This window comes from Exiguobacterium artemiae 255-15 (assembly GCF_000019905.1).
GTDB classification, from domain to species: Bacteria; Bacillota; Bacilli; order Exiguobacteriales; family Exiguobacteriaceae; genus Exiguobacterium_A; species Exiguobacterium_A artemiae.
Genome location: NC_010556.1, coordinates 1,130,414 through 1,242,639, shown reverse-complemented (window position 1 = coordinate 1,242,639; position 112,226 = coordinate 1,130,414). Strand labels below are relative to the sequence as shown.

The following is a 112,226-nucleotide window of genomic DNA, read 5'->3' as shown; positions in this document are numbered from 1 at the left end:
GAAATCGGACTTGCCGGCTGTACCGATCCGTCACGGTCGGCTGATCCCGGTCATCGGACTGCTTGCCGTCGCATACCGTTTTTTCTCGATCCGTCCCGCTTCAAAACCGAGGCGCCCCGCTTCGACCGCCAGTTTCATCGCCTGTGCCATCTTAACGGGATCTCCGGAGTGGGCGACGGCTGAATTCAACAGGACAGCATCCGCTCCGAGTTCCATTGCGTAAGCCACGTCTGCCGGTGAACCGATGCCGGCGTCGACGATGACCGGGACCGTCAGTTGTTCGATGATAAAACTGAGCGCAAGCGGATTCAGAATCCCCTGACCGGAACCGATCGGTGATGCGGCCGGCATGATCGCATGACAACCGAGTTCTTCGAGCCGGCGCGCCAGCAATAAATCGTCGGAAGTATACGGTAAGACGATGAAACCGTCCTTGATCAGTTCCTCTGACGCCCGCAACGTTTCAACCGGGTCCGGCAATAACGTCTTGTCGCACCCGATCACTTCAACTTTGACCATATCGCACATCCCGGATGCGCGGGCAAGTCGGGCAAGGCGAACGGCTTCCTCCGCCGTCTTTGCACCCGCCGTGTTCGGCAACAAATCGTAGCGGTTTAAATCAAGTGCCGCGAGCGGGTTGGTCTGTCCTTTGGCAAAGACGTCGAGCCGTCGGACTGAAAACGTCAGAATGTTCGTCCCGGATGCTTCGACCGCCTGTTGTTGCGTCGTTGCATCCGGATATTTTCCCGTTCCGAGTAACAAGCGTGAAGCAAATGTTTTTCCACCGATTTCTAACATGATTCATCCTCCTCCTACAAAATGAACGATTTCAACGACATCACCGGGTTGGACGGTGGTGTCCGGATAACGGGACCGATCGATGATCTGCCGGTTCTGCTCGATGATGACGATTTTTCCGTCAATCGCCAGATGTTGCAATAAGTCGTGTAACGTCGTCGTTTCTTCGATCAATGCGTAGTCTTTTCCATTTAAACGAATGTTCACTTCGTTTTCTCCCCCTGTCGCTGGTGACTAAAAGCACCCAACATCACTTTCGGTTTTTGCCCCATGATACAATCTGCCAGCACAGTCGCCGTCGCCGGTGCCAGTAAGATGCCATGCCGGTGATGACCGGTTGCGACGAATAATCCTTCTATGCCGTCCACCGGTCCAAGATACGGCAGACCGTCACCGGTTTGCGGTCGGACGCCGGCCCACGCTTCGACAAACACAGCTTCCGCAAGCGGCGGATAGAGCCTGATGGCTTGATTCACTAACAAACGAATACTGTCGAGACTGACGGTCGTCGATTCATCCCCGGACCGTTCCGTCGCTCCGATGATGATTCGTCCGTCTGCTTTCGGAACGAGGTATACCTGTTCATTAAACAGCGTCCGGTCGAGGCATCCGGTCATGAGGCGCACGGACAGGCATTCCCCCTTGACCGGACATGTATCGATTGTGATGCCGATCGAACGTAACACGGCTTCCGATCCACGACCACTGGCGACAATGATTTGTCTGCCTGTCCGCAGACCCCGGTTCGTCTCGGCGCCGATGATCCGCTGTTTGTCCCGAACGAGCTGCGAAACAGATGTGTCTTCTTCAATGACTCCGCCCCGTCGTTCGATCGCGCTCCGTAAAGCCTGCGTCACTAATCGGGAATCGATTTGTCCAACTTGTTCGAACGTCAAGAATTGATTTCCTCGATGCAGGCAAAACGGCTGTTCCAGATAACCGCTCCCGAGACCGGTCTCGTCCAACAATTGCCGGACCAGCTCCGGATACAACGTCCGGCTCAGCGCCGCCAGTTCGTGTAACGGTTCCGGCAGTTCTTCGTCTGTCGCAAGCATCCCTGCCGCTGCCCGTGTCGCCCCTTGTCCGGCTGTCGACTGGTCAAGTAAACGGACAGTTTGTCCGCGTTTAAGCAACTCATAGCCGAGCGTCAAACCGATCATGCCGGTCCCGATGATTAAGACATCCGGTCGTGTCATCGTTGCATCACCTCCCGGAACCGGTCAGCTGCTTTAAGCGAATTCGCTTGCCCGAGAATCCCCGACAAGACGGCAACGCCCGAACAACCGGTCGCAATGACCTCCTGAACGTTGCCCGGTTTGATGCCGCCGATCGCAATGACCGGAATCGAGACCTGCTCGACAATCTGTTTTAAGGCATGCAGTCCCCGCGGCGGTACACCGGGTTTTGATCCGGTTTCAAAAATGTGACCGTACATCACGTAATCCGCACCGGCTTGTTCTGCTGCTGCCGCTTCCGTCAGCGAATGGACCGATTGACCGATCCGCAGTTCCGGAAAACGGCTCCGGACACGATCGACCGGAATACTGCGTGTCGTCAGTTGAATCCCGATGCCGGTGACGAGAGCGACGTCAAGACGGTCATGGACGATTAATCTTTCCGCCGGCACCCCGCATTTCATTAAAAACTCAATACAGGTCACCAATTCCCGTGCGGACCAAAGCGGTTCCCGCAGATGAATCCGGTCGACACGCATCGCGAGTTCCGGTAATGTATGTTCCAGCGTTTCCCAGCCCTGTTGACCGGTTGTCAACAGATGTAACTGCGTCATCATTTCCCCCTTTCCACACGAAAAAGGACCACCCCATGAACTGATGGAGTGGTCCTACAAAAAAGGGCGACAGTCGTCGCATCCTTTATGAATGATCGGAATCCACTTCCCTCCGCTAGTACGAACTAGATCAGGTTCAAAGGGTCCGGATACTTCCGTCTCAGTCTGCTGCGAGACTCCCCTAGTGTAGATATTGATTTGTGTGGTACGCCTGTAGTTTACCACGGGTAGTCCGATTTGTTCTACCCTTGATTAATGTCGCATGTCCGCTTCGACCGCTTTGACCTGCTCGATCAAGCGTTGGTATTCGTCGACACGTTTCGTTTGCGACAAGTCATACGTTTGTTTTAAGCGTAAAACCCGGATGACCTTCTGATCGAGATCGGCTCTCGACAATTTATCTTGTTTGATCCGTGCCATGATTTCCTTGTGGACGGACGTATACGCACCCGGAGCCGAGAACATCGCCATGTCGGCACCGTTTTCAAGCGCAAGACTTGCGGCCTGGGCAAGACCGTACTGTTCCGTAATCGCTCCCATGACGAGATCATCCGTGATGATGACTCCGTCAAACTTCAGTTCATCCCGCAAGACGCCGGTCATGACCGGTTTTGACAATGAAGACGGACGGTTTTTGTCGAGGGCCGGGAACAGGATGTGCGCGACCATGACCATCTCGGTCCCCTCTTCAATCGCCCGCTTGAACGGGACCAGTTCCGTCTGTTCGAGTTCCGCTTTTGTCGCATCGACCCGCGGCAGACCGACATGGGAATCGACCGTCGTGTCACCGTGTCCCGGAAAATGTTTGACGACCGGAACGATGTCTTCTTTTTTCATTCCCTGCATCAACGGCACACCCAGCCGTGCGACCTGTTGCGGATCCGCACTGAGTGCCCGGTCGCCGATGATCGGATTCGCCGGATTACTGTTCACGTCAAGAACCGGGGCGAAGTCCATATTAAAGCCGTAAAAACGGGAAATCGAACCAAGTGTCTGTCCGACTTCCTTCATCAATGCCGGATCATTTTTTTGACCGAACGACAGACTCGGTGATAATTTGAGCTGTGCGTCCGGGACCCGACTGACGCGTCCGCCCTCTTCGTCAAAGCCGAGAAACGCTTTTGCATCAGCCGGTTGGGCTTCAGCAATCGCTGCCGTAAAGGTTTTCAGTTGATCGGTCGACGTGATGTTGCCGCCGAGTAACAGCACACCACCGAGTGCATGATCCTGCAACAGCGTTCGGTCGGCTTGTGTCAAAGCTGTTCCCGTCACACCGATATACAGCAACTGATCGACTTTTTCCGCCGTCGACATGTTCGAGACGGTTTCTTTAAGTTGTTTCTCTGCCCGCTCAGCAGCAGAAGGTCGATCCGGCTGCGGCGGCTTTGTTTTCTTCGCCGGCTTCGGTTGCGGTTCGACCGGTTGTGCCGGCTCGTCAGCACAACCGGCGAGGAGGACACTTGCCAACAGAACAGGAACCATCCGTTTCAAATCGGTTCCTCGTTCCGGACGCCGTTGATCGAGTAATAGACTTCAATTTCTGCGTTCAGCGATTGTGAGACCGAGCAGTATTTGTCTTTTGATAAGGCAATCGCCCGGCGGACTTTATCGTCCGGTAAATCACCTTCGAGCCGGTAATGAATCGAGATCGTCGTGAAACGCCGGGGATGATCATCCGCCCGTTCTCCTTCAATATCCATCTCAAATGACGTCAGCGTCAAGCGCATCTTTTCTAAAATCGAGACAATGTCGATGCCGGTACAACCGGCGACGGCGTGAAGCAGGAGTTCTGTCGGCCGGGGTGCCTGATTGTCCCCGCCGTTTTCCGGCGCTGCATCCATCGCTAGGTGATGTCCGGATTCGGTCTCCCCGCTGAAGCCCATCTTTTGATTCCAAATGACTGTTGCTTGCATCAAGATCACGTCCTTTTCTAATTTAAGTGATGTTTCCTACTCTGTTAGTATACCCGAATGCATGATAAGTGAAATTGACTGTCTATTCACAATAATGCTTCTTTTTCCGGGTCAGGCAAATTCGGTTTCCGCCCTTGTTAAATCATGCTATTCTGATACACGATAGTTTTTTTGCGCACAGGCGCCAGAAGTGGGGAATTATTTATGTCATCATCATCATCGACTCGTTTGAGTCAAGCCGACTGGCTGTTAATCGCGACGTTATCCATGTTGACTTTTGTCCTTGGAACAAGCGAATTCGTCATCGTCGGTATTTTATCTGAAATTGCGGACGGTCTGAACATCACGATTGCGAAAGCCGGCACGCTCGTCTCCGCCTTTGCGATCGCCTTCGCCATCGGAACACCGATTACGATGTCCTTGACCGGACACCTTGAACGGCGGAAGTTAATGCTCAGTCTGATTTTCGTCTGGATCATCCTGAATATCTGCAGCGGGATCGCACCGAATTATGAACTGTTGCTGTTGTCACGAATCGTGACGGCTGTTCTGACAGGCGTCCTGATTTCGCTGGCAATGGTCGTCGCAAGCGACAGTGTGCCAATCGCGAAACGCGGCGTCGCTGTTTCCTTCATCTTTGGTGGATTTACGATGGCAAACGTCCTCGGTGTGCCGATCGGTACATTCATCGGACAACATGCCGGTTACGCCGCCACGTTTTGGCTGACAAGCAGTCTTGGTGTCATCGCCCTGCTTGCTGTCTTGAAAGTCGTTCCGGTCCAGCAATCGGAATCGTCCGGTTCAATCCGCGAACAGCTCAGTTTACTCGCCAATCCACGGATCATGATCGCCTTTTTCATTCCCTCATTCGGATTCGGTGCGACATACGTCGTCTATACGTATCTCGTGCCCGTGCTTGAGTTGGAACTGAAATTGCCGTCAGCCTGGATCAGTCCGATTTTACTCGCTTACGGTGTCGTCTCGATCTTCAGTAACATCTTGGCCGGTAAAATCGCCAGTCGGAATCCGATCGGCCGTCTCCGGTTCGTCTTCATCGTTCAGGCGATCGTCCTCGCTGCTCTCTACGTGACGACAGCGTCGGTATCGCTTGGCCTGATCAACATTGCCTTGATGTCCTTGATGTCGATTTTATTGACGACGTCGACGCAAATTTATCTGATCGACCTGGCAGAAAAGTTTAATCCGGAAGCGAAAGGGCTTGCTGCTTCGCTGATGCCGGTCGCAAGTAACGTCGGGATTGCCTTCGGTTCCGCACTCGGCGGGCTCGTCTATGCGAATGGTCCGATGATGAACATCGCCCTTGTCGGCGGTGCCGTCGCCTTACTCGCCGCCGCGTTGACAGCCGTCAGTCACCGGCTCGATCAACGTTCTTAAAAAACGCCTGTTTCCAGAGTGTCCTCTCGTGAGGCGCTTGGAACAGGCGTCTTTTTGTACCGGAGACTCAGACCGAACCTTACAAGACTGTTAGGTGAACGTATCTGATTTGTTGCTTTATTTTCCAATCGGCATGATACGGTAAAGATAGTTTTTCATCCCACTTATGTAAAAGGAGATTTTATTATGAAATCGTATTATGCCCTTCCATTAACTGCCCTCTTATTGACAGCGACGGTCAGTCCGATCGCGACATTTGCTGCAACACCGACTAAAGCCGAGACACCAAAACCATTATCGGAAAAAGCACTCGCGAAAAAGAAAGCCGCGATTGCAAAACTCGCGACATCATTGATTGGGACTCCGTATAAAGAAGGTGGCACGACAACAAAAGGATTTGATGCATCCGGCTTCACGCAATACGTGTATCAAAAAAGTGATCTGAAACTCGAACGGACGATTGCAAAACAAGCTGCGATGCCTCTTAAAACCGTCACACTCAAAAAAGCGATGCCGGGCGACTTGTTATTCGTTCAGGCGAAAAAGGCGAAAGCGCCGAACTTCGTCGGAATCTATACCGGTAAAAATAAATTCGTTGCCGTGACAACGAAAAAGGTCGAATCGCAGGACCTGACGTGGAGTTACTATGCGAAACAGGATATCATCATCAAATCGTATCAATAAGATTGAAAAACGCAATCCGGAACTCCTTGAGAGTTTCAGATTGCGTTTTTTGCTGTAATGTCAAAAGTATCATTATTATTTCAAGACCAGCCCGTTTAGGGATGTCTCTTCGCGCTTCAGTTTGTCTTTAATGTTTCCTTCATACAAAATGCGGTCGGATAATGGATCGATGACTCGAACATTGTAAATCCCATCATTCAACCGATTCGCCGTATAAATCAAACCATCCTTAAGCGTAGTATACTCACCCAATCCAAACTCATCCGTCACTAACGGGATATCCATTGAATGTTTTTCTACTTGCTTTGTTTTTATGTCATACAAAGTCCAGTTGAAATCGTTCATTTCACGTTCAAGTACAATCAGCTTCGAGCCATCTGCACTGAGTTCCGTTTGCCCGTTGCTGAATGATTTTAAGCCTTTTAAGCGCTTTGTTGTTTTTCCGTTGCTCATGTATAATTTTTCTTTACTTACATCTGTTCCATTAATATTTTCCATCACGTAATAGACAATCACTTCATTATGAATTCCTAAGAGCGAGATTTCATCTTGAGAAGAAACAGATAAATTAATTTTTTGAATGCTATCGCCTTTTAAATCGATTTTGTATAACTGCGTGCCGACTTCCGTTTGCAGATCGTAGATCGTGACATATAAACTGTCCCCGATTTTCTTATACGGCGTGATTTGAGTTTCCCCTAATTTCCGAGCTTCAGCAGGTGCCGGAAAGATTTTTTTAACGACGCGCTGCTTGCCTTCTTCCCAGTACTGAAGTTCCCACTTAGTATTGTCCGGCGCACCCATCGCATATGAAATGCCGTCCTGTTTCAGCATAGTGACGTAATCAGAACGGATGAAGCGCCGAAAGTCAGCCGGAGCCCGCTTTTCCTCAGACGGATTCTCAAACAGATCGCTGATAAAATTATTGGTCTTTTTTTGAACATGACCGTCTAATTCAACGTTATAATCCACATCTTTTAAACCGTTATCGTATAGTTCCGCTTGAATGGACCGGACTTCCGGTTGTTTCGGATTCCCTTTGATCGTCTCCACGGTAAAATCCGATTCCTCGATCGATTGAATAAAGACGGTATAAATGCCGAGCGTCAAAACACTGACGACTGCCAGAATAACTACAAATTTAAATTTTCGCATGACGTCCTCCTCAGACCGAAATTTTCCATTTTAACAAGCGCAGGCTTTTCCAAATCGTATAAATAAAATAGAGAACAAAAATCGCTATCATGATTGCTGATATTTCCTGTGATAAAAAGATATCGAGCGTTTCAATGATGTACATACCGCCCATCATGATCACGACAATAGCAATGACTTCAAGGACGATGAACAATAGTCCTTTTGTTTTCCGATACGACCGCTCCAGCAGTATGAGCATAAACAAAAAGCTGACGGTAAACAGGGCGAGCGTTACAATGACGAGTACATCTACAAGATTCATCGTATATAACTGTTTTAAAGTCCGCGACAATCCAAGAGTAGAAGTTGCACGGTAGTCATCCTTAATCATCCAGTTGAATATGACAAAACTGAGCTGAATGACTACCCACTGCAAACCAATGAAGCTAATGATGACAAGAGCCAGCGAGGTAAATTTAGCAAAAAAGATTTTTGCCCGGTTGCCCGGTAACAACAGTAAACGGTATATGTACTTGGACTCTCCAAGCCAGTCCCGGTACCAAATCTGGACGGCATACAGCAACACAAGAGCTACTCCGATCAAGATAATATAGCTGAAATACGAGCTAGCTTGTTCAAACGATAACTTTTCAATCGTGCGGATAGCATCGGATTCGCTTACTTTGGCGTAACTCATATACTCCTGCACCTGACGTTCATGATAGATGACCCGTCCGACGACGGTCAGGATTTCAATACCCGCCATCGCGAGGATGATAGATATAATCATTTTCCAGCTTCGTTTTAACTCTTCGTTCGTTAACATCAGGTACTGTTTCATCGCTGATAAACCTCCCGCATCCGGTCCTGGACCGATTTTCCGTATACTTCACGCATCTCTTCCGTATCGTGTTCATCGATGATCCGACCGTCCTGCAAAAAGACAACCCGGTCAATCAGGTGTTCGATTTCGATGATTTCATGTGTCGTCATCAGGATGCCGCGTCCTTCCATGTAATGACTCGAAAAGATCCAGGCAATCTGTTCTTTCGTAAATAAATCAATTCCGGCAAACGGTTCGTCGAGCAACAGGTACGGACGGTCCAGTGCAAAACCAAGCACCAAACTGAACTTCGCCTGATTCCCTTTTGACAGTTCCAAAATTTTGTCAGTCGTCAGTAACTTGAACAACCCCATCAGTTCTTCGGCGACTTTCGGATTCCAGTCCGGATAATAGTCGTTCATGTAAAGAAGCGCATCCCCGATCGTCATATAGCCGGGCATCGTCTGCAGGTCCGGAACGAAGGCAATTTTATCGCGTGAGACCTCGCCGTCGACGAGGACGGTTCCGGCATCGACCGGGACGAGTCCCATGATGGCTTTTAAGATCGTTGATTTTCCTTCGCCGTTTAAACCGATCAGACAGGTGATGCTGTCCGGACGCACCGAAAAGGAGACCCCTTCAAGAATCGGTTTTTTCCGACCGTATCGTTTTTTCAAGCCATGGACTTCAAGCATCGACCTTCCTCCGTTCCGTTGATTGATAGACGGTTTCGACTTTCGTGACGACTTCGCCAAGCGGAATCTGAATCGCTTGGACGGCCTCGATGAACTGGGCGACGGCTTCATCGAGCATCTCCGTCCGGACTTTTTTGACGATTTCCTGATCCATCGTGATCTTACTCGGGACGTTTCGTTCTGTCGTGATCAAATTTTGTTCCTCCATCTCTTTATAGGCTTTCTGCGCTGTATTTGGATTGATTCCCAGCTGCGCGGCGATTTCCCGGCGCGATGGGATTTCCTGTCCGCACTTCAGTTCTTCCGTTGCGATTTGTTCCTTGAACCAACGGACGACTTGAAGATACACCGGGCTTCTTTGGTCAAATTGCATCAGGTCCTTGACCTCCTTCTTCCGTTCATTGTATTAAAACAGTAATACACTTTCTTTCTGTATCATACGGGTAATACAGTTGGCTGTCAATTACTTTCCAAAAAAAAAGATGCTGTCTCTAAAATAGAGACAACATCTTGAGTTCCATTACTTTTGATATTCCAAAATCGTCTGTTGAACCGGAATCCCCGACATTGGTACCGTCCGCTCGACGAACAGATACCGTTTTCCATTAACCAAAAAGCGACGGTTCCCTAAATATTCGACCAGTTTTCCATCCTGTTTTAATTTTTGTTCAATCGCTTTGACGTGATCTTCGAGTGCATAGAACCGATCGTCAAACGTCATCGTGATGTTTTTGTTGCGAAATCCGAGTAAATAACTGTAAAAAAACCAAAACCCTGCCCCTAGTGAGAGAAATGCTAACAGAAATTCCATGTGTTCTTCCCCCTTTTTTGTATAATTTTTTATACGGATGATTTTATGTAAGGGTTCCCATTAAAATGCATATTTTTACTTTTCTGACAAAAAAAACTGATTCCGGACTATCTCCGGAATCAGTTGCATCGGTTTAGTAAGGGTTCGGATCTTCTTGCGGTGTATCCGGAATTTCCGTTGGTTCCGGGAACGTGTCCGGCTCCGGTTGACGGATTGGATCTTCCTGCGGTGTCTCCGGCACTTCGGACGGTGGTGTTGTCGGAATCTCGTCCGGTTGTTGATCCGGTTCGTGTTCCGGCACTTCATTCGGATTTTTCTTCATGATGAGTTCCTCCTTATGATGTAATGTAATCGCCGCCGTTGATATGAATCGTTTGACCGGTGACGTAACTGGAGTCGCGTGACGCCAGGTAGACATACGCCGGTGCGTTTTCCGACGGTTGGCCGCGTCGTTTCATCGGTGTGTCTTCCCCGTGTGCTTCCACCTTTTCTTTTGTGAACGTTGCCGGGATGAGCGGCGTCCAAATCGGACCGGGTGCAACGGCATTGACGCGAATCCCTTTTTCAATCAAGTTTGACGCCAGCGAACGCGTCAACGTCGTGATTGCCCCTTTGGTTGCCGAGTAATCGATCAGTGATGGTGCCCCGCGATACGCCGTGACGGACGATGTATTGATGATCGAATCTTCCTTGTTCAAATGCGGTAACGCAGCCTGCGTCAGATAGAACATTGAAAAGAGATTCGTTTCGAACGTCTCTTTTAACTGATCCGGTGTGATCGCCAAGAAATCGTCTTGCGGAAACTGTTTTCCGGCATTGTTGACCAGGATATTCAATTGACCAAACTCTTGAATGACCTGATCAATGATCGGTTGGGCGTTCTCCGGTTGACTGACATCTTTCGCAAGCGCCAGTGCCTTGACACCATACCCTTCAATCAATTGTTTCGTTTTTTCTGCATCCCGTCCCTCATTTAAGTACACGATGGCGACGTTAGCGCCCTCTTTGGCATAGGCGATCGCGACGGCACGCCCAATACCGCTGTCTCCCCCTGTCACCAACGCCACTTTGCCTTTCAACTTACCTGATCCGACGTATTCCGGGTCGTCGTACACCGGTTCAGGATGCATTTCCGCTTCGATTCCCGGTTGCTGATCCTGTGTTTGTCCCCGTGCTTGTTGATGCATCTGCTCCAATTCTTCTTCACGCATATGACCCAACCCCTTTTCACTATTTAATGACTACCTTCATTAACATTCCCTTGCCATATATCAATAAACGTCTAACGAAAAAAAAACGATAAAAATTATCGTTTTTTTAGTTCGTTTCTTCTATATGAAAAGAAGAAAAGTAACATAGTCATTCTTCATTTGAAAATAATGGCGACCATTCACCACACTGAATCATTTTCATCAATTTTTCAGGATACAGCTTCACTGTCTCTAATTGTTCGATTGGAACATATCGATAAATCAATTCTTCGCCTTCCACTCCAAAAAATTCTTCGGTCGTGACCGCCATATCACCCAAAATAGTTACTTCATAATAAAAGCCGACTTCATGAAAAGACACGTCTTCATATGTAAAAAAGTTTTCATGAACGGATAAAAAGCGTGTGACCTCGGCCTTTAATCCGAGTTCTTCTTTGATTTCCCGGACGATTGCCGCCTCCCCGTTCTCCATCAATTGAATCCTTCCGCCCGGCAATGCCCAAAACTCATCCCGGACATTCCGGTGAATCAACAGATGTCCGTCTTTGATAATGACTGCCGCTGCCCGGTGGTTAAAGCGTTGTTGCCCTACTGTAAACTTGATATCCATCTTCATCTTCTCCTCCAATTCGCTATCGACCCATACTTTATCACATTTTCACATATTCCGGATTATGTCATAAAACTCATACCCTGTAATAAAATTTTCCCTGGTATGACGGTATTTCAGAATTATTCCTATCAATATATTACAATACATATTAATTACCTATATTTAAGCAATCAAACTGAAATATTATTTTCAAAACACTCGATGCTATACTCGGTTTATCAAATTCACTACTTCGACGCAGTATTCATATACAGCCTACAACTTATAGACAGATGCAATCTGTCACAACTCATCGACCGTCAATTGTTTTCACATCAGGAGGAACTACTACATGAAACGTATTTTAACAACCGTCACGATGAGCGCACTCGTCGTTTCAGGATTCGCTAGCACGGGTACAGGTAAGGTCGAGGCTGCAAGCTCTTCTTCTTACAAAGTCAAAGTCATGGCCGATGGATTACGTGTCCGGACCGGTCCTTCCACAAAGTATAAAATCGTCGGCGGAGTCAATGCCGGGAAGACCTTCAAATACTATGGTAAAAAAGGCAAGTGGACAAAAATTTCGTATGGCGGTAAAAAACGGTACGTCTATTCCAGTTATGTAAAACGATACAGCATCGGGAAAAAGGCAACAGCCAAAAAAGCTTCCCATTCAACAGGTTTCCTCCGTCCGACAAGCGGACGCATCTCACAAGGATACGGAAAAGCGAGCGGCCGCTACGGATATACGTTCCATAACGGCATCGATATCGCAGCAGCCGCAGGGAAAACGGTCCGTGCGACTGCTTCCGGCAGAGTCATTAAATCAGGCTATCAAGGCGCCTACGGCAACTATGTCATGATGAAACATAAAGTGAACGGTTCAACCTACACAAGTGTTTATGCTCATCTCAGCAAACGTTCCGTCTACACCGGTCAATCAGTCGCAAAAGGCTCAAAAATCGGAAATGTCGGCAGCACCGGAAACTCAACCGGTTCACACCTTCACTTCGAACTGCACCGCGGCGGTTACATTTACAGCGGAACTTCAGCCGTCAACACGATCAATCCGCTCAGCGTCTTATAATCATTTCGGACAGCCGTTTTCGGTTGTCCGTTTTTTTAAACCTTTTTGAAAATAACTCCTCTGAAATAAATTCATTCTAATTATTGGAAAATTCATCATAACATACTGATTGTTCTGATTTCCTGACACTTTTTAAAAATCGTTGTCTAATCAATAAAAATCTAGGTTTTACAGAAAAATCAATAAGAATTAAAATTCCTAAATTAAGGTAAAATAGATTTTATGCTCTCTATAATATAAAATATCGAAACATTATAGAAATAATATTGTAATATTTAAACATTTTTACTAATGGTACACTCATCTAAGAAATCATAGAACAACCTTACATATTGCTCCACCCACATACGGATTCAGTCCGACAGATTCAAAGGAGGATTTACTGATTTGAAAAAATTATTTACTACGCTGACGGTATCCGCTATCGCCGTCGCCGGTTTCTCGACATATGCCGTTCCAAAAGCTGATGCGGCAACGTTTTATAAGGTCAAAGTCATGAACGATGGATTGCGTGCCCGCACCGGTCCCGCGACGACATACGGTATCATCACAGGTCTTGATAAAGGCGATACATACAAATACTTAGGCCGGACCGGAAATTGGACAAAAATTCTGTACGGATCACGTAAAGTCTACGTCTCTTCTACATATGTCAAAAAATATTCTGTCACGACATCATATAAAATCAAAATCATGGTCGATAATCTCCGCGTCAGAAGCAGTTCGTCCACAAGCAGTTCTCAGGTCGGGATCGTCAACAGCGGACAAACCTTCCGTTACCTCGGTCGGACGGGAGACTGGATTAAATTCTTATATAATGGCAACAAACGATTTGTCCATGCCGATTATGTTAAAAAATATACGGTCACGAGCTTAACCAATTCGGGTGGGGCAACCAAAGCCTCAAACGATTTCATCACGCCGACCAGTGGACCGATCACGCAAGGATATGGTCAAGCAAGCGGTGTCTACGGCTATACGTTCCATAACGGAATCGATTACGGTGCCCCGAAAGGCACACCGGTTTATGCAACGGCAGCCGGGAAAGTCATCACTTCTCAATTAAAAGGTGCGTACGGCAATTATGTCATGGTCAAGCATTCGATTGACGGCGCTTCCTTCACGAGTCTCTATGCCCACATGAACAGCCGATCGGTCTCAGTCGGACAATCGGTCTCAAAAGGACAGCTTCTCGGTACGGTCGGTCAAACAGGAAATGCGTTCGGAACGCATCTTCATTTTGAACTGCATCGCGGAACATACGTCTACAGTGCGACATCGGCGGCAAGCAGCGTCAATCCGTTGAACTATCTATAACGACACGAGGCTGGGACATAACTAGCTGGCTTTTAAAGAAAATAAGGGATTGCCATCGTCACGATGGCAATCCCTTATTTTTTTTCATCACCTCTTGTTAAAATGCCCCTCGGGCAATACTTTGGGTGAGCCACTTTCTCAGATTTACTGCCATAAGGATGAAGCCAAGCTCACGTTTCACCTTTGCTTTTCCTCTTACGGAAAAACGAGTGAAACGCAAATTAGCCTTCAGATTCCCAAAAACTGGTTCTACGTCTATCTTACGTTTCGCGTAGATTTTCCCGGTTTTTTGATCTGAAAGCAGGTCCTTTACCTGTTCCTTTTGCTCTTCCCACGAAACGTTTACTCGGACTTGGCGATGACGACCCTTCTCTGCCTTGGTACAGAGGGATCGAAGCGGGCAGTCATCACAACTCTCACTTTCGTACACCTTGAAATCGCGGGTAAAACCATATCGATCCGTTCTCTTAGACATGTAACGGAACGTCACGTTCTGCCCGTTCGGGCATACAAAGTGATCGGTCGTTTCATCGTAGGACCAGTTGACGAGATTAAAAGGATCATCACGCCATTTTCGCGTCTTCTCTTTTTGAAACATCGTATAGGGAACGAGCGGAATGCGCCCTCGGCGCATCAGAATCTCCTGATAATTTTCTTGGCTTCCATAGCCGGCGTCCGCAACGATATGTTTCGGTAAAGTAAGATACGAGGAAACCTCATCTAAAAATGGGATTAACGTGCGGGCATCGGTCGGATTGGGATAGACATCATAAGCGAGGGTATATTGACCTTCGGTCGCAATCTGCACGTTGTACCCCGGCTTGAGTTGTCCATTTTGCATATGATCTTCCTTCATCCGCATAAACGTCGCATCCGTATCCGTTTTCGAATAGCTGTTCCGTCCATCGAACGTTTCCTTTTGGACGGCATACTTCCTTTTTCTTTCCACGAACTCAGCGAACTTTTTTCGGAAAAGATGGGGTTGCTTTCGTTCGGAACGAAGCCGTTTTCTCTCCTGCGTATCTGAACTTGCCTCGATTTCTTGATTGATAGAAGCGATTCGTCCCTCCAAAACATCACCGATGTGCTCGAGTTCAGGAAGGGTCAGTTCGTCTGGACTTTCTCGTTCAATCTCCGGTAAGATTTCTTGTGCGACGAGTTCTTCATAGAGAAGATTAGACTTTTCAACGAGCGACGCACTATATCGCTCGACGGATTTTCGCCAGACGAACGTATATCGATTCGCATTCGCTTCTAGTTTCGTACCATCAATGAAGATCGCTTCTTCCTTAATTTCTCCCATCTCGACGAGATGGCAACGGAAGGTGACGAACGCCTGCTTAAGGATAGGTGTGACTGCCGGGTGCACTCGAAAGCGATTGATAGTACGATAGCTCGGTTCATTCCCTTGAGCGAGCCACATCATACGCAGGCTGTCTTGAAGGAGTCCTTCGATCTTCCGACCAGAGAAGACCGATTGCGTATAGGCGCATAAAATGATCTTCATCATCATGCGTGGATGATAGGCGGGGCAGCCTGTCGTTCGAGTAAAAGGTTCAAAGGCATCGTCGGGAATGGACTCGACAAGATGATGAACGGCGAATGCGATATCGTTTTCTTGAAGACGAATTTCTAAATCTAAAGGTAGAACCAGCTGGTTCATGGTATAATTTTTAAACATAAGGACACCTCCGATAGTTATGGTTTGGTCACTTTAACTTTATCAGAGGCAGTCCTTATTTGTTTACTTAAAATCGGTTTTTCATCATAGAAGAAGGCCCTTGAAACGAAAAACGTTTCGAGGGCCTTCTCATTTATAAAACTGAGTTATGTCCCAGCCTCGTTTTATGTCTCATCCAACCGTATATCGTCCAATGATCGCGTTTCATTCTCTTCTCTCAGTGGAAAATGAAACATACGTCGATTGACCACAGACGTTTCGCATTCTATAATTCAAATAGACATTTGAATGTATCAGGAGGTATCTTTATGGCACATAATCATGATCATCATCATCACACCGACAATAAAAAAGTATTGCTTCTCTCGTTCACCATCATCACGCTGTTTATGATCGTCGAGGTAATCGGCGGATTTTGGACGAACAGTCTGGCTTTGTTATCGGACGCCGGGCATATGCTGAGCGACTCGATTTCACTTGCAATTGCACTCGCAGCCTTTCACTTCTCAAACCAGAAGCCGGATGCAAACAAGACGTTCGGCTCAAAACGTTTTGAAATTCTCGCGGCGATTTTTAACGGTGTCGCCTTGATCGGCATTTCGCTTTATATTTTTGTCGAAGCCGTGCAGCGGTTTGTTGATCCTCCGGCTGTCGCAACGACCGGGATGTTAATCATCAGTACACTCGGACTTCTAGTGAACTTACTCGTTGCCTGGATCATGACGCGCGGCGGCGGGCACGAAGATAATCTGAACATGCGTGGTGCCTACCTGCATGTCTTAAGTGACATGCTCGGATCCATCGGAGCCATCATTGCCGCCCTGTTGATCCTGTTCTTCGGCTGGGGAATTGCGGATCCGCTCGCCAGTATCATCGTTGCAATCCTCGTTCTGCGCAGCGGCTATTACGTAACGAAGGCCGCGGTCCACGTCTTGATGGAAGGTACACCAAGCGACGTTGATGTCGAACAGGTCGTCTCGACCATTCAAACGAACGAAGCGATTCTTGGTCTGCACGACCTTCATATCTGGTCGATTACGAGCGGTTACAACGCGTTATCCTGCCACGTCGTCGTCAAAGACGACATGACGGTCCGTGAATCGGAGTCGATCCGGGAACAACTGGACCACGACTTAAAACATGTCGGCATTACTCATGCCACGATTCAGGTTGAGACCGCTCAGCATGACCATGAGAATCAGCTGTACTGTCATGGGGAACAGAAGCATGTCCATTAATAAGAACCATTCTTACACTAAAAAGGCGATTTCCCTTCAATCGGGAGAATCGCCTTTTTGCTTATCATTGGTATAACGTTTCGTCAGTTCTTCAATTTCGCCTGATAAGCTTTTGAATAGCGGTCAGCGGCAATGATGGCATCCGCCACTTCATCCGCCGTTACATCAAAGCCGCTGTGAATTGTCTCCCCTTCTGCCGTCGCTGCGTGACCGACCTTTAAGATGTCTTCGCGTGAAGCATCTTTTAGTTTGACGTCTTCCAGTGTGACCGGCAGTCCAAGATCCATATAGAACGAAATGTACCGTTCGATTTCTTCCTGCGGGTGTTCTTCGAGCGCCAACTGGACGAGCGTCCCGAACGCGACTTTTTCCCCGTGTGTCAAATGGTGAATGTCTCCTTCAAGCGCCGTGAATCCGTTATGGATGGCATGTGCTGCCGCCAGTCCACCGCTTTCAAACCCAAGACCACTCAACAACGTATTGGCTTCAACGACAGCTTCAAGCGCCGGTGTGACGACCTTTGCTTGAACCGACTCATAGGCGAGACGTCCGTGCTCGAACAACACTTCTTCACAGCGTTTCGCAATCGCTTCCGCCGCAATCGTCGGCCGTCCACCGGCCATCGTCGTGCCTCCAAAGGCAATGACACTCCGGACCTCGACCCATGTCGCCAGTGCATCGGCAATCCCCGAAGCAAAGAAACGGGCCGGCGCTTCAGAAATCAATTTTGTATCGACCAAGACAAGATCCGGATTTTTGTTATAAAAACGGTAACTCTCAAAGATTCCCTCATCCGAATAGATGACGGACAGTGCACTTGTCGGCGCATCGGTCGAAGCGATCGTCGGTACGATGACGACCGGCAGATGGAACTCGTCCGAAACGGCTTTTGCCGTATCAAGCGTCTTCCCGCCCCCGACCCCCATGACGAATTTCACGCCGGCATCCTTGGCTTGTGCGGCAATCCGTTCGACTTCATGTTTTGAGGCTTCACCGCTGAAATCTGCTTTTTCAATTTTGATTCCTTCTGCTGAAAATGAAGCATGGACACGTTCCTCGACGATTTTCCAAACGACATCATCGGCGATCACTAGGGCCACGTCTCCAATCGGACTCACATATGTACCGAGCCGATCAATGACATTTTTCCCTTGGACATACTTCGCCGGACTAATGAAAACACGTTCTGACATGTTCAACATCCTTTCTTTCTTCAACGACAGTATCAACAATGGCTTACATTTTAAGCCATTCCTTTTTGGTCTGTTCGTTAAACGCAAAAAACCGTTTCGATTCGAAATCGAAACGGCTTCTTTCCAGACCAACTGAATTTAAGCAACCCGTGACTGTTCCGTCCGGTATGCTTTTTTCCGACCGAACAATCCGCCGAGGACAGCCCCGATAATCGCCGGAACGACCCAACCGAGTCCGACGGAAAAGAACGGCAACACGTTTTCAAAGACACGCAAGACCGGTTCGACCGGTGCTTTCGCCACCTTCAGTCCGTCAAACAGACTGACGGCAAACGTCATCCACATCGCCCCTTGATAGACAGCCGGTTTTCCTTTAAAGACGTTATGTAAGAACGTTAGGAAGATCAGACAGATCGCTAACGGATACAGTGTCAACAGAACCGGTTTGGAGATCGCAATCAACTGCGTCAGTCCGATATTGGCGACAAGTGCACTGAAGATCGACAGACCAATCGTCCATTTGACATACGAAATCCGCGGCAACAACAGTGAGAAGAACGACGCACAGGCAGTAATCAGTCCGACACTCGTCGTCAGACACGCGACCGTGATCATCAAACCGAGCAAAATCGAACCGTATGAGCCGAAGTAATAATCGGACACCGCCGACAGAATTTCCGCTCCGTTCGTCAATGGACCGATTTTTGAGATGCTCGATGCGCCCATGAAGGCAAGCGCTGAATACGTGATGGCAAGTAAACTCGCCGCAATCAAAGCGGCTTTCGAACAAATGACGAGCAATTGTTTTTTCGACGTGACCCCTTGGTCTTTAATCGCCGAAATGATGATGATTCCGAACACAAACGCTCCGAGGGCATCAAGCGTCAAATAGCCTTCCTGGAAGCCGTTAAAAAAGGCATTGTGCTGATATGTCGTCAAAGGATTCTGAAAACTTCCGATCGGTTTAATCACGGCAACGAGAATCAATAAGCCGATAAACGTGATCTTAATCGGTGTCAGGATTTTGCCGACGACATCGACGATTTTTGTCGGATTCAATGATAACAGACACGCGACCGTATAAAACAGAATCGAAAAAATCAGTAATGGTGTCGACGATGCCCCTTCTCCGAAGAAAGGTTTGATACCAATCTCGTACGAAACGGTTCCGGCACGCGGAATCGCAAAAAACGGACCGATTGCCAAGTACAAGATGATCGCAAAGACAAGACCAAAGATCGGATGGACCCGTGACGCCATCGCCCGTAAGTCCGGTTCACCGGAATAAGCAAATGCCAAGATGGCCAGCAACGGCAACCCGACGCCTGTGACCAGGAATCCGGCGTTGGCAATCCAGACGTTCTCACCTGCCATTTGTCCGAGCATCGGTGGAAAAATCAAATTTCCGGCCCCGAAAAACAAGGCAAACAGCATCATACCGATGACGACGATAAAGGATGTTGGAACTGTTTTAGACATAAGAAACCTCCACTATTAAATTACGACCTGATTCGTTGACTCGAGCAAAATCAGGTACTTCGTCCGAAAGGATAACATAGGTTTGTGACCTCATGCTAGGAGTTTATCTGGTGAATATTCTGAAAATTTAGCTGAAAACGTTCTCGTATCCTTCAATAGCGAAATATTGCCATTTTGGGGTTGTTCTTTTGTAATCGGTAACATAAGTTCATCTGACTAGGAGGAAATCATGAAACTTTTACCAATTACTTTACGTATGGATAATTATGGTTTTTTAGACAAAGGAGGAACCTGGATGAAACGACTTTTACTTGCCGCTACCTTGACCAGTCTGCTTGCAGGCTGTACCGATGCGCCGGAAGCTGAAAAGGCCGAACCGCAGAAATTGACCTTTAAACAAGATCATCAGACGATTCAAATCATTCCGCTGTACGATGCCTATCAGTCGTATGTCGATGCGACATTAAAAGAGCCGACCGAGAATGGGGCCCTGTTCGAGAAACATGTGTTGGCTACGAAACACAAATGGATCGAAAAAGAAAAACTGACAGATACATATACAGACCGGCGGATTTTAGATATCCCGACCGACAATGCAGAAGAGCTGAACAAAACGATTGTCTACTTGAAAAAACATCAGGATGCCATTCAGCAACAGATTAAAAAAAGTCTTCAGACTTCGATTGATGCATTGCCTCGAACCGATAAGCTGACGGTCTTTGTCGCACCTTACAATGTCCATAATCCGGCCGAGATAAAGCGCCATGGCGGAGTCACCGGTTTTGCCTCAGGAACTGATATGTTCACGCTCTACCTGGCTAAAGGTTTTTCAACAGATACACTTGCCAATGCTGTCGCCCATGAGTACCACCATACCGTTGCTTTTAAAAGCAACACGCACGACTCGATGTTCAATGGCATCATGTTAGAAGGTGAAGCCGACATGTTTGCTGCACAGGTTTATCCAAAAGGGAAATCGGAAGCGACAGAACCGTTACTCGATCATACGCTCGAAAATCTGTTGACACAGATCAACAACCATAACGTCGATGCATACGATTTACGATACGGCAACTATGACAAAGACATCCCGCCACTTGCCCAATATACGCTCGGCTATATGATCATGACGGACTTCCTTCAGAAAAATCCAGATCTTCCCGTCGCCAAATGGACCGAGATGCCGACAACTGATATTTTGGAGAAAACCGGTTATGCGAAGAAGTTGACGATCCGTTGAGCGGATTTCTGATGATAGAACGACTAAAAAACCACGAATCGCGTGTCTCTGAAACAGACAGGCGAACCGTGGTTTTGATTTTTTAAGCCGAACACTCATTTAAAGGCAGGAATCGCCGTTTCATCATAGTTGTCTTCGAGGAACTTTTTGACTTTCGGACTTGTCATCGCTTTCGCCAGCTTTTGAATCGCTTCCGAATCCTGATTGTCCTTCCGGGCAACGAGTGTGATGGCAAAGTCATTTTCGACGCCTTCCGTGACAAGGGCATCTTTCTTCGGAGTCAGACCGAGCGGTGAAGCATAGGCCGGCGTCATGATGACCGCATCCGCATCATCATAAAGGCGGGCGAGCATCAGCAAATCCACTTCCTTAAATTTAAAGTCGCGTTTGTTTTCTGTGATGTCTTTCATCGTGTAGTACGGACCGGTTTTCTTTTTCAACTTGATCGCATCATGCTGTGCGAGCAGAGCGAGCGACCGGTCGATGTTTGAAACATCATTTGCGACGGCAATGACAGCGCCTTTTGGCAACTGGTCCATCTTTTTGTAGTCTTTTGAGTACAGACCATAGTTTGCGAAGTAAATCGGCTTGATTGGTACCAGATTGGCTTTGTTGTTGCGGTTGAACTCTTCCATGTACGGTACGTGCTGGAAGAAGTTCGCATCAACTTCCTTCGCTGCGAGGGCACTGTTCGGTTGCACGTTGTCACTGAGAACAACGACTTCCAGGTTAATGCCTTCTTTTTTCAGTTCCGGTTTAACGAGGTCGAGAATTTCCGTCATCGGTTTGATCAGTGACGCGACTTTTAATGTCTCGGTTTTTGACGCCGATTCCTGTTCGTCTTTTTTCTCGGCGTTGCCGCATCCGGCTAACGCCAATACAACAACACTGAGTACTGCCATGATTTTTTTCATCTTGAATTCCTACTTTCAGTTAACGTTTATCGAGCAAGCGTGCTGCGGTCGTCCCGGTAAACTGAATCAGTTGCACCAGGATGACCATAATCAAAATCATATACAGCATTAATTCCGTCTGAAATTGTTGGTAGCCGTACCGGACGGCAAAGTCACCGATGCCTCCGCCCCCGACAACCCCCATGATCGTCGAATAGGAAATGAAGCTGACGATCGATGTCGTCAGACCCAGCACAAGGCCGGACCGGGCTTCAACGAATAAAAACTTCAGGACGACTTCGCGTGTCGAAGCTCCCATCGAGACGGCCGCCTCGATGACACCTTTCGGCACTTCAAGCAACGACTGTTCGACGAGCCGTGAATAATGGGCGATTGCAATGACCGCAAGCGGGACGGTCGCTGCTGCTGTTCCGATCGCCGTCCCGATGATGAGCCGTGTAAACGGAATCAGGAAGACGACGAGCAATAAAAACGGAAACGACCGGATTGTATTGACAAATAAATTCAGAATCGAAAAGACGAACTGGTTCGACAGCAACTGTCCTTTACGTGACAGATAAAGCCAGGTCCCGAGCGGTAAACCGAGAAGAAGAGCCGCGAGAATCGAGATTCCGACCATCACGAACGTTTGTCCGATCGCCAGTCTGATTTCCGCCGCATATTCGAGCACGATGTCAGGCATGTGGATCCCTCCGCTCTGTCAATTGGGTCAGGAACCAACCGGCATCACTCGTAATTTCCGTGATTCCCGCCGGCTCGGTCGCAATCGTCGTTTCAATCTGCCCGTCTGCCATGATCGTGACCCGGTTGCAGATGCTTTGAATCACCTGCATCTCATGGCTGACGAGGACGATCGTCACGCCGAGTGCCTGATTGATGTTCTGCAGGACACGTAAGATTTCCGAAGTCGTACTCGGATCAAGTGAAGACGTCGGCTCATCACACAGCAAAACGCGCGGGCGGTTCGCAAGCGCCCGGGCAATCGCGACACGCTGCTTTTGTCCTCCGCTCAGTTCGGACGGATACTTTCGGGCAAAGGACTCCAGTCCGACAAATCGGAGACACTCCTCAATCCGGTTTGTCCACTCGCGCTTTTTGACACCGGACAGTTCAAGCGAAACGGCGATGTTTTGTTCGACCGTCTTGTTTCCGACGAGATTAAAGTCCTGAAAAATCATGCCGATATTTTGACGGGTCTGCCGCAGCTGTCGGTTCGACAGATTCGTTAAATCCATCCCGTCAAATTCGATTCGACCGGTATCCGGTCGTTCGAGCAGATTCATCAGCCGGAGTAACGTCGATTTCCCGGCACCGCTCGCACCGATGATGCCATGAATCTCGCCCTGTTCAATCGAGAGGGCGACGGACTGGATGACCGGTTGTCCGGAAAAAGCTTTACTGACATTCTGTAATGAAATCATCTGACACCCTCCCTTACAACGTGTTTAATTTTACCGCAAGCTGTCTCTTTTTGTCATGTCGTTTGCTTCTTTTCTTTCCCGCGTCATTTCATTAATTAAGTAAACCATTTTAATAACAAAAAATCTGAACCGAAGTCCAGATTTTGATGAAGCGATTTTAATTACTCTTCGTACTTCTTGACGATCGTCGCAATTCCTTGACCGCCGCCGATGCAGAGTGTCGCCAGACCATGGCTTTCGCCGGTCCGCAACATCTCATGAATCAGGGTAACCATGATCCGTGTTCCGCTCGCGCCGATCGGGTGACCGAGGGCAATTGCTCCGCCGTTACGGTTTAGCTTCGCCGGATCAAACCGGAGTTCCGCATCCACGGCAAGTGATTGCGCCGCAAACGCTTCGTTCGCCTCGATGACGTCGATGGCGTCCAGTTCAAGACCGGCTTTATGCAACGCCTGGCTGACCGCTTTGACGGGACCGATCCCCATGATGCTCGGATCGACACCGGACGTACCGTTCGCAACGATCTCGACGAGCGTGGTCAGCCCAAGTTCTTTTGCCTTTCGGGCCGACATGACGACGACTGCTGCCGCTCCGTCATTGATGCCGGATGCATTGCCGGCTGTGACCGTACCGTCTTTCTTGAAAGCCGGACGCAAACGTGCGAGTGATTCCGCTGTCGTTCCGGCACGCGGGAACTCATCTTCGGCGAAGACAACCGGATCACCTTTGCGCTGTGGAATTTCAACCGGTGTGATTTCCGCTTGGAAACGATCCGCTTCGATGGCTTGACTTGCTTTTTGTTGACTGGTCGCCGCAAACTGGTCTTGCGCCTCCCGGGAAATCGTATATTGCTCGGCTAAGTTTTCCGCTGTGATGCCCATATGGTAGTCGTTAAAGGCGCACTCCAGACCGTCCTTGATGATCGTATCGACAAGCGGCTGGTCGCCCATCCGTAAGCCGGTCCGGGCTCCGCTTAACACGTACGGTGCCTGACTCATGTTTTCCATCCCGCCGGCGACGATGATTTCCGCCTCGCCGGACTTGATTGCTTGAAACGCGAGGTGAATCGCCTTTAAGCCGGAACCACAGACTTTATTGATCGTCATCGCCGGGACCGATTCCGGGAGACCGGCGAGGAGACTGGCCTGCCGTGCCGGATTTTGTCCGAGTCCCGCCTGCAGGACGTTGCCCATGATGACTTCCTCGACGAGCGCTGGTGCGACATTCGCCTGTGCGAGTGCCGCTTCGATGACCGTTGCGCCAAGTTTTGTTGCCGGAACATCCTTTAAACTGCCGTTAAAACTGCCGATTGCCGTACGTGTCGCACTGACGATTACCACTTGTTCACTCATCCTGACTTCCCCCTTATTGAATCGTATATCCGCCGTCTAAGACATTGGCCTGTCCCGTGATGCCTTTCGCTTTTCGACTGGCGAGGAATAAGGCATAGTCAGCGATTTCCTCGACCGCGAGCAACCGCTTTTGCGGAACGAGCGGATAGATCACGTCTTCGAGAACCTTTTCCAGTTCGACCTGGCGTGTCTTCGCAAGATCCGCCATCTGATTGCGGACGAGCGGCGTGTCGACGTAGCCCGGACATAAGGCATTGACCGTGATCCCGTGTTCCGCCCCTTCCAGTGCCGCCACTTTCGTTAAGCCGAGAAGTCCGTGTTTCGCGGAATTGTAGGCCGCTTTTCCAGCAAAGCCGATCAGACCGTTGATCGAAGCCATGTTGATGATCCGACCGTATCCTTGTTCCTTCATGATCGGGAAAACATGCTTGATCGCCATAAACGGTGCCGTCAACATGATTTTGATCATCAACTCAAACTTCTCCGTCGGAAAATCTTCGATTGGTGAGACATGTTGCAGACCGGCGTTGTTGATCAATACATCAATCCGGCCGTACTGTTTCATCGTTTCGGCAAACACAGACTGGACTTGCGCTTCATCCGTCACGTTCAGCGTCAGACCAATCACGTCATGTCCCGCTTCCTGCAACGTCTGCGCTGCTGTTTGTGCCGCTTCTGCGTTAACGTCCGTAATGATGACTTTCGCTCCTGCTTCTGCGAACGCCTTTGAGATTTCAAGACCAATCCCGCTTCCTGCTCCCGTCACGAGGACGATATCTCCGTTGACCATCTGACTCACTCCCCTACTGGCATACGTTCAAGTTCCGGGCTGACCGTGAAGTTCGCTTCCGTCACGGCACGGATGTCTTCGACCGTCAGTCCGGCGAGCGTTTCGATCAAGACCATTCCGGCATCCGTAAAATCAAAAACAGCTTTGTCGGTAATCAATCGATGGACGACTTGGCTCCCCGTTAACGGTAATGTACAGCTCGACTTCACTTTGGATTCGCCGTACTTATTGACGTGCTCCATGATGATGACGACGCGTTTTGCCCCGTTGACGAGATCCATCGCCCCGCCCATTCCTTTGACCATCTTGCCGGGAATCATCCAGTTCGCGAGGTCTCCGTTTTCCGCGACTTCCATCCCGCCTAAAATCGCGAGGTCGATATGACCACCGCGGATCATCGCGAACGATTCGGCACTGTCGAAATAGGACGCGCCTTTTTGTGCCGTGACCGTCTCTTTGCCGGCGTTGATTTCGTCGGCATCGACTTCGTGTTCGAGCGGATACGGTCCGATGCCGAGCAAGCCGTTTTCCGATTGCAGCATGACATGCCGATCGTTCGGAATCGCATTGGCGATCAGTGTCGGAATCCCGATGCCGAGATTGACGTACATCCCGTCCTCGATTTCCTGCAGTGCACGATTGATGATGATGTCTCTAGACGTTGCCATAGTATCTCCCCCTTATGCTTCCCGGACTGTCCGGCGTTCGATGCGTTTCTCGTAGTCCGTCCCGACGATGATGCGCTGGACGTAAACCGCTGGTGTATGAATCTCGTTTGGATCCAGTTCACCGACTTCAACCAGTTCTTCGACCTCGGCGATTGTCACTTTCCCGGCCGTCGCGACCAGTGGATTGAAGTTGCGTGACGTTTTACGGAAAACAAGATTGCCGAGTTTATCCGCTTTCCAGGCTTTGACGAGTGCAAAATCACCGACGATCCCTTCTTCAAGCAAATACGTTTTTCCGTCGAATTGTTTTTGTTCCTTGCCTTCCGCGATCGGTGTTCCGACACCGGTCGGCGTATAAAAACCGGGAATGCCCGCGCCGCCGGCTCGAATCCGCTCCGCAAGTGTCCCCTGCGGTACGAGGTCGACTTCAATCTCGCCACTTAAATACTGTTGCTCAAACGTCTTGTTTTCCCCGACGTACGACGAGACCATCTTCTTGATCTGGCGTGATTGCAATAAGATGCCGAGTCCGAAATCGTCGACACCACAGTTGTTGCTGACGACCGTCAATTCCTTGACGCCTTGTTCCTGTAAGGCGGCAATTGATTTTTCGGGAATTCCGCACAGACCGAACCCGCCGACGACGAGCGTCGCCCCGTCAAAAATATCTGCTGTCGCTTCCGTAAATGAATCGTAGATTTTCCCCTGTTGCATCGTTCATTTCCCCCTTTGTAAGTACAGCTGTTTAATAAAGACCCGTCAGGTTATACAGACCAATCATCAAGAAGACCGTTACTGTCTTTAAAATCGTGATCATAAAGATGTCACGGTACGACTGACGGTGCGTCAACCCGGTGACGGCAAGCAAGGTGATGACGGCCCCGTTGTGCGGGAGCGTATCCATTCCGCCGGACGCCATCGAGATGACCCGGTGCATGACTTCCGGCGGGACACCGCCTGATGTGATCGCTTGCGTATACTTATCTGACATTGCACTGAGCGCGATGCCCATGCCGCCGGATGCTGAACCGGTCACACCGGCAAGTGCCGTCGTCGTGACCGCGCCGTTGACGAGTGGATCGGTGAACGTCGACGAGATCCCGCTTGAGACCGTTTTGAACCCCGGTAAGGCGGCGATGACGCCACCAAATCCGTACTCGGCTCCCGTATTCATGACGGCAAGTAAGGCACCGCCGATACTGACGTTCAGACCAGCTTGGAAGTTCGTCCGGACTTTTTTGAAATCATAGAGCATCGCCGAGATGATACCGATGATCAAGGCCATCTGGACTGACCAGATCGCGAGTACGGCCGGCGTCTCGATTTTGCCGAAGGCTTCCAGACCAATCGCCGCGAAGTCAAAGCCTTCCGGATACCAGTTCGGAATCGCGAGCGTAAAGTACTTGTTCATGACGGCGACTAAAATCAACGGTACAAAGGCCAATACTTGACGATAAACCGGCTGTTGCGCCGTCTCAAGTGTCAATTCCGGCTCGTTTTTCAACTCCATCTGCGGGGCGCTGCTGGCTGCCGTTGCTTCAAAACCGGCGTAGCCTTCCCCTTCCTGATGGGCTTTACGTTTACGCGATTCGAGATACATCATCCCGACGGTCAGGATGATCAGTCCGCCGACCGTCCCCATGATTGGAGCGGCATAGATGTCTGTTCTGAAGAACGTCGTCGGAATGACGTTTTGAATTTGTGGTGTCCCCGGCAAGGCATCCATCGTGAACGTAAACGCTCCGAGCGCAATCGTTCCCGGAATCAACCGTTTCGGGATGTTTGCTTCGCGGAACAAGTTTGCGGCAAATGGATAGACGGCGAAGACGACGACGAACAGGCTGACACCGCTGTACGTCAAGATCGCTCCGAGCAGGACGATGGCAAGAATCGCCCGTTTGGCGCCGATGATCCGAATGATCGTCTTCGCAATCGATTCGGCAATCCCTGACATTTCAACGACTTTCCCGAAGATCGCTCCGAGTAAGAAGACCGGGAAATAGGCTTTGATGAAGCCGATCATCTTTTCCATGAAGATATTCGAGAAGAACGGCAGGACCCAGTCCGGATTCGTCAACAGAACCGCGAATAAGGCACAGATCGGAGCAAACAAGATGACCGAAAAGCCACGGTACGCTACGAACATGAGTAAAGATAATGCAAGAAGAATGATGATCAGTTCCATGGTGGATCTCCTTTTAATTTTTAGTAAGCGCTTTCAATTGCTTCTTCCTCATTTAACAATTGAATCGGAGAACGGTCAATCAAAATCCAGTAACCTATAAGTACAGCTTATAGACTCTATAACTTCACATTATAGACACATTTTGTTTTTTGATGCGTCTCGGAGAAATCTTTTGAAGGAACAGGACTTTTTATTTGCGTTGGCGTATTCTAACGTATAGAAGGAATTGTTGATGAAAGTAAGGTGAATCGGTGTGAAATCGATCTTGTACGACGTACTCAATAACCTGACTTTATTGATGAGCGGGTTTTATCTGCTCGGAAAACTATCGCCTCACCCGATTACCGTCGACTCTAAACGGTCAGTCCGGATTTTGTACGGACTCAGTTTAAGTATCCTGTCGTTGCTCTTGATGCAGTTGACGATCGAACCGGTATCGGGTGTCCTCGTTGATTTACGGCATATTCCGGTCATCGTCGCCGCTTATTTCGCCGGTCCGCTGCCGACCTGTATCGTGACGGCTGTCATTATCGTCTATCGGTTCAGTGTCAACACGAATGCGGCGGCTTTTGCGGCCTGTCTGTTCATTTTACTGGTTGCCAGCGGAACGTCGCTGATCGTCAGGTGGTTGCCGCTCTACTCCCGAAAAACGTTCACGGTCGTCACGGTGTATGCGACCGTCCTGCATGGACTCGTCTTGACGTTTGTCTTGTTCGATACCGGACTCATCCTCGACATTTTAAGTGTCGTTCTCCCGGCGTCATTTGCCAGCAGTTGGCTTGCCCTCGTCATCATCCGGGATATTCGGCTGACGAAGCACGCGATGCAGACCTTGCAACAGACGGCACGACGTGATTTTTTAACGGGACTCCATAATTTTCGTGCCTTTACCGATCACTTGGAAGACTTAAAACAGCAAACGATCCTCCATTCACGGGAAGTCGCTTTGATTACGGTCGACATTGATCATTTTAAACAGATCAACGATACGTATGGTCATGAGGCGGGCGACGAGGTTTTACGGCAATTTGCGAAACGGCTGCAAGACGGGGTGACGGATTCCGGTTATGTCTCCCGAAACGGCGGTGAAGAATTTTCGATTCTCGTTGAACGATTAACGGTCGTCAAAGTGTTGGCACTCGCAGAACAGTTGCGGGAACAGATCGCTGCTGCTCCGTTCGTGTTGTCCTCGGGCATGCTGCTCCACTTGACGGCGTCGTTCGGCGTCGCCAGTTTTCCGGAAACGACCGGACAGATTCAACATATCGTGACCGATGCCGACGCCGCTCTTTACCAATCCAAACAAAACGGCCGGAATCGCGTCACCCTGTTTTCGCTTCAAGAAGAAGTCGCATCGGCCCGTCACTCCGATTAGGGATGGACGAATCCGGTAAAATCGGCTACGTTTGATAGTGAGGTAGGTGAGTGTTATGAAATTGGCAAAAGGACCGTATATTTTAATTGGTCTTGTGCTCGGTCTCCTGTTCGGCTTCATCGGGGATAATTTTTATCTGTATGTCTCGGCCGGTATTTTAGTCGGTGCGATGCTTGAAGGTTATGTCTCGTGGAAACAACGGAAAGAACAAAAAAAATCAAATCATTCCTAAGGGGGAATCAGTGTGGGCTTCAGTGAACTATTTTTATCAACGCTCGCGTATATTGGTGTCGCGACGCTACTGCTTGCAATCGGGGTTGTCCTGTTTGAGGTAACGACCAAATCAAAAGAGATGGAGCTGATCCGTCAAGGGAAAAAAGCGGCCGTCTATGCATTCGGCGGACGGATCCTTGGTCTTGCGATCGTGCTGTACTCAAGCATCACGAACTCGGTCAGCATTCTCGACATGGTCTTGTGGGGAGCACTCGCGATCGTTTTCCAAATCGTTTTGTTCTACCTGGCTGATTTAATCATTCCGCGTCTCAGCATGACAAAAGAAATTGATGCCAATAACGAAGCCGTCGGTTTACTGCTTCTGTTCCTTTCGATTTCAATCGGATTGATCATCGCCGGTTCCCTTACATATTAAAAAATGCCAGCATCCCGGACGTCGGAGTGCTGGCATTTTTCATTTTTCCAAGTCTTCGAGTTCTTTTTTGGAGCGGGGATAGCCGTTTGCCTGCCACTCCGCCCGGTAAATCGAATCGAGTTTCGTCAAACCGACTTCATCCGGATCCTTATCGGCATCCGGACTCAAATCCTGATCGAGATGCGTTAAATACTCTTTTAACGGATCCGCTTCCCTCTTGTCCTTGTTCTTCAGCAAAAGTAGACCGGCACCCGCCAAAACGCTTGCTCCAAACACATACCGTTTTCGTAATCGCATCGGTTCCCCTTCTTTCTATCAAGACACAGCTTAGACAAGTCCTCCCCCGTCCCGGAGGTTCGGGTGGGCCAACTGTCGGACTTTTCCCTGTTCGACGGTCAGAACGTGATCCGGTTGCCGTTCGAAATAACCGGTTTCGAGCACCCCCGTCAAACTTTTTAGTTCCTGGGCAAAATGACGGACATCCTGAACCCGCTCGAGATCCACATCCAGAATCAAATGTCCGCCATCCGTCACGAACGGTTGACCATCGTGTTCCCGCAATGTCACGTCCAGCTGCTTGTCCCGCAGATAACGCTCGACATACGGTCTCGCAAACGCATCGATTTCGACCGGTAACGGTCCGGTCAAGTGGTGCACGAATTTCGAGGCGTCCGCTAAGTAGAGGATTTCCCGGCTCATCAGCGCGACGACTTTTTCCCGGAATAACGCGCCGCCCCCGCCCTTGAGCACTCGGAACCGTGGATCGATCTGATCGATGCCGTCGATGACGAGATCGATATGGGTTGCTTCTTCGAGTGACAGGAGGGGAATGTTCAATCGTTTCGCTTGTTCAACCGTCTCGTTGGATGTTGCGACCCCTTGCACCTCGCCGCCCGCTTTGACCCATTCACCCAAGGCATCGATGAAACTCCGGGTCGTCGAACCGGTCCCGAGACCAAGGATCATACCGTTCTTGACCTGCTTGATTGCCGCTTCCGCCAGCATCTTCTTCTCTTGCTCATACATCAGTACCCCTCCTTCGTTAGTTATCTATTCCCGGTTGACGCGGACTTCAATCGACGAGTCCTGCCGTCTCTTGCAGATAGAGCTCGATTGCTGAACGGAGCGGTTCGAGTGCGTCTTGCCAAAAAGCGACCGCATCCGGTTCTCCGTTCAGGTACTGTTCCACCAGCTCTTCGATCGAAGCCCGTCCCGATGCCCGTAACAGCGGTTCAAATTGATCACTGAACGCCGCTTTGGATTGTTTGACCGTCGAGTACAACTGATTGCTCAACAAGTAGCCGATCGTATAGGGAATGTTTTGACACTCCCACGGCTAAAGCCGCAAGCTCACCCTTTGGGATGAGTGGGATTCTGAAGTGCTTGTGCGAGCGCAGTCCATTTCTGTTTTGCTCAAGCCTTCAGATGAGGGTGTGCCATCACCCCTCCTGAGACAGACCCTAAAGGTTCTCAGGCTGATTGACTGTTACCATCAACCACAGGTGCATATCTAATATTCATCGCACCGACTAAATCTCTGTGTTTTTTGAATCCACATGGACAAAAATAGGTTCGATCTTTCGCTTTGTTTCTTTTACCGCAAGAAGGACATGTCTGAGACGTGTACGCCGGATTGACATACTCAACCTTGATTCCTTCCAAACTTGCTTTGTATGCGATGAATGTTGCTAGGCGATAGAACGACCATGTATGCAGATTCTTATTGTTTTTACGGCTTGTTCTTGCCGTCTGCCGGATGTTCGCCAGTCTTTCTAGGCGAATGACAGAAACGTGATTCTCTTTCGCAAATGAAACGATCGCACGACTTACCTTGTGATCTTTGTCTCTCATCCAACGTTGCTCTTGATTGTTTAGTTTCTTGATTGCGTTCAGCTTCTTCTTTTGACCGAGCTCTTTCCGTCGCGCACGAAACTTGCGTTTCATGTATTTGTTCTCACGTCCGTTCCCGAAGAACCTCGCCTTGTCGTCATCAGTCGATGCGACTGCCGGGACTTTCAAACCCAGATCCACACCGAGAACCTTGGAGCCGGTCTTCTCGGTCGTGAGAATCGTGACAGCGATCTGGGCAATCCATTTGTTCGACTTCTTCGTGATGCGTAGCGTCCCCAACTTATTGTTCAGGAGTGAGAAATTGCGATTGTGTGTATCGACCATTTCGGCTTTGATTGCCATCTTCTTTGCCTTCCCGTCCATCATGATCGGGAGAGAAATCGACTCGAAATCGAACGAATAGTTCTGGTTGTTCCATGTGCAGTAGGGTTTCTTGAGGATAGGGATGATTTTGAATTTGGATTTCTTGACTTTCTTGAAGAGGCTTTGGGCGTCTTTGATGACTTGGTTCTTGACGGCGCTAGGCAAATGAGACTGGACATTCTTGCTCGTCAGCTTAAGCATCGTTTCTGCCTCTACCATATCTGAGACCAGTTGGTTGGCCGTGTGGATATAAGTTCCCATCATACGCTTCAAAATAGATTGTTGTACTTTGGTAGGACGAAGTTTGATGTTCACCGTTAATGTCTGATTCAAGGTGTCACCCCCTTGTTTTTTGTTGCTCGACATAACGCTTGATTGTTTCGCTCGACACATTTCCGGCGGTCGAAACGAAGTAGGAACGCGTCCAGAGACTTGGCAAGTGTTGAAGATGAGGAAATTCCGCTCTTAATTTTTTAGATGTCACGCCTTTGATTTTTGCCATGATATCAGCAGGACTGAGTGTTGGAGGGGCATTGAGGAACAGATGTGTATGATCTTGATCACATGCTAAGGCGATGGTATGGATTTCTAAGCTTTCACAGATCTCCTGCACCAATTCTTTGAAGTACCCTTCTACATCGTTTCGAAGGAATATTTTCCTTCTATATCGAGGGCAAAAAACGAAATGATAATGGATCAGAGAAACGGTGGTCTGGGTTCTTCGATAGTTGTTTTTCATACTGATAATGTATCCTTTCAAACAACTTACTGCAACAAAAAAATAGGATACATGAAGTGCCAGAACCTTCGGCTTCTTTGTGGGCACTCCGTATCCGACCGAGCTTTCATCCCACCCCTAAAGGAGTGGGCTTTCCCGCTCAAAAATTCTGTAATCGAAATCCGGCAATCCGGTTGAGAATCATCGCAAAGTCGTCCTGTGCAGCGGCGCAGGTTTTTGCAATAGCGGCAGCTGCCGTTTGTCGGTCAATCCGTGTCGTACCGTGGACCGCCTGATGCCAGGCTTGTACGATCGTGACCGTTGCTCCATTCAAGGGAAGTCGTAATCCGGTCAAACGTTGTTCATACAGCTGTTCCCAGGCAGAAAATCCGTCGATTGCCAATGTCTGAATCAGCTGTTCCTGCTCTGCCGGCAGACGCCGTTCCATGATGGCACGGCGTTCCGTCAGGTAATAGGATGCCTCTTCGTGCTGTAACGTTGTCCACTCGTCGTTTGACAACGTCCGCAGTCGTTCCTCGAAGAAAGTTTCACCCGTCTGAAGACTTGCTTGCAACGTATCCGTCTGCTCGAGCAGATCAAGGACCTCTTGACGCGACACGTCTTCTGCATACAGGCAATAGACAAAATCACTGAGTTCTTCGACCTGACACTTGAGCTGCTCAAGTGTCACTAATTGCGGCCGGATCGGTGCTTGAACGGTTTGGAACCGGTCAAGTTCCTGCTGTAACGATTCTAACTTTTGTTTGATTTCTTCCGTTGTATAGCAGGCGTTCAGCTGCCAACGCGATGTCATGGTCGACATAGCCATTCCTCCTTTTCAACCTTTTCTGTCCCTCCCTCCATTCGTTTCCGTTTAAGACAAGTCCTGTTTTTCTAGTTATTTCCACAAAAAAAACATCCTTTCGCTTGATGGAAAGGATGTCGGAACCATTAAATGACGAAGAAATAGACGCAGAGGAAATGAGCAAGACTTCCAAGTAACACGAACACGTGGAAAATCTCATGGAAACCAAGATGCTTAAACGACAGAACGTTTGGTTTCAAACCGTAGATGACTCCACCAATCGTATAGAAAATACCCCCGAGGAACAGCAGCGCGATTCCCATCGGTGACAAGACGGCTGCGAGCGGTGTGATCGCAAAGACCATGATCCAGCCCATCCCAATGTAAAGTGTCGTCGACAACCAGCGCGGGCTGTTGAACCAGACCAGTTTAAAAGTGATCCCGAAGACGGCAATCAGCATGACGATACTGAACATGACCCACCCCGTCGGTCCGTTCAGACTGATCAGACAAAACGGCGCATAGGATCCGGCGATCAACAAATAGATCATCGAGTGATCCAGTCGTCTCCAGGTCGCAATCGCCCGGTCACTCGCCAGCACCATATGATAGGTTGCCGAGACGGAATAGAGTGCCATCATACTGACACCAAAGATGATGGCAGCGACGATCGGCAAGCCGGCGCCTCGTTCCAGTGATGCCTTAATGACCAGTGCTAGCAATCCGATGAAGGCGAAGACTGCTCCTCCCAGATGGGTCAAGCCGTTGATTGGTTCTCTCATGTACGTTCTCATAATTTCCCTCCGTTGTTATGTAGTTTTTAATACTACATGGCGTTATATGAACATTCTATCATACACTAGAGAAATAGGAAGTCATTCCGGACTATTTTTTTTGGAGGTTTTTTTTATGACACAAGCAGATCAACCGAAACCAATACTCGATCGACAATTGGAACTTACGGATATTCCGAACATCGATCTCTACATGGATCAAGTCATCCAACTGTTTGAACGGACATTCGAGGAGACGACCCGCGCAAAAGGCGAAACGATTCTGACGAAGACGATGATCAACAATTATGCCAAAAAGAAACTTTTTTTCCCGGTGACGAATAAGAAATACACGAAAGACCATCTCATCTTAATCAGTCTGATCTATCAGCTTAAAGGAACTTTTTCAATCAACGACATCAAAACGATTCTGACGGATTTGAATACAGGCGTCACCAGCCAGTCAATCGATCTTGAAGCATTTTATCAGACTTACCTCGACACGACGGCAGATAATCAGACGCGTTTTGAAGCACAACAGCAACTCCCGGACGAATCGGATCATCTCGAACAGTTGCAACTGATTTTATCACTTGCCCATATGAGTAACTTGTATCGCCGGGCAGCCGAACGGTTAATTGATCAATTAGAAGATTAACTTTCTGAGTCATCTCATGGTAAAATAGGGAAAATGAAGAGCGAGGTGGATCAGATGGAGATCGGGCAACGTTTTTTGGTGCAACTGGAAGAAACCGGACAGTATTTCGTGAACTATCAGGATGGCATTTTGATTGAACTGGCGTTTGATGCGACTGTCGGAAAGCAGTCACCGGCATTCTCTGATCTTGAACACACGGCGGCCTATCTCGAGGAACATCTCCGTTCCCATCAGACGCAGGCCCTGTTGCTCGCTTCAAAGATCCATGCCTATGATGCTTCTCCCGTCGAACGGATTACGCAAATGATCTCCATCCACAGCTTTTTTTCAACACACCGTCTCGTCCACCCGCTGAACGCCTATTCCACCGCCTTGTTAATCAGCCGATTGGAAGCGACGGATCCGCAGTTGCAACGGACGGTCGAGCTGTATCGGCTTGCCAAAAAGTCTCATCGCTTCATCGTCTCCCCGCTCCTCGTGTCGTTCTTGTTCCTGAACGCCTTGCGTCGCGGAGAGATAGCGACGATTCACGCACGGATCGAGGCGACGTATGACATTCTGAAAAAACGATTTGGCCGTTCGCAGCAAACGTACGTCACCGCCCTGCTGCTCGCGTTGTTGCCGGAGGACGATCAGGCGACGTATATCGCACAGGTCGTTCAGTCGCGAAACCTGTACCGGAAACACGGCATTCCTTTGTCGTTTCATGGTTTACTCGCCTTACTCGGTGACCCGAGGATGCACCAAACGGCGTTAGAGGGGTTGGCGGACCAGTTCCGGAATACGCCTCACTTCAAGTACCGGAAGGACCTGGTGTTTCTGACGGCTGTCCGGCTGTACTTGGCCGATCATCCGACGTTGCACCAGCTGTTTGCACCGTTCTCCCCTTCTACGCTCGACGATACGTCCAACCTGTTGCCGGTTTATCTGTTTCCGGTCGATCTGACCGATACATCCCATGCGACGGATGGTGGTATGACGGACGGCGGATTTGACGGGGGTGACGGCGGCGGGGGTGGCGGTGATTAAGAATTCACAAAAAAACCTTCCTGCAGAAGCGGAAGGTTTTTTTGGATTAACGCTCTTGATTATCGTCGTCGGATGGTGTTACATCTGATGCGTCATCGGATGCATGGGATAAATCCGGTGCTTCTTCATCCGTTGACGGATTTTCATCCGAGACGTCCTCTGATTGTTCTTGTGTATCCGTCGACTCCTCTTTCGAGTCGTCATTTTTGTCTGTATCTTGTTTTGCTTTTGGTTTTTCAGTATTGGATTCGTCGCGTCCTGCGATTTCATCGTTCGTCATCCGATTACCCGAAGTAATTGGATCTGTTTCTTTGTCGTGTTGCTGTGCCATAAAAAGTCCCCCTCGATCTGTGATGTTAAGAGTATTCCCTTCCTTACACAGCTTAAACATCGAGCGTATGGCTGGTTTTTGAAAAATCGGCAATTAAGTTCGTAATCGGTTGCGGGTGATGGAGGTAATGTCCTTGAACATACAACTTTTCCCCAAGCAATGTAATCTGACGGAATTGAGAAACCGTCTCGACTTCTTGAATGACGAGTGCAATGTTCAGTGCTTGCGTCAACGCATAGACAGACTGTAACATCGACTGCTCGAGCTGATTTTGCGCCAATCGCCGGGTGAAAATCGGATCCAGTTTCACCGATTGTACCGGTAAGCGGAGTAACGAATTCAACGATGCGTAGTGACTGCCGAAATGATCGACACTCAAGCGGTATCCGGCCTGACGCAACGATTCGAGTCGACCGATTGCTTGACGTCGTCCCGTCTGCAGGACTTCCTCACGGATTTCAAGGACGATCCGGTCCCGCTTGAACGGCGGCTGATTGGCAAATGCCAACAGGTCAGCAAGCATCGCGTCGGACTGGAATTGACTCGCCGACAGATTGATTGAAATCGTGACCGGGTGACCCAATTCCTGTTCCAAGCGGACACTGTCGGTGATGGCCTGACAGACCGTGAATCGTCCGATTTGACCAAAGCTTCCCATCCGTTCAGCGACCGGAATGAAGTCTGCCGGACTGACGAAGCCAAGGACCGGATGATTCCACCGTAACAAGGCTTCAACCGCCACCGTATGGCCAAGTTTGGCATTGAAAATCCGTTGATAATACAATTCAAATTGTCCCCGTGCAAGAGCCTGCCCGAGTTCTTTTTCCAAAACGTGTTCAAACGGATGTTGTTCGAGTTCCCGAGCCTGATTGACGAACAAGGTTCCGGCTTTTCCGTCCAGTTTGACTTGTTGCATCAAGGCTTCTGCTGCATAAACCTGCGTTTGACGATTCATATAGTCCCCGGTCAATAAGCTGACGCCGGAAGAAGCGGTGACACGAATCGGTTCGTGGCTGATGCCTTCGATTGGCCGTTCAATCGCCTCGATGATCCAGTTCGCATACGTGTTGCCGTGCTCCGCAAACTCTGCTTCGTCGATGGGTGCCAACACGATGAATTCGTTCCCGTCCATTCGTCCGACGACATGATCGAGGATGGATACATATTTTAAACGGGAGGCAATTTCCTGCAACACTTTATTGCCGACCCGATAACCGTATGTCGCATTGATGGCATGAAAATTATCGAGATTTAAGACCATCAGGAACGTGGACTGATTCGCCACGCTGGAAATCAACCGGTTCATGTAGCGTTCATTGTAGACGTCGGTCAAGGCATCCTTGATGACGTATGTCTCCACACTGATCGATTTACTGATGATGTCAGCATAGTTTTCAACCAGCTCGATGTCTTTTGCGTCAAAATCATACGGTTTATCATCAAATGCGCATAATGTCCCGATCTTTTCATTTTCCGCATTTTTGATGGCCACGCCTAAAAAACTGCCGTTCCCAAGCGATTTCGTGACCGGGTGGTTACTCGTATGGGGATCCGCCGATAACTCGTTGATTTGAATCTTCCCGTCCGTCTCATCGATGACGAGCTTACAAAGGACGTGCTGATAGACATGGGTCGTCCCTTCACCGATTAATTCTTTTTCTTGGTTGATTGCTTTGACGATGAAATTGCTGTTCAAATCGTTTAACGCAAAAAACAACGTGTTGACGCCAATTTCTTCACTTAATTTTTTTAAGATTTCCTCAACAAGCGGATGCAGCGCTTCATACCGCATTTGCATATTATCCACGAATCACCCCTCCTTTTCGCCTCACTCTGTCACCATTTCGATCGGAAACTCGACCGTGAACGTACTTCCGATGCCTTCTTCCGACTGAACGGATATCGTTCCGTCATGATCTTTGACGATCATCTGACAGATCGCAAGACCAAGACCGGTACCCCCGATTTTCCGGGTATCCGAATTATCGGCCCGGTAAAATTTATCAAAGATAAACGGGACCGATTTTTCCGGAATTCCGATTCCTTCATCTTCAACCGTCAAGCGGATCAAGTGATCCTGCACGACGCCTTTTATCTGAATCAGTCCACCGTCCGGTGAATATTTAATCGCATTCATGATCAGGTTCGTGAACAGTTGTTTCATTTTTTCTTCACTTGCCGTCAGCTCGTAACGACCCGGTTCAAAAGCAACCCGAATCCGGTGTTTACTGCTTGCCAAGTCAAACATCGGCCGCATTTCAAACACTAATTTCTTTAAGTCCATCCGTTTTTTAGTCGTGCCTTGCGTCAGATCTTCACCCTTTTGAATCTCCAAAATATCGTCAATCAATTCCGCCAACCGGACAGTCTCGGAATGAATCGTTTCGAGGTATTTTTTCTGACGCGGACCATCGAGTGTCCGGCGCATCAACAGTTCCGTGAAGCCCATGATCGAGGAAAGCGGTGTCCGCAATTCGTGCGACACGATGGAAACAAACTCGGATTGTTTTAAATCAAGTTCCTTTTCCTTCGTCACATCACGCAGGACCAGCATCATCCCCCACTCGACATTGGCAATCGCAATCCGTTCTGCGTAAGCACTGAGCAGTAAATTCCCCCGGAACGCCGATAATTCAATCGTTTCACCCGGGATTTCCCCGTTCATCAACTGACCGATGTAATCGTGCAAAGCGTCGGCTTGATCGATATGTTCAAACAATGAGGTCGCCCGTTCGTAGGCATGGCGGAACCCTTGCGCCTGATTAACCAGTTTCGGCGGGAACATGTTCAACAAAGCCTGATTGGCATAAATCTGTTCGCCGCTGCTTTCGATATAGAGCACCGCTTCGCGGATCGAGTCAAGCAATTGATACGTTTTAATTTTTTCGTGCTCCATCTGATGGAACAACAAATGCCGTTCCAGCGTCATACCCAGTTTACGCGACAGGTCGAGGATGTCCCCGACCTGTTCCAGATTAAACTGTTCAAACGGATGCTTAAGATAGATGATCCCGACGACACCTCCATTGCTTGGCGATTGGACGGGAACAGCCGATTCATACATCCCTTCCGCCGCTGGAAGCTGGACGGATTTACGCATCACAAAAGCACGACGCAACACCGAGTATTGATCCAGATCTTTTTCAATCAATTCAATGTCCTCGACCCCTTGCGTTACGAGATGGCTCAGTTGCTCACGTCGGTACAGCAGGATGGCGCCGGCTTCGAGATCCACGAGATGAAGCAGTTTGACAAGCAATGTCTCACATGCCGACTCAACATTTTGTGTCGCTAACGCTTCCATCATCTCGTTTCGATGCTTCAATTTATGCTCCACTTCGACAAGATCCTGTGTCAGTTGACCGATGCGCTGTTGATCCGTCGTCTCGGTCGCTTTCACTTCACTTAACGGGAAAGGACCGGTTTTTAGACGATACGGTCTGACTTTTTTTTCGGGACGGTAACGCATGACTTTTTTCAATGAGTTTCCTCCTTCCGGTTCCTGAATTCATGTCTAAAATTATAGCATGTACACCGATTGCTGAGACAGGAAATTCAATCCGTTTTTTCAGTCAACAGACGGCTGAAGGACTGCTCAAAAGACGCATCTTCTTGACGTGTCCGTTTCTTCGGTCCTTTTGTCCGCCCGCCGGCCCGACGAATTTCCTGTCCGACATGCCGGGTATGTAACAGAAAATCAATATTCTCGTTCGTGAAAACCCGACCGTTCTGGTCAATCGCCTGTCCTTTACGTGCCAACGCCAGCGCTGCGAGACCATAATCCTGAGTCACGACGATATCCCCCGGCGCCATTCGGTTGACGATGGCAAAATCAACCGCATCATGCCCTTGACCGATGGTGATGGTCGTTGCACCGGCACGATTGAATTGATGGGCCGTGTCACAAACTAAAAACACCTCATATCCTCGGCTGAGCCGAATCGTCAAATCCACGACCGGACAGCCGTCGGCATCAATCCATATTTTCATGTCCTGTCACTCCTTACTTCCGTTCACTTCTTTTAGTGTCCGTGACGACAGGAATGACTGTCAAGTGAATCGTTCGAAGTTGACCATCTTCTCCATAAAACAGACAATAGACAGGAAAGGATGTGCCGAAGTGAAACCTGCTACATTTAAATCATTTTTATCATTACTCAAAAAAAGCGAACCACCGATTGGACTGCTGTCGGCTGCCGTAACGGTTTCCATCATTCAGGCACTCGCTGCCCTGATGATTCCATGGTTCTTGAAGTCTTTGATTGACAATTTTTCCGTCGATCGCCTGACACCCGGGTTGATCACCCTGTTCATCGTGATCTTCATCGTCCAAATGATCAGCAATGCGTTTTCCATCTATTGGCTGCACATTGCGGGACAACGGATCGTCGCGAATTTACGGACGATGTTATGGAAACACCTGCTAGCTTTACCCATTCCATTTTACGACGAAACGAAATCCGGTGAACTCGTCTCGCGTCTCAATAATGATGCGACGACGTTACAACAGCTATTATCGGAGCAACTCGTGCGTCTGTTGACATCGATCGTCTCGATCGTCGGTGCAATCACGATCTTATTTTTCCTCGACTGGCAGATGACGCTCGTGATGGTGATTGCCGTGCCGATTACGTTATTGATCATCATCCCGCTCGTTCGGAAGCTTCACCAGATTTCCCGTGAGACGCAAAAAGAACTGGCCGGATTATCCGGATTTTTTGCGGAAATGCTGGGTGAAGTCCGCCTGATCAAATCACAGGCGACGGAAGAGTATGAGATGGACCGGGGACAGACCCGGATTGAGAATCTGTATGGTTTTGGTGTCAAGGAAGGGAAAGTCCAAGCCATCTTGCTGCCGGTCTTCAACGTTGCCTTGACTTCGATGCTGATCATCATCATCAGCTTCGGTGCTTACCGCGTCGCAACGAATCAGATTACAGCCGGTGAGCTCGTCGCCTTCTCGTTATACCTGTTCCAAATCATGACTCCGCTCGTGACGATGACCGAATTCGTCTCAAAACTGCAAAAAGCACGCGGAGCGACGGAACGGATTTCCGAATTGCTCGAAGAACAGCCGGAAACCGACGGAACACGTCAGGTCGAGCGCCCGTTCGCAGCGGTTCATTTTAACCAACTGTCGTTCGGTTATGATGATACGACACTGTTGCACGACGTCACCTTCTCCTTGCCGCGTGGTCAAACGACGGCAATCGTCGGACCAAGCGGCTCCGGAAAATCAACGTTGTTCGCTCTGCTCGAACGCTTTTATCAACCGACGGCTGGTCAGATCGAACTCGGTCCACATGCCATCAACGAGTTTGAACTGGCGAGCTGGCGGAATTCAATCGGTTACGTCGCTCAGGATTCGCCGGTCTTGTCCGGGACGATTCGCGACAACCTGTTATATGGCTTAACGGGTGAGGTCACGGAGCAACAAATCCGGGAAGCGGCCGAGATGGCCAATGCCGACGAATTCATTCGGTCGTTTGCGCAAGGATACGAAACCGAGATCGGCGAACGGGGCGTCAAACTGTCCGGCGGTCAGCGGCAACGGATTGCCATTGCCCGCGCCCTTCTGCGCGATCCGGAGCTGTTACTGCTTGACGAAGCAACCTCAAGTCTTGACTCCGAGTCGGAACGTGTCGTTCAGGAAGCGCTCGAACGGCTGATGGAAGGACGGACGACATTCGTCATCGCCCACCGTCTCGCCACCGTCCGCCATGCCGATCAAATCGTCGTCCTCGAACAAGGACGTGTTTCCGGCATCGGGACACATGACGCCCTCGTCGCGTCGAATGTTTTGTATAATAAACTCGTAACGCAACAATTCATCGGTCAAACCGAAACGACCAGGGGGAGTAACAGATGACAAAAACAATTGGTTTCATCGGACTAGGTGTCATGGGTCAAGGCATGGTCCGCAATTTATTAAAAGCCGGTTTTTCCGTCAAAGGCTATAACCGGACAAAAGAAAAAGGGCTGCCGCTCGAACAGGACGGCGCCGTAATCGTCGATACGATTCAGGAAGCCGTGACGGATGTCGACGTCGTCATCTCGATCGTCGGATATCCGCAGGACGTGGAAGAGATTTATTTGGCGGAAGACGGCATTTTAGCATCGGCAAACCCGGGGACGATCGTCATTGACATGACGACATCAAGTCCCGCACTCGCAATCCGGATTGCGGAGCAAGCTGCTCAAACAGGACTTCACGCCCTCGATGCACCGGTCACAGGCGGCGATCTCGGTGCAAAAAACGGGACACTCGCGATTCTCGTCGGTGGCGAAGAAGCAGCCTTCGATACGGTCAAACCACTGTTCGAGGCGATGGGCAAATCAATCGCCCGCTTTGGTGGTCCGGGACAAGGGCAGTCGGCTAAACTCGCCAATCAGATCGCGATTGCCGGATCGATGATTGGAACAGCGGAAATGTTGCTGTTCGTCACGAAATCCGGCATCGATCCGACACAGTTCGTCGCGACGATCAAAAGTGGCTCGGCCGGCAGCTGGTCGCTCGAGAATTTGATTCCGCGTGTCATTGCGGAAAACTATTCTCCCGGCTTCTTCGTCAAACATTTCATCAAGGACATGCGTTTGGCACTCGAACGTGCGGATGAGATGGGCATTTCGACACCGGGTCTTGCCCTCGTCAAAGACTTGTATGAGGAACTGGCCGCGTCCGGTCATGCCGAATCAGGAACACAAGCTCTTTACTTGCTGTTAAAAGAAAAAACACCGTCACGTTAAGAGACGACACGACAAAACGAGTCTGACCCGCCCGATGAAGGGTGGATCAGACTCGTTTTTTTACGCGGAACGTGTCGCTGTCTGTTGTTCTTTTTTTAACTGCTCATAAAAATGTGCCATCGTCGTATCGAAATACGGTGTCAGCAGGACAACTCCGACAGTACTGAGTAAGGCGAGAATGCCCCAGATGATGAAGCTGAGGTACAGCTTCACGAGACGCCACTTATGACCATGCATCATCCGTCGGCTTTCCCCGAGTACTTGGAAAAACGACAGATCCGGTCGGTCGATCAACAAAAACGGAACCAGTCGATACATCAAGTAAAAATAGATCGCCGGTACGATCAAAAAAGAACCCAAGTAGACGAGCAACGTGACAACCGTATAGGCAGCCATTACCTTCAAATAAAAGCGGATCGATGAAAATCCTTCGAATAATGTGCCGATTCCTGCCGTCTCACCACGGACGAGACGTAAGTAGGAAATCGTCCGTCCAACCGTAACCGGTGCGAGGACAATAGTCACGACGATGTTCAAGGCGACGAAGCGAAGCATGCTGTCGAGATCGTCTTGATCAAACGACATCCGACTGGCAGCCAGCGCAAAGATTAAGAAGTAAACGATCGAAATACTGAGCGCTGTCAGCCACTTTCCTTTCAGCGTCGCGAGTGCAGCTTGTTTGTACTGTAGATTTGTCATGATGAACTCCTTTACCTTTCAACTTTCCTGTTATAGTTTACCGTAGTCTGTCTTGAAAAAATAGCAATCCCTGTCTCGATTCCTTCAAGATGTGTCGATTTTTGGGCAGCTGACTCTAATAAGACTTTGTTCTCTCAGTAAGGGAAATGAGAGAAGTAAAATACCTATCAAAATGAAATAATGGACCCAATCGTTATTTTCACCAAAAATAGGGAGACGGATTTGAAAGTCCGCCTCCCTACATTCGTTTCGAAGAAATGATTCGCTTCATGAGACTCCTACAGGAAAAAGCGCATTTTTTTGCGCTGTCAGAGACAAACAAGACCCGCTTCCCTGACCATAAGGGCAGGGAAACTGGCTTGTGTCTCGCCTGAGGAAAGCGAGTGAAAAGCAGAATGATTTCTTCTTCAAACCCTAAAGCTCTTTTTTAACGCGCAAGCAGCTGTTTCAGCGCCGCGACTTTATCAGCATCAACTTGACCGTCGACGAGGACGGCTGATCCGACATGTAGCTCGGTTGCCTGAGTTGCTTTAAGTAATTCTTCCGCCCGCTCGACCGTGATGCCGGAACCCGGCAAGACGATCAAGTCGGGATTTTGCTCAATCAACTGGGCGATGACGGCTTGACCTTCAAGTGCCGTCGCGTGTCCGCCTGACGTTAAGATCCGGTCGACCTCTGGAAAATCAGCCAATACTTCAGCTGCTTCCAAGATGTCACGACTGCTGTCGATTGCCCGGTGGAACGTCAGCGACAAATCGCCCTTATGTTTGATGATTCGTCCAAGGAATCCTTCATCAACACGTCCGTCTGCCGTCAATGAACCGACGACGATTCCGGCTGCTCCGAGTTCCCGAATCAAATCAATGTCCGTGATGATCGTTTCCTGATCGGCTTTCGAATAGACAAACGATTTACTGTGCGGTCGCACGAGGACGTGGACCGGAATCTCGACCGAAGACAAGACCTGCCGGATCAATCCGTAACTCGGCGTCAATCCGCCTTCTGATAAGGCCGAGACGAGTTCCAGCCGGTCGGCTCCCGCCCGCTCGGCGGCTGTTGCTTCTTCTACTGTTGCTGCAATGATTTCTAACATGATACATCCCTCCCGCCCTAGTGTATCATGAGACGACGGTCCAATTCACCCGTTCATTAAACAGCTTCATCTCCCAAGACGGCGGATAGGTCGAGGGACTGAGAACGATTTTAGCGCGGCGGAATTCCGCGACCTTATATTTCCGGTTGCCCTCGAATTCGTCACACGCCAAAAAGGCATAGACATCCTTTGTCCGACCGATGATGGCTTTTTGAATCAACGACGACTCGATGTCATCACTGACGAATCCCCGCTCGATCTCGGCTCCGTCGAACGTCAAAAAAGACGCGTCAAACGCATAGGCATCAAGCGCCTGCAAGACTTCGACCCCAACCGTCTGTCCATATGAATCGACGGTTCCGCCGAGTAATCGTATTTCGCCGTGGAACGGTCCCGTTTCCCGGCACTGTTCGAGATGACTGGCAATCGACAACGAGTTCGTGACAATCGTTGCGCTGCCGCTCAAGTACGGTAACAGATGTTCGACCGGCTCCCCTTTGCCTAAAAAGATGCAGGAGTAGTCCGCCAGCCAACCTTTCGCATAACGCGCCAGCCGACGGGACAATTGATCGGTCCGTCTTGAAATCGGCGATTCTTGTTTGCCGCCTTGGTAGATTGCTCCCCCGTAAACCCGCTTCAGTTGTCGTTCACGCTCGAGTTCCTCGAGATAACGCCGGACAGTCTCCCCGGAGACATCCAGACGGTCAATCAAATCCTTCGTCATGACTTTTCCTTCTTCTTCGAGCCATTGCATGATTTGTGATTTTCGTTCCTCTCCTAATAACGACACATGAACTACTCCCTTCACAGACAAGTACTACTTCTAGTGTAGCGAACGTCTGTAAAGGTCTTGTAAATCCGGTGTAAAAAAACGTGTAATTCCTATGAAATGTTGTTGAATTCGTTTATTTTTCAGATTAACAAGATATTCACAAAAAAAACGGATCCTCCTGTCCTTCCTTTACAGAAGAACAACAGCATCCGGTTGAAATCAATCGGTGTCTTTTTTATCTTTCGCAAACATACCAATCTTTGATTCCGTCCCTTGACGGATCCGGCTGATATTTTCACGGTGTTTAAAGATGACGAACAGCGCAAGAATCGTAAAGAACGTCGGGACGATCCAGTCCTGCTCGACGATACCGATCGTGATGGCAGCCACGATACCGATGCTTGCTGAGACGATTGAGCTGAGTGAAACCATCCGGCTCAGTCGTAACGTCGTCAAAAAGGAAATCAACAGCACCAGGAACAGAATCGGGCTCGTCACGAGCAGCATCCCGCCGGACGTCGCGACGGCCTTTCCGCCTTTGAACCTGGCAAAGACCGGATAAATGTGTCCGACGACGGCCGCTAGACCCGCAAACAGCGGATGCAGTTCGGAAGCAAGCAGAATCGGCACAAGACTGGCGACTGCCCCTTTGCCGAGATCACCAATCAAGACGATGATCCCCGCTTTTTTTCCTAGGACCCGGAACGTGTTCGTCGTCCCGAGATTCCCGCTGCCGTGCTGCCGAATATCAATGCCGTGTCCCCATTTTCCGACAAGCAGAGCAAACGGAATCGAGCCGAGTAAATAGCCTAAAATTAAAATCCCGATGATTTCAATCATGGTCAACCTCCAACGTATTAGTGACCGACCTTCATATATTCTTCGAGAGTCTGCCCATTATTTTTAATTTGTGTGGCTGGACCGACACCAACATACCGGATGTGCCATGGCTCATACGTGTACCCAGTCCGCGACTGGAACCCACGGTCGTACCGGACGATGAATCCATACTTCGCTGCGTTGTTCGCAATCCATTTTCCTTCTTTTGTATCTCCGAGTTCTGCCGTCAATCCATTCCCGACACTTGGTGCCGAGATATCGAACACAAGTCCGGTCTGGTGCTCACTGTGACCAGGACGGGCCGAATATTGATCGGCTGCCACTTTTCCGTCACGGGCGACGTAGTTGTTATAAAGGACCGTCTGACGTGAACCAGAACGGAATCCACTGACGGCATTTAGTGTCACGCCGTCGGCTTTCGCATCAGCAAACATTTTTTCCATCTGTTTCGCTGCCGGTGCCCGCATATAACTTTGTTCAAGGACACCTGAATACGAGAAGCTGACGTTTGGTACGACTAAGTCCGACGGTTTGTAATCAATCGGTAAGCTGTATTTTTTATTGACGACGACTAACTCACCCAGTGATAAATCGGCTTTTGTATCCGATTTATCGACGTCCGGTGTTTCGGACTCCGGTTTAGACGGTTTGGCAGGTTCCGGATCCTGAGCGGAATCGGTTTTCCCATCGTCTTTTTTATCGGCCGATTTGTCTTCTGTCGAAGATTCGTCCGATGACTTCTCTTCCGTCGTTTTCTCTTCAGCTGCTTTATCGGCCGCTGTTTTCTCTTCGGCCGCTTTTTCATCGGCTGCTTTTTGATCGGCCGCTGCCTGTTCTTCTGCTTTTTTCTCAGCTTCCGCTTTCGCATCGGCTTCTTTTTTCGCTTCTGCTGTTTCTTTTTCTTTTGCTACTTCGGCATCACTTTTTTCAGAATCTGAAGTGGCCTTTTCGTCTGCGCTTTTATTCGCCTGTTCGGTTTTTGAGTTGTCTTCCGCTTCCTGATCCCCAGGGTTACATCCTGCAAGGAGGAGCGCCAATGTACTGCCTGCTACGATTTTTTTCATTTTTAATTCCCCGCTTCCTTGGTGCTATTCTATGTTACCTCTAATCGACTGATTAGAAAAGCCCTCACGCAAGAAATCCTGCTGAGGGCGGAGGCTTAATTTGAGATGAGTGCAGCATCTTCGGTACGCATTTGTTCGTAAATCGCGTGCCAGTTCGGAAAGACTTTTGGTAAACGGATCGGACGGAAGTTCTCTTTTTTGACGACGACATGCGACGTTTTTCCTGCGACCGCCAGTTGACCGTCGGCATTCTTGACTTCATAACCGTAAATCGTCCGCAGACCGTCGTAATGATCAACCCAGACGGAAACCTGTGCCACGTCACCGTATGTTAACGACCGTTTGTAATCGAGATTCACATTCGTGACCGGCGAAACATATCCGGCTTCTTCCATTTCCTTGTAATCAAGTCCAAGTGACTTGATCAGTTCCGTCCGTGCAATCTCAAAATAAACGAGATAATTCGAATGATAAACGATGCCCATCATATCGGTTTCAGCGTAACGGACTGGTATTTCAATCGTGTACATGAAGCTTCCCCCTTAAAAATCCTCTTTTTCAAGATAGGACCATTCTGAACCGCTTAAGCTAAGTTTGTCAATTAATCTGACGGATTGCTTCGCGATTGCCCGTTCGACAATCGTAATCGCGGCACGGGCATTGCCGTTCGGAACCGTCTCAATCATCTGCTCAAGCGTCTGTTTCGCTTCATCCGTCAATTGATACCCGTATTGGGCAGCATAATTGATGATGATTTCAATCAGTTCTTCCTTCACATAGTTCGGGAAATGGAACTCCCGTTTAAAACGTGACTTCAGTCCGGGATTGCTTGCAAGCAAGGCCTGCATCGGCTGTTCGTAACCGGCGAGGACAACGACGAGATTATCGGCATGTTTCGTCATCTCGTCGACCAGCGTATCGATCGCTTCCTTGCCAAAGTCGTTGGCACCCCCGTTTAACGCGTACGCTTCATCGATGAACAGAACACCACCGAGCGCATCACGGATGACGTCCCGCGTTTGTTGCGCGGTCTGACCGACGTAGCCCGAGACAAGATCGGCCCGGCTGACGACTTTCAAGTGGCCCCGCTTCAAGTAACCGCACTGGCGAAGGACATCGGCATACAAAGCCGCGACGGTCGTTTTCCCGGTTCCGCTGTTGCCGCTGAAGACCGCATGCAGTTCGACCGGCAAGACTTTAAATCCGGCTTCCTGGCGGCGCTTCTGCATCGACAACAGGGCTTGGATCTGTTTGATTTCCGCTTTCAGCGGCTGTAATCCGACCAATTGTTCGAGTCGTTCCTCAACGGTATTATCATCTGAGGCAACAAGTTCAAAATCCGCTTGTTCGAGCAGCGCAAAATCTTCGTGACTGGCACTTTCCCCGAGACTCGCCCCTTTTTTGAAGATGGCATCGAGGACGATATTGCGGACGGCGCGTCCGTTCCCGAAACTCGCGTCGACCCGTTCCCGTTCGAGCCGGGACAGCAATGCCCGCTCCGCCTGCTCCGTCAGGACATAATCGTTGACGGTCGCAATCGAACGGCCGATTTCAAGCAGTTCCGTATCCGTATAGTCCGCAAGCAGGTAATGATTCGATTCCGGGAAACGGCTCCGCAAACCGGGATTCGCTTTCAGAAAATCACGCATTTCTTCCGGATAACCGGCTAGCACGACGGCAAACCGACCGGCGTATTCGCCGCTCGTCATCGCAGCGACAAGCGTATCGATTGCGGCTTGGCCGTAATCATTGCCGCTTTGACCGGCCCGTTTTAAGGCGTAGGCCTCGTCGATGAACAGGACACCTCCGACCGCTTCCCGGACTTTACTCATGACCTGTTCTTCCGTTTGACCGACAAACGCTCCGACGAGCGACGAGCGATCCGTCTCGACGACTTCCGGCCGCTCCAGCAGACCGAGTTCGTGATAGATTTTCGCCATCAACCGGGCAAGCGTCGTTTTACCGGTCCCTGGATTCCCCATGAAGATCATGTGGAGGGATGGTTGATCGCTCGAGCGGTACCCGTCCGACGTCCGTTTTTGCTGATACTTCAAAAAACGGTACATCTGATGGACCCGCAGTTTGATATCCTCCAGTCCGATCATCGCATCAAGTTCTTCAAGCGCCGACCGTTCGACCTGTTTGACCTCTGCCGGCAACAAGGACACGACACGGCGTAAGTCTTGGATTGCCGTCGCTTTCAGCTCTGTCATCTCCCGGAAAGCATCGCGGGAATAAAACCGTTCCTGTAAGCTGTTGAGAAACTCCGTCGCAATCTGTTCAAGCGTCGCGCTCGACAACAGCAAGGCTTTGCCGGCTTCAAACAGTTCCGACCACCGTGCGGCATCCATTCGGCGCAACCGTTCTGTTTGTTCGACGACTTGCTCCGTTTCATGCAGGATTTGTCCCGCCTGTTGGATCAATTCTTTTGTCGCTGACCGTTTCGCATTGGCATTGTCTGTTTCCCGAATCGTCGGGAATGTATTAGCGACCAGCAACTGGTAGCTGCTTTGCAACTGTTGCTCAATCAGCAGCTGTTCCAATCGTTCCGGCAGGCGGTCGTGTTGACGGATTTCCTGCATCCAGCTCTCGGCCAGCGCATCGATCCGTCCGGTCATGATATACCGGTGCTCGACCAATAACGCTAAAATCCGGACCAACGCCCCGGTTTCCTGCAACAGACGACTGCTTTGCGCATAGCGTAAGGCCAGGACTTCCTCGACTTTCGCGCCGCCTTCCCACGCCTCGATTTGTTTGAACATCTCCTCTTTTGAGAACGTCTCCATCTTTGTTAATCCCTCCTACTTCTCGAAAAAACCGACTTTGACCGTCACGATGTGACGCTCCAGTCGGTTTCTCATCATTTAGCTTTTAACCAGTTCGGGTCGAATGTATCCAGTGTTTCGAGTTTCTGCATCTTGACGGAATAAAACAGCTTTCCGTTGTTGCGGGACTCGGCTCCGAGTACTTTTGACCGGTCGGACGCGACATAGTACGTCGCTTCTTCGGCATTATCGTCTTTATCGAAGAAAGATGGATACTGCTTAATCCATTCTTTCGGCACCGTGCTCGACGGCTCTTTTTTGACGAAGACGTCGGCTGCATTGCCGGCGATGTCCGCTTCCCCTTCGACTTGACCAAAGTCACCGTCTTCGATGAACTTGAGGATCTGTTCGTTGAATCCGCGTGACAAGAACGGACGCGGTGCACTGACGCTCTTCGATGCTTCCGTTTCGTTCAACAACTTACCGTCCGCATTGTATTCCCGGAACATCTTCCCGTCCCAGATCGCCATCGTTCCCTCTGATGGACCGTCGATGACTTCTGTCCGGAAACGTCCTTTATCATCAAAAACGACTTCATACGTCCGTGTTTCGAGTGCATCTTCCGTCGTCGACAATTTCTTTTCGACATACTGGATGCGTGACATCGTATAAAACGGTTTGACCGGTTCGGCTTTATCTTCATTAGCGGTCTGTGTCTTATTCAAAAGGTAAAAATTATAGGCAAGGAGTATCGCCATTGCCACGATTGCGACTGCAATCCATGTGCTCGTTCGTTTCGTCATGCCATGTACACCATCCTAAATTTGTCTCGTTTCATGTTAATGGTATCGGTTTTAGGCTTAGAATACAAAGGGTTTGTCCAAGATTCACGCATTTCTGAGGAAATACGTCAGACTTTTGAACAATTACTTGTTTTTTTCAAAAGCTGGCTATCTGCATACAAAAACCGAACTGCTGATGAACGGCAGTCCGGTAAGCTTAATCTGTTTTCGGTTCGAGTGAGACAATCATCGATTCATCGACGAGGTAATACGTGTGATGGGGCAGCTCGCGTAAATAACCTTGTTCAAACAATTTGGCACAATCGACTTGAAACGTCTTCGAGTACGGTTTGAGGGGTAACTTGCGCTCTTTGTCGAAATACCGGTCGACGGCGACCTGGACATGATCCATCTCGTAAACTGTCGCGCGGTCCTTCGCTTCCATGATCGCAAACGTCTCGCGTGACATATAGAAGACCTGCGTCGAACGGACACCCAGATGCGGTGCCAGTCGCGCCATATCGATCCGTTGTTCTTGATCGAGTAAAATCGTCCGGTTCGTTCCTTTCGGCAACGCCAGTTCAAAATCGTGTGTCGCCCGTTTGACTTCATCGAGCGTGACATCGCGAACGGGCAACGGCGTTTCTTCTTTTGCTTGAAACCATTTCTTAAAGCGGTTCACGGTCTCGCCCCTTTCTGCATCAAAAAAGGTGGGGTTGCCCCCACCTCAAACGTTAATGTAAACGGTTTAGTTTTGCAAGCGTTCGCGGAGAACCATCGGTAGGATTCCACCGTGACGGTAGTAATCGATATCGACTTCTGAATCGAAACGAGCGATTGCTTCGAACTTCGTGACTTTTCCGTCATTCGCTGTCGCTGTGACTTCGACGACGTCACGCGGACGAACTGACTCGTCGATCGCGATGCTGATTGCTTCTTCGCCTGTTAAGCCAAGCGATTCAGCCGATGTGCCGGCCGCGTATTGGAGTGGCAAGACACCCATCATGACGAGGTTCGAACGGTGAATCCGCTCAAAGCTCTCGGCGATGACGGCTTTGACACCAAGAAGGTTTGTTCCTTTCGCTGCCCAGTCACGTGATGAACCCATCCCGTAATCTTTACCAGCGAGGATGACAAGACCTGTGCCATCTTCCTTGTACTTCATTGCAGCATCGTACATTGCCATCGTTTCGCCTGTCGGCCAGTACGTCGTGAAGCCGCCTTCAGTACCTGGAGCGACTTGGTTACGGATCCGGATGTTCGCGAATGTTCCGCGCATCATGATCTCGTGGTTACCACGGCGTGAACCGTATGAGTTGAAGTCTTTTGGTGCGACACCTTTGCTGACGAGGTATTGTCCGGCTGGTGTCGTTTTCGAGAATGAACCGGCTGGTGAGATGTGGTCTGTCGTGACAGAATCCGCAAACTTACCGAAGACACGGAGATCGTTTAAGGCTTCGACGTGACCGGCTTCTTTCGCCAAGTTCTCGAAGAACGGCGGGTTTTGGATATATGTCGACTCTTCGTCGAAGTCATACTGATCGCCTGTCGGCACATCAAGGTTGTTCCAGCGTTCGTTTCCTGTGAAGACCGAGTCATACTCGGCACGGAAGCTTTCCGGTGTGACGACCGTGTTGATGATCGTTTGAATCTCGTCACGTGACGGCCAGATGTCCGCGAAGAAGACTTCTTGTCCGTCTTTGCCTGTTCCGAGTGACGCGTTCATGATGTCCACGTCAACCGTTCCGGCAATCGCGTACGCGACGACGAGTGGTGGTGATGCCAAGTAGTTGGCTTTCACGAGCGGGTGAACCCGTCCTTCGAAGTTCCGGTTTCCTGAGAGGACAGACGAGACAAGCAGGTCTGATCCGAGGATCGCGTTTTCGACGGCAAGGTCAAGTGGACCCGAGTTTCCGATACATGTCGTACACCCGTAACCAACTGTGTTGAAGCCGAGTTGATCGAGGTACGGTTGAAGTCCTGATTTCTCAAGGTAATCCGTAACGACTTTTGATCCCGGTGCAAGTGATGTCTTGACGTATTTCGGAACCGTCAGTCCAAGATCGATTGCTTTTTTCGCAACGAGTCCGGCACCGATCATGACGTACGGGTTCGATGTGTTCGTACAGCTCGTGATTGCTGCAATCGCGAGGTCTCCCGTACGCATCTCAACCGCTTCGTCTTTAAATTGAACGACAGCGACTTTGCTTGCTTCTTCTTCAGCAAGACCAAAACCGGCGTTTCCTTGTGGTGCTGTCAACGCTTTTTGGAATGACGTGTGCACGTCCGTCAAATCGATCCGGTCTTGTGGACGTTTTGGTCCGGCAAGGGCAGGGACGATTGTCGACAGATCAAGTTCAACCGTCTTCGTGAACGTTGGATCTTCGTTTTGCGGCGTGTAGAACAAGCCGTTTGCTTTTGAGTAGTTTTCGACTTTTTCAATCAATGCTTCGTCGCGGCCTGTCAAACGGAGGTACGTCAACGTTTCCGTATCAACCGGGAAGAATCCGCATGTCGCACCGTATTCAGGCGCCATGTTGGCGATTGTCGCGCGGTCAGACAATGACATCAAGTGAAGGGATGGTCCGAAGAACTCAACGAATTTACCGACAACGTTTTGTTGACGTAACATTTCCGTCACGCGGAGCGCAACGTCCGTTGCTGTTGTTCCAGGGTGCATTTCACCTGTGATGCGGACACCGATAACTTCAGGAACCGGGAAGAATGAAGGTTGTCCGAGCATGCCTGCTTCTGCTTCGATTCCACCGACACCCCAACCAAGGACACCAAGTCCGTTGATCATCGTTGTGTGCGAATCTGTTCCGACGAGTGTATCCGGGTAAACATCAACCGAACCGTCTGCTGTTTCTTTTTCAAGAACGACAGATGCCAAGTACTCGAGGTTAACTTGGTGGACGATTCCTGTTGCAGGCGGTACAGCACGGTAGTTATCGAATGCTGTTGTTGCCCAGCGTAACAATTTGTAACGTTCTTCGTTCCGTTCGAACTCAAGATCCATGTTTTCAGCGAGTGCACCGGCAAATCCGTAAGAATCGACTTGAACCGAGTGGTCAACGACGAGATCAACCGGAACTTCCGGGTTGATGACTGATGGATCTCCACCGAGGTCCTGCATCGCTTTACGGAGTGACGCGAGATCGACGACCGTCGGAACGCCCGTGAAATCCTGTAAGATGACGCGTGACGGCTTGAACGGCACATCGATATCATTCGATACTTGGGCAGTTCCCCATTTCGCCAAGTTTTCGACATGCTCTTGTGTAATCGAACGACCGTCTTGTTGACGAAGGACGGATTCAAGCAGCACACGGATAGAATATGGAAGGCGTTTGACTTCCGTCAGACCGAGTTCTTCCAATTTTTCAAGGCTGTAATAGTTGTAATTTTTACCGTTTGCTTCAAACGAACGGCGTGCACCAAACACGTCTTGCGTTGGTTGCGTTTGCTTCATGCTGATTCCCCCTTTAAGTGTTGACGACATCAAGCCCCTGATACCGCTTACTTGTACAGCTCTATCATAGTATAATATGGGTCTCGTTACAATTTGAAAGAACAAAAGACCTTCGATAAGTTTTACTTATCGGCTAATTGAGAAGCTATATCAATCATATGCTTACAACGCCGTACCGTTTCTAGTTTTTAATGGTTCTGTTACGGGTACTACTAAATTGTAGAACGATATCAGAACTTTCTGGAGGCGGAAATTATGGCACAATATAAAAATGATGCAACTCACGTCGTCACGACGATTATTTTCAACGATTTGGAAAAAGCAAAAACCGGATTTGAAATGATCAAGGACCTCGAAGCGATCAAAGAGATTGAAATGGAACAGATGGTTCTCGCCGAACGCAATGAGACGGACGGCTTCTCCTTCATCGATGCGATCGACTTCACGCAACAGGATCAATCGTTTAAAGGTTCCATGATCGGAATGGCCGTCGGCGTTGTCGGTGGACCGTTCGGCATGCTCGTCGGTTCCGTCGCCGGATACCTGATCGGGGCGAACCGTGACGAAAAAAACGAACGCGATTCGTTTGATTTGTTTAACCGGACACTCAACCAGATCAATCCCGACCACTACGGCGTCATCATCATCAGCGAAGTCAACGAGGACTCGGAAGCAATCAATGCGCTGGCAGCTGAACTCGGAGCGACCGTGCGCCGGACCGGTGAAACGTTTACGGATGAGACGGTTTAATTAAAAAATATTGTTGCTTCGTCCCCTGTTGTTTGGGGGGCGTTTTTGTGTTCCACCAAATTTAACACGAGTCATTAGTGATTCTTACTGGCAGTCAAATATCATTGTTCTATCATTGTTCCTAAAAATTCGTGTTCTTATTGTAAAACACTTTAGATTTCACCGAATGATTCTGCCGGTCGAATGGTTATCTTTTTTTCTGCGGCATTGATTGAAATGACGCAATCCCATGTTGGTTTCAATTGAAGGACTCCTTCTTCATCCACCCAGAGCACAGCATTTAATTCTATAAAGCCACCCATTACTACCATTTTCTTAGCTTTCTCATCAATGACGGCATGGAGTTCTTCACTTAAACTGACTTCCCAGTCTAAAAATGTATTGGTTCTCATATAAAATCTCCTTTTTCACGCCTTTTTTTAACAGAACAAGAAATTTCTCGTATGGCAGATAAACGTTAAACAAAAGTTAACGCATATCGACGCAACAACTCATGTAACCATTCATCTGAAAGCTTCATCTTGTCAGTTGACTTCGCTAAATCATCGATCAGTATATCATCCGGAAAATACAGACGCAGTATAGACAGGCTGTCCTCAATGGTGAATGCAAAACTTTGATCTTTCACATTAACGTGCAAGTAAGTGCCACGAATCATCCGTTTTACAAGGGATCGTTTTTCCGTCTGAGTCATCTCGCCTGTTTCTAGTTTTTCATGAGCCATACGTAGCTGAACGGATAAATCCCGGTTTAAAGCACGACTGATCCGCACATCCGGTTTCATATCTGGAAACTGATCAGATAAGTCGAAACCATCTATACATGAACAGACATGACGTATCCAAAATCCCCATTCATACAGATTTTCAGGACTGAGCACTGTAGCAAGCATGCCTATGTCATAATCAACTTTAATAATTTCAGGATGCTGCTCCAACAAGCCTTGTGTTTCTTCTTTTAAAGTATCAATTTGAACATCCTTTCTTACAATAACCGTCAAATCTAAATCCGATTTCCCCGCAACGGCTGTGCCGCGACCGATACTGCCATATACGTATACGCTGTGAAGTACTTCGCCAAACTGTTTTTTCAATAAGCCTATAACTTCTTCAATGACCGGACGAAACGTCACTTGTATATGCATTCTACTCGTTTGATTAATAATATAGCCGGCCTCATCGGTACCAAGTCGTGTAGGCAACTGCATTTAATCGACACCTCCAACTCATTTCTGTTCAGGAAATTTCAACATCTCCTAAGATAACCATTGGTAAATTGATACAATATTATCATATGTACTCAAAGGAGAATGAGCTCAGATATGTCAGATAAAAATTATACCTATTTGATAGAGGAAATCGAAAAGCTGAAATTTCACAATCGTACGTTATTGACTTTACTCGGAAATTTACATCCAGATGCAATGGAAGATACGACGATACATGAAGCGGTCATTCTGTTCGATCTCTCAAAAAATGATTTACGAAAGTTAAAAGACCTAATAATTAATTATGATCAAAACCGTTTTGCTTTTGAACAAAAAGCTCTACTGATTAATCCCGTTTTTAGCAAAGATAACTTACTTTTTCTAGTAAACTCTTTTGTTAACTCAGAGATGCTTACTTCTGTCGGAAATACAATCTTATCTGATTACGAAGTGAGAACGAAATAACGTAAATCCATAAAAAGAGACAGACTACGAAATGAGGACTTACTTTTCTATGAGACTATTACCTCCAAAACCCTTTTATTATGAAGGTGGAAAAAAAGCTGTTCTGCTCTTACATTCCTTCACCAGCAATGCGAATGATATGAAAAATCTTGGAAGTTATTTGCAGCAAAATCAGTATTCTTGCTATGCCCCGACATTCAGTGGACATGGTCTGCCGGCAGAAGATCTTTTGTCGTATGGACCATCTGACTGGTGGCAGGATGTTCTCGACGGTTATCAACTGTTAAAAGACAAAGGGTTCGAACGTATAGCAGTCGTCGGTCTTTCCCTTGGCGGTGTACTTGCTCTAAAAATGGGACAGGAGTCCAAGGTAAACGGCGTGGTAACCATGTCCGTACCCATGTATAAAGAAGCAGCCGTTCTAAAAGAACGAATATTTTATTATGGCCGGCGGTATAAACAACTTGAAGGAAAAGAGGAGCAACAGATCGAATCTGAAATGGCAGAACTTCATCACCTTCCCTTTGATTCGCTAGCCGACTTTGAACAACTCATTAACCGGACGAGAGACCAGTTGGCACGGGTCGTCTCGCCTGTTTGCGTCATGTATGGGGAAATGGATGACCCCTCGTACAAGACGAGTGCCGAGAAGGTTTTTCAAAGCGTAACTTCGGATCAAAAAACGATTAAAGGATTTGCGCATTCCAAACACCTGATGACATTAGGCAAAGATATGAACGAAATCAACCAAGATATTCTTACCTTTTTAAATGAACTGAAATGGTGAAGTATTCCCCCATCCTAAAGGCAACCCGTACGATAAGGGCTGCCTCTTTTCATACTGCTGTACGGATTCACTTCACTCTTGGCTCTAAGCAAATGAATTGTCCCTGAAATCAGAAACCAATCAAAACAATTGACGCCATAAATAACAAATGGTATATTTATCTCGAATTAAAGATATATGAATTGAAGATAAAAAGAGGTGAACGAAATGGAACAGCCGAATCCGAACTTAAAAGCACTGACAGTCATGGTTCGCGCAGTCGACGCGCTTCATGAAGTCATCAAACAGGATGTTGCGAAGTCCGGACTAAATCCGACTGATTTTTCCGTACTCGAGTTGTTGTATCACAAAGGAAGGCAACCGATTCAGCTGATTGGGAAAAAAGTATTGATTACCAGCGGCAGCATCACCTATGTCATCGATAAGCTCGAAAAAAAGAACTACGTCGTCCGCCAAGCCTGTCCGGAGGATCGGCGCGTGACATTTGCGGAACTCACCACAGAAGGTCAAACGTTAATGGATACGATTTTTCCGGAACATGAACAAGCCATTAATCAGGTTTTCCAAGGGATTGACCAGGCGGAAATTGAATTGTTCATTAAGACTGCTAAAAAAATAGGCTACCAAGCCCAAAATAATTAAATTTTTTTACCTATATATCTCGAATTCGAGATAATAACGATTAAGGGAGCGATTTAGATGAATGAATTAAAAGGAATCCACCACGTCACGGCCATCACGAGCAGTGCCGAGAAAAACTATGAGTTCTTCACAAACATCTTAGGCATGCGTTTGGTCAAGAAAACTGTTAACCAGGACGATATTCAGACCTATCATTTATTCTTCGCTGACGATAAAGGATCAGCCGGTACCGATATGACGTTCTTCGACTTCCCGGGCATTCCAAAAGGAACACACGGAACAAATGAAATCTTTAAAACCGCTTTCCGCGTGCCGACGGACGAAGCACTCCACTACTGGATCAAACGATTTGATAAATACGATGTGAAGCATCGCGGCATTAAAGAACAGTTCGGTAAGAAGACCCTCTCATTCGTCGATTTCGATGACCAGCAGTATATGCTGATTTCAGACGAGCATAACGAAGGCATTGCCTCCGGAACTCCGTGGCAAAACGGTCCGGTTCCATTAGAATTCGCCATCACCGGCTTGGGTCCAATCCACATCCGGATTGCCGAATTTGACCGGTTAAAAGAAGTCTTAGAAAAAGCGATGCTGATGCGAGAAATTGATCAAGCAGGATCACTGCATTTGTTTGAAATGGGTCAAGGCGGTAACGGAGCACAGGTCGTCGTCGAACATAACCTCCTCCTTCCGAGCGGACGTCAAGGGTTCGGTACCGTTCACCACGTCGCTTTCCGAGTGGAGGATACGGCCGCTTTAAATGAATGGATCAGCCGCATGCAAGACTTACAATTCAACACATCCGGCTACGTGGACCGTTTCTTCTTCGAATCATTGTATGCACGTGTGGCGCGAGGCGTCCTGTTCGAATGGGCAACAGATGGTCCCGGTTTCTTGGGCGATGAGCCGTACGAAACAGTCGGAGAAAAATTATCGTTACCACCGTTCCTCGAATCGCAACGTCAACAAATCGAACAAATGGTTCGTCCGATTGATACCGTCCGAAGCACGCGGACAATCGAAAAAGAATATCTTTAATCTGGAGGAATTAACTTGAGTCTATTCAGTAAATTATTTGGTTCAAAGGAAACACCACAACAAGAGGAGGAAACGAACATGACAAAATTAAACATTGGGATTATCTTAGGATCAACACGTGAAGGCCGCTTAAGCCCACAGGTCGGGAACTGGGTCAAAGAACTGGCGGACAAACGTGGAGACGCCCACTATACGATCATTGACATCGCCGACTACAAATTGCCGCTTCTCGGCGAAAAAGACGGCGATGCATCCGGTGCAGCTGCCTGGTCTGAAGCGATCGCCGTTCAGGATGGATTTGTGTTCATCACACAGGAATACAACCACTCGATTTCCGCTTCCTTAAAAAATGCCCTCGATTATCTCCGTGTCGAGTGGAACAACAAAGCAGCCGGTATCGTCTCCTACGGTTCAGTCGGCGGCGCACGCGCAGCAGAACATTTACGCGGTATTTTGGGCGAATTGTTGATCGCAGACGTCCGGGTCCACCCTGCCCTCTCGCTGTTCACTGACTTTGAGAATGGAGCTGTGTTAAAAGCGGCACCGGTTCAAGCAGATTCCGTTAACCAAATGCTAGATCAAGTCATCCCTTGGGCTGGCGCTTTAAAAACAATTCGCTAATCATTAAAACAAAACTATTCTTTTAAGAAAACGAGAGAACTCCTTCATCTAGGAGCTCTCTCGTTTTTTATTTATTATCTTCTTTCCATGTATCAACATACGAAACGATATACTCTTTTTTCGTTCGACTGTACTTCGTTTCGAAGTAATAGAGGACATTCTCTTTCTGATTCAAAACGGAATACGAATACGTCTTGTACGCCTTTGGAAAAACAGGCTGTTTTTTACCGCCTTGCTTTCCGACTTTTGAATAGTCAATATACGCGACTCTCTCATGTTTCCCAATCCCTGTTCCCGTCAGCACGCCATCCAACTGTTTTTTCGTCATCCCTTTTTTAATCTTTTGATCGTTATAGACACGTTTGGAATTGACAGCAGATGAGTCAAACCAATGTTTTTCGACGAGTTTTAACTGCTTACTGTGTTCTTTTGATTTAAATACGAGCAACATGCGGACGGTTTGGAACGTCACTTCATCCGGATTGTCCGATTCACTCGATACCTTTGCATCTGGGTACAGATAGAACTCATACTTCAAATATTTCAGCTTTCCGCTTTTATCATATGTGTTGGAATCGTTCAATTCACCACTGCACAAAAGATTAACTTTCACCTCATCTTCCGGGCGGTCACACAGGTGTTTTTTATAGTTTTTGCCATACATGACTTTCGCAACACTGGTCATCGAGGCGTTCATTTTCAGCTTTTTAAAAGTGTCATGTTGTGTTTCCTTTTTCGTTTTCGCCACGGCTTCGTTTGACGGAAAACCTGTCAACATCAGACCTAATGAGACAGACAAAACAATCAGTACTTTAATTACATTTTTCATATTAAAAACCTCCTTCACTTTGGTATGCACATATCTCGCTTATTGCTTCACGCTGATAAAAAAGTCCATGAACGCAACGAGTAATCCAACAAGTGATATTGTCATTCCAATTTTAATACCCAACAAGTCATTTAACCCCATTGGACTAAAACCGATCATCAGAGCGATCCCAAATAAAATAATACTGATTCCCATCAAAATTAATTTCACGTTACTCCATTCCTCTCAAGCTGATTCATGCTGCTTTCTGTTCAAAAGTGTTAGTTAATCGACAGCAAATCATTGAATTGAATGATGTGACTGCACTTTTTCGCATAGTATTCAATCATTTCCGGAAGTTTCTTTTTATCGTAACTAGTGATGCCGTCCGTAATCACCGTCACGCCGTAATCCAGTTTACGTAAGTTAAAGCAAGTCGATTTGACACAAGCCGTCGCGTCTCCACCGGTCAGATAAAAGTCGGTGATGTCGTTTTGCTCAATGAATGCTGCGAACGCTTCGCTTGTTAAGGCGTTGCCCTTATATTTCGTGAAAATGTGATCCGACACGATCTTCAAATCAGGTGCTAACTCGGCACCACGTGTCCCGGTTTTAAACGTTCTCCTTCCGGCCGATAAATTTTCATGCCGGATGTAGACCACATGCATGTCCTGTTCGACCGCCCAATCGATTGACTGATTGATCGTACCGATGACTTCTTTGTAGTTTTTTGTCATGTCATTTTGAATATCAATGACGACTAAGGCTTTCTTTTGCATGTAAACTCCTCCTGAATTAATGAACGGATTTTTAGTTTTGATGATGTTTTGCTTCCGATTCGGATCGGATAACGTACACTTGAGGTAAGAAGCACATTCAAGGAGGCATGCCCCGTGAAAGAAAAATACTACTTTGACGTTTTTCCTGAACTGACGAGCGAACGGCTCCTCTTAAGAGAAATCCGGTTAAGCGAAGCGAACCACATGATTGAAATTACGGTCTATGATGGTCATCAGGCACAGAACAGCCGGGATGTCATCCGGATTTTGAGTCAGATTGCCCTCGATTACCTCAACGGGGACGGCATTACGTGGGGACTGTATTTAAAGTCGACTGGCGAATTCATCGGGAACTGCTGTTTTTGTAGAGGCTATCAAAATAACATCGCCGAAATTGGATATGTATTAAAACCGGACTTTCGGGGTTACGGCTATATGACAGAAGCCGTTAAAACAGTTACCCGGTTCGGACTCCAGGACATGAAGGTCTCACAGGTTTGCGCCTATACCGAGCTTGAAAATCACGCCTCGCAATCCGTGCTTCTAAAAGCCGGATTCACGACAGGTATTTGCGATCAAGACAGTCATCAGTTTATTTTCAGATAGTCTTAAAAGTAGATATTCTCCATAAAAAAATCACCAAAGTAGCTTGATGCATCAAATTACTTTGGTGTACATATATAAAAACCTAAACGTGTCATTTGTTCACTTTAATGAACTATCAATTCCTTTTATCATTCCATCTACTAATTTTTTTTGATAACTACTTGATGATAATTTTTGATCCTCGGAGACATTAGACATGAATCCCATTTCTACTAAAATAACCGGAGTAGTGGACCAATTGAATCCAGTCAAATCTGTTCTTGGAACTAATCCAGTTCCATAACTTTTTTTAGCTTTCGTCGTATCAATTAAACTTTTTAACATGAGTGATGCACTTTTTTTACTTTGAGAATTAATTGAAACTGTTGACTTACTATTTGGATAGAGAACAGAAATCCCCTCTACTTTACGATCAGTACTACCATCAGCATGAATTCTGACAGTCAATTTGACTTTTTTTGAATTACAGTATTTTGCGCGTTCCGCGTTACTTATGTTCACGTTATGCGATTCTCTAGTCATATATACTTTATAATTTTTCTTAAGTAATTCCTTCTTTAATTTTAATGCAACTTCTAAATTCAACTTATATTCCGGAAGTTTTGTTTTAACTCCGATCGTTCCAGATGTGACCTTAGCTTTCATTACTTTGGAATTCGGAGCAACAGGTTCTTTTTCTAAGTTCTGCTTACTTTGATGTCCTGGGTCGATACAAATCGGAATATTTTTAGAAGAAGATTTCGCACTCGTGTGCGTGTATGACATTCCTAAAATGAACATCGACACAAAAACGATAAAAATTTTTTTCATTTAATTCACTCCCTGCTTATCAATATCTTTTATCGTAAGACGGTTTGTCAAATTAAGTGCAACACTTCTTCCGTGAAGACCTCGTATGCAGTTTTCCAGTTAAGACATTTTCGTGGTCTCCCATTAATCCAGGCGAGCGCTTGAGCGATTTCAGAACGACTGACCTTTCCGAAATCTGTCCCCTTCGGGAAAAATTCACGGAGAAGACCATTGGCGTTCTCGTTACTACCACGCTGCCAAGAAGAATACGGATCTGCAAAATACATGGGTAAGCCTAACGTGTCACGAATTCGTTCATGACAGCTAAACTCTTTTCCACGATCTGTCGTCGCAGTTTGGAACGTTCCCAACGGGAAGGAAAGATGTAATGCTTGAATCGCAGACTCCATCGATTGAGCGGACCGATTTTCCATCGGTACAGCGAGATAAAAACGACTCTTTCGCTCGACGAACGTTGCGACACAGGCTTTTGACGTTCCTCTACCCGATACAACAGTATCAAGCTCCCAATGTCCAAACGTTTGACGCCCTTTGACGTCGGACGGACGTTTACTGATTGGCAGTCCGACGTTGAAGCGTCCGCGCGTCTCACGTGGTTTCTGACGCTTTCCCTTTTGCCGAAGAAGTCCAGAATCGGCCTCGACGAGGCCACTATAAATCCAACGATAAATTGTCTTGAACGAGAGTCCTTCTTCTTGGAATAATCGTCCGGCAATTTGTTCAGGGGACCACGTCTCCCGTAATTTTTCGAGGATGCAGATTCCTTTTTCGAGCGTAAACTTCGTACGTGCACCGCACTTCTTCTTTCGCTCCACATAACGCTGGTCAGCATGAGAAGAATCGTAATGAGGATTTCGTTTCAATTCTCGTGAAATCGTAGAAGGTTGACGCCCCAGGCGTCCCGCAATCTTTCGGACAGAGAAACCTAGCTCGAGATACGTCTCTATTTTGACTCTTTCTGATATGGTAAGATGAATATAGCTCATAACGAATCCTCCGTTGAATTTTGTGTGGTAACTCTATTCTACACGAGGCCGTTATGGGTTTTTTTTGTGTTTTCAGCTAGGTGTTGCACTTAATATTACAATTCGTCGATTAGAAAAAGAATACCACAGAAACAGGAAGTTAGGATCACCCAAATTATTGGTAAAATGGTAGACTAAAGGAAGATGAGGCAGGGCGGCTCATACATAGAGAATTAAGAGGGTGGATTCAATGAATCAAATCGCAGTTGTCCTTGACGGACTCAAACAAAAAATCAGCCATGGATCGACGTTCATCCAGCGCAGTTACAATTCAATCGGCCAGGCTACGTTCCATCTGCCAAAACCGGTTAAACCGGAAACACTTCAAGCGTTCCAAACCGAGTTCAAGCAACCGTTACCAAGCGAATACCAGACATTTCTCGAACTGCATGACGGAGCGAAACTGTTTATGTTAGGTGACGAGGGGCTAGTCTTGTATCCGCTTGAGGAAGTGATCGAAAAGACGATTGAAGCAAAGGAAGACGGTCTGATTGATGAAGATTATGATCATTACTGGATCATCGGTGAAGTGAACGAAGGGTATCTTCTGATTCATACGGAGCATGCGAAAACAGAAAATACACCTTACATGTACTGGAAGTATCATGAAGGGTCAACTGAAGACACCGATGCCATTGGTCAAAACTTCGGGACATTTCTCGAACGGTCGATCATCGCGCAAGGTGATATGTACTGGGAATTCAATATTTTCGATGTCCGGGAAGACGATTACTACGTCGAAGAAGAGACGGAGCAAGTGCAGGCGGGTGTATCTATTGCGTCCGAGGAACGGGTCCGGATTGAAATTGAGTATCCGATTTACCGTCGGGGAGGTTTTATTGTTTCTTTCTATACATATGAAAATGGAAAACCTGATTTATGGTGGAGATCTGACTACGATACGATGAAACAGGTGCATCGTTCTCTTGTGAGTACTTTGAAAGAACTACGGTTCCATTTTACAGAAATCACAGTATTTCAGAAAGAAGCACCGCTTTGGGAAAGTGAAGATGCATCCGGTGAACAGATCGCGAAACGCGTCGAACATCCGCAAACCCAAATCATGCAGTATGACGGGTATCAAGCCTTTGTGAATGATTTGCCGCGTCCGTTACCGGGCTGGGAAAAAGCATGACAGGGAGAGAATGATATGAATCAAATCGCAGCAGTACTCGGCGGGCTTCAGCAGAAAATCAGTCATGGTTCAACGTTCATTCAACGGAAGTACAATGAAATCGGGCAGGCGAAATTTAATCTCCCGGAACCGGTGACGGCAGCATCGCTTGCGGCATTCGAAGCCGAATTTAATCAAAAACTGCCGAGCGAATACCAAACGTTCCTTGAACTGCATGATGGAGCGAATCTGTTTATTCTCGATGATGGTTTGGGGCTGGTCTTGCATTCACTGGACCAGGTGATTGAAGCGACGAATGAAGCGATTGAATATGAATTGATTCATGAAGACTTCGACCATTACTGGGTGATTGGGGAAATCAATGAAGGGTACCTGTTGATTAACCGGGAGTTTGCGAAAACGGAGGATACACCCTATATGTATTGGGTGTTCCATGAGTTATCAACCGAGGAGGCCAATCCGATTGGTCAAAACTTCGGCACGTTCCTTGAGTATTCGATCATTGCTCAAGGGGACGTGTTTTGGGAATTTAAAGACTTCAGCATTGAAAAGGACAATTATTTCGTTGACGGAGATCCTCCGAAAGAAGACGTCAAGCCACCGCTGCCGATCAAATTCGTCGATTCCGTTCGGGTCGAAATCGAATATCCGATCTCAAAAACTGATTCAGATTACGAATATACCGTTTCGATCTACGAAGGGAAGTCTGGGAAAGAACGGTTGATGTCGCGTTATGAAGGCGGATCCCATTTTAACAAGCTAATTGAGGATGTCCGTAACCGGTTGTCTGATCGACAATATCATTATTCATTAATTAATGTTTTTCAGACAGAATCTCGATTTTGGGAAAATGAAGAAGAAACAGGCGACTCATTAATTATAAATGAAAGCCCGCAAAAACAAGGGCTCAGTTATGACGGCTACCGGGCCTTCGCGAACCAGTTACCACGTCCGTTACCGGGTTGGAAGTAAGCAAAGCATTACGTTCAAGGAACACTTTCATTTCATCCACTCTTTTGAAATGCATGCTAAAGGAGGAATGGAAATGAAAAAACTACTGATTATCCCATTGTTATTCAGTTTAGCCGGGTGTATGTCCCTCGACATGAAACCGAGCAGTCAGTCGGTCGAAACCGGCTATACAGGAAGCATCAAAGACGGATTTGTATTTGAATACAAACTGACGAACAGAGGTGATTATCCGGTAAAAGTCGTCTCCCGGGCCGGTCATCTGCTCAATGTCAAGGTCCGCAAGCACGATACGCAAAAAGTCGTCTACGACTCGTACGAAGAAGTGGAGCCGAAACGGTTGTCGAAGGAAGTTCAACCGCATACAACGGTGACGCTGAAGAGAAAAGTCAAAGCCGGTGTCATTCCGGCAGGTGTCTATGACATCGACTATATCGTCCGTGATGATACAGGTGAAGGGACGGCCGGTGACGGCGAAATCAGATTAAAATAACTCAATACAGGAGGAATAAACATGTTGAAGAATCCAAATTATCGTTACGGTACATGGGCTTTGATTGTCAGCTTTTTCTTGTTCTTTATCGTTCAACTGTTCAGTGCCTACATCGAGCTTTCGCCGGACTTTGCCGGTGAGTCGCTCGATGACTATTATCTGAAATATTTCCCGATTGGTGCACTGATTGTTGGATGTACTTTTTTTATTAATGGCTGGTGGAACGAAGACGTGAAACAACAAGCGCAAAAACAAGAGTTGCTTGAAACAAAAAAATCGGTCGAATAAACTTATTTCTTGAGATGGAGTGAAATGAAATGGTAAAGAATTTTAATTTTTTATTGATTTTAACGGTAGCTGGTATCGTATTCATGCGTTTTTTGTCAAATACGGAAATGATTCCATTTTTGAAAGTAGTTTTGACACTTATCGGATTAGTAATGATCTTATGGGGAATCATTGGAATGTTATTGCACGGTTGGGTTATGGGGCATGAGCGAAGAAATAAACAAATGTAAGCGAATTGTGTTAGGTCCGGTGATTCCTTTAAAAAGGGGACACCGGATTTTTTCGTTTAGCGATACTAAATAATTCTGTTGATAGTCAGTTATGAAAACCAGTTGTTTTATATTCCAACAAGCATACTGTTCCGATCTGTTAATCGGACTGTTCGTTTAAAAGTAAATATCCTTCAGAGAGATCAGATTTATATTTTTCTTTTAGAAGCTTAAATCTCGTTTCATTGTTAGTTAAGATAAAACAGCCCCGGTCGTCAAAAATATGCAAGATGATATCTTGATCGGCATGCACAAAAAAGATTTCAGGATAGTACGTCTGTCTCGATTTAAAGCGGGGATACAACTCAGGAAAGTCCTGATTACAGATTGCTTTAAGCAACTTTGTATAATAAATGACCTGTCTGTTCGGTAACAAGCGGGCGTATTGAATAATGACTTCCTCGTCGCTGACATTCTTTTTTTCAAACTCAATCGTGTATCGATTCTTGTTATTTTTGAGATAGCGCTCAAAAATCTCCGTACTTTTCGCCGGAGGAGAATGGCGGTCTTTTCTGACACGTATAACGAGATATAGACGGTCGTCTTCCTGAAACAGGTCTTCAAATAAGGTGAGGGATTTTTGATAGACCTTCTCGAAATACGCCATATTCAGTTCGTCTGAATTATGTTGTATTTGGTAAAGTTCTTTTTCCAAGTCGAGACTTAGTGTAAGTGAACGCTCCGCGAACGATTCTTTTAGTACGTCTGGATTGTCAAATTGGGTCTGTAAATAATCGTGTAACTTCATGTGAATCCTCCTCTCTGGGTGGTTGTCGTGTACTGCTAAGTGAACAGGTCTCGATGGGGTAAAAACTGTCTTCAAACGAATGAAGACTTTTAGTTAAGGGTAACAAGTATAGAAGCAGAATAAAACGATCCACTAAAAAGGAAGTGAATTCATGGCGAATCAGCATATTACACCATATCCGGATGGCGGTTATCAGGTCATTGAGGAAGGGGCTTCAAAAGCAACGGAACGGTTTTCGACACGACGGTTTGTCAAATTAAGTGCAACACTTCTTCCGTGAAGACCTCGTATGCAGTTTTCCAGTTAAGACATTTTCGTGGTCTCCCATTAATCCAGGCGAGCGCTTGAGCGATTTCAGAACGACTGACCTTTCCGAAATCTGTCCCCTTCGGGAAAAATTCACGGAGAAGACCATTGGCGTTCTCGTTACTACCACGCTGCCAAGAAGAATACGGATCTGCAAAATACATGGGTAAGCCTAACGTGTCACGAATTCGTTCATGACAGCTAAACTCTTTTCCACGATCTGTCGTCGCAGTTTGGAACGTTCCCAACGGGAAGGAAAGATGTAATGCTTGAATCGCAGACTCCATCGATTGAGCGGACCGATTTTCCATCGGTACAGCGAGATAAAAACGACTCTTTCGCTCGACGAACGTTGCGACACAGGCTTTTGACGTTCCTCTACCCGATACAACAGTATCAAGCTCCCAATGTCCAAACGTTTGACGCCCTTTGACGTCGGACGGACGTTTACTGATTGGCAGTCCGACGTTGAAGCGTCCGCGCGTCTCACGTGGTTTCTGACGCTTTCCCTTTTGCCGAAGAAGTCCAGAATCGGCCTCGACGAGGCCACTATAAATCCAACGATAAATTGTCTTGAACGAGAGTCCTTCTTCTTGGAATAATCGTCCGGCAATTTGTTCAGGGGACCACGTCTCCCGTAATTTTTCGAGGATGCAGATTCCTTTTTCGAGCGTAAACTTCGTACGTGCACCGCACTTCTTCTTTCGCTCCACATAACGCTGGTCAGCATGAGAAGAATCGTAATGAGGATTTCGTTTCAATTCTCGTGAAATCGTAGAAGGTTGACGCCCCAGGCGTCCCGCAATCTTTCGGACAGAGAAACCTAGCTCGAGATACGTCTCTATTTTGACTCTTTCTGATATGGTAAGATGAATATAGCTCATAACGAATCCTCCGTTGAATTTTGTGTGGTAACTCTATTCTACACGAGGCCGTTATGGGTTTTTTTTGTGTTTTCAGCTAGGTGTTGCACTTAATATTACAATTCGTCGTAACAAAAAAAGCTATTATTAACCTTTTAAAGTAAAAAATATACTTTCTTTCAATTACCTTCAAGAGTTATCGTTTTACTTCGCCTTAAAGTTATAGAGCGGCTTGATGACTTTGAGTAATTCGACCGTATCCATTGTGTTCCGGATGATTTCCTCCATCGGCTTATAGACGAATGGTGACTCATCACGTGTCGATTCGACGACCGAACTCGACCAGACGTCCTGCATCGTCGCTTCAAACTCTTTCAGATCAACGGATTTAAAGGCTTTCGAACGGGACATGATCCGTCCTGCCCCGTGTGGTGCCGAATAGTTCCAGTCCGGATTGCCTTTTCCTTTGACGATCAGTGAACCGTCGCGCATGTTCATTGGAATGATGGCGACTTCACCGGCTTGCGCCGAAATCGCACCTTTCCGGAGAATCATCTGCTCGAGATCAATGTAGTTATGGATCGTATCGAACTGTTCCGTGACCGACCAGCCCATCGCTTCAACAATGACGTCCGTCATCGCTTGACGGTTCAGTGCCGCGTAGTTTTGAGCGATTTTTAAGTCGTGCAGGTAGTTGTCCATATCAGGACCGGACACGTACGCTAAATCTTTATTCGTTTCATTAAATTGACTCTTCAGCTCGACCAACGTTGTTTGAATGTCCTGTTCCCGTCCCTGATCTTTCAGTGAGGCGACGATCGACGCCGTATCGACGGTGAATTGTGAGCTTTCCGCCAGCTTTTGATAATGTTCGGCAATCGTTTTTCCGAGATTCCGACTGCCGGAATGAATCACGAGGTAGAGATTGTTTTCCTCGTCTGTATTCAATTCGATGAAATGATTCCCGCCGCCTAACGTACCAATCGACAATCGGGCCCGCGTTTCGTTGAACGGTGCCAATACTTGATCAAACGGAATCTGTTCCGACAACCGGTGCGGCTGATTGCGGACGGACATGCCGCTCGGAACCAGTTCCTGAATCGCAGCATCCAACTTCTCATAATCGACGCTAGCTGTTCCTTCACGGTTGATTTGTGTACATAACATCCCACAGCCGATGTCGACACCGACGAGATTCGGAACCACCTTATCGTGAATCCGCATCGTCGTGCCGATGACCGAGCCCTTGCCGGCGTGACAATCGGGCATGATGCGGACATTGCCATCGACAGCAATGTTTTCATTCAGCATCCCTGTCACCTGTTCAATCGTCATGTCATCGACATTGTGTGTAAAAATCTTCGCTTCGCCGTATTTTCCGCGAATCGTCTTCATTTCATCCTCCCCCTTACCTTCCTGTCTCTTCTTCAAGTATCCTATAAAATCCCTTTTTTAACAATTCGTTCTTACTCGTGGACAATCGAGACCCATTGTTGGGTCAGCGCCGATTGACCATCTTCCGTCAACCAGACAAGAGCCGTCGTACTCGTCGCGTCCGGTAACCGTTCCCGCACCAGTCCCGTCATGTCGAGCTCGCGGAGCGTACTTTCCGGTAACAGTGTCACTGCTTGTCCACTGCGGACAAGTCCAATCAAGGTCAAGACGTCGGAACAGGTTTCCTGCGAGACGACCCCGAACTGCTGGCTGAGCGTCTGAAAGACACCAAGTCCTTCCTGACTCGGAATGATGACGTCGGCATCCGGAAAATCAGGATGATGAATCTGATAAAACGGTTCTTCTTCCATCCATTCGATCGTGACACCTTGTGCCTCAATCGGCAGCCGGACGAGTGCCACGTCAATCGCATGATCCTTCAAACGATCAATCAAGGCAGCGGACTCGCCCTGATGAATTTGCAGCGTGATCCGGGGATGTCGTCGTTTCATCTCTTGCACCCATCCCGTCAATCGACCGGCGGACAACGTATTGACGCCGATCCGTAAGATGCCGGTCCGTCCTTCCTTGATGTCACTGACTTCAATCCGGGTTTCCGCTTCATACCGCAACAACGAGACGGCCCGTTCATACAGCCGCTCACCGCTGGCCGTGATCCGGATACCGCGTCCCGCCCGTTCAATCAGCCGTACACCAAGCAACTCTTCCATCTTTCGAATTTGTTGGGTCAACGCAGGCTGTGCCATCCGCAGTCGTTCCGCCGCCCGTGTGACGGATTGTTCTTCGACGACCGCGCAAAAATACCGATATTGGCGTAAATCCATATTCATCATCTCTTTCATATGTTTTCAGTCATAAATATGTATGAATCATAACATCAATCATATGATACGATGCTGAAATCAGCGATTTTTAAAGGAGACGATTTTTGTGAAACGTACGACGTCCACGGTCCAGTGGATTATTTTCTTATTAGCCAATACGATTGCCTTACCAATCGTCGTCGCGAGCCTGTTTGATCTCTCGAGTGTCGAGACGGCCGCACTTGTCCAACGCTCCTTCTTTGTCGGAGGAATTGCCTGTTTTCTCCATGGATTGTTCGGTCACCGTTTACCGATCGTGTCCGGTCCTGCCGGTTCATGGGTCAGCATCTTTGTCGTCATCGCCGCGTTGCCGGTCGATTCAAAGACGGCCTTCACGATTGCGATGGCCGCTGTCGTCATTGCCGGCGTTGTCTTGATTTTCCTCGGGTTGACGGGATGGACCCGCTTTTTATTACCGGTCTTTACGCCGCTCGTCAGCGGAACGTTTTTGCTTTTATTATGTATTCAACTGACCGGCGTCATGCTTGGTGCCGTTCTCGCCGTCGAAGCAACACGTCTTGCCGGCATTTTGACATTCCTGCTTGTCCTCGGACTCAGTCAATTTGGTCCGACCCGCCTCCGGCCGTTCGCTTTGATGATCGGCATAGTCGTCGGCTGGTTGGTCAGCCGTCCGTCGTTACCGGAAGCGTCCGGTGTCTTCGCCGTTCCGACCGCCTTACCGTTCGGAATGCCGCAATTTGACGGCAGTGCCTTTTTGGTTGCGATTCCGTTTGCGATTCTTTTGATCGTCAACTTGATTGCCGCGTTAAGCGCCGTCGAAGCGACGATTCAGAAAAAAGGGGCCTTGAATCAGGGGCTGACGGTCGAAGGGATCATTCACTTGATCGCGGCGACGTTCTCGACGCTCGTTCCGGTCCCGTTGCCGATCACAAGTGGTTTCATCGCTCAGACGGGAAGTAAGGAACGCCGTCCGTTTTTGATTGCCTCACTTGTCATCGCTCTGGTCGGGTTTTTCCCGAGCATCATCGGCATCATTGCGACGTTGCCGCGCAGTGTCGCCAGCGCCGCTTTGCTTGCGACGTTACCGCATATGTTCCTGATTGCCTGGCAGTCGGCTGAAAGCAGCATGACGACCAGTCGCCGGAAGCATGCCTTTGCGATTTGTGCCGTCATCGGAATCAGCATTCTGTTGCAATCGACGGTTTTGGCGGAAATCCTGCCACTGACGTTACGTCCGTTCTTCAGTAACGGCTTATTGATCGGCACGATGCTTGTGCTCGGGTTTGAAGTCATCGAACGTTTCCGTTCACGACGTGAAGCTCAATCAGAACGACTTGCCAGTTAATCTGTAGTCAACGTAAAATCCCCACTTTCTCGCAAAACGCGACAGAGTGGGGATTTTGTGTTTGAAATCATATAAAAGTAGTTCGTTACACTCGGCTTCTTCCCATGACTCCTACAGGAAAAGAAGACGAGGATTACTTTATCGTACCTCGCGCCACCATTTACGCGTCTGGCTCGTAGCCGTAACACTTTCACCAATCATCGGGGTCACGACCGGTACGTCGTGTTTCGCTGCTTCCTTCAGGACGCGTTCAACCGGTTCGAACCACGGATGAAACGCCAGCGTAAACGCCGACCAGTGGACGGGAATCATCACGTCCCCTTTGACATCGAGATGCGCGGCGAGCGTCTGTTCCGGCAACATATGCGAACTCGACCAACGGGTGTCGTATTGTCCGCATTCCATGATCGTTAAATCAAACGGACCATATTGTTCCCCAATGGCTTTAAAGTGAGGACCATACCCGCTGTCGCCGCTGAAGAAGATTTTTTTCGAGCCCTCAATCACCCATGACGCCCAAAGCGTCGAAAATTGATCGAGCCCGTTGCGACCCGAGTAGTGCCGGGCCGGTGTTGCCGTCAGGCGGAGACCGTTCGTCTCAAACGATTCATGCCAATCGAGTTCCGTAATCCGGGCCGGATCGACACCCCAGCCTTTCAGACGACTCGCGATACCAAGCGGGACGATGAATTGACCGACCCGATCTTTTAACGCCAGGACCGAATGATAATCCAAGTGATCATAATGGTCATGTGAATAGATGACGAGATCAATCGGCGGTAAGGCGTCAAGATCGACCTGTGACGTCGTCTGGAACCGTCCGCCCCCGAGTTTCGGGAACGGTGACGGGGCACGTCCGAGCATCGGATCAAAGAAAATCGTCTGATGATCCAGTTCAAGGAGGAACGCCGAGTGACCAAACCAGGTTACGCGCGGCTCGGTTCCGTCCGTCCGTCGTTCAAACGGTACGACCGGTAACGGCTTGACCGGCTTTAACGACGGTAATGCCCGACCGTAATCTTTTAAAATACTTTTCATCGTCTCCCATTCCATCTTCAGTTGGAACGGTAATTCATTTTGAAACTTCCCGTTCGAAAACTGACGCGAACGCGTATACTGCTGTTGATCTGCTTTTGACGGCCGGCGACCGAATAACGGATAACGGGTCATGAAGACCGCTCCCAGGACACCGAGTCCGGCTAATGCTGCTACTGTTTTTTTCATTTTTCTTCACCTCTTTGATACGTTCAGTATAGCACCGGTGATTTTCAAAACGGTAATGAACAAACTTCACTTTCACAAAAAAGGACGCAAAGCTGAAAAACTCAGCTTCACGTCCAGTTCGATTAATCTACATCGTCAGCCTTCCATTTTGAACGGTCACTCTTGTCATGATCATCTGTACGATCTGATTCATAATCATTGATGCCCGGATTTGCGACTTTCCCGCCGTGACGGTCGTTCTCATCGTTAGAATGATCATGTAAATGGTCGTGATCATGGTCGTGATTGTGATCATGTGTATGGTCATGTTCATCGTGCCGGTCTTTTGCGAACAATGCGATTCCTCCCCGCTCGACTTCCTGGTAATGGCGTTCCGCTTCATCATCGGAATGACCGACCCGCTTTAGTGTTTCCCGAAGCGGCGGCTCATGGCTGAACTTCGATTTGACTTGATCGATCCAGGACGCACCAGATGTCTCATCTGTTGCATCGTCCCGTCCCACTAATGAAAAATCAGAATCCTTATGTCCTTGCTGTTTTAGTGCTTGCATTTTTTGATGTAAACTCGATTCATCATGAAAAATGCCGATAAATTTTTTCGCCATCGTCAACACCATTCCTCTCACAGAGATATGAATTTACAGACTCCAATTTTTACCCTTCTTTTCGGATCTCAAAACGAAAAAAACGTATCTTCCAGTGAACCGGAAGATACGTTTTAACAGATTAGTCTTTGAGTAATTGTGGTGAATCAACGAGTGTGATGACACCGTCGTTTTTCTGAACGAATCGTTCGTAGACGAAATCATTTGCAAACAAGAGAACCGGGTTTTCCCAGCGGTCGTAGACGAGGACAGTCCGTGAATCCGTCAATTTCTTGACTTCACTGATTTCTGTCACTTTGACCCACTTCGCGACCTGGAAGTTTGCCGCATCTTTTAAGATATCAACGCCGTATTCCCCTTTGAGACGGTGTTCGAAGACTTCGAATTGAAGTTGTCCGATTGCGCCGAGGATGATCTCGTTATATTCCGTCTTGTAGACTTGAATCGCTCCCTCTTGTGCAAGCTGTTCGACGCCTTTTTGGAACTGTTTTGATTTTAGGGCATTTTTCGTGAAGACTTTCAGGAACAATTCCGGTGCGAACGTCGGCAAGGCCTCGTACTGCAGGCTCGGATCACCGTTCGTGATTGTATCGCCGATTTGGTAGTTGCCGGAATCGTACAGACCGATGACATCGCCGGCAAACGCTTCGTTGACCGTTTCCCGCTCATCTGCCATGAACTGTGTCGATTGCGACAGCTTCATCTTTTTGCCGGTCCGCGTCAGGACGACTTCCATCCCACGGTCGAACTTACCGGTACAAATCCGGACGAACGCGATCCGGTCACGGTGATTCGGGTTCATGTTTGCTTGGATTTTGAAGACAAAACCGCTGAAGAAATCTTGTGCCGGCTCGATTTGTCCTTTGTTCGACTCACGCGGAGTCGGTGACGGTGACAAGTTGAGATAATGCTCAAGCAACGGTGTGATCCCGAAGTCGACTAAGGCAGAACCGAAGAAGACCGGAGTCAATTCACCTTTCGCAATCAATTCTTCATTGTATTCATTGCCGGCTCCGTCGAGTAAATCAACTTCGTCGACTAACGTGTCGTACATTTCATTGTTGATCGTTGAGGCTAACTGATCGTTTGCGAGTCCTTCTTCGCCGAGATCAATCGTCAGACGATCGTTTTTAAAGCAGTGGAACTTCTCGTTGACACGGTCGTAGACACCTTCGAACTGTTGTCCTGATCCTGCAGGCCATGTAACAGCAACCGACGGAATCCCGAGGACTTCTTCGAGCTCTTCCATCAATTCGAGCGGGTCACGTGCTTGACGGTCCATCTTGTTGATGAACGTAAAGATCGGAATACCACGCATCCGGCAGACCTGGAACAGTTTCTTCGTTTGGGACTCGATCCCTTTCGCGGCATCGATGACCATGATCGCCGAGTCGACGGCTGTCAGGATCCGGTACGTGTCTTCCCCGAAATCGGAGTGACCCGGTGTATCCATGATCGAGACGATTTTTTTGTCATATTCGAACTGCATGACGGAAGACGTAACGGAGATTCCCCGTTGTTTTTCGATCTCCATCCAGTCGGATTTCGCAAATTTTGAGTTTTTCCGTGCTTTGACGGATCCGGCTTCTCGGATGGCGCCCCCGTGGAGCAGGAATTTTTCGGTTAACGTCGTTTTCCCGGCATCCGGGTGGGAGATGATACCGAAGATCCGGCGTTTCTCGACTTCGGTTTGAAGTAATTTTGTCATGTGTGGTAATTCCTTTCACCTATATATTCAACCTCGATACAGATACTTTTTCGCAACTAGTCTATCATACCGAATTTTCGCAGTCTCGTCCATTTCACTTTATTGACTCAATTTTCAGATTTCATATTGACAACTCCGCGCTTTCTTCTATACGATGACGAGGAAGTTACTATTACAAGAAGGAGGAGACGTACAATGTCACAATCATTTAATCAGCAACAACCGATTCACGTATTGGCTACAACTGTACGTCACCCAATCGTTTAATTTTCAATTAAGCAGGGTGTACGTATGCGTATACGTACATGCTGCCCTCTTATATCAGGACGGGTATGCCCATATTTGTGCGTATCCGTCTTTTTTATGGTCTAAAAACGGAAATATAAGGGGTTTTGTTTATGTTTACTGCACTAAAACAGCTTGACCGTAACATCTGGATCCGGTTCGTCGGGGAAACGATTACCGGCGTCATGATGTTCATGATTGCACCATTTCTTGTTCTGTACTATTCCGAACAGCTTGATTCGTATTTTTTAGTCGGCCTCATCATGGCGACCGGTCCAATCACGTCCCTGTTCGGTTCGTTCCTTGGCGGCTATCTCGCCGACCTGTACGGACGTAAACCGCTGATGGTCATCTCGATCGTCGGGGATGTCATCGCGTTGATCGGCTTTTCGTTCGCTGATTCGTTTTGGCCGTTATTATTGATGAATGCCTTGCTCGGTCTGACGAATTCCTTGTTCCACCCGGCAGCAAGCGCGATGGTCGCCGATGTCACACCGCCGGAACGGCTTAATGAATCATTCGGGTTGCTCCGGATGGGACATAATGTCGGAGCTGCGTTCGGACCGTTGATCGGAAGTGCCGTCCTGTTCATCGACCGGTCGCTGATCTTTTACGCCGCTGCCGCCGTCTTTTTCCTGTATGCCCTCGTCTTGTTAGTTTTCATCCAGGAAACCAAACCGGAACAGATCGAACACACGCACGACGAACCAAAGCTGTCGGCTTTCACCGTCCTGCGGAAAGATCATGTTTTCGTGATTTTCATTGCAGCCGGCGTTTTCATCTCAATGGGCTTCGCCCTCGTCGAAAGCATGCTGCCGGTTTTCCTGAAAGAAGCCTTGCCGGGACTGCCAAACGATAAAAATCCGTTCCCGTACCTGATGGGACTGAACGGCATCATGGTCGTCCTGTTCCAGTTCCCGGTCGCCGCCCGCTTGTCCGGTAAAGCATTCGGCAAAGTCATGTTGCTCGGCGCATCAATTTTCGGACTCGGAATGATATTACTTGCGTTCATCCCGTCGTATCTGTTTTCGCTTGGAACCGGCTATATCGTGCTCGTGACGATTTTACTGGTCATCTACGCCCTCTATACACTCGGTGAGATGATCATGTCACCGGTCCAGATGACATTCATCGCTTTGATCGCCCCGGAACACTTGCGCGGAACGTATAACGGTGCCGCCAGTATCCAGTGGCTGATTGGTGGAGTCACGGCGCCGCTCCTCGGATCCCTGTTCCTTGACTCCGGGAACGGACAATACGCGCTTGCCGGTGTCGGTGTCGCCTGTTGTTTGTCCGGACTTGTTTATCTCGCGCTTGACCGCTCGATCCAACGCGCGAAACGGTTGTCTCAATCCGCATAAATTAAAGTAGATTTTTTTACTCATTTAATTTGAACTACCTCCACCTACGCTTTGCTTAGAGGTGGAGGATTCCTGAGTGATCCAACCTAACGGTCGGAACCTGATCAGGCTAACCCCGTCGTCCTGACGGTTGAAGAAGCTAAGAGGCGTTCTGCTTCTTGTTTGAGATTCAGTCCTGCGTTCACATCTCGTTCGTGGTGGATCCCGCAATTCGGACATGTCCATTCACGCAAGCCAAGATGTTTCACGTCTTTGTGTTGATGGCCGCAACTGGAGCAGAGTTGGCTGGAAGCAAAGGTCTTGCCAACCTTCACGACGGTCTTCCCATACCAGCCCGCCTTGTACTCCAACATGCGGAAGAACGCTGACCAGCTGACGTCCGAGATGGACTTGCTCAACTTGCGGTTCTTCTGCATGTTTTTCACCTGCAAGGTCTCGATTCCGATGACGTCGTGGTTTTTGACGATCTCGGTGGATACCTTGTGCAAGAAGTCGGTTCGCTTGTTTACAATCTTTTCTTGGATGCGGGCGACCTTTCGTTTCTGCTTCTGGTAGTTCTTCGACTCAGAAAGTTTCACTTTCTTGTCCAAAGCCATGCGCTGCCGACGAGAGAGCTTGCGTTGCTCGCGTGCGAGCTTCTTCTCGAGCGAACGGAAGTAGCGGTCGTTTTGGTATACTGTGCCGTCTGACAAGATGGCAAAGTTCTTCAACCCGACGTCTACGCCGACGGATGAACCAGTCTTCGGCAGTTCGTGGATCTCCTGCTCGACGAGCAGGGAGACGAAGTATTTTCCTGAAGCGTTACGTCGGATCGTGGCGTTCAAGATTCGTCCTACTACCTGCCTCGAGTTGGCAAAACGCACCCACTTCAACTTCGGGAGTTTGAGCTTGTTGCCGACGATCGAGACCTCGGGCAGCTGGTTCTTCTTTTCGATATTGGTCTTGTAGGATTGGACGGGATGGCGCTTCGATTTGAATCGAGGCCGTTCGTTCTGCTTGTTGAAGAAGCGGTCATACGCATCGGTCAGGTGTTTGACGCTCGATTGAAGCGAATGGCTATCGACTTCTTTCAGCCAGTCGAACTCTTGCTTCAGCATTGGGATTTCTTTCGAACAAGAACCGTAAGACAGTCCTTTGCCTGTCGTTTTATACGTCTCATCCCACTTCGATAAGAAGTAGTTGAAGATGAAGCGCGAGCAACCAATGGTCTTCGCGATCAGGATTTCCTGCTCTTTTGTTGGGTAGATTCTGAATTTGTAGGCCTTATGCTTCAACATGATTTTCACCTCCTTGAAAGGTTTATACCCGAAAGGGAGGGGGGCGATTCACCTCCCACTTTCACTTCGTTTAGAAGTGGGAGTACTCTCGCCTAAATTAGATAGAAACCCCAAACCAGACACTCGTCAAAAGTATCCGGTTTGGGGTTTTCGTATGTATATGATTTAATAAGGAATTTTGTCCTATGTGATATTCGAGGAGGAGAAAGGGTATTGATAATTAAATAGTAGTATTTATTTTACAAGTTTTCCGTGGAGATATTTACTCTCCACAGCAGGAATCGAACTCCCCTACCTGTGTTATGTTTAAAGGTAGAAGGTTTCTCACAGAATTTGAGGACAGGAAGCCCACTGCTTCAGTGTCAGTGGTGGGAGTGTCAGGATCGTGACATTAACGTAGGAATCGCGATGCTTCAGTTCCGGGTTAAGGGAGAGACGATGCAGATGATTACCCATGAAAGAGCGCTATCCGTTCGCCAGTGCATCTTCGATTACTATCAACGCTTCGGAATCCGCTGTCAGGTTACGATTTTTACGGAGCAACCGCTCCAACTGTTATTGGACTTCGATTCCAATCGGGACGAATTGATTACACCACAACGACGAAGCCATTCTTGTCGCCATATCCGGGCTCATCTTGTCTCTGCCTTGATTACGTTTGATGACTCCTATACGCATGTTTATATGACAAAAGCCCCATTCACCTCCCTGACACGTTATTGCCTCCTGATCGTTTGACAAAATAGGTGGTCTGTTCCTATCTGAGAGAAAACTGATTATACATTCAAAGAATTCCTGAATCCGAAACAGCTAATGTGGGAAATGACTTCTGCTTCGAATGTTCCCAAAGACAGACTCGATTTCCGAACACCATCAAGATGGCAACACACCGTCCGCAACAAATGGACCAAATATAACGGGCAGAGGTTCTAACGTTCGTTGTACTTCGGCAATGAATCGACTCGAGCCGCTGACGAAAACGATTGGATCGTCTATTGAAATGAGTTCCAGGAAACTTTCGATTTCTTCGTCCCATCCCTCATTCTGAATGCTGTGAAAAATTAAGCCCTGTTTCGTGAGTAAATTAAGATTTGACAACATTTTCTTTGAAGATGGTTTTGTTGACCGGACATGTAAAATTGTCGTTGTCCGTCCACTCATCAGCGCATACTGCGCCTCATCGATGATGGCACCCAGATGATGCCCTTCCGCGACGAGCAGGACACCAAGACGAGACCAGTCACCCTGTTGCTTATATTTGCAAAAATGGCGACACGTCTCGACTAATTGATGATGGACAATCCGCCAGGCTTCGAGTACCGGATCCGTCGGTGACAATCCAAGCTCCACTCTGACCGCATCGACAATCTCGGTACTGACGATATCCGGATAGGTCAGGATAAAAGATTTTGTTTGCTTGATTTCATTTAATAAGACCATTTTAAACAGTTCACTGGATTCGTGTTGATGCGTGACATGTTTCATTAGTTGAGCTAACCGGAGGATCCGGAGCTCAAAGCTTTGCGATGGAAGCTCGAGACTTCCTATTTCCTGCAGTTCTGCGCTATACTTATTTTCCAACTGTTTATAAAAACGGCTGGCAATCCGTAAGCCGTTTTGATCCACTTGGGGTCCGATCGATTGTAACAGGTGTAATGCCTGATCAAAATGCATGACATGACCTACCTTTCCTCGTATATTATGCCCGACCTTTTCTTTAAATTCAATCTCTAAAATGCATCTTTAGATATGCACATTCAAACTTGTACTTTCTATTTAACTTCTCTAACATGTGTAGTTAAGTAGGTGATGAAAATGCGCATGACACGTTATACGGATTATGCAATCAGATCCCTGTTATTTGCCGGGGCAAACGCTGATCGATTGGTCCGAATTCAGGAAGTAGCGGACTGTTACGACATTTCAAAAAATCATCTGATGAAAGTCGTCTATCGTTTAGGACAAAATGGATTAATTCATTCTGTTCGAGGTCGAGGTGGCGGATTCCGTTTGGCAAGCCCGCCGGATGAAATTTATATCGGTGACGTAGTGCAACTGTTTGAACCAACAACCCATTTTTTAGATCCACTCGAAGGGACATCTGAACTCCCTTCTTTAGACCCTGCACGCGACGCTTTTGATGACGCGATTGCTGCGTTTCATCAAGTCTTGAACAGTTACACGATAAATGATTTACTTCATCCAACGAATTCTACACATCGACAAATCCTTGAAATGATTCCGAGCCGCGACTAATCGTGGGCGGAATCATTTTTTTGTCGACAGACATCCGTGACGTCATCTGAATCCGTGCGTGGTATACTTATATAAGAAAGGAGGGGTACAGATGAACCCTCACGAAGAACTCAACACTTTATATCTCCGCTTAAAAGAGGCAGATCCGTCACTCGAACGTGGTGAATCACTTTGGACCATTTTTGAAGACACGACTGATGCGACACTCCGTCCCCTTGCCTTATGGACGTTTTCTCAAAACCAATTCGATTTGGGTCACTTCCGCTCTTTTTTAGTTTCCTTTTCCCTTTTGATGGATTGGGTCCGAAAAGATGAATTGACATTAACCCCTAAACAGGAACTTGACTTGTACTGGAATTATAAATCCTATTTAATTTATGCAGCTGAACAGGAAGATATGCCCGTTGCCTTGTTAGAAGAAGATTTTGACCGGTTCGTTGATTTTTGTGACGCTCACGGCTTTGCCCGGACACGGGATTATATCGGCTTTATGATTTACAGCAAACTCGGTGACGAGGAACAAGCGGACCACTATCTTTCCGAATGGATTGACGCTCCGTCCGATGAATTAAGTGACTGCCCGTCTTGTGAAGGTTTCAGCCGGATGACTTATGCGATTGAACGCGGTTATGAAGACCGGGCCTTGTTACTGTATGCTGCCATCCGCCATGAGCGTGGCTGTTCGCGTATGCCCGATCAGGCCCATCCGTTTATCCTTCCGTTATTCATCAGCCGGAAGAAAGACCGGTTTGATTGGACGGAACGATTGATCCAAGAAGTCAAAAGGGTTAAACCGCTCTTTACAGGCGGCGATGAACCGTACCACCTCTATGCCGCCATGTATTACGACGACAAGTACGTCTGGTCGATGGAAGAGAAAAAACAGTTGATTCCATTATTGACGGACCGTGGTTACCTGCAATTCCTGCTCGCCCACTACGCAGCGTCCTACCGTGCTGCGCGTCATGCCGAAGTGGCCTATCTCGGAGTACTGCGTTCCAATATTTACGAAGTCGCCCAGGAGCTGGATCGACGGATTGACGGACATTTTTATTTGAATTTCGTCGAACGGGAACTCAAACGGGTCACGGAATTCATCGTTTAATTTTCTTGAGAGGACGTGTCGGAATGTTAGATCATGTACAGTTAGCTGCCCCAAGAAACTCGGAAGAACAGGCTCGGGCTTTTTATGCCGGGCTTTTACATATGAAGGAAGTTGACAAACCGTCCGGCGTCAACGCAAGTGGTGGTGTCTGGTTTGAATCACATGGCGCCGCACTTCACCTCGGTATCGAAGAGCCGTTTCATCCTGCCACAAAAGCACATCCCGGTCTGACCTTTTCGCATCTGGATGACTTGGCAAATCGCTTGCAGACTGCCGGATACCCGGTTCAGTTTGATGATCGTCTCGCACCACGTCGCCGTTTTTTCACAAATGATCCGTTCGGCAACCGGATTGAATGCATCGAACAGCAAATCCCCGTCATTGTCCCGAAGCGTCTGGCGAACGGTTCGCATGTTCGTCTGCTCGCACCGGCGTCAAGTCTTGCTACGGTCGAGTCAAGGATTCTTGATCAGGCGATCACGGTTTTGGAATCGTTTGGCTTACGGGTCTCGATCAGTCAGCATGCCCGGGCATTGAATCCGTTCGGTTCGAGTGATCCGGCATGCCGACTGGATGATCTCCATACTGCATTCGCCGATCCGTCGATCGATGCAATTTTATGTGTCCGCGGCGGGTTCAGTTCCAATGAATTGCTCGACGGACTGGATTACGATTTAATCCGGAATAATCCGAAGATTCTCTGCGGTTTTTCCGATATTACAGCGCTCAGTCATGCCCTTTTGACGAAAAGCGGACTCGTCACCTACTCGGGACCGATGTTACGTGCCCTTGCCTCCCGCGATGCCTATACATTACAGTCATTCGAACAGGTGTTGTTCGAAATCGGAACGACTCAGGTCCAGCCGAGTGTCAATTGGCATGATCAGCACGAAGGAAAAGAGGTAACGCTTCCGAACCCCGGACCCGTCATTCTCTCAAAAGGCTCCGGCAACGGACGTCTGCTCGGCGGGAATCTTTGTACGTTGAACCTTCTGCAAGGAACAACATACTTCCCGGATTTACGCGACAGTATTCTGTTCCTTGAAGATGATTACGAGGTCCATCCGGCAACTTTTGCCCGTGACTTCGCCTCCTTGATGGCGCAACCGGGAGCCGATCAAATCCGCGGGATCGTGTTCGGTCGTTTTCAGCTTGCGACACAGATGACGGACGAACACCTCCGTTATCTGGTCAGGCTGTACCCTGCCCTCGCGTCGATTCCGGTCATTTCCGGCGCGGACTTCGGCCATACGATGCCGCTGTTCACTTTCCCGATTGGCGGGACCGCCTCGATCGAGGACGACAGAATTTCCATTCAACATTAAAAAGAAGGAGTCGCGGCGATCCGCGTCTCCTTCTTTTTTAATAGTCGAGCAATCTCGAAGCATCAATTTGACGCTTCGATCCATCTGCGAACATCTCTAGTGTCGCGAGGATTTTATGATCGGTCAAATCGTATCGGACCAACGTGAAGTCTTCGAGCGTCGAAATCGTCTTAAACGTTTTTCCGACCGTGAATGCCCGCTTGCGGCTTGCGTCCTGAGCAGGAATCGTCACGAAGACAACCGTGATGTCCGCTCCGTTCGTATCATAATAAAATTCGACGACACGTCCGTCCGCCGTCTCCGGCAAGAGCCCTTTTTGAGGCCGTCCGGACTCGTCAAGTTGTACATAAGGTTGTAACATCGTTCCGCCTCACTTTCTCCGTCATTTATCATAGCACGACAAAAAAAATTATGCTAATGTATAAGTGATGTTGAAAGGGGGATGAGTCACGGATGGCATGGTTCATGAACGGAATTTTGCTCTGGGGCTTTATCATGATCACATTGATGGCGATTGGCGGTTTCTTCATGTTCCGGAAGTTCCTTAAGAAACTTCCGAAAGAAGACGGCAAATCGATGATGGACTGGGAAGATGAATACATCGACCAGACCCGCCATTTATGGACGGATGAAACACTTGATTTATTAAACGCACTCGTCATGCCTGTCCCGGCTGCTTTTCGGGATGTCGCACGTCGGAAAATCGCGGGACGGATCGGGCAGTTTGCACTGGAAGAACGGGCAACCGAGATGACGTCCGAATTGGTCGTCAAAGGATATATTTCAGCGACACCGAAACGGGACCATAAATTCTTAAAAAAAGCGTTACGCGAACACGCCATCGATTGGCGGGAATACGAACTGTATTTCCAAAACTAAAAGGAAGGACTCTCAGATGAGAATCCTTCCTTTTAGTTTTGCGGTAAATGTTTAACCGGGACGATGCCCGACTTGACCTGCTTATACTTCAGATACATCGCAATCCGCCAAGGCGCAATCATCCCGAACGCCACGAGATAAAAAATCCCGCCGGTCTCAAAGATATCGATTTGACCGCCGATGACAAACTTTGCCACTGTCCGGACAATTAAAATCCCGAACAGGACGATGAAAAAGGCTTTCGATCGTTGCAGATAAATCTGCCCTTCGGCTTCGTAGAAATTGGACGTCTTGATTAAAAAAATACTGAAGATCGCACCAACTAGCAATGCTTCTGCCACTTCCGTCCATGTCAGGCGGGATGCCGGATATAAAAACTGTAGCATTCCGGTCGACATGGCGAAGGGCGGGATTAAGATTTTTTTAGCGTTCGTCGGTTTAGCTGAAGCTTTGACACGAATGAAGCTGATCAGTAAACCCATGACGAGCGCAACCCCTGTTGATACCCAAATCATCCCATCACTTCCTTGTTAAAATCCAGTGAATCCTACGATATCACTCATCCATGCGGCAAATGCACTGAGTCCGTCAAAATAAAGGACGATTCCGAACAACATCATCAATGCGCCGCCGAATTTTGTTAACTTCAAGCTGTACTGCACGAACAATCTCGAACGACCGACGAAAAAGGCCATCAGTAAAAACGGAATCGAGAATCCGAGTACATAAAACAGCATATACAACATACCTTGGCTTGGATTCGTCGCTGCAAGCCCGATGACGCCTGCCAAAATCGGACCCGTACACGGTGTCCATCCAGCAGCAAAACCGATTCCGACAAGGATGGTACCGATGTATCCGCCCTTTCGTTCACCTAAGTTCAGTTTTTTCTCACGCATCAGGAATTTCGGTTGCCATAATCCAAGCAACACTACGCCGAAAACAAAAATGACAAGTGCGCCGACCATCCGTAACGTGTCACGGTAGGTGATGAAGACATCCGCCAACAGCGAAGTCGATAGACCAAGAACGGCAAACACCATCGCAAATCCAACCAAAAAGGCTACAGTATGCAACAACGACCGTTTTTCTCTGACCCCTTTTTCTTTCAAGTCCGTTACAGAAACACCGGTAATATAAGAGAGGAATACCGGATATAACGGAAGCGTACAAGGTGAGACAAATGACAACAACCCTGCACCAAACGCTAACCAAAGCGAGAGCTCCATTTCAGCAGCTCCTTTCTAATAAGAAGAAGTTCCTTCTCTATTTTGCCAAACTAATCGACATTTAGCACCTATTATCTTCCGAAAGACAAAAAAGATTCGTGACAATTGAAATTACAAAAAAATTACATTTCCTCAAAACAGATGAAATGTCGTTGCACTGCCAGAAACCACTTGCTAGAATATGGATATGACACCAATGTAAGGGAGGATTCTATGACAAGCCAGCATCTACTGAATTTAGCAATCGAGGCAAAACGAAGTGAACTGTATCATCAAGCGGATCGGTCTAGTTTCACATCCCCTCATGTTTTGAAACTGAGTCATGAACTCGATTTATTATTACTGGAATACTCCCGTTTCGTTCAGAAGTATACGTATCCTTCGCGTACGAACGAATCTGTTTTAGGATAAAACACTGTTTTGTAGTCGCAACAACACAACAGTCACCCATATAGCTTGATATAAAAGTCGTTGACGTATGGTATCCGTCAGCGGCTTTTTCATGTTCCTTCTATATAACGCGACTTTTATTTTCAATTTTTTAAGAAAATCTTTACTTTCTTGTTTTGATCCTTTTTTGAGTCTTTAGTTAGGCAAATAGTTAGAATATTTCCTCTTCACCATGCCTAAAGTCCTACTTCCCCTTTAATTTTCCAAGCATTATGACCTAGACATGACAAAACATGCATTTTTGCAATGTGTTTGTCATACTAGCCCGGTTTGTAACTTGAATGACTCTGACCTGTAAACGCACAACCCTGAATTGCCGTGTAAAGTAGGAACAGTAAACACAGCATATGTCAGGAGGACATCAATAATGAAAAAAGCAGTTTTCGCTGCAGGTCTTGCAGCAACGGCTCTATCAGTAGGATTCGCCCAAGAGACAGAGGCTGCCTCAGAGACGGTAACAGTAAATACAGCGGTATTAAATGTACGCACAGCGCCTACAACAGCATCAGCAGACGTAGGTAACGTATATAAAGGTCAAAAATTAAATGTCGAGGGACGTTCTGGCGCATGGATTCAAACAAACATCAATGGCCAAAAACGTTATGTACACGGCGCTTACACTTCAGCCGGTTCTTCATTCGACTTTAAAAAAGCTACAGTCACTACGGCAGTACTAAACGTTCGTACGCAACCTACTACAAACTCTAAAGACGTTGGCAACTTGTATAAAGGTCAATCCGTTAACGTAGAAAGCAAAGTCGGTGCTTGGATTAAAACAACAATCGACGGAAAAACTCGTTACGTACACAGCGCTTATACAACTTTAGCAGGTTCAACAGCAAAAGCACCAGCGGTCAAAGCTCCAGCAACTAAACCGGCAGCACCAGTTGCGAAAGCAGCTCCAAAAGCAGCAGCTAAACCAGCTGTAGCAACAAAACAAACTACAGCGGCTAAATCAGGTACGAAAGTAACAATGAATGTTTCTGCGTACACAACTGATCCATCAAACAATGGTAGCCGCCTATACAATGGCCGTGCATTGACTGCTAGCGGTTATGATGTCACAAATACGATCACGTACAATGGTATGCGTATCGTTGCAGCATCAGCTCAATACCCAATTGGTACACGCATGCACATCTCAGGTATCGGTGAAGCCATCGTACTTGACCGTGGCGGCGCAATCCAAGGTAACAAACTTGACCTTCTCGTTGGTTCACAACAAGAAGCACTCAACTGGGGACGTCAAAACGTCACTGTAACTGTCTACTAATTTTAAACACAAACAACCTGCCGGGCGAGATCGCCTGGCAGGCTTTTTTGTGTCTTATGATACCGACGAAACGTGACCGGATTGCAGTTCATACATCTTTTTATATAATCCGTTCTTTTCAATCAGTGTCTGATGGTTCCCTTGTTCGACGACTTCCCCTTGATGCAGGACTAAAATCAGATCCGCATCCTGGATTGTCGACAACCGGTGGGCAATCGCAATCGTTGTTCGTCCCTGCCGCATCCGTTTTAAGGCGACCTGCACTTTTTCTTCCGTTTCCGTATCGATTGAACTTGTCGCTTCGTCGAGAATCAAGACTTTCGGGTCACGTGCCATCGTCCGGGCAAACGAAACGAGTTGACGTTCTCCGGCAGAGAAGGTAGCTCCCCGCTCCGCAACCGGACTGTCATATTGTTCGTCGAGCTGATTGATGAACCCGTCTGCTTGAACAAAGCGAGCCGCTTCCTCCACTTTTTTGAATGGAATGGACGGATCAAACAACCGGATGTTATCGGCGACACTGCCTGTAAACAGGAATGAATCCTGTAAGACCAGTCCGACATGACGCCGCAATTCGTCTTCCGGCAATTGTTCGAGCGGCTGTCCATCAATCAGGATCCGACCCGACTGATAGGAATAAAAGCGCATCAAAATATTGATGATTGAACTTTTTCCGCTGCCGGTCTGACCGACCAGGGCAACCGTCTGCCCTTTTTTCGCTTCAAACGAAATCCCTTTTAAGACTTCCTTTTCCCCGTCGTAACTGAAGCGGACGTTATCAAAGATGATATGTCCTTCTGTGATGTCAGCATCACCTGCAATCGTCTTCGCGGGTTCCGGCTCATCCGTATCGAGCACTTTAAAGACCCGGTCCGCCGAAACGATAGCCTGTTGGAATTCAGACAAGCGTTGCATGATTTGCTGGACCGGTTGAAAAATCCGTTCCATGTAACTGATAAAAGCATAGACGACCCCGACTTGCACCGTTTGCGAAAAGGACAGGACACCGAAGTACGTAATCAGGGACGCAATCGTCAGTGCAAGCATCAGTTCAATGATCGGACGCAACAGCCAACTGTCAAGTTTCAGGTTCTTGTAACGGCCGTTTTGATGGGCGATGTTCGTTTCTTCGAACTCCGCCATCAGCCGTTTTTCCTGCCGAAATTGTTGGATGATGGCCATTCCGTTGATCGACTCATTTAATTGTCCGTTAATCTTCGATAATAAATCCCGGACTTCTGCATAGTATTTCGTCGAGTAACGACGGTAAATCCAGATGATGAAATAAAACAGCGGCAATAAGACTAACGCAATCGTCGCCAGGCGCGGTTCAAGCAGATACAGGAAGATATACGTTCCAATCAATTGGACCCCGCTTTGGACGAATGTCGACAAAACGCCGATGTACAGCTCTTTGATTGCTTCCGTATCATTCGTAATCCGTGAAACGAGCACTCCGGCCGGTGTCCGGTCGAAGTAACCGAGCCGAAGATGCATGACGTGACGGAACACATCAATCCGGAGCCGTTGAATGACTTTCAGGGCAATTTTTTGGAACTCAAATGCCTGCAAATAATCGACGACGATACCGGTCGTATGCAACAGCAAGTAGACACCAAACAATAACGCAACTTCCTGGACCGGATAGTTCCCGACGGCCACATAATTATCGATAAAGATTTTGACGAGATAAGGTCCCCCGAGCTTTGCTCCGGTCGTCACCAGCAACAGTAAGAAGGCGACTAACACCTGTTTTTTAAACGGTTTGACGAAGCCAAGCAATCGTCGCAAGACCGCTTTTTCATTAATATCATGATTCAAGCGTTCCACCTCCCTGTTCGACGAGTGATTCCAGTTGCTGGCGGTCGTATGTTTCTTTATACCAACCGTTCCGCGCAAGCAATTCGTCGTGTGTTCCCCGTTCAATGATTCGTCCCGCATCGAGAACGATGATTTCATCCGTATGCGAAACGGCTGACAGACGGTGGGCAACGATGATTTGCGACTGTTCATTATCCGCTGTCCGGAAATGTTCGATGATCGCTTCTTCCGTCTTCGCGTCAACCGCCGACAACGCATCATCGAGTACCAGAATCGGACAATCTGCAAGCAATGCCCGGGCAATCGAAATCCGCTGCTTTTGACCGCCGGATAACGTGACGCCGCGCTCCCCGACCATCGTCGCGTACCCTTCCGTAAAGCCGAGAATATCCTCATGTACGGCAGCAATCCGTGCGGCTTCCATGATTTCTTCCATCGAAGCATCCGGTTTGGCAAAGGCAATATTATCGGCAATCGAAGCAGAGAACAGGAAATGATCCTGCGGTACGATGGCGACCTGCTTGCGGACCGTTTCCCGCGTCAATTGTTTGACGTCTTGTCCGCCAATCGCAATCGAACCGTATTTGACATCGTATTCGCGTGATAACAGGCGAACGAATGTCGATTTCCCGGCACCGGTCCGACCAACGATTCCAAGTGTCCGACCGGGTGTCAATGTCACATGAATGTTCTCAAGCACAGGTTGTGTCTCATATACAAACCGATCAATCGCGACTTGTAAATCAGCGGATGCAACCGTCGTCGCCGCTTCTTTCGCATCCTTGATTTCCGGCTCGATCGCAAGCATCCGTTCGATCCGGTCGTACGAGGCACGTCCCCGTTCAACGATATTAAACAACCAGCCGAACGCGAGCATCGGCCACGTCAATAAACCCAGGTATGTAGTGAAAGATACGATGTCCCCAATCCGAATTTCGCCTTGCTGCAATAAATAGGCGCCGTATCCAACGGCAATGATATAAGACAAACCGACCAAACCGAAAATCGTCGGATCAAATAAGGCATCGATTTTTGCGACCCGGCGGTTTTTTTGTACGACATCGTCTGACAGCGATGTAAACGTACCGACATCCGACTCGACTTCCCCGGTGGCTTTTAAGACCCGGACCCCGCTGACGCTTTCTGCGACTTTATCATTTAAATCGGAAAAGGCTTCTTGTGCATCATGAAACCGCGAGTGCAGCATCTTGCCGTAACGTGATGTCAAATACACCATCAACGGCATCGGTAACAGGGAAACAAGCGTCAGCTTCCAACTGATTGTCGTAATCATCGTGATGATGACAAAACTCCCCATCGTCACGGAATCGACGAGTGTCAAAATACCGGCTCCAGCCGTCATCGAAACCGCTTGCACATCGTTTGTCGCATGAGCCATTAAATCCCCGCTACGGTACTTTTTATAAAACGATTGATCCAAGTCAGAAAAATGACCGTATAACTGACTTCGTAACAACCGCCCGAGCCGGATGGATGCGCCGAAGATGAAGAACCGCCAAAAATAACGAATCACATAGGTCGATACCCCGATCAACACCAGTGTGCCAACTAGTTTCCACAAATCATTTTTCGTCAAACTGCCTTCGCTCAGTCCGTTGACCGTCGAGCCGATCACTTTCGGCGGAATCAGTTCCAGTCCGGCAACAAAAATTAAAGCAATGATCCCTAAACTGTATGCTTTCCATTCGAGTCGGAAAAACCAACTCAGTTTCCTGAAGACTCCCATACAAGTCCCCCCTTTTTAAATTCGATTGAGTATTTCTAATAGTCTCACATTTCAGATTAGCCATCTTCCTAAAAAATAGCAAACAAAAGGAGACCAAATTGGTCTCCTTTTACAAGTCATTATTTTTTCGGTGATTTCATTGAACCACTCATTGAACGCATCACTTGGTTGACTTTCTTTTGTGATGGCTTTTGACCCATTTGCATCATCAATGTCTTAATCATATCTTCGTTGATTGGTGGGTTTTGCTCCAAATAGTTCATCATGTATCGGCGAGCGATATAGAAACCAAGGGCGACACCAGCTACCAAGCAAAGAAGGGCAATTAAAATCCAAATCCATGTAGCCAAGTTGCTTCCTCCTCTAACTTCAAACGTCGCTTTTTACTATACTATAATTTAAAGCCTTTGCATAGATAATGCAAAAAAAAGGTGCGCGCGTTTGCGCACCTTTCTTCATTAACCAAGTTGCTTGACTGTATTTAAGACATTTTCGACAGACATGCCGTACTCTTTTAACAGAAGATCTCCAGGAGCAGAAGCACCGAAGCGATCGATTCCGATGACTTGACCTTCTGTTCCTACATATTTATACCAACCGAGCGAAGCTCCGGCTTCAATTGCAAGACGCTTCGTGATGCGTTTTGGCAAGACCGATTCTTTGTATTCAGCTGATTGCGCTTCAAACAATTCCCATGATGGAAGTGAGACGACAGCTGCCGTTTCGCCGAGTTCTTTTTGTGCTTCGACGAGCAAGTGCACTTCAGAACCTGTTCCCATTAAGATTGTATCCGCTTTTTCAATGTCACCCGCGATGACATATCCGCCTTTTTCAGCGCCTTCGACCGTCGTACCTTCAAGTTCAGGTAATCCTTGACGTGTCATGACGAGAAGTGTCGGTTTGTTTGTTGATTGAACGGCTGTTTTCCATGCGGCAATCGTTTCTTTTCCATCTGCCGGACGGTAAACTGTCAGGTTCGGCATCGCACGGAAGCTCATCAAGTGTTCAACCGGCTCGTGTGTCGGACCATCTTCACCGACTGCAATCGAGTCATGTGTCAGGACGAAGATTGACTGGATACCCATCAATGCTGCTAAACGGACTGCAGGACGGAGGTAATCCGAGAAGACGAAGAATGTCGCACCATAAGGAATGACACCACCGTGTAACGCCATACCGTTGACAGCTGCTGCCATGGCGAACTCACGGACACCAAACCAGATGTTACGGCCGCTCGGATCGATGTCGAAGTCAGCTTCGCCTTTGAGCATCGTGTTGTTTGATCCTGCCAAGTCAGCTGATCCACCGAAGATTGTCGGGACGTTTTTCGCGATGGCATTGAGAACTTCACCACTTGTCTGACGTGTTGCTTTTTTCGATGTCAGATCGTAAGTCGGAAGGTCAGCTTCCCAGTTGCTTGGCAATTCGTTGTTGATTGCTTGAACAAGCTCAGCGTGCAATTCCGGATGTGCCGCTTTGTATTGTTCCATTTTTTCTGTCCATGCTGCTTCTGTATCAGCACCACGTTTTTCGATGCGCTCTTCGAACAAGTCTTTGACTTCGTCCGGCACATAGAACTCTTCGTGATCCCAAACGTAGCTTGCTTTCGTCAACTTGATTTCCGCGTCGCCGAGTGGTGCACCGTGTGAAGCTGATTTCCCTGATTTGTTTGGCGAACCGAATCCAATGACCGTTTTGACTTCGATCAATGTCGGTTTTGTTGTTTCCGCTTTCGCTGCTTCGATTGCTTTTGAAATCGAATCGAGATCTGTTCCGTCTTCGACACGGATGACTTGCCAGTTATACGCTTCAAAACGTTGTTGAACGTTTTCCGAGAACGATTTATCAAGGTCACCGTCAAGCGAGATATCGTTTGAATCATACAGAACGACGAGTTTACCAAGACCTAAATGTCCTGCGAGTGAAGCCGCTTCTGCTGAAACACCTTCCATTAAATCACCGTCTCCGCAAATCCCGTATGTGAAGTGATCGACGACATTTAAGTCGTCACGGTTATATTTCGCTTCGAGGTGACGCTCTGCCATCGCCATACCGACAGCCATCGCGATGCCTTGTCCGAGTGGACCAGTCGTCGCATCGACACCTGCTGTGTGACGGTATTCCGGGTGACCCGGTGTTTTTGAGTTCCATTGACGGAATGACTTCAAGTCATCCATCGCGAGATCATAACCTGATAAATGGAGGAGTGAGTAGAGAAGCATTGAACCGTGTCCTGCTGAAAGTACAAAACGGTCACGGTTGAACCATTCTGGATTTTTAGGGTTGTGGTTCATATGATCCGCCCATAATGTAAATGCCATCGGTGCTGCACCCATCGGCATTCCCGGGTGACCCGAGTTCGCTTTTTGTACTGCATCAATGGATAAGGTACGAATCGTATTTACTGCTAATAATTCTACTGTTGTCATGTTCGTCAAAACAATCATCCTCTCTCTTTTTCACAAATTCCTCCTCATTTTAGCATACCCAGAAATGTGATACAACTTTTCTAAATAGTATGTCACATTAAAATGAATGCGCTATCTATTGCCGTTTTCTTGCCACTTTCATGATACACATTACGAACTTTTCATCAAAAAAAGCTATCCCACTCATCCCATTGAGTGACATAGCTTTTCTGTTATTGTTTATTACGTTCCTCTTCTTGTGCCTGCTTCAATTTTTCAGGTGTAACGTCCGTTCCTTCTTCATCGACGATTTTAATACCCATCATCTGATTTTTGAATGAACCGCGGAACGCTTCGAGATAAGCCGTCCGTAATTCTTTTTGTTCCGCCGTTTCCGCATCTGTTAGCGGTTCGACTTTTGATTTATTTGCCAGTTCATTAATCCGGTCTAGTTGTTCTTGTGATAACATAATATCCCTCTTTCTGTTGACTCAAATATGAGTTTTCAATCGTAACCCTACTGTAAAAGACCCACTAAAAAAAAGCAAGTTTGATGCGCCACTGACGCATCAAACTTACTTCCTTATTCGTACGTACTGATGACTTCTTTATATTCCAGATAACGCCGGTTGACGGTCGCTTTCGAAATGTCGTGTCCCATCCCTCTTAATGTCACCGCGATGTCGGCAAATGTCAGTCCTAACTCACGTAACCGGACGATTTCTTCGATTGGAACTTCTTTTCGGCTCCGGCCGGCATTTTCACCTTGACGGTTCAGGTTCTGTTCGGGACGAAAGCCATTTTCGACAGCCCGCCGCATCCCGCGGGCAATCTTCGCATTATGCAGTTTCCGTTGATATTCTTCGACGAGCGATACGATCTCGAGCACCATCGCTTCGGCGTCCGCCAGTTTATACTCGCCATCCGATTCCATCGTCATCAGTTGAACCTGATGTTTTTGGAACGTATGTAAAATGGCGATTTTGGCATTCCCGCGTCCGATCCGCGTATCATCCGTCACAAGAACGGCGTCCACTCCTTGACGTGTGACGAAATCGAGAACGGATAACATCCCTTCCCGGTCAACGTCGTAACCACTTTCTTTTTCCGTGATGATCTCCACGACTTCAAACCCTTTTGTTGCAGCGAGTCCCGACAGTTCTGATCTTTGCCGCTCAAGCGAGCTGTCCTGTGCTTCTTTTTCCGTCGAGACGCGACAGTAGATTACTACTTTCACTGTACTTCACACCCCTGTTCGTTCTTTGACAACTTTTACAGTTTGTCACTGTTGCGCGATTGGTACAACGATTTTGTTTTTCGAAATGACATGAGTCGTCTTCAGTTCATTATTCTCGATCAACCACTCGACATATTCCTGATTGGTCATCGATCCGTCATTGTAGACTTCGGCGACCTGTTCGACGGTCGCGTTTTGATCGACCGTGACAGAAGCCGTCAAGAGTTGTTCAACCTTCTCGTCCGGTCGAGGCGTTAAGAGAAAAAGAATGAAAGCAAGGCTGAGCGTATAAAAAACAATGGAAAAGGCATGGGTACGAATCGTATGCATCATGATAAATCCCTCCAATTAAAAATGTTTTAGAATAGATGTTCTCGGAACAATTGTTCGCATAACTCATCTTAAACCAAGAACCGGTGTTCGGTCAACACAAAATGTCGAACAATTGTTTGTACGCTCATTTGTTCTATGTTATAGTGATTTTAGAAACATGTATTCCTATAACCTTCAAAAAACCAATCCGGAAAGAGGTGGCAATTCATATGCGGAAAATGTCGAAACGACAACAAGAAATCCTTGACTACATCGTTGCTCAAGTGAAATTGAAAGGGTATCCACCTTCAGTTCGTGAAATCGGTGAGGCTGTTGGTCTTGCTTCAAGCTCAACGGTACACGGTCATTTGGATCGTCTAGAAAAACGCGGACTGATTCGCCGTGACCCAACAAAACCACGTGCGATTGAGATATTGCTTGATAAACCTGAAGAAGATCATGAAGCCATCGTACACATCCCTGTCATCGGGAAAGTAACGGCCGGTTTTCCCATCACAGCCATCGAAAATATCGAAGAACATTTCCCGCTTCCTGCCCATTACGTCGGGAACGAAAATGTTTTCATGTTGACGATTGACGGTGAGTCGATGATTAACGCAGGCATTCTAGACGGTGACCGGGTCATCGTTCGTCAGCAAAACACAGCAGAGAATGGTGAAATCGTCGTGGCTATGACCGAAGATAGCGAAGCGACCGTCAAACGGTTCTTCTTAGAAGATCAACAAGTACGTCTCCAACCAGAAAATGATTCGATGGACCCGATGTATTTCGATAACGTCTCGATTCTTGGCAAGGTCATCGGCGTATATCGGACGATCCACTAAGCGAGGGACCAGCTCAGCTGGTCTTTTTTCATGCCTTCTGGAAATGTACACGATACTGTCAATACCGTTGCTTTAACCGGCTATGTTGCGTATTCGGTCGCAACTCAGCAGACGGATTGGCTTCCAACCGCTGTCGGCATCGCCGTCGGCACCCTTTGGCTTTCACCAGACCTCGACTTGAAGTCCGAACCTTACTACCGGCACGGTCCTTTACGGGTCCTTTGGATGCCGTATGTCAAAATCATGCCCCACCGCTCCATCTGGTCGCATGGTTTGATCATCGGCGATCTCATTCGTCTGATGTACAGCGCCGCTTTTCTGATTCCGCTTTTATTTTTGGCGCTGTATCTGAAACTTGTCGAATCAAGTACGGTCGATTCCTGGTTTGCGTCCATGCCTGCTTTTATCATCGGCGTTATGGTCGCCAGTACGATACATATCGTTCTTGATCACTCCAGCAGCTTCTTCCGCACCAAAAAGAAGCGAAAAAAGCGTCGTTAAAAATCCTTTGTTCATTGTAAAAATGAGCAAAGGATTTTTTTAATATCCATTATTCATTTTTTTAAACATAAATTAAGGAAATTTTAATTCGAAGATTTGAATTAATTGTATTGAAAACGTTCTCAATTAGATGTAGGTTTAAATGGAAAGGCCATTATTTGCTTTAATCCAAAGGGAGGGTTTTTGCATGAGTAACTTTACAAGTGAGCTGATTGGAACAATGATTCTGATTTTGCTCGGGGACGGAGTCGTTGCAGGGGTTGTCTTGAGAAAGACGAAATCTGAGAACGGCGGCTGGATTGTCATTACATTCGCTTGGGGTCTCGCCGTCATGACGGGAGCATACATTGCTGCCTCGAGTGGTGCGCATCTCAATCCTGCATTGACATTGGCGCTTGCCATGAATTCCGATTTACCGTGGGCAGACGTACCTGTCTATATCGCCGGTCAATTAATCGGAGCATTCATCGGTGCAGTACTCGTTTGGCTTCATTATATGAAACACTTTGAAGCGACTGATGATCAAGCAGCAAAACTGGGTGTATTCGCAACAGGTCCGGCGATTCGCCATACACCGTCAAATCTGATTTCAGAGATCATCGGGACGTTTGTCCTGGTATTCGGAATTCTGTCATTTGGTCTGACAACATTTGGTGACGGACTGAAACCATTCATCGTCGGTCTTCTTGTCGTCGTCATCGGTCTCTCGCTCGGTGGTACAACAGGGTATGCCATCAATCCAGCCCGTGACCTTGGTCCGCGGATTGCACACGCTATCTTACCGATTAAAGGAAAAGGTTCATCTGACTGGAGTTACTCGTGGATTCCAATCGTTGGTCCAATCATCGGTGGTGGAGTAGCCGTCTTGCTGTATCAACTGCTGCAAAACTGATTTTGTTTGACACCTACATCTCAAGGGGGATTTCAGCATGGAAAACAAGTACATCTTAGCACTCGACCAAGGAACAACAAGCTCACGCGCCATTATTTTTGACCACGATGGTCAAATCGTGAACTCTGCGCAACGTGAATTCAAACAATACTTCCCGCAACCGGGCTGGGTCGAGCATGATGCCAATGAAATTTGGGGATCAATCCTCGCTGTCATGGCGGATTCTCTCGGAACGGCTGATATCAAACCGAGCCAAATCGCAAGTATCGGAATTACGAACCAACGTGAGACGACGGTCGTCTGGAACAAAGAAACAGGTAAACCTGTCTATCACGCGCTTGTCTGGCAATCCCGTCAAACATCCGGTATCTGTGATGAGCTGAATGCACAGGGTCTGAACCAAACATTCCGTGATAAAACAGGTCTTCTGATTGACGCCTACTTCTCAGGGACAAAAGTGAAGTGGATTTTGGATAACGTCGAAGGTGCACGGGAGCAGGCAGAAAACGGAGAACTTCTCTTCGGAACAATCGACACATGGCTCGTCTGGAAGCTGTCTGGCGGAAAAACGCATATCACAGACTATACAAACGCCTCACGGACATTGATGTACAACATTTACGAACAAAAATGGGATGATGAGTTACTTGAAATCCTGACAGTTCCAAAATCAATGTTACCGGAAGTCCGTCAATCAAGTGAAGTGTATGACAACACAGTTCCGTATCATTTCTTCGGTTTTGAAGTTCCGATTGCCGGAATCGCCGGTGACCAGCAAGCAGCCCTCTTTGGTCAAACATGTTTCGAACCGGGTGAAGGAAAGAACACGTATGGTACAGGTTGCTTCATGCTCATGAACACTGGTGAAAAAGCCGTTTCGTCTGACCACGGTCTGCTGACGACAATCGCCTGGGGTGTCGACGGAAAAGTCGAATATGCACTCGAAGGATCGATTTTCGTTGCCGGATCAGCGATTCAGTGGTTACGTGACGGTTTACGGATGTTGAAAAATGCGAAAGACTCAGAAGGCTATGCCTTGAAAGTCGATTCGACAGAAGGCGTTTACGTCGTTCCTGCCTTCGTCGGACTCGGTGCCCCGTACTGGGATAGTGACGTTCGCGGCGCAATCTTCGGCTTAACACGCGGAACGGAGAAAGAACATTTCGTCCGTGCGACTCTTGAATCCCTTGCTTACCAGACACGTGATGTCTTGACGGCGATGGAAAAAGATTCAGGAATCGAATTGAAAACGTTGCGCGTTGACGGTGGTGCGGTTTCAAACGACTTCTTGATGCAGTTCCAGTCGGATATCTTAGGTGTACCGGTTGACCGTCCGGAAATCAATGAGACAACAGCTCTCGGTGCTGCCTATCTCGCCGGTCTCGCAGTCGGTTACTGGAAAGACAAAGCAGAAATCAAACAACAATGGAAACTGAACCATCAGTTTAAACCAGAAATGAAAGAAGACGATCGCGAACAGCGTTATGCCGGATGGCAAAAAGCGGTCGAAGCAACCATGGCGTTTAAACCAAACAAAAAAGAAGTCAACGCCTGATTTCTTTACTGGTATTCCTTCGCGGAATACCAGTTTTTTTGTTTTCCCTAAAAAACAGGTTCGCTTCCTCTTCGGAAACGAACCTGTTAGATCGGACCACTTGTCTTACGAAAATTCTGCTTTGATGCCTGTTACGATATCATCCAGCGATTTTGATTGACCACTTAAGACCGCTGCCAAAAAAGCGCCCTCTACCAGCGGTGCTTCGACGAACTGAACGTTCCGGTCCCCACTGTATAATTCTAAGGCCAGTTCCGCGTTCATCGTCGCCGATCCGATATCCGTCAAAATTAAGCCGTCATCGTTCAACTCATTCATCGTCTCTTCAATTCGGGACGCATCGGTCCCGATACTGCCGTCCGCCAGCCCTGCGGCAAGTAAAATCGGTGTATCCGGAGCCATTTCAGCCAATAGTTCCTTTAGTCCGGTCGCAAGCTTTTCACTATGGGAGACTAAAATCAAATTAATCATGACAAGACCTCCACAATCGAACGTAATAACAGTGAACTTGATAATGCGCCGGGATCCTGGACACCAACTGTTGCATCCCCAAAATAAGAAGCCCGTCCTTTTGTCGCCACACGCTCTTTTGTATCTGCCAATGCTTGATCGAGTGTTGCGTTCAAATCACTCTCTTGTTCCAGCGCTTCATAAAACGGTGTCCAAATATCGACCATCGTTTTTTGTCCAAACTCTGATTTCCCGCGCATTTTGATCCCATCCGTCGCTTCTTTGAAGGCTGCCGCGAGTTCCTGTCCTTCGACTTCTGTTTTCCCTTTAAACGCTCCGGCAAATTTAACGAATGCTGTCCCGTAAAGCGGACCCGATGCACCACCGACGGTTTTAATCAAGGTCATTCCGACTTGTTTTGACAAGGCACCTAAATCTTCATACTCTTCTTGCGCCTCAAGTTCTTTTTGTACAGCCTGGAAACCGCGCGACATATTGATGCCGTGGTCGCCGTCACCGATTTCCCGGTCAAGATCCGTCAATTCATCTTTATGTTGTTCGAGCTCGGCAGCCGCTTTAAGCAATGCTTTGCGGAATTCTTCAGTCGATAACTTCATCTATCTCACCCTCTTTTAATTAGAATCCGATTGCGTTCGTTTTGGCATCCAAGTAGCCGACCAGTTCATCGTCAACCGGAAGCAGCGTAATTGAGAAACCGTGCATTTCGAGTGATGTCATATAGTTGCCGACGAACGGACGAACGATCTCGTATCCTTTTGCCTGCAATTGTTCCGCGACATATTTATAGGTGATGTACAATTCCGATTCAGGCGTTCCGCCCATTCCGTTGACCATGACCGCTACTTTTTTATCGGTTACTTCCGCTGTCAATCGATCGAGTAATTCCGTCACGATGGCTTCGACGGAAGCAATCGGTTTCCGCTCCAGACCTTTTTCACCGTGAATCCCGATTCCGATTTCCATCTCATCCTCGTGCAAATCAAAACCGGGTTTACCGCTTTCCGGCATATAACAAGGTGACAATGCCATTCCGATTGACCGGACGCCGGCAATGACTTTCTCAGCGACTGCTTTGACTTCAGCAAGTGATTTGCCTTCTGCTGCCGCAGCACCGGCGATTTTATGGACAAAAATCGTTCCTGCGACACCGCGACGGTCTTCTTCTTTTTTAATGGCGATATCATCCCGGACGATGACCGTCTCGACTTCGATGTCTTCGAGTTCGGCCAACTCTTTCGCCATATCAAAGTTCATGACATCCCCGGAATAGTTTTTAACGACGAGCAGAACCCCTTTTCCCCCGTCTGCTGCCTTGATTCCCTCAAGCACCATATCCGGTGTCGGAGAAGTAAAGACTTCGCCACAGACAGCGGCTGCGAGCATACCGTCCCCAATAAATCCGGCATGGGCCGGCTCATGCCCGCTTCCCCCACCGGATACGAGGGCCACTTTTCCGTTTAACGGTTCTTTTCGTTTGATGACATTGACTCCGTCGACTTTTGCATAAAGATCGGGATGTGCTAAAACGAGACCATCGACCATATCCGAGACAAACCGATTCGCATCTTGCATTAATTTATCCATCTTGAACGCTCCCTTGTCTAACGAATTTTGCCGTACCACTTACTCTTTACCACAAATCGAGACGACTTATGTCAAGGAAACATATGAAAATATTGACCAGTTCATTTCCAATCCGTTTTGATGATGCTATGCTGATAACACATCATCACGAGAGGAGTCCCCTTCTATGAACGCTTCGTTTCAAGCAGGTATCAAAGCCTGTCTGCCGACCGTCCTCGGTTATCTCGGCATCGGATTTTCTGCCGGCATCGTCGGACGCGCCGCCGGACTCAGTCCGCTTGAAATCGGTCTGATGTCTCTTCTGATTTACGCCGGAGCGGCCCAGTTCATCATCACCAGTCTGTTGCTGTTAAACAGTCCGTTCTCTGCCATCATCTTGACGACATTCATCGTCAACTCCCGTCATTTACTGATGAGTATGACGCTCGCACCGCGTGTTAAAAGCCGGCATCATTTAGACCGGTTTGGAATCGGCGCTCTCTTAACGGATGAGTCATTTGCCGTCGCCATGAATACTTCCTTAAAACGGCCGCTTGATGCACCATTCATGCATGGATTGAACATAACCGCTTATCTGAGCTGGATTGCCTCGACCGTCCTTGGAGCACTCGTTGGCAGTTGGTTCCCGGATCCGGAACGATTCGGACTGGATTTTGCTTTAACAGCGATGTTCATCGGGTTATTGTACCTGCAGTTTGAAAGTGAGCGGTCCCGCATCGCTCTAAATGGTCTGTTGCTCGTCCTTGTTTTCCTGTTGTTGTACATATCAATGCGCTATCTGTCACCGGAACTCGCCGTTTTATTCGCGACGATGATAGCTGCCAGTATAGGAGTTGTAATCTCACGATGGAAATCCGCTTAGAACTATTCGTCCTTTTTGCTGCCTGCGGTCTCGTGACGTTGATTCCGCGGATATTGCCGTTTTTGTTGATGCATGGTCTGACGTTACCCCGCCTGCTGACCGATTGGTTGTCGTTTATCCCGGTTTGTTTGTTAAGTGCGTTATTCTTTCAAAATTTATTAGTGGCACAAAGCGGAGGTTATCCAACGTTGTCGCTTCTCCACCTCACAGCATCCATTCCGACCGTCCTTGTCGCCGTCAGCAGTAAAAGTCTTTCCTACACCGTCATCACCGGTGTCCTGTCGATGGCATTGCTTCGGTTTTTCCAATGAGAATTGCTCCTTCTTCCTAAAAAAGACGAGAAAAAACGGGTGTTGTTCTGTTATTTCTCGTCTTTTTTTTATTACATTATTTCTCAGTTACGCCGATACATCTGCATAGTCCGGCGTCTGCTCAAACTCTTTTTTCGCAAACGGACAGAGCGGCAATAGTTTGACCTGTTCTTCCCGTGCCCACTCGACAATGGCTTTGACCAGTTGTTCGCCGATTTGTTGATTCCGGTGATTCGGGTCGACATACGTATGATCAATGATCCATTTGCCGCCTTTCGTATCACTGTATGTGATTTCCCCGACAGCTTGCCCCTCCTGATAAGCTTCAATCTTTTGATCCGCTCGTTTCAATTCCATCAGGCTTCCCTCCGTTCATATGATAAGGCACCGCTCGGACAGCCGTCGACGACCCGCATGACATCTTCGACTGGTGCACCGTCCGCTTCGATCCATGGACGTTTTTTAACATCAAAGACGGTCGGCAGACTCTTGACACAATGACCGGAATGCACACACTTCTGCATCAAAATAAACAATGATGTCTTTCCCTTCATACGCCTTTTTCATTTGAAGCGCCTCCTTGCTACAGAGTTCGCTGTTTCTGCTTCCGATTCCTCTACAAAAAAACGCCCGAACCAAGTTCGGACGTTTCAAGAGATTAGAACAAGACCATGTACTGATCGCGTTCCCATTCCGTGACTTGCGTCCGGAACATATCCCATTCGATTTCTTTCAGTTCAACGAAGTGCTCTGCGATGTGCTCGCCGAGTGCGTGCATGACGACGTCATCCGCTTTCAGGACTTCGAGTGCGTGGCTGAGTGTTGACGGAAGATCGTCAATGCCGTTTGCCACACGTTCCGGTTTGTCCATTACGTAGATGTTACGGTCGATCGGAGCCGGTGCTTGGAGATTATTTTTGATTCCGTCAAGACCTGAAGCGAGCAATGTCGCAAGTGCCAAGTACGGGTTAGCTGCCGGGTCGACTGAACGGACTTCGATCCGTGTTGAGAGACCGCGGGCTGCCGGTACACGAACGAGTGGTGAACGGTTACGGGCTGACCATGCGACGTAGCAAGGTGCTTCATAACCAGGCACAAGACGTTTGTACGAGTTGACTGTCGGGTTACAGACAGCTGTGAAGGCACGCGCGTGCTTCAGGATACCTGCCGTGAAGGCACGGGCATCATCAGACAATTGCATATTGCTGTTCTCTTCGTCAAAGAAGACGTTTTCGTTGCCTTTAAAGAGCGACATATTGGCGTGCATTCCTGAACCGTTAACGCCGTAAAGCGGTTTTGGCATGAATGTCGCGTGTAAGTTATGTTTTGCTGCAATCGTCTTAACAACGAGCTTAAACGTTTGGATGTTATCCGCCGTTGTGATCGCATCAGCGTATTTGAAGTCGATTTCGTGTTGTCCCGGTGCGACTTCGTGGTGAGATGCTTCGATTTCAAAGCCCATGTTTTCAAGCTCGATGACGATTTCCTTACGGCAGTTTTCACCGAGATCGACTGGTGCGAGGTCGAAGTAACCACCTTGATCATTCAGTTCAAGTGTCGGACGGCCGTTCGCATCCTTCTTGAACAAGAAGAATTCCGGTTCTGGACCGACGTTGAATGAAGTGAAGCCAAGTTCTTCCATTTCTTTAAGTACACGTTTGAGTTGACCACGCGGATCTCCAGCAAACGGTGTGCCATCTGGATTGTAGATGTCACAGATGAGACGTGCGACTTTACCCGTTCCGTCTTCTGTCCATGGGAATACGACCCATGTGTTGAGGTCTGGGAAGAGATACATATCTGATTCTTCAATGCGGACGAATCCTTCGATTGACGAACCATCGAACATCATTTTGTTATCAAGTGCTTTTTCCAATTGGCTGACTGGAATTTCAACGTTCTTGATTGTACCGAGGATATCTGTGAACTGTAAACGAATAAAACGTACATCCTCAGCTTTAGCGATTTTCATAATGTCTTCTCGTGTAATGTTGCGACGTGTCATGTGACAAATCCCCTCTCCGGCTCTTTTTTATATGGTAACAGGTGCTTACTTGAAAAATCGTCCGAGCTCACCTTGAATGAGTGACGTTTTTCCATGTCGCCCTGCTTCCTGCAATTCGTTTTTCAGGAGTTTATACAATTCGCCATCCGATAATTCCGGACGGGCCGTAACGACCTTCTCCGCAACTCGTTCCCGTTTGACAAGATCATTATCAAAAATCATTTTGATCCCTGCGATATTTAATCCCTGGTCCAGATATTCCTTGATCGACAACAAGCGATCGACATCGTTGAACGAATAGAGGCGACGTTTCGTCTCTGTCCGCTCCGGCTTGATCAATCCTTGTTCTTCGTAATATCGGATTTGTCGGGCAGATAACGCGGTCAACTCTTGAACGACTCCGATGGGGAATAGTGGCTTGGACTGTCGTGATAAGTCTGCCATTTCGTTCCTCCTTTTTCCTTACTTCATGAGAATAAACCTCTGTAAGGGAAGTTGTCAAGAGATGTAAGGAAAGTTAACATGACTTTCTTACAAGTCAGACGTCCTGCGTAACAGAGGTCTTTTCACATCAAGCTATTTTTTTAAACCTGTTGTGGTTGAATCAATTGTTGTTCCATCAGTTGATTGACAGCCGAAACAATCGCGATTTTGACGTGACTGTAGGTCAATCCGCCTTGAACGTACGCTGTATACGGTGCCCGGATCGGACCGTCTGCCGATAATTCGATTGACGATCCTTGGATGAAGGTTCCGGCAGCCATGATGACATCATCGGCGTATCCCGGCATATAGTCCGGAATCGGCAAAGCTTGCGCATTGACCGGAGAGGCCGCTTGAATCGCCTGACAAAAAGCAATCATCGGTTCCGGGGCATGGAAGGAGACCGATTGAATCAAGTCCGTCCGTTCCGCCGCATAATGCGGTGCCGTATCGAATCCGAACTGTTCCATCATGCTTGAAGTAAACATCGCCCCCATCAGCGCCTGACTGACCGTATGCGGAGCCATGAAGAACCCCTGGTACATGTCCTGCAGCGAATAAAGTGACGGACCGGCCTCGGCACCGATTCCAGGTGTCGTCATCCGGAACGATGCCCGTTCAATCAAATCGCGGCGTCCGACGAGATACCCGCCTGTTTTCGCAAGACCGCCGCCCGGATTTTTAATCAGTGATCCGGCCATCAGATCCGCTCCAACATGAGTCGGTTCGATCGTTTCGACGAATTCCCCGTAACAGTTGTCGACGAACACAATCACGTGCGGATGTTGTTCTTTGATCGCGGCAATCGCTTCGCCGATCTCAGTAACCGGTAAGCTCCGGCGGGTCACATAGCCTTTCGAACGCTGAATACCGACGACTTTTGTCTTGTCCGTGATCCGGGCGAGGACCGCTTCAAGATCAATCGTTTCAGCCTGTTTCATCTCGACGACGTCATAGGTGACACCAAGCTCTTTCAGGGAGCCGCGTCCGTCACCGCGGATGCCGACGATTTCCTCTAACGTATCGTACGGTTTACCGGTGATATACAGCAATTCATCGCCCGGCAGCAATAAACCGAACAACGCAATCCCGATTGCATGCGTCCCGCTGATGATCTGTGCCCGGCACAGTCCGGCTTCCGCACCGAAGACCGACGCGTAAATCCGCTCGAGATTGTCGCGCCCTTCATCGTTGTAACCGTAACCGGTCGATGGCATGAAGTGAAAGTCACTCACTTTATGTTCCCGGAAAGCGTTCAGGACACGAAACTGGTTCTGTTCCGCAATTTGTTGCGCCTTACGGATTCCCGGCGCGATTTTTTCTTCCGCCTGCTCGACGAACGGACGGATCGTTTCATAATGCGTTAACTCTGTAAACATGCTTACACCTCGTATTGTTTCAATGTCGAGTACAGCCGCGTATCCTTACGCAAATAGCCTTTTAAGGTCACGGATCCGTCCTCTTCATATTGTTCTGTTAAATTCATCATGACTTCCTTCGCCGGATTGTAATGCGCAAACGCATGGACCGGAATCCGGATCTCGAGATACTCGAGAATGTCACTGATCGCTTTTTCGATTTCGACGGTCAAACGATCGATGTCTGCCGGATCAAGAGCCGAAATCAACAGTTTTCCACCGCTGAATAAATGCGTTAACTGGTCTTTTTTATTGAAGACCTCGAGTTGCGGGATGTCTCCGGCACCGAGTTCATCGAGGACATCATTCGTCGTCTGCATCTGATTCAGATAATGTTCGCTTGAGGCATCGATGACGTGAAGAATCAGATCCGCCTCGAGCACTTCTTCGAGTGTCGACCGGAACGCCGCAATCAATTTCGTCGGCAGATCCTGAATGAACCCGACGGTATCCGTCAACAGAATCTGTCCGCCTTCCGGCAGGTCGAGCTGACGCGTCAACGGATCGAGCGTCGCAAATAATTCGTTTTTTTCATACGTGTCGGCATTGGTCAACCGGTTGAAAATCGTTGATTTCCCGGCGTTTGTGTATCCGACGAGTGCGATTTGGAACGTCTGGTTTTCTTTCCGACGTTCCCGGTAACGGGCACGGTGGGCAACGGACGTTTCCAACTGTTTCTTGATTTCGTCGACACGGCGGCGGATATGCCGGCGGTCGGTCTCAAGTTTCGATTCCCCGGGACCACGTGTCCCGATTCCGCCTCCAAGACGTGACAATTGGGTTCCCTGCCCGCTCAAGCGCGGCAACAGGTAACTCATCTGAGCGAGTTCGACTTGCAGTTTCCCTTCCCGGGACTGGGCACGACCGGCAAAGATATCGAGAATCAATTGTGTCCGGTCAATCAGTTTGATCGATTCCGGATCTTCGAGAGCAATCCGGATATTTTTCATCTGACCCGGCGTGACTTCGGCATTAAAAATAATCAAATCCGGTTCGAGTTCCTGTGCTAATGCGACCAGTTCCTCGACCTTCCCTTTTCCGATAAACGTACGGCGGTCGATCGATTGACGCTTTTGATCGAGTCGTCCCACGACGACGGCGTGCGCGGTCGTAACGAGTGCTTCGAGCTCCGCGACCGATTCTTCATAAATATGATCCGGTACACCGGGGAGCTGACAACCGACGACGATGACGCGTTCTGACATATAATCATTCCTTTCAAAATAACAAACCTTCTGCGCCCCTAATCATACCACATGGACCTCTTGTCTGAACATTTTTGGACAGGAAACATCCGTTCGGTTTATGATAAAGAAAAGTATCTCAAACAGGAGGTCTGTTATGGCACGCGAACGGCTTGACTACACTTTGCCGGAATTCATCGAACGGTATCTGTTTTTCCTCAGCGCAAGCGGCAGACAGGACTCGACGATCCGGCGTTACCGGTACGATCTGATTGAAATTCACCGTTATATGACCGAAGTGGATCAGCCGCTCGAGACGATCGAGGATTTCAAAGCGATTCCGCTCGAAACCTGGAAAACGTTCATTAATGAGTATTTGATCGAAGAAAAATTGTATCAACAGGCAACGGTCGCCCGAATTGTCACTGTCCTCAACCAAATCAATTACCAGATCCGGCAGACGAAATCGAAGCTGATCGAATATGCCCAACCGACCCACGAACTGACGCCGCAGCATATCGCGTCACTGGCCGAATACGAGCAACTGATCCGGACGAACCGGTCCGACCGGGGCTTGACGGACCACCAGCTCGTTGCGCGGCCGTATCTGATCGACCGGAACGAACTGATTTTACGGCTCTTTTACCGCTACGGTCTCCGCGTCCACCACATCATCGGTCTGAAGATGCAGGATTTGAATTTTGCGCAACGCGAGATGACGGTTCACGACCGGCTTGGGAATGCCTACCTGCTCCACCTCGAACGGGACGACCAGGATTTGATGCTTGGTTATTTAAAGACGATCCCGGAACCGGTCCGTCCGCGGTACCACTCGACCGATCCGTTTTTTGTCGCCTTTGATTTCTCGCGGATGACGTTCCGCTGGGTGTACAGTAAAAATGCTCCGAAACAATTGTCGATCGTCATGATCACGAAGATGATGCGTCAGTTAAACGAACGGTCGGACAATAAACGGATCATTACGCCGTCGATGCTGCGGAACAGTTTCATTCTCGGTACGTATCTCGAAGAACTGACGAAAGAGGAACGGCTGACGAAGACGTGTCTTTATAAAGAGGTTTCACTCCGGCGTTATGCGGAAGCGTTCGACGAACTGAAGGGTTTGTTATAACAAAAAAGGAGCAACGCCATGGCGTTGCTCCAACAAGTAGGCGGCCCCCCGGCCGTCTTTTTTTAACGCGTGACTTCTTCCGTTTCCGTTTCCTGTTCATACAACGTCACATTACGTGCCGGTGCGAACGTCGAGATGGCGTGTTTGTAAATCAATTGCTGTTTGCCTTCCGATTCTAAAATGACGGTGAAGTTGTCAAACGACTTGATCAATCCCCGTAACTGATACCCGCTGATTAAAAACACTGTCGTCGGAACCGAATCTTTTCGTAATTGATTTAAGAAATAGTCTTGAATGTTGTACGTTGCCTTCATAAGCCCCCGTGCCCCCTCTATTTTTATCTGTTTTTCTTTCAGGCTACTCCGATTTAACCGCTTTCAGAAACCCTACTGTTCTATCATAGATAATTTTGAAGTTTTCTTCAAATGAAAGCCTTCCCATTTCAATCCAATTTCCGTCAAATTGATGGCGGAACCACGTCAGTTGCCGTTTGGCGAAACGACGGGTGTTCCGTTTCAGCTGCTCGACAGCCGGTTCGAGCGGTGCCCCTTCGAGAACCGGAACGATTTCCTTATAGCCGATTGCCTGCATCGCTTTCGTGTCCCGATAGCCGGCTGCAACCAATCGATCGACTTCCGCAACCAATCCCTGTTCAATCATTAAGTCGACCCGCTGATCAATCCGGTCGTACAGCTGTTCCCGGTCTTCCATATGTAAGACGAACAACAGACTGTCATACAAACTCGGTTCACTGCCGGAGACTTGCGTCTGTCCGCTCATCGCGACTTCAATCGCCCGGACGACCCGTTGAATATTGTTCGGGTGAATTTCGTCCGCCCGTTTGGCATCCAGCTGGCGCAGACGGTCATGCAGAGCCGTTGCTCCTTCCGCTTGGGCGAACTGTTCCAGTTCCTCGCGCAAGACTTTATTTTCCGCCTGGACGGTAAATTGATAATCATACAGAATCGCCCGGATATAGAGTCCGGTTCCGCCGACGATGATCGGCAGCTTGCCTTTGGCGGCAATCTCATCGATTGCTGTCCGGGCCAGCGTTTGAAAACGCGCGACGCTCATCTCGTCATCCGGATCGACGAGATCAAGCAGATGGTGCGGGATTCCTTCCATCTCTTCCTGTGTCACTTTGGCGGATCCGATATCCATCTGTTTATAGACCTGAACGGAATCACCGGAAATGATTTCACCGTTTAATTTTTTTGCTAATTCAATTCCTGTCTTCGTTTTTCCGACAGCGGTCGGTCCAACGATGACAATGACGGGCTGTTTACTCAATGACATCACCATTCCTAGTTCATACATTTTTGTAGTCAGTGTATCATATCCGGACAAGTCGCCGACACGACAAAAAAACCGTCTTCTCATAAAAGAAGACGGTTCAATGAGTTCTGTTACACACGGCGGATGAAGTCATCGTATACCGCACTAAATACACACCATCCACAAATGACTAAACCTGTTAGCATAATTCCCCAATCAGCCATTTCGGCACCTCCTCGTTGTCTTTAAATACCTTTTGACAAATCCGGGACTTCGTAAACCCTTTCAAGCAGGTTTGACACCAATTACTGGAATCGCTATGATAAAAGTACGATTGTTACATAGCGCAGAAGCTGACCTGCATCGGCTTCTTTTCAGAGGGATTCCCCTCTTGATTCCATGCAGATGCCCGACATCTGCAAAAAGTCCCTTTTCCATTACGGAGAAGGGACTTTTTTTGTTTGGACTGTACGTATCAGTACATATCTTTCTGTGTGAAATTCCAGAATGCGACAACCAACGCGCCGATCGTCCAGCAGAGCAAAACGGCGAGCGAAAACGGTAACGTCATTCCTTCGATCGGCGGTGCTTGTCCGTCGAGGTAGTTGATTAAACCAAAGTTGACGTTGACGAGATATTTTGAACTCGTCCAGCTTGAACCAAGCGTTGTCAGCAAAGTTCCGGAAATCAGGACAGCCATCATTATACCGATACCGGTTGCCGTGTTTTTGACAAGCACGGACACCATTAAGGCAATCGTCGCGACGACAGCCGTGACGATCCAGGCGAGACCAATCGCCATCAGCAGATACTCCCACATCGGTATCGTATGCACGAATTCGGTCGAGAACGTTCCGCTCGGCGACGCCTGGAACCCGGTTAGGATTGGTGCGGTCCAGCCGTCATATCCGAGGACGATACCGGAAATCGCATAACAGACGGCGGCAGTCAACGCCATCAGCATCGACGTATAGAGCAGGACCGTCAACCATTTCGCCATCAGGATCTTCCAGCGCCTTACAGGACGGGACAGCAACGTCTTGATTGTTCCGTCATTCTGCTCCCCGCTGACGATATCCGCCATGATGACGATGATGAAGAGCGGCAGGATTAACGTCAATCCTTGAGAGAAGAAGATCCGGATGAAGGTCGGCGCCCCCGGATAATTCGGATTGATGTCGTTATCGAGATAATATTGATTTTGCTTTAAATCAAATTCTAAAAACTGGCGAAATTCGTCCTGGATACTGCTCGAAGCCAGACGGTTTTGAGTATCGACGATATCCTGTTGCAACTCGACCCGCCAATCGAGCGTTCCCTGTTTCTTGATCTGTTCCTGGATGTCACGGTACTGCGCATACGTGAACATCGAGACGAGGACCACTAAGATGATGGCAACGACGGCAAAACGTTTTTTCGAAGCAATCTTCATGACTTCGTTTTGAATCAAACCGAGCATGTTCGGATTACGCAATATGATCTCCTCCTGTCAATGTAATGAAAAGATCTTCGAGCGTTTGGACTTTCCGTTCGATCGTCCATACTTCGACACCCGCTTCGAACAGCTGTTTATTCAAGGATGGTGTCTTGCTTGCATCCATCAGGGTATGGACCGTGTTGGCATCCACGATTTCCGAGACCTGAACGTCAGGCGACGCGGACAGGATCTCGTTTGCTTTAAACGCGTCATCGACACGCCAGTCGACTCCCGGTGCAAGCGATTCGACCAGTTCCTTGACCGTTCCGACCTGCACGATTTTTCCGTAACTCA

At 48.1% G+C, this 112,226-nt stretch carries 127 protein-coding genes, 1 pseudogene and 1 riboswitch (2 of these 129 running past the window's edge); of the genes and pseudogenes, 42 read left to right on the top strand and 86 right to left on the bottom strand.

Features of this window, described 5'->3' with window-relative positions; genetic code table 11:
• From EXIG_RS06320 to EXIG_RS06290, 7 genes are all read right to left on the bottom strand, one after another.
• Positions 1-34 carry the beginning of a thiazole biosynthesis adenylyltransferase ThiF gene (locus EXIG_RS06320; RefSeq protein WP_012370102.1) on the bottom strand. 995 nt of this gene lie to the left of the window's left edge, so 34 of the gene's 1,029 nt are visible here — the first part of the coding sequence; its start codon is at positions 32-34; its stop codon lies beyond the left edge, outside the window.
• Complete coding sequence (locus EXIG_RS06315; RefSeq protein WP_012370101.1) at positions 31-798, bottom strand: thiazole synthase; 768 nt, start codon at positions 796-798, stop codon at positions 31-33. Before EXIG_RS06315 ends, EXIG_RS06320 begins: the two co-directional genes overlap by 4 nt.
• 3 nt (positions 799-801) lie before the next feature.
• A complete protein-coding gene (gene thiS, locus EXIG_RS06310; RefSeq protein WP_012370100.1) occupies positions 802-1,005 on the bottom strand; it encodes a sulfur carrier protein ThiS in 204 nt (67 codons plus the stop codon).
• Complete coding sequence (locus tag EXIG_RS06305; protein WP_012370099.1) at positions 1,002-1,994, bottom strand: NAD(P)/FAD-dependent oxidoreductase; 993 nt, start codon at positions 1,992-1,994, stop codon at positions 1,002-1,004. The genes thiS and EXIG_RS06305 overlap by 4 nt, the downstream gene beginning before the upstream one ends.
• Positions 1,991-2,590: a thiazole tautomerase TenI gene (tenI, locus tag EXIG_RS06300; protein WP_234944587.1), complete on the bottom strand. Its 600-nt coding sequence runs from the start codon at positions 2,588-2,590 to the stop codon at positions 1,991-1,993. Before tenI ends, EXIG_RS06305 begins: the two co-directional genes overlap by 4 nt.
• A gap of 87 nt (positions 2,591-2,677) precedes the next feature.
• Positions 2,678-2,780, bottom strand: a riboswitch (TPP riboswitch).
• 59 nt (positions 2,781-2,839) lie between these two features.
• Positions 2,840-4,069, bottom strand: a complete 1,230-nt coding sequence (gene nagZ / locus EXIG_RS06295; protein ID WP_234944609.1) for a beta-N-acetylhexosaminidase — start codon at positions 4,067-4,069, stop codon at positions 2,840-2,842.
• Positions 4,070-4,074: 5 nt separating this feature from the next.
• A complete protein-coding gene (locus EXIG_RS06290) occupies positions 4,075-4,500 on the bottom strand; it encodes an OsmC family protein (protein WP_012370096.1) in 426 nt (141 codons plus the stop codon).
• Between the two features lie 204 nt (positions 4,501-4,704).
• On the opposite strand from EXIG_RS06290, the gene EXIG_RS06285 reads away from it, so the two are divergent.
• Positions 4,705-5,895, top strand: a complete 1,191-nt coding sequence (locus EXIG_RS06285; protein ID WP_012370095.1) for an MFS transporter — start codon at positions 4,705-4,707, stop codon at positions 5,893-5,895.
• Between the two features lie 186 nt (positions 5,896-6,081).
• Positions 6,082-6,579, top strand: coding sequence for a C40 family peptidase (locus EXIG_RS06280; RefSeq protein ID WP_012370094.1), 498 nt, complete (start codon positions 6,082-6,084; stop codon positions 6,577-6,579).
• A 75-nt stretch (positions 6,580-6,654) separates the two neighbouring features.
• Here EXIG_RS06280 and EXIG_RS06275 read toward each other — a convergent pair whose 3' ends face one another.
• The 8 genes from EXIG_RS06275 to EXIG_RS06240 form a co-directional block, all read right to left on the bottom strand.
• A complete protein-coding gene (locus tag EXIG_RS06275; RefSeq protein ID WP_012370093.1) occupies positions 6,655-7,734 on the bottom strand; it encodes a hypothetical protein in 1,080 nt (359 codons plus the stop codon).
• Between the two features lie 10 nt (positions 7,735-7,744).
• The gene (locus EXIG_RS06270) at positions 7,745-8,557 is read right to left on the bottom strand and encodes a hypothetical protein (protein WP_012370092.1); all 813 of its coding nucleotides are present in this window, start codon (positions 8,555-8,557) and stop codon (positions 7,745-7,747) included.
• Complete coding sequence (locus EXIG_RS06265) at positions 8,554-9,234, bottom strand: ATP-binding cassette domain-containing protein (protein ID WP_012370091.1); 681 nt, start codon at positions 9,232-9,234, stop codon at positions 8,554-8,556. Before EXIG_RS06265 ends, EXIG_RS06270 begins: the two co-directional genes overlap by 4 nt.
• Positions 9,227-9,607 (bottom strand): GntR family transcriptional regulator, encoded by a 381-nt coding sequence (locus EXIG_RS06260; protein ID WP_012370090.1) that lies wholly within the window; start codon positions 9,605-9,607, stop codon positions 9,227-9,229. Before EXIG_RS06260 ends, EXIG_RS06265 begins: the two co-directional genes overlap by 8 nt.
• A gap of 147 nt (positions 9,608-9,754) precedes the next feature.
• The gene (locus EXIG_RS06255; RefSeq protein ID WP_012370089.1) at positions 9,755-10,045 is read right to left on the bottom strand and encodes a hypothetical protein; all 291 of its coding nucleotides are present in this window, start codon (positions 10,043-10,045) and stop codon (positions 9,755-9,757) included.
• 133 nt (positions 10,046-10,178) lie between these two features.
• Complete coding sequence (locus tag EXIG_RS06250) at positions 10,179-10,367, bottom strand: hypothetical protein (RefSeq protein WP_012370088.1); 189 nt, start codon at positions 10,365-10,367, stop codon at positions 10,179-10,181.
• Between the two features lie 13 nt (positions 10,368-10,380).
• On the bottom strand, positions 10,381-11,256 hold the full coding sequence (locus EXIG_RS06245) for an SDR family oxidoreductase (RefSeq protein WP_012370087.1): 876 nt from the start codon (positions 11,254-11,256) through the stop codon (positions 10,381-10,383).
• Positions 11,257-11,404: 148 nt separating this feature from the next.
• Positions 11,405-11,866: an NUDIX hydrolase gene (locus EXIG_RS06240; RefSeq protein WP_041261554.1), complete on the bottom strand. Its 462-nt coding sequence runs from the start codon at positions 11,864-11,866 to the stop codon at positions 11,405-11,407.
• Between the two features lie 334 nt (positions 11,867-12,200).
• Between EXIG_RS06240 and EXIG_RS06235 the strand changes: the two genes are divergently transcribed.
• Positions 12,201-12,935 carry a peptidoglycan DD-metalloendopeptidase family protein gene (locus EXIG_RS06235; RefSeq protein WP_012370085.1) on the top strand — a complete coding sequence of 245 codons (735 nt, stop codon included), beginning with the start codon at positions 12,201-12,203 and terminating at the stop codon, positions 12,933-12,935.
• Between the two features lie 387 nt (positions 12,936-13,322).
• Positions 13,323-14,252, top strand: a complete 930-nt coding sequence (locus EXIG_RS06230; protein WP_012370084.1) for an SH3 domain-containing M23 family metallopeptidase — start codon at positions 13,323-13,325, stop codon at positions 14,250-14,252.
• Between the two features lie 130 nt (positions 14,253-14,382).
• Here the strand turns inward: EXIG_RS06230 and EXIG_RS06225 are convergent.
• Positions 14,383-15,933, bottom strand: a pseudogene (locus EXIG_RS06225) (IS1182 family transposase); the annotation flags it as partial.
• A 308-nt stretch (positions 15,934-16,241) separates the two neighbouring features.
• Between EXIG_RS06225 and EXIG_RS06220 the strand changes: the two are divergent.
• Positions 16,242-17,171, top strand: coding sequence for a cation diffusion facilitator family transporter (locus EXIG_RS06220; protein WP_012370082.1), 930 nt, complete (start codon positions 16,242-16,244; stop codon positions 17,169-17,171).
• 83 nt (positions 17,172-17,254) lie between these two features.
• Here EXIG_RS06220 and EXIG_RS06215 read toward each other — a convergent pair whose 3' ends face one another.
• Both EXIG_RS06215 and brnQ read right to left on the bottom strand, forming a co-directional pair.
• Positions 17,255-18,364, bottom strand: a complete 1,110-nt coding sequence (locus tag EXIG_RS06215; protein WP_012370081.1) for a glycerol dehydrogenase — start codon at positions 18,362-18,364, stop codon at positions 17,255-17,257.
• Between the two features lie 138 nt (positions 18,365-18,502).
• Positions 18,503-19,843 carry a branched-chain amino acid transport system II carrier protein gene (gene brnQ / locus EXIG_RS06210; protein WP_012370080.1) on the bottom strand — a complete coding sequence of 447 codons (1,341 nt, stop codon included), beginning with the start codon at positions 19,841-19,843 and terminating at the stop codon, positions 18,503-18,505.
• Between the two features lie 295 nt (positions 19,844-20,138).
• Between brnQ and EXIG_RS06205 the strand changes: the two genes are divergently transcribed.
• Positions 20,139-21,083, top strand: a complete 945-nt coding sequence (locus EXIG_RS06205) for a DUF2268 domain-containing putative Zn-dependent protease (protein ID WP_167315840.1) — start codon at positions 20,139-20,141, stop codon at positions 21,081-21,083.
• A gap of 95 nt (positions 21,084-21,178) precedes the next feature.
• Here the strand turns inward: EXIG_RS06205 and EXIG_RS06200 are convergent, their stop codons facing one another.
• From EXIG_RS06200 to EXIG_RS06165, 8 genes are all read right to left on the bottom strand, one after another.
• A complete protein-coding gene (locus tag EXIG_RS06200; protein ID WP_012370078.1) occupies positions 21,179-21,997 on the bottom strand; it encodes a MetQ/NlpA family ABC transporter substrate-binding protein in 819 nt (272 codons plus the stop codon).
• A gap of 19 nt (positions 21,998-22,016) precedes the next feature.
• Complete coding sequence (locus tag EXIG_RS06195; protein WP_012370077.1) at positions 22,017-22,679, bottom strand: methionine ABC transporter permease; 663 nt, start codon at positions 22,677-22,679, stop codon at positions 22,017-22,019.
• On the bottom strand, positions 22,672-23,418 hold the full coding sequence (locus tag EXIG_RS06190; protein ID WP_012370076.1) for a methionine ABC transporter ATP-binding protein: 747 nt from the start codon (positions 23,416-23,418) through the stop codon (positions 22,672-22,674). Before EXIG_RS06190 ends, EXIG_RS06195 begins: the two co-directional genes overlap by 8 nt.
• Positions 23,419-23,579: 161 nt before the next feature.
• Positions 23,580-24,770 carry an acetyl-CoA C-acetyltransferase gene (locus EXIG_RS06185; RefSeq protein ID WP_012370075.1) on the bottom strand — a complete coding sequence of 397 codons (1,191 nt, stop codon included), beginning with the start codon at positions 24,768-24,770 and terminating at the stop codon, positions 23,580-23,582.
• Between the two features lie 13 nt (positions 24,771-24,783).
• Complete coding sequence (locus EXIG_RS06180) at positions 24,784-25,560, bottom strand: 3-hydroxybutyrate dehydrogenase (protein WP_012370074.1); 777 nt, start codon at positions 25,558-25,560, stop codon at positions 24,784-24,786.
• Between the two features lie 5 nt (positions 25,561-25,565).
• A complete protein-coding gene (locus EXIG_RS06175) occupies positions 25,566-26,228 on the bottom strand; it encodes a 3-oxoacid CoA-transferase subunit B (protein WP_012370073.1) in 663 nt (220 codons plus the stop codon).
• Between the two features lie 12 nt (positions 26,229-26,240).
• Positions 26,241-26,942 (bottom strand): CoA transferase subunit A, encoded by a 702-nt coding sequence (locus EXIG_RS06170; RefSeq protein WP_012370072.1) that lies wholly within the window; start codon positions 26,940-26,942, stop codon positions 26,241-26,243.
• 31 nt (positions 26,943-26,973) lie between these two features.
• Positions 26,974-28,413 (bottom strand): GntP family permease, encoded by a 1,440-nt coding sequence (locus tag EXIG_RS06165; protein WP_012370071.1) that lies wholly within the window; start codon positions 28,411-28,413, stop codon positions 26,974-26,976.
• A gap of 253 nt (positions 28,414-28,666) precedes the next feature.
• Here EXIG_RS06165 and EXIG_RS06160 point away from each other — a divergent pair, with 253 nt between their 5' ends.
• From EXIG_RS06160 to EXIG_RS06155, 3 genes are read left to right on the top strand one after another with little or no spacing between them, the layout of a single operon-like run.
• The gene (locus tag EXIG_RS06160) at positions 28,667-29,788 is read left to right on the top strand and encodes a GGDEF domain-containing protein (protein WP_012370070.1); all 1,122 of its coding nucleotides are present in this window, start codon (positions 28,667-28,669) and stop codon (positions 29,786-29,788) included.
• Positions 29,789-29,843: 55 nt separating this feature from the next.
• Positions 29,844-30,020 carry a hypothetical protein gene (locus EXIG_RS15890; RefSeq protein ID WP_012370069.1) on the top strand — a complete coding sequence of 59 codons (177 nt, stop codon included), beginning with the start codon at positions 29,844-29,846 and terminating at the stop codon, positions 30,018-30,020.
• A 12-nt stretch (positions 30,021-30,032) separates the two neighbouring features.
• Positions 30,033-30,437: a DUF350 domain-containing protein gene (locus EXIG_RS06155; RefSeq protein WP_012370068.1), complete on the top strand. Its 405-nt coding sequence runs from the start codon at positions 30,033-30,035 to the stop codon at positions 30,435-30,437.
• Between the two features lie 39 nt (positions 30,438-30,476).
• Here the strand turns inward: EXIG_RS06155 and EXIG_RS06150 are convergent, their stop codons facing one another.
• The 7 genes from EXIG_RS06150 to trhA all read right to left on the bottom strand — a co-directional run bounded on the left by EXIG_RS06150 (position 30,477) and on the right by trhA (position 34,968).
• A complete protein-coding gene (locus EXIG_RS06150; protein ID WP_012370067.1) occupies positions 30,477-30,734 on the bottom strand; it encodes a hypothetical protein in 258 nt (85 codons plus the stop codon).
• A gap of 30 nt (positions 30,735-30,764) precedes the next feature.
• Positions 30,765-31,463 carry a ribose-5-phosphate isomerase RpiA gene (rpiA, locus tag EXIG_RS06145; RefSeq protein WP_012370066.1) on the bottom strand — a complete coding sequence of 233 codons (699 nt, stop codon included), beginning with the start codon at positions 31,461-31,463 and terminating at the stop codon, positions 30,765-30,767.
• 46 nt (positions 31,464-31,509) lie between these two features.
• Complete coding sequence (locus EXIG_RS06140) at positions 31,510-31,731, bottom strand: M3 family oligoendopeptidase (protein WP_148206601.1); 222 nt, start codon at positions 31,729-31,731, stop codon at positions 31,510-31,512.
• A 176-nt stretch (positions 31,732-31,907) separates the two neighbouring features.
• Positions 31,908-32,984 (bottom strand): RNA-guided endonuclease InsQ/TnpB family protein, encoded by a 1,077-nt coding sequence (locus EXIG_RS06135; RefSeq protein WP_012370064.1) that lies wholly within the window; start codon positions 32,982-32,984, stop codon positions 31,908-31,910.
• 4 nt (positions 32,985-32,988) lie between these two features.
• Entirely contained in the window at positions 32,989-33,390 is a 402-nt protein-coding gene (gene tnpA, locus EXIG_RS06130) for an IS200/IS605 family transposase (protein ID WP_012370063.1), read from the bottom strand.
• A 139-nt stretch (positions 33,391-33,529) separates the two neighbouring features.
• Positions 33,530-34,192 (bottom strand): gluzincin family metallopeptidase, encoded by a 663-nt coding sequence (locus tag EXIG_RS06125; RefSeq protein WP_012370062.1) that lies wholly within the window; start codon positions 34,190-34,192, stop codon positions 33,530-33,532.
• 128 nt (positions 34,193-34,320) lie between these two features.
• Positions 34,321-34,968, bottom strand: coding sequence for a PAQR family membrane homeostasis protein TrhA (gene trhA, locus EXIG_RS06120; protein WP_012370061.1), 648 nt, complete (start codon positions 34,966-34,968; stop codon positions 34,321-34,323).
• A gap of 115 nt (positions 34,969-35,083) precedes the next feature.
• Between trhA and EXIG_RS06115 the strand changes: the two genes are divergently transcribed.
• A complete protein-coding gene (locus EXIG_RS06115; RefSeq protein WP_012370060.1) occupies positions 35,084-35,605 on the top strand; it encodes a DUF1836 domain-containing protein in 522 nt (173 codons plus the stop codon).
• Between the two features lie 54 nt (positions 35,606-35,659).
• On the top strand, positions 35,660-36,634 hold the full coding sequence (locus EXIG_RS06110) for a DUF4003 family protein (protein ID WP_012370059.1): 975 nt from the start codon (positions 35,660-35,662) through the stop codon (positions 36,632-36,634).
• 46 nt (positions 36,635-36,680) lie between these two features.
• Here EXIG_RS06110 and EXIG_RS06105 read toward each other — a convergent pair whose 3' ends face one another.
• The 4 genes from EXIG_RS06105 to EXIG_RS06090 all read right to left on the bottom strand — a co-directional run bounded on the left by EXIG_RS06105 (position 36,681) and on the right by EXIG_RS06090 (position 40,955).
• The gene (locus tag EXIG_RS06105; protein WP_012370058.1) at positions 36,681-36,965 is read right to left on the bottom strand and encodes a TSPY-like protein; all 285 of its coding nucleotides are present in this window, start codon (positions 36,963-36,965) and stop codon (positions 36,681-36,683) included.
• Positions 36,966-37,017: 52 nt separating this feature from the next.
• Positions 37,018-38,763: a sensor domain-containing diguanylate cyclase gene (locus EXIG_RS06100; RefSeq protein WP_012370057.1), complete on the bottom strand. Its 1,746-nt coding sequence runs from the start codon at positions 38,761-38,763 to the stop codon at positions 37,018-37,020.
• A gap of 30 nt (positions 38,764-38,793) precedes the next feature.
• Positions 38,794-40,446, bottom strand: coding sequence for a sensor histidine kinase (locus tag EXIG_RS06095; protein WP_234944586.1), 1,653 nt, complete (start codon positions 40,444-40,446; stop codon positions 38,794-38,796).
• Between the two features lie 74 nt (positions 40,447-40,520).
• Positions 40,521-40,955, bottom strand: a complete 435-nt coding sequence (locus tag EXIG_RS06090) for a YaiI/YqxD family protein (protein ID WP_012370055.1) — start codon at positions 40,953-40,955, stop codon at positions 40,521-40,523.
• Positions 40,956-41,085: 130 nt separating this feature from the next.
• On the opposite strand from EXIG_RS06090, the gene EXIG_RS06085 reads away from it, so the two are divergent.
• Both EXIG_RS06085 and EXIG_RS06080 read left to right on the top strand, forming a co-directional pair.
• Complete coding sequence (locus EXIG_RS06085) at positions 41,086-42,834, top strand: ABC transporter ATP-binding protein (RefSeq protein WP_012370054.1); 1,749 nt, start codon at positions 41,086-41,088, stop codon at positions 42,832-42,834.
• Complete coding sequence (locus EXIG_RS06080) at positions 42,831-43,712, top strand: NAD(P)-dependent oxidoreductase (RefSeq protein WP_012370053.1); 882 nt, start codon at positions 42,831-42,833, stop codon at positions 43,710-43,712. Before EXIG_RS06085 ends, EXIG_RS06080 begins: the two co-directional genes overlap by 4 nt.
• A gap of 60 nt (positions 43,713-43,772) precedes the next feature.
• Here the strand turns inward: EXIG_RS06080 and EXIG_RS06075 are convergent, their stop codons facing one another.
• From EXIG_RS06075 to acnA, 10 genes are all read right to left on the bottom strand, one after another.
• Positions 43,773-44,411 (bottom strand): DUF975 family protein, encoded by a 639-nt coding sequence (locus tag EXIG_RS06075; protein WP_012370052.1) that lies wholly within the window; start codon positions 44,409-44,411, stop codon positions 43,773-43,775.
• Positions 44,412-44,838: 427 nt separating this feature from the next.
• Complete coding sequence (locus EXIG_RS06070) at positions 44,839-45,504, bottom strand: copper homeostasis protein CutC (RefSeq protein ID WP_012370051.1); 666 nt, start codon at positions 45,502-45,504, stop codon at positions 44,839-44,841.
• 25 nt (positions 45,505-45,529) lie between these two features.
• On the bottom strand, positions 45,530-46,294 hold the full coding sequence (locus tag EXIG_RS06065) for a DeoR/GlpR family DNA-binding transcription regulator (protein ID WP_012370050.1): 765 nt from the start codon (positions 46,292-46,294) through the stop codon (positions 45,530-45,532).
• Between the two features lie 201 nt (positions 46,295-46,495).
• On the bottom strand, positions 46,496-47,116 hold the full coding sequence (gene plsY, locus EXIG_RS06060; protein WP_012370049.1) for a glycerol-3-phosphate 1-O-acyltransferase PlsY: 621 nt from the start codon (positions 47,114-47,116) through the stop codon (positions 46,496-46,498).
• A 17-nt stretch (positions 47,117-47,133) separates the two neighbouring features.
• Positions 47,134-48,180, bottom strand: a complete 1,047-nt coding sequence (locus tag EXIG_RS06055; protein WP_012370048.1) for a M15 family metallopeptidase — start codon at positions 48,178-48,180, stop codon at positions 47,134-47,136.
• Between the two features lie 95 nt (positions 48,181-48,275).
• A complete protein-coding gene (locus EXIG_RS06050; protein ID WP_012370047.1) occupies positions 48,276-48,710 on the bottom strand; it encodes an acyl-CoA thioesterase in 435 nt (144 codons plus the stop codon).
• A gap of 12 nt (positions 48,711-48,722) precedes the next feature.
• Entirely contained in the window at positions 48,723-50,966 is a 2,244-nt protein-coding gene (locus tag EXIG_RS06045) for an AAA family ATPase (RefSeq protein WP_012370046.1), read from the bottom strand.
• A gap of 74 nt (positions 50,967-51,040) precedes the next feature.
• Complete coding sequence (locus tag EXIG_RS06040; RefSeq protein ID WP_012370045.1) at positions 51,041-51,748, bottom strand: hypothetical protein; 708 nt, start codon at positions 51,746-51,748, stop codon at positions 51,041-51,043.
• A 196-nt stretch (positions 51,749-51,944) separates the two neighbouring features.
• Positions 51,945-52,409 (bottom strand): DUF3939 domain-containing protein, encoded by a 465-nt coding sequence (locus EXIG_RS06035; RefSeq protein WP_012370044.1) that lies wholly within the window; start codon positions 52,407-52,409, stop codon positions 51,945-51,947.
• A gap of 66 nt (positions 52,410-52,475) precedes the next feature.
• Positions 52,476-55,199, bottom strand: a complete 2,724-nt coding sequence (gene acnA / locus EXIG_RS06030; RefSeq protein WP_012370043.1) for an aconitate hydratase AcnA — start codon at positions 55,197-55,199, stop codon at positions 52,476-52,478.
• A 255-nt stretch (positions 55,200-55,454) separates the two neighbouring features.
• Here acnA and EXIG_RS06025 point away from each other — a divergent pair, with 255 nt between their 5' ends.
• Positions 55,455-55,949 carry a hypothetical protein gene (locus EXIG_RS06025; protein ID WP_012370042.1) on the top strand — a complete coding sequence of 165 codons (495 nt, stop codon included), beginning with the start codon at positions 55,455-55,457 and terminating at the stop codon, positions 55,947-55,949.
• Between the two features lie 152 nt (positions 55,950-56,101).
• Here the strand turns inward: EXIG_RS06025 and EXIG_RS06020 are convergent, their stop codons facing one another.
• Complete coding sequence (locus EXIG_RS06020; protein WP_012370041.1) at positions 56,102-56,341, bottom strand: hypothetical protein; 240 nt, start codon at positions 56,339-56,341, stop codon at positions 56,102-56,104.
• Between the two features lie 65 nt (positions 56,342-56,406).
• Complete coding sequence (locus EXIG_RS06015; protein WP_012370040.1) at positions 56,407-57,156, bottom strand: nucleotidyltransferase domain-containing protein; 750 nt, start codon at positions 57,154-57,156, stop codon at positions 56,407-56,409.
• A 114-nt stretch (positions 57,157-57,270) separates the two neighbouring features.
• Between EXIG_RS06015 and EXIG_RS06010 the strand changes: the two genes are divergently transcribed.
• The 5 genes from EXIG_RS06010 (at position 57,271) to EXIG_RS05990 (ending at position 60,712) form a co-directional block, all read left to right on the top strand.
• The gene (locus tag EXIG_RS06010) at positions 57,271-57,621 is read left to right on the top strand and encodes a hypothetical protein (RefSeq protein ID WP_012370039.1); all 351 of its coding nucleotides are present in this window, start codon (positions 57,271-57,273) and stop codon (positions 57,619-57,621) included.
• A gap of 49 nt (positions 57,622-57,670) precedes the next feature.
• Positions 57,671-58,408, top strand: coding sequence for an alpha/beta hydrolase (locus EXIG_RS06005; protein ID WP_012370038.1), 738 nt, complete (start codon positions 57,671-57,673; stop codon positions 58,406-58,408).
• A 207-nt stretch (positions 58,409-58,615) separates the two neighbouring features.
• Positions 58,616-59,050, top strand: a complete 435-nt coding sequence (locus EXIG_RS06000) for a MarR family winged helix-turn-helix transcriptional regulator (protein ID WP_012370037.1) — start codon at positions 58,616-58,618, stop codon at positions 59,048-59,050.
• 57 nt (positions 59,051-59,107) lie between these two features.
• Positions 59,108-60,091: a ring-cleaving dioxygenase gene (locus tag EXIG_RS05995; RefSeq protein WP_012370036.1), complete on the top strand. Its 984-nt coding sequence runs from the start codon at positions 59,108-59,110 to the stop codon at positions 60,089-60,091.
• A gap of 78 nt (positions 60,092-60,169) precedes the next feature.
• Entirely contained in the window at positions 60,170-60,712 is a 543-nt protein-coding gene (locus EXIG_RS05990) for an NADPH-dependent FMN reductase (RefSeq protein ID WP_012370035.1), read from the top strand.
• Positions 60,713-60,779: 67 nt separating this feature from the next.
• Here EXIG_RS05990 and EXIG_RS05985 read toward each other — a convergent pair whose 3' ends face one another.
• From EXIG_RS05985 to EXIG_RS05980, 3 genes are read right to left on the bottom strand one after another with little or no spacing between them, the layout of a single operon-like run.
• Positions 60,780-61,541, bottom strand: a complete 762-nt coding sequence (locus EXIG_RS05985; protein WP_012370034.1) for a hypothetical protein — start codon at positions 61,539-61,541, stop codon at positions 60,780-60,782.
• A gap of 39 nt (positions 61,542-61,580) precedes the next feature.
• Positions 61,581-61,751 (bottom strand): hypothetical protein, encoded by a 171-nt coding sequence (locus EXIG_RS15885; RefSeq protein WP_012370033.1) that lies wholly within the window; start codon positions 61,749-61,751, stop codon positions 61,581-61,583.
• Between the two features lie 50 nt (positions 61,752-61,801).
• Positions 61,802-62,299, bottom strand: a complete 498-nt coding sequence (locus EXIG_RS05980) for a cysteine hydrolase family protein (protein WP_012370032.1) — start codon at positions 62,297-62,299, stop codon at positions 61,802-61,804.
• Between the two features lie 114 nt (positions 62,300-62,413).
• Between EXIG_RS05980 and EXIG_RS05975 the strand changes: the two genes are divergently transcribed.
• On the top strand, positions 62,414-62,905 hold the full coding sequence (locus EXIG_RS05975) for a GNAT family N-acetyltransferase (protein ID WP_012370031.1): 492 nt from the start codon (positions 62,414-62,416) through the stop codon (positions 62,903-62,905).
• Positions 62,906-63,004: 99 nt separating this feature from the next.
• Here EXIG_RS05975 and EXIG_RS05970 read toward each other — a convergent pair whose 3' ends face one another.
• The gene (locus EXIG_RS05970; protein WP_012370030.1) at positions 63,005-63,715 is read right to left on the bottom strand and encodes an N-acetylmuramoyl-L-alanine amidase; all 711 of its coding nucleotides are present in this window, start codon (positions 63,713-63,715) and stop codon (positions 63,005-63,007) included.
• 47 nt (positions 63,716-63,762) lie between these two features.
• A complete protein-coding gene (locus EXIG_RS05965) occupies positions 63,763-64,701 on the bottom strand; it encodes an IS30 family transposase (RefSeq protein WP_012369167.1) in 939 nt (312 codons plus the stop codon).
• 229 nt (positions 64,702-64,930) lie between these two features.
• On the opposite strand from EXIG_RS05965, the gene EXIG_RS05960 reads away from it, so the two are divergent.
• From EXIG_RS05960 to EXIG_RS05940, 5 genes are all read left to right on the top strand, one after another.
• Positions 64,931-65,875 carry an SMI1/KNR4 family protein gene (locus EXIG_RS05960; RefSeq protein WP_012370029.1) on the top strand — a complete coding sequence of 315 codons (945 nt, stop codon included), beginning with the start codon at positions 64,931-64,933 and terminating at the stop codon, positions 65,873-65,875.
• Positions 65,876-65,890: 15 nt separating this feature from the next.
• Entirely contained in the window at positions 65,891-66,847 is a 957-nt protein-coding gene (locus tag EXIG_RS05955) for an SMI1/KNR4 family protein (RefSeq protein WP_012370028.1), read from the top strand.
• Between the two features lie 73 nt (positions 66,848-66,920).
• Positions 66,921-67,337 (top strand): hypothetical protein, encoded by a 417-nt coding sequence (locus tag EXIG_RS05950; protein ID WP_012370027.1) that lies wholly within the window; start codon positions 66,921-66,923, stop codon positions 67,335-67,337.
• A gap of 21 nt (positions 67,338-67,358) precedes the next feature.
• Positions 67,359-67,625, top strand: coding sequence for a hypothetical protein (locus EXIG_RS05945; protein WP_012370026.1), 267 nt, complete (start codon positions 67,359-67,361; stop codon positions 67,623-67,625).
• 29 nt (positions 67,626-67,654) lie between these two features.
• Complete coding sequence (locus EXIG_RS05940; RefSeq protein WP_012370025.1) at positions 67,655-67,855, top strand: hypothetical protein; 201 nt, start codon at positions 67,655-67,657, stop codon at positions 67,853-67,855.
• 139 nt (positions 67,856-67,994) lie between these two features.
• On the opposite strand, the gene EXIG_RS05935 is transcribed toward EXIG_RS05940, so the two are convergent.
• Complete coding sequence (locus EXIG_RS05935; RefSeq protein WP_012370024.1) at positions 67,995-68,642, bottom strand: DUF3885 domain-containing protein; 648 nt, start codon at positions 68,640-68,642, stop codon at positions 67,995-67,997.
• A 151-nt stretch (positions 68,643-68,793) separates the two neighbouring features.
• On the opposite strand from EXIG_RS05935, the gene EXIG_RS15700 reads away from it, so the two are divergent.
• A complete protein-coding gene (locus tag EXIG_RS15700) occupies positions 68,794-68,922 on the top strand; it encodes a DUF2188 domain-containing protein (protein ID WP_012370023.1) in 129 nt (42 codons plus the stop codon).
• On the opposite strand, the gene EXIG_RS05930 is transcribed toward EXIG_RS15700, so the two are convergent.
• The 3 genes from EXIG_RS05930 to EXIG_RS05920 all read right to left on the bottom strand — a co-directional run bounded on the left by EXIG_RS05930 (position 68,894) and on the right by EXIG_RS05920 (position 72,090).
• Positions 68,894-69,832 (bottom strand): IS30 family transposase, encoded by a 939-nt coding sequence (locus EXIG_RS05930; protein WP_012369167.1) that lies wholly within the window; start codon positions 69,830-69,832, stop codon positions 68,894-68,896. The genes EXIG_RS15700 and EXIG_RS05930 overlap by 29 nt on opposite strands.
• Positions 69,833-70,015: 183 nt before the next feature.
• Positions 70,016-71,206: an RtcB family protein gene (locus tag EXIG_RS05925; RefSeq protein ID WP_012370022.1), complete on the bottom strand. Its 1,191-nt coding sequence runs from the start codon at positions 71,204-71,206 to the stop codon at positions 70,016-70,018.
• Between the two features lie 71 nt (positions 71,207-71,277).
• Positions 71,278-72,090, bottom strand: coding sequence for a LysR family transcriptional regulator (locus EXIG_RS05920; protein ID WP_012370021.1), 813 nt, complete (start codon positions 72,088-72,090; stop codon positions 71,278-71,280).
• 106 nt (positions 72,091-72,196) lie between these two features.
• On the opposite strand from EXIG_RS05920, the gene EXIG_RS05915 reads away from it, so the two are divergent.
• Positions 72,197-73,435, top strand: coding sequence for a purine/pyrimidine permease (locus EXIG_RS05915; RefSeq protein ID WP_012370020.1), 1,239 nt, complete (start codon positions 72,197-72,199; stop codon positions 73,433-73,435).
• Between the two features lie 138 nt (positions 73,436-73,573).
• Here the strand turns inward: EXIG_RS05915 and EXIG_RS05910 are convergent, their stop codons facing one another.
• The 3 genes from EXIG_RS05910 to EXIG_RS05900 form a co-directional block, all read right to left on the bottom strand.
• Positions 73,574-74,659: an MBL fold metallo-hydrolase gene (locus EXIG_RS05910; RefSeq protein ID WP_012370019.1), complete on the bottom strand. Its 1,086-nt coding sequence runs from the start codon at positions 74,657-74,659 to the stop codon at positions 73,574-73,576.
• 122 nt (positions 74,660-74,781) lie between these two features.
• Positions 74,782-75,264: a general stress protein gene (locus EXIG_RS05905; protein ID WP_234944585.1), complete on the bottom strand. Its 483-nt coding sequence runs from the start codon at positions 75,262-75,264 to the stop codon at positions 74,782-74,784.
• Between the two features lie 121 nt (positions 75,265-75,385).
• The gene (locus EXIG_RS05900; protein WP_012370017.1) at positions 75,386-76,972 is read right to left on the bottom strand and encodes a peptide chain release factor 3; all 1,587 of its coding nucleotides are present in this window, start codon (positions 76,970-76,972) and stop codon (positions 75,386-75,388) included.
• A 398-nt stretch (positions 76,973-77,370) separates the two neighbouring features.
• Here EXIG_RS05900 and EXIG_RS05895 point away from each other — a divergent pair, with 398 nt between their 5' ends.
• Entirely contained in the window at positions 77,371-78,618 is a 1,248-nt protein-coding gene (locus EXIG_RS05895) for an MDR family MFS transporter (RefSeq protein ID WP_012370016.1), read from the top strand.
• A 104-nt stretch (positions 78,619-78,722) separates the two neighbouring features.
• Here EXIG_RS05895 and tnpB read toward each other — a convergent pair whose 3' ends face one another.
• Entirely contained in the window at positions 78,723-79,895 is a 1,173-nt protein-coding gene (tnpB, locus tag EXIG_RS05890; protein WP_012370015.1) for an IS200/IS605 family element RNA-guided endonuclease TnpB, read from the bottom strand.
• Positions 79,896-80,339: 444 nt separating this feature from the next.
• Between tnpB and EXIG_RS05885 the strand changes: the two genes are divergently transcribed.
• The gene (locus tag EXIG_RS05885) at positions 80,340-80,633 is read left to right on the top strand and encodes a hypothetical protein (RefSeq protein ID WP_148206600.1); all 294 of its coding nucleotides are present in this window, start codon (positions 80,340-80,342) and stop codon (positions 80,631-80,633) included.
• 135 nt (positions 80,634-80,768) lie between these two features.
• On the opposite strand, the gene EXIG_RS05880 is transcribed toward EXIG_RS05885, so the two are convergent.
• Entirely contained in the window at positions 80,769-81,569 is an 801-nt protein-coding gene (locus EXIG_RS05880) for a hypothetical protein (RefSeq protein ID WP_012370013.1), read from the bottom strand.
• A gap of 147 nt (positions 81,570-81,716) precedes the next feature.
• On the opposite strand from EXIG_RS05880, the gene EXIG_RS05875 reads away from it, so the two are divergent.
• The 3 genes from EXIG_RS05875 (at position 81,717) to EXIG_RS05865 (ending at position 84,581) form a co-directional block, all read left to right on the top strand.
• On the top strand, positions 81,717-82,151 hold the full coding sequence (locus EXIG_RS05875; protein WP_234944584.1) for an RrF2 family transcriptional regulator: 435 nt from the start codon (positions 81,717-81,719) through the stop codon (positions 82,149-82,151).
• A gap of 91 nt (positions 82,152-82,242) precedes the next feature.
• Positions 82,243-83,256 carry a hypothetical protein gene (locus EXIG_RS05870; protein ID WP_012370011.1) on the top strand — a complete coding sequence of 338 codons (1,014 nt, stop codon included), beginning with the start codon at positions 82,243-82,245 and terminating at the stop codon, positions 83,254-83,256.
• A gap of 23 nt (positions 83,257-83,279) precedes the next feature.
• Complete coding sequence (locus tag EXIG_RS05865; RefSeq protein ID WP_012370010.1) at positions 83,280-84,581, top strand: VOC family protein; 1,302 nt, start codon at positions 83,280-83,282, stop codon at positions 84,579-84,581.
• Positions 84,582-84,618: 37 nt separating this feature from the next.
• Here the strand turns inward: EXIG_RS05865 and EXIG_RS05860 are convergent, their stop codons facing one another.
• Complete coding sequence (locus EXIG_RS05860) at positions 84,619-84,942, bottom strand: hypothetical protein (protein ID WP_012370009.1); 324 nt, start codon at positions 84,940-84,942, stop codon at positions 84,619-84,621.
• Positions 84,943-85,034: 92 nt separating this feature from the next.
• Here EXIG_RS05860 and EXIG_RS05855 point away from each other — a divergent pair, with 92 nt between their 5' ends.
• Positions 85,035-85,460, top strand: coding sequence for a DUF2621 family protein (locus EXIG_RS05855; protein WP_012370008.1), 426 nt, complete (start codon positions 85,035-85,037; stop codon positions 85,458-85,460).
• 32 nt (positions 85,461-85,492) lie between these two features.
• Here EXIG_RS05855 and EXIG_RS05850 read toward each other — a convergent pair whose 3' ends face one another.
• Both EXIG_RS05850 and EXIG_RS05845 read right to left on the bottom strand, forming a co-directional pair.
• Positions 85,493-85,975: a CcdC family protein gene (locus EXIG_RS05850; RefSeq protein WP_012370007.1), complete on the bottom strand. Its 483-nt coding sequence runs from the start codon at positions 85,973-85,975 to the stop codon at positions 85,493-85,495.
• 15 nt (positions 85,976-85,990) lie between these two features.
• Entirely contained in the window at positions 85,991-86,689 is a 699-nt protein-coding gene (locus EXIG_RS05845; protein ID WP_012370006.1) for a cytochrome c biogenesis CcdA family protein, read from the bottom strand.
• 213 nt (positions 86,690-86,902) lie between these two features.
• Here EXIG_RS05845 and EXIG_RS05840 point away from each other — a divergent pair, with 213 nt between their 5' ends.
• Both EXIG_RS05840 and EXIG_RS05835 read left to right on the top strand, forming a co-directional pair.
• Positions 86,903-87,100 carry an aspartyl-phosphate phosphatase Spo0E family protein gene (locus tag EXIG_RS05840; RefSeq protein ID WP_012370005.1) on the top strand — a complete coding sequence of 66 codons (198 nt, stop codon included), beginning with the start codon at positions 86,903-86,905 and terminating at the stop codon, positions 87,098-87,100.
• A gap of 406 nt (positions 87,101-87,506) precedes the next feature.
• Positions 87,507-88,412: an SH3 domain-containing protein gene (locus EXIG_RS05835; RefSeq protein ID WP_012370004.1), complete on the top strand. Its 906-nt coding sequence runs from the start codon at positions 87,507-87,509 to the stop codon at positions 88,410-88,412.
• A 54-nt stretch (positions 88,413-88,466) separates the two neighbouring features.
• Here the strand turns inward: EXIG_RS05835 and EXIG_RS05830 are convergent, their stop codons facing one another.
• The 7 genes from EXIG_RS05830 to yneA form a co-directional block, all read right to left on the bottom strand.
• Entirely contained in the window at positions 88,467-90,233 is a 1,767-nt protein-coding gene (locus EXIG_RS05830) for an ABC transporter ATP-binding protein (RefSeq protein WP_012370003.1), read from the bottom strand.
• Complete coding sequence (locus tag EXIG_RS05825; protein WP_012370002.1) at positions 90,223-91,980, bottom strand: ABC transporter transmembrane domain-containing protein; 1,758 nt, start codon at positions 91,978-91,980, stop codon at positions 90,223-90,225. The genes EXIG_RS05830 and EXIG_RS05825 overlap by 11 nt, the downstream gene beginning before the upstream one ends.
• A 119-nt stretch (positions 91,981-92,099) precedes the next feature.
• Positions 92,100-92,330: a YneF family protein gene (locus tag EXIG_RS05820; protein WP_012370001.1), complete on the bottom strand. Its 231-nt coding sequence runs from the start codon at positions 92,328-92,330 to the stop codon at positions 92,100-92,102.
• Between the two features lie 108 nt (positions 92,331-92,438).
• Positions 92,439-94,409 (bottom strand): transketolase, encoded by a 1,971-nt coding sequence (tkt, locus tag EXIG_RS05815; RefSeq protein ID WP_234944583.1) that lies wholly within the window; start codon positions 94,407-94,409, stop codon positions 92,439-92,441.
• Between the two features lie 212 nt (positions 94,410-94,621).
• Positions 94,622-94,858, bottom strand: a complete 237-nt coding sequence (locus EXIG_RS05810) for a DUF896 domain-containing protein (protein ID WP_012369999.1) — start codon at positions 94,856-94,858, stop codon at positions 94,622-94,624.
• A gap of 113 nt (positions 94,859-94,971) precedes the next feature.
• Positions 94,972-95,625 carry a YneB family resolvase-like protein gene (locus EXIG_RS05805; RefSeq protein ID WP_012369998.1) on the bottom strand — a complete coding sequence of 218 codons (654 nt, stop codon included), beginning with the start codon at positions 95,623-95,625 and terminating at the stop codon, positions 94,972-94,974.
• 45 nt (positions 95,626-95,670) lie between these two features.
• Positions 95,671-95,958 carry a cell division suppressor protein YneA gene (gene yneA, locus EXIG_RS05800; protein WP_012369997.1) on the bottom strand — a complete coding sequence of 96 codons (288 nt, stop codon included), beginning with the start codon at positions 95,956-95,958 and terminating at the stop codon, positions 95,671-95,673.
• 209 nt (positions 95,959-96,167) lie between these two features.
• Here yneA and lexA point away from each other — a divergent pair, with 209 nt between their 5' ends.
• The 4 genes from lexA (at position 96,168) to glpK (ending at position 99,730) form a co-directional block, all read left to right on the top strand.
• Complete coding sequence (lexA, locus tag EXIG_RS05795; RefSeq protein ID WP_012369996.1) at positions 96,168-96,782, top strand: transcriptional repressor LexA; 615 nt, start codon at positions 96,168-96,170, stop codon at positions 96,780-96,782.
• 30 nt (positions 96,783-96,812) lie between these two features.
• Positions 96,813-97,283, top strand: a complete 471-nt coding sequence (locus EXIG_RS05790; RefSeq protein WP_012369995.1) for a metal-binding protein — start codon at positions 96,813-96,815, stop codon at positions 97,281-97,283.
• Positions 97,284-97,470: 187 nt separating this feature from the next.
• Positions 97,471-98,175, top strand: coding sequence for an MIP/aquaporin family protein (locus EXIG_RS05785; protein WP_012369994.1), 705 nt, complete (start codon positions 97,471-97,473; stop codon positions 98,173-98,175).
• Between the two features lie 37 nt (positions 98,176-98,212).
• Positions 98,213-99,730, top strand: coding sequence for a glycerol kinase GlpK (gene glpK / locus EXIG_RS05780; protein WP_012369993.1), 1,518 nt, complete (start codon positions 98,213-98,215; stop codon positions 99,728-99,730).
• A gap of 105 nt (positions 99,731-99,835) precedes the next feature.
• On the opposite strand, the gene dhaM is transcribed toward glpK, so the two are convergent.
• From dhaM to dhaK, 3 genes are read right to left on the bottom strand one after another with little or no spacing between them, the layout of a single operon-like run.
• Positions 99,836-100,201: a dihydroxyacetone kinase phosphoryl donor subunit DhaM gene (gene dhaM / locus EXIG_RS05775; protein WP_012369992.1), complete on the bottom strand. Its 366-nt coding sequence runs from the start codon at positions 100,199-100,201 to the stop codon at positions 99,836-99,838.
• Positions 100,198-100,797, bottom strand: coding sequence for a dihydroxyacetone kinase subunit DhaL (gene dhaL, locus EXIG_RS05770; RefSeq protein WP_012369991.1), 600 nt, complete (start codon positions 100,795-100,797; stop codon positions 100,198-100,200). Before dhaL ends, dhaM begins: the two co-directional genes overlap by 4 nt.
• Before the next feature lie 19 nt (positions 100,798-100,816).
• Positions 100,817-101,785, bottom strand: a complete 969-nt coding sequence (gene dhaK, locus EXIG_RS05765) for a dihydroxyacetone kinase subunit DhaK (RefSeq protein WP_012369990.1) — start codon at positions 101,783-101,785, stop codon at positions 100,817-100,819.
• A 166-nt stretch (positions 101,786-101,951) separates the two neighbouring features.
• Here dhaK and EXIG_RS05760 point away from each other — a divergent pair, with 166 nt between their 5' ends.
• Both EXIG_RS05760 and EXIG_RS05755 read left to right on the top strand, forming a co-directional pair.
• The gene (locus EXIG_RS05760; protein WP_012369989.1) at positions 101,952-102,647 is read left to right on the top strand and encodes an AzlC family ABC transporter permease; all 696 of its coding nucleotides are present in this window, start codon (positions 101,952-101,954) and stop codon (positions 102,645-102,647) included.
• A complete protein-coding gene (locus tag EXIG_RS05755; RefSeq protein WP_012369988.1) occupies positions 102,632-102,958 on the top strand; it encodes a branched-chain amino acid transport AzlD family protein in 327 nt (108 codons plus the stop codon). The genes EXIG_RS05760 and EXIG_RS05755 overlap by 16 nt, the downstream gene beginning before the upstream one ends.
• A gap of 87 nt (positions 102,959-103,045) precedes the next feature.
• Here the strand turns inward: EXIG_RS05755 and EXIG_RS05750 are convergent, their stop codons facing one another.
• From EXIG_RS05750 to hflX, 6 genes are all read right to left on the bottom strand, one after another.
• Positions 103,046-103,315 carry a GNAT family N-acetyltransferase gene (locus tag EXIG_RS05750; RefSeq protein ID WP_012369987.1) on the bottom strand — a complete coding sequence of 90 codons (270 nt, stop codon included), beginning with the start codon at positions 103,313-103,315 and terminating at the stop codon, positions 103,046-103,048.
• The gene (locus tag EXIG_RS05745) at positions 103,315-103,482 is read right to left on the bottom strand and encodes a (4Fe-4S)-binding protein (RefSeq protein ID WP_234944582.1); all 168 of its coding nucleotides are present in this window, start codon (positions 103,480-103,482) and stop codon (positions 103,315-103,317) included. Before EXIG_RS05745 ends, EXIG_RS05750 begins: the two co-directional genes overlap by 1 nt.
• 134 nt (positions 103,483-103,616) lie before the next feature.
• A complete protein-coding gene (glnA, locus tag EXIG_RS05740; RefSeq protein ID WP_012369986.1) occupies positions 103,617-104,963 on the bottom strand; it encodes a type I glutamate--ammonia ligase in 1,347 nt (448 codons plus the stop codon).
• A 45-nt stretch (positions 104,964-105,008) separates the two neighbouring features.
• Positions 105,009-105,407 carry a MerR family transcriptional regulator gene (locus EXIG_RS05735; RefSeq protein ID WP_012369985.1) on the bottom strand — a complete coding sequence of 133 codons (399 nt, stop codon included), beginning with the start codon at positions 105,405-105,407 and terminating at the stop codon, positions 105,009-105,011.
• 140 nt (positions 105,408-105,547) lie between these two features.
• Positions 105,548-106,825, bottom strand: coding sequence for a methionine gamma-lyase family protein (locus EXIG_RS05730; protein WP_012369984.1), 1,278 nt, complete (start codon positions 106,823-106,825; stop codon positions 105,548-105,550).
• A 2-nt stretch (positions 106,826-106,827) separates the two neighbouring features.
• Positions 106,828-108,069 (bottom strand): GTPase HflX, encoded by a 1,242-nt coding sequence (gene hflX, locus EXIG_RS05725; RefSeq protein ID WP_012369983.1) that lies wholly within the window; start codon positions 108,067-108,069, stop codon positions 106,828-106,830.
• 136 nt (positions 108,070-108,205) lie between these two features.
• Here hflX and EXIG_RS05720 point away from each other — a divergent pair, with 136 nt between their 5' ends.
• Positions 108,206-109,180 (top strand): site-specific integrase, encoded by a 975-nt coding sequence (locus tag EXIG_RS05720; RefSeq protein ID WP_012369982.1) that lies wholly within the window; start codon positions 108,206-108,208, stop codon positions 109,178-109,180.
• Positions 109,181-109,242: 62 nt separating this feature from the next.
• Here the strand turns inward: EXIG_RS05720 and hfq are convergent, their stop codons facing one another.
• The 4 genes from hfq to EXIG_RS05700 form a co-directional block, all read right to left on the bottom strand.
• On the bottom strand, positions 109,243-109,494 hold the full coding sequence (hfq, locus tag EXIG_RS05715; RefSeq protein WP_012369981.1) for an RNA chaperone Hfq: 252 nt from the start codon (positions 109,492-109,494) through the stop codon (positions 109,243-109,245).
• A gap of 43 nt (positions 109,495-109,537) precedes the next feature.
• A complete protein-coding gene (gene miaA / locus EXIG_RS05710; RefSeq protein ID WP_012369980.1) occupies positions 109,538-110,476 on the bottom strand; it encodes a tRNA (adenosine(37)-N6)-dimethylallyltransferase MiaA in 939 nt (312 codons plus the stop codon).
• A 454-nt stretch (positions 110,477-110,930) separates the two neighbouring features.
• On the bottom strand, positions 110,931-111,929 hold the full coding sequence (locus EXIG_RS05705) for an ABC transporter permease (protein ID WP_012369979.1): 999 nt from the start codon (positions 111,927-111,929) through the stop codon (positions 110,931-110,933).
• A protein-coding gene (locus tag EXIG_RS05700; RefSeq protein WP_012369978.1) for an ABC transporter ATP-binding protein crosses the window boundary here: on the bottom strand, positions 111,922-112,226 show its 3' portion. The gene runs 616 nt beyond the window's last position; only the last 305 of its 921 coding nucleotides appear in the window; the start codon falls outside the window, past its right edge — the gene reads right to left on this strand; it ends in the stop codon at positions 111,922-111,924. Before EXIG_RS05700 ends, EXIG_RS05705 begins: the two co-directional genes overlap by 8 nt.

Excerpts from the sequence above, each read along its gene's own strand:
- EXIG_RS06240 (WP_041261554.1), bottom strand. The coding sequence starts at position 11,866 with ATGGATATCAAGTTTACAGTAGGGCAACAACGCTTTAACCACCGGGCA.
- EXIG_RS06100 (WP_012370057.1), bottom strand. The coding sequence starts at position 38,763 with ATGCAAATGCGGTATGAAGCGCTGCATCCGCTTGTTGAGGAAATCTTA.
- EXIG_RS05865 (WP_012370010.1), top strand. The coding sequence starts at position 83,280 with ATGTTAGATCATGTACAGTTAGCTGCCCCAAGAAACTCGGAAGAACAG.
- EXIG_RS06245 (WP_012370087.1), bottom strand. The coding sequence starts at position 11,256 with ATGCGTGAAGAAGAATTGGAGCAGATGCATCAACAAGCACGGGGACAA.
- EXIG_RS05825 (WP_012370002.1), bottom strand. The coding sequence starts at position 91,980 with ATGGGAGTCTTCAGGAAACTGAGTTGGTTTTTCCGACTCGAATGGAAA.
- acnA (WP_012370043.1), bottom strand. The coding sequence starts at position 55,199 with ATGAAGCAAACGCAACCAACGCAAGACGTGTTTGGTGCACGCCGTTCG.
- EXIG_RS06180 (WP_012370074.1), bottom strand. The coding sequence starts at position 25,560 with ATGGTCAACGGAGATATCGTCCTCGTGACGGGAGCAGGAAGCGGGATT.
- EXIG_RS06150 (WP_012370067.1), bottom strand. The coding sequence starts at position 30,734 with ATGCGATTACGAAAACGGTATGTGTTTGGAGCAAGCGTTTTGGCGGGT.
- EXIG_RS06185 (WP_012370075.1), bottom strand. The coding sequence starts at position 24,770 with ATGAGTGAACAAGTGGTAATCGTCAGTGCGACACGTACGGCAATCGGC.
- glpK (WP_012369993.1), top strand. The coding sequence starts at position 98,213 with ATGGAAAACAAGTACATCTTAGCACTCGACCAAGGAACAACAAGCTCA.
- EXIG_RS06275 (WP_012370093.1), bottom strand. The coding sequence starts at position 7,734 with ATGCGAAAATTTAAATTTGTAGTTATTCTGGCAGTCGTCAGTGTTTTG.
- EXIG_RS06220 (WP_012370082.1), top strand. The coding sequence starts at position 16,242 with ATGGCACATAATCATGATCATCATCATCACACCGACAATAAAAAAGTA.
- dhaM (WP_012369992.1), bottom strand. The coding sequence starts at position 100,201 with ATGATTAATTTGATTTTAGTCTCCCATAGTGAAAAGCTTGCGACCGGA.
- EXIG_RS06165 (WP_012370071.1), bottom strand. The coding sequence starts at position 28,413 with ATGGAACTGATCATCATTCTTCTTGCATTATCTTTACTCATGTTCGTA.
- EXIG_RS05990 (WP_012370035.1), top strand. The coding sequence starts at position 60,170 with ATGACAAAATTAAACATTGGGATTATCTTAGGATCAACACGTGAAGGC.
- EXIG_RS06125 (WP_012370062.1), bottom strand. The coding sequence starts at position 34,192 with ATGTCGACCATGACATCGCGTTGGCAGCTGAACGCCTGCTATACAACG.
- tkt (WP_234944583.1), bottom strand. The coding sequence starts at position 94,409 with ATGACAACAGTAGAATTATTAGCAGTAAATACGATTCGTACCTTATCC.
- EXIG_RS06235 (WP_012370085.1), top strand. The coding sequence starts at position 12,201 with ATGAAACGTATTTTAACAACCGTCACGATGAGCGCACTCGTCGTTTCA.
- EXIG_RS06025 (WP_012370042.1), top strand. The coding sequence starts at position 55,455 with ATGGCACAATATAAAAATGATGCAACTCACGTCGTCACGACGATTATT.
- EXIG_RS06175 (WP_012370073.1), bottom strand. The coding sequence starts at position 26,228 with ATGGCAACGTCTAGAGACATCATCATCAATCGTGCACTGCAGGAAATC.
- miaA (WP_012369980.1), bottom strand. The coding sequence starts at position 110,476 with ATGTCATTGAGTAAACAGCCCGTCATTGTCATCGTTGGACCGACCGCT.
- EXIG_RS06040 (WP_012370045.1), bottom strand. The coding sequence starts at position 51,748 with ATGACGAAACGAACGAGCACATGGATTGCAGTCGCAATCGTGGCAATG.
- dhaK (WP_012369990.1), bottom strand. The coding sequence starts at position 101,785 with ATGGATAAATTAATGCAAGATGCGAATCGGTTTGTCTCGGATATGGTC.
- EXIG_RS05955 (WP_012370028.1), top strand. The coding sequence starts at position 65,891 with ATGAATCAAATCGCAGCAGTACTCGGCGGGCTTCAGCAGAAAATCAGT.
- EXIG_RS06015 (WP_012370040.1), bottom strand. The coding sequence starts at position 57,156 with ATGCAGTTGCCTACACGACTTGGTACCGATGAGGCCGGCTATATTATT.
- EXIG_RS06255 (WP_012370089.1), bottom strand. The coding sequence starts at position 10,045 with ATGGAATTTCTGTTAGCATTTCTCTCACTAGGGGCAGGGTTTTGGTTT.
- glnA (WP_012369986.1), bottom strand. The coding sequence starts at position 104,963 with ATGACACGTCGCAACATTACACGAGAAGACATTATGAAAATCGCTAAA.
- EXIG_RS05730 (WP_012369984.1), bottom strand. The coding sequence starts at position 106,825 with ATGTTTACAGAGTTAACGCATTATGAAACGATCCGTCCGTTCGTCGAG.
- EXIG_RS06080 (WP_012370053.1), top strand. The coding sequence starts at position 42,831 with ATGACAAAAACAATTGGTTTCATCGGACTAGGTGTCATGGGTCAAGGC.
- brnQ (WP_012370080.1), bottom strand. The coding sequence starts at position 19,843 with ATGTCTAAAACAGTTCCAACATCCTTTATCGTCGTCATCGGTATGATG.
- EXIG_RS05870 (WP_012370011.1), top strand. The coding sequence starts at position 82,243 with ATGAACCCTCACGAAGAACTCAACACTTTATATCTCCGCTTAAAAGAG.
- rpiA (WP_012370066.1), bottom strand. The coding sequence starts at position 31,463 with ATGTATGAGCAAGAGAAGAAGATGCTGGCGGAAGCGGCAATCAAGCAG.
- EXIG_RS15700 (WP_012370023.1), top strand. The coding sequence starts at position 68,794 with ATGGCGAATCAGCATATTACACCATATCCGGATGGCGGTTATCAGGTC.
- EXIG_RS06315 (WP_012370101.1), bottom strand. The coding sequence starts at position 798 with ATGTTAGAAATCGGTGGAAAAACATTTGCTTCACGCTTGTTACTCGGA.
- dhaL (WP_012369991.1), bottom strand. The coding sequence starts at position 100,797 with ATGAAGTTATCGACTGAAGAATTCCGCAAAGCATTGCTTAAAGCGGCT.
- EXIG_RS05835 (WP_012370004.1), top strand. The coding sequence starts at position 87,507 with ATGAAAAAAGCAGTTTTCGCTGCAGGTCTTGCAGCAACGGCTCTATCA.
- EXIG_RS06195 (WP_012370077.1), bottom strand. The coding sequence starts at position 22,679 with ATGCCTGACATCGTGCTCGAATATGCGGCGGAAATCAGACTGGCGATC.
- EXIG_RS06285 (WP_012370095.1), top strand. The coding sequence starts at position 4,705 with ATGTCATCATCATCATCGACTCGTTTGAGTCAAGCCGACTGGCTGTTA.
- EXIG_RS05790 (WP_012369995.1), top strand. The coding sequence starts at position 96,813 with ATGCCTTCTGGAAATGTACACGATACTGTCAATACCGTTGCTTTAACC.
- EXIG_RS06250 (WP_012370088.1), bottom strand. The coding sequence starts at position 10,367 with ATGAAGAAAAATCCGAATGAAGTGCCGGAACACGAACCGGATCAACAA.
- nagZ (WP_234944609.1), bottom strand. The coding sequence starts at position 4,069 with ATGGTTCCTGTTCTGTTGGCAAGTGTCCTCCTCGCCGGTTGTGCTGAC.
- EXIG_RS06110 (WP_012370059.1), top strand. The coding sequence starts at position 35,660 with ATGGAGATCGGGCAACGTTTTTTGGTGCAACTGGAAGAAACCGGACAG.
- EXIG_RS05750 (WP_012369987.1), bottom strand. The coding sequence starts at position 103,315 with ATGGAATTGAAACGAGCGGATCAAAAGATTGAAGCTTATCAGGAGGGG.
- EXIG_RS06075 (WP_012370052.1), bottom strand. The coding sequence starts at position 44,411 with ATGACAAATCTACAGTACAAACAAGCTGCACTCGCGACGCTGAAAGGA.
- EXIG_RS06270 (WP_012370092.1), bottom strand. The coding sequence starts at position 8,557 with ATGAAACAGTACCTGATGTTAACGAACGAAGAGTTAAAACGAAGCTGG.
- EXIG_RS06090 (WP_012370055.1), bottom strand. The coding sequence starts at position 40,955 with ATGAAAATATGGATTGATGCCGACGGCTGTCCGGTCGTGGATTTGACG.
- EXIG_RS05905 (WP_234944585.1), bottom strand. The coding sequence starts at position 75,264 with ATGGCGAAAAAATTTATCGGCATTTTTCATGATGAATCGAGTTTACAT.
- plsY (WP_012370049.1), bottom strand. The coding sequence starts at position 47,116 with ATGATTGAAATCATCGGGATTTTAATTTTAGGCTATTTACTCGGCTCG.
- EXIG_RS06070 (WP_012370051.1), bottom strand. The coding sequence starts at position 45,504 with ATGTTAGAAATCATTGCAGCAACAGTAGAAGAAGCAACAGCCGCCGAG.
- EXIG_RS05970 (WP_012370030.1), bottom strand. The coding sequence starts at position 63,715 with ATGAAAAAAATTTTTATCGTTTTTGTGTCGATGTTCATTTTAGGAATG.
- EXIG_RS05855 (WP_012370008.1), top strand. The coding sequence starts at position 85,035 with ATGGCATGGTTCATGAACGGAATTTTGCTCTGGGGCTTTATCATGATC.
- EXIG_RS06280 (WP_012370094.1), top strand. The coding sequence starts at position 6,082 with ATGAAATCGTATTATGCCCTTCCATTAACTGCCCTCTTATTGACAGCG.
- EXIG_RS05885 (WP_148206600.1), top strand. The coding sequence starts at position 80,340 with ATGATTACCCATGAAAGAGCGCTATCCGTTCGCCAGTGCATCTTCGAT.
- EXIG_RS05910 (WP_012370019.1), bottom strand. The coding sequence starts at position 74,659 with ATGAAAAAAACAGTAGCAGCATTAGCCGGACTCGGTGTCCTGGGAGCG.
- EXIG_RS06215 (WP_012370081.1), bottom strand. The coding sequence starts at position 18,364 with ATGTCAGAACGTGTTTTCATTAGTCCGGCGAAGTATGTCCAAGGGAAA.
- EXIG_RS06020 (WP_012370041.1), bottom strand. The coding sequence starts at position 56,341 with ATGAGAACCAATACATTTTTAGACTGGGAAGTCAGTTTAAGTGAAGAA.
- EXIG_RS05860 (WP_012370009.1), bottom strand. The coding sequence starts at position 84,942 with ATGTTACAACCTTATGTACAACTTGACGAGTCCGGACGGCCTCAAAAA.
- EXIG_RS06005 (WP_012370038.1), top strand. The coding sequence starts at position 57,671 with ATGAGACTATTACCTCCAAAACCCTTTTATTATGAAGGTGGAAAAAAA.
- EXIG_RS06205 (WP_167315840.1), top strand. The coding sequence starts at position 20,139 with ATGAAACGACTTTTACTTGCCGCTACCTTGACCAGTCTGCTTGCAGGC.
- tnpA (WP_012370063.1), bottom strand. The coding sequence starts at position 33,390 with ATGAAAAACAACTATCGAAGAACCCAGACCACCGTTTCTCTGATCCAT.
- EXIG_RS05895 (WP_012370016.1), top strand. The coding sequence starts at position 77,371 with ATGTTTACTGCACTAAAACAGCTTGACCGTAACATCTGGATCCGGTTC.
- EXIG_RS05850 (WP_012370007.1), bottom strand. The coding sequence starts at position 85,975 with ATGATTTGGGTATCAACAGGGGTTGCGCTCGTCATGGGTTTACTGATC.
- EXIG_RS05965 (WP_012369167.1), bottom strand. The coding sequence starts at position 64,701 with ATGAGCTATATTCATCTTACCATATCAGAAAGAGTCAAAATAGAGACG.
- EXIG_RS06305 (WP_012370099.1), bottom strand. The coding sequence starts at position 1,994 with ATGACACGACCGGATGTCTTAATCATCGGGACCGGCATGATCGGTTTG.
- EXIG_RS06115 (WP_012370060.1), top strand. The coding sequence starts at position 35,084 with ATGACACAAGCAGATCAACCGAAACCAATACTCGATCGACAATTGGAA.
- EXIG_RS06200 (WP_012370078.1), bottom strand. The coding sequence starts at position 21,997 with ATGAAAAAAATCATGGCAGTACTCAGTGTTGTTGTATTGGCGTTAGCC.
- EXIG_RS06265 (WP_012370091.1), bottom strand. The coding sequence starts at position 9,234 with ATGCTTGAAGTCCATGGCTTGAAAAAACGATACGGTCGGAAAAAACCG.
- EXIG_RS05755 (WP_012369988.1), top strand. The coding sequence starts at position 102,632 with ATGGAAATCCGCTTAGAACTATTCGTCCTTTTTGCTGCCTGCGGTCTC.
- EXIG_RS05925 (WP_012370022.1), bottom strand. The coding sequence starts at position 71,206 with ATGAAGACGATTCGCGGAAAATACGGCGAAGCGAAGATTTTTACACAC.
- EXIG_RS05785 (WP_012369994.1), top strand. The coding sequence starts at position 97,471 with ATGAGTAACTTTACAAGTGAGCTGATTGGAACAATGATTCTGATTTTG.
- EXIG_RS05900 (WP_012370017.1), bottom strand. The coding sequence starts at position 76,972 with ATGACAAAATTACTTCAAACCGAAGTCGAGAAACGCCGGATCTTCGGT.
- EXIG_RS05760 (WP_012369989.1), top strand. The coding sequence starts at position 101,952 with ATGAACGCTTCGTTTCAAGCAGGTATCAAAGCCTGTCTGCCGACCGTC.
- EXIG_RS05935 (WP_012370024.1), bottom strand. The coding sequence starts at position 68,642 with ATGAAGTTACACGATTATTTACAGACCCAATTTGACAATCCAGACGTA.
- hfq (WP_012369981.1), bottom strand. The coding sequence starts at position 109,494 with ATGAAGGCAACGTACAACATTCAAGACTATTTCTTAAATCAATTACGA.
- EXIG_RS05720 (WP_012369982.1), top strand. The coding sequence starts at position 108,206 with ATGGCACGCGAACGGCTTGACTACACTTTGCCGGAATTCATCGAACGG.
- EXIG_RS05810 (WP_012369999.1), bottom strand. The coding sequence starts at position 94,858 with ATGTTATCACAAGAACAACTAGACCGGATTAATGAACTGGCAAATAAA.
- EXIG_RS05980 (WP_012370032.1), bottom strand. The coding sequence starts at position 62,299 with ATGCAAAAGAAAGCCTTAGTCGTCATTGATATTCAAAATGACATGACA.
- EXIG_RS05950 (WP_012370027.1), top strand. The coding sequence starts at position 66,921 with ATGAAAAAACTACTGATTATCCCATTGTTATTCAGTTTAGCCGGGTGT.
- hflX (WP_012369983.1), bottom strand. The coding sequence starts at position 108,069 with ATGTCAGAACGCGTCATCGTCGTCGGTTGTCAGCTCCCCGGTGTACCG.
- EXIG_RS06010 (WP_012370039.1), top strand. The coding sequence starts at position 57,271 with ATGTCAGATAAAAATTATACCTATTTGATAGAGGAAATCGAAAAGCTG.
- EXIG_RS06045 (WP_012370046.1), bottom strand. The coding sequence starts at position 50,966 with ATGGAGACGTTCTCAAAAGAGGAGATGTTCAAACAAATCGAGGCGTGG.
- EXIG_RS05840 (WP_012370005.1), top strand. The coding sequence starts at position 86,903 with ATGACAAGCCAGCATCTACTGAATTTAGCAATCGAGGCAAAACGAAGT.
- EXIG_RS05745 (WP_234944582.1), bottom strand. The coding sequence starts at position 103,482 with ATGCAGAAGTGTGTGCATTCCGGTCATTGTGTCAAGAGTCTGCCGACC.
- EXIG_RS06000 (WP_012370037.1), top strand. The coding sequence starts at position 58,616 with ATGGAACAGCCGAATCCGAACTTAAAAGCACTGACAGTCATGGTTCGC.
- tnpB (WP_012370015.1), bottom strand. The coding sequence starts at position 79,895 with ATGTTGAAGCATAAGGCCTACAAATTCAGAATCTACCCAACAAAAGAG.
- lexA (WP_012369996.1), top strand. The coding sequence starts at position 96,168 with ATGCGGAAAATGTCGAAACGACAACAAGAAATCCTTGACTACATCGTT.
- EXIG_RS06260 (WP_012370090.1), bottom strand. The coding sequence starts at position 9,607 with ATGCAATTTGACCAAAGAAGCCCGGTGTATCTTCAAGTCGTCCGTTGG.
- EXIG_RS05845 (WP_012370006.1), bottom strand. The coding sequence starts at position 86,689 with ATGGAGCTCTCGCTTTGGTTAGCGTTTGGTGCAGGGTTGTTGTCATTT.
- EXIG_RS05960 (WP_012370029.1), top strand. The coding sequence starts at position 64,931 with ATGAATCAAATCGCAGTTGTCCTTGACGGACTCAAACAAAAAATCAGC.
- EXIG_RS06190 (WP_012370076.1), bottom strand. The coding sequence starts at position 23,418 with ATGATTTCATTACAGAATGTCAGTAAAGCTTTTTCCGGACAACCGGTC.
- EXIG_RS05930 (WP_012369167.1), bottom strand. The coding sequence starts at position 69,832 with ATGAGCTATATTCATCTTACCATATCAGAAAGAGTCAAAATAGAGACG.
- EXIG_RS15890 (WP_012370069.1), top strand. The coding sequence starts at position 29,844 with ATGAAATTGGCAAAAGGACCGTATATTTTAATTGGTCTTGTGCTCGGT.
- EXIG_RS05735 (WP_012369985.1), bottom strand. The coding sequence starts at position 105,407 with ATGGCAGACTTATCACGACAGTCCAAGCCACTATTCCCCATCGGAGTC.
- EXIG_RS06105 (WP_012370058.1), bottom strand. The coding sequence starts at position 36,965 with ATGGCACAGCAACACGACAAAGAAACAGATCCAATTACTTCGGGTAAT.
- EXIG_RS06050 (WP_012370047.1), bottom strand. The coding sequence starts at position 48,710 with ATGTACACGATTGAAATACCAGTCCGTTACGCTGAAACCGATATGATG.
- EXIG_RS06290 (WP_012370096.1), bottom strand. The coding sequence starts at position 4,500 with ATGCAAGCAACAGTCATTTGGAATCAAAAGATGGGCTTCAGCGGGGAG.
- EXIG_RS06055 (WP_012370048.1), bottom strand. The coding sequence starts at position 48,180 with ATGAAAAAAATCGTAGCAGGCAGTACATTGGCGCTCCTCCTTGCAGGA.
- EXIG_RS06170 (WP_012370072.1), bottom strand. The coding sequence starts at position 26,942 with ATGCAACAGGGGAAAATCTACGATTCATTTACGGAAGCGACAGCAGAT.
- EXIG_RS05880 (WP_012370013.1), bottom strand. The coding sequence starts at position 81,569 with ATGCATTTTGATCAGGCATTACACCTGTTACAATCGATCGGACCCCAA.
- tenI (WP_234944587.1), bottom strand. The coding sequence starts at position 2,590 with ATGATGACGCAGTTACATCTGTTGACAACCGGTCAACAGGGCTGGGAA.
- trhA (WP_012370061.1), bottom strand. The coding sequence starts at position 34,968 with ATGAGAACGTACATGAGAGAACCAATCAACGGCTTGACCCATCTGGGA.
- EXIG_RS05875 (WP_234944584.1), top strand. The coding sequence starts at position 81,717 with ATGACACGTTATACGGATTATGCAATCAGATCCCTGTTATTTGCCGGG.
- EXIG_RS05920 (WP_012370021.1), bottom strand. The coding sequence starts at position 72,090 with ATGGATTTACGCCAATATCGGTATTTTTGCGCGGTCGTCGAAGAACAA.
- yneA (WP_012369997.1), bottom strand. The coding sequence starts at position 95,958 with ATGATGCATACGATTCGTACCCATGCCTTTTCCATTGTTTTTTATACG.
- EXIG_RS05985 (WP_012370034.1), bottom strand. The coding sequence starts at position 61,541 with ATGAAAAATGTAATTAAAGTACTGATTGTTTTGTCTGTCTCATTAGGT.
- EXIG_RS05940 (WP_012370025.1), top strand. The coding sequence starts at position 67,655 with ATGGTAAAGAATTTTAATTTTTTATTGATTTTAACGGTAGCTGGTATC.
- EXIG_RS05995 (WP_012370036.1), top strand. The coding sequence starts at position 59,108 with ATGAATGAATTAAAAGGAATCCACCACGTCACGGCCATCACGAGCAGT.
- EXIG_RS05945 (WP_012370026.1), top strand. The coding sequence starts at position 67,359 with ATGTTGAAGAATCCAAATTATCGTTACGGTACATGGGCTTTGATTGTC.